This is a genomic window from Ruegeria sp. CDSA141 (genome assembly GCF_059612005.1).
In genome coordinates this window covers 114,742-230,084 of the sequence record NZ_JBXWPT010000004.1, presented here as the reverse complement: position 1 = coordinate 230,084, position 115,343 = coordinate 114,742, and the positions used below count along the sequence as shown (strand labels likewise).

The 115,343-nt window shown below is 55.9% G+C and carries 92 protein-coding genes, 1 tRNA gene, 4 pseudogenes and 1 riboswitch (2 of these 98 only partly in view); of the genes and pseudogenes, 48 read left to right on the top strand and 49 right to left on the bottom strand.

The window, feature by feature from the left end; all coding sequences use genetic code 11:
- The 3 genes from AC2FLP_RS08995 to AC2FLP_RS08985 all read left to right on the top strand — a co-directional run.
- A protein-coding gene (locus AC2FLP_RS08995; RefSeq protein ID WP_496682865.1) for a choline/ethanolamine kinase family protein crosses the window boundary here: on the top strand, window positions 1–225 show its 3' portion. Its footprint begins 657 nt before the window's first position; the window shows 225 of its 882 coding nt (coding positions 658–882); its start codon lies off the left edge, out of view; it ends in the stop codon at window positions 223–225.
- Window positions 226–233: 8 nt separating this feature from the next.
- Window positions 234–2,678 (top strand): GcvT family protein, encoded by a 2,445-nt coding sequence (locus AC2FLP_RS08990; protein WP_496682868.1) that lies wholly within the window; start codon window positions 234–236, stop codon window positions 2,676–2,678.
- Between the two features lie 266 nt (window positions 2,679–2,944).
- Window positions 2,945–3,721 (top strand): inositol monophosphatase family protein, encoded by a 777-nt coding sequence (locus AC2FLP_RS08985; protein WP_299898058.1) that lies wholly within the window; start codon window positions 2,945–2,947, stop codon window positions 3,719–3,721.
- Window positions 3,722–3,747: 26 nt separating this feature from the next.
- Here the strand turns inward: AC2FLP_RS08985 and AC2FLP_RS08980 are convergent, their stop codons facing one another.
- From AC2FLP_RS08980 to AC2FLP_RS08940, 9 genes and pseudogenes are all read right to left on the bottom strand, one after another.
- Window positions 3,748–4,758: a FecCD family ABC transporter permease gene (locus AC2FLP_RS08980; protein WP_117873182.1), complete on the bottom strand. Its 1,011-nt coding sequence runs from the start codon at window positions 4,756–4,758 to the stop codon at window positions 3,748–3,750.
- Between the two features lies 1 nt (window position 4,759).
- The gene (locus AC2FLP_RS08975) at window positions 4,760–5,710 is read right to left on the bottom strand and encodes an ABC transporter substrate-binding protein (RefSeq protein WP_299898061.1); all 951 of its coding nucleotides are present in this window, start codon (window positions 5,708–5,710) and stop codon (window positions 4,760–4,762) included.
- A gap of 12 nt (window positions 5,711–5,722) precedes the next feature.
- A complete protein-coding gene (locus AC2FLP_RS08970) occupies window positions 5,723–6,499 on the bottom strand; it encodes an ABC transporter ATP-binding protein (RefSeq protein WP_299898064.1) in 777 nt (258 codons plus the stop codon).
- Window positions 6,496–6,852, bottom strand: a complete 357-nt coding sequence (locus tag AC2FLP_RS08965) for a DUF1636 family protein (protein ID WP_496682873.1) — start codon at window positions 6,850–6,852, stop codon at window positions 6,496–6,498. The genes AC2FLP_RS08970 and AC2FLP_RS08965 overlap by 4 nt, the downstream gene beginning before the upstream one ends.
- A 98-nt stretch (window positions 6,853–6,950) precedes the next feature.
- A riboswitch (cobalamin riboswitch) is annotated at window positions 6,951–7,145 on the bottom strand.
- 104 nt (window positions 7,146–7,249) lie between these two features.
- Complete coding sequence (locus AC2FLP_RS08960) at window positions 7,250–7,915, bottom strand: D-lyxose/D-mannose family sugar isomerase (protein WP_496682876.1); 666 nt, start codon at window positions 7,913–7,915, stop codon at window positions 7,250–7,252.
- 16 nt (window positions 7,916–7,931) lie between these two features.
- On the bottom strand, window positions 7,932–8,858 hold the full coding sequence (locus tag AC2FLP_RS08955) for a carbohydrate kinase family protein (protein WP_496682879.1): 927 nt from the start codon (window positions 8,856–8,858) through the stop codon (window positions 7,932–7,934).
- A gap of 40 nt (window positions 8,859–8,898) precedes the next feature.
- The gene (locus tag AC2FLP_RS08950) at window positions 8,899–9,948 is read right to left on the bottom strand and encodes a glucokinase (RefSeq protein WP_496683156.1); all 1,050 of its coding nucleotides are present in this window, start codon (window positions 9,946–9,948) and stop codon (window positions 8,899–8,901) included.
- A pseudogene (locus AC2FLP_RS08945) lies at window positions 9,925–11,226 on the bottom strand (GH1 family beta-glucosidase); the annotation flags it as partial. The gene AC2FLP_RS08950 and the pseudogene AC2FLP_RS08945, both read right to left, overlap by 24 nt.
- 2 nt (window positions 11,227–11,228) lie before the next feature.
- Complete coding sequence (locus AC2FLP_RS08940; RefSeq protein ID WP_117874029.1) at window positions 11,229–12,260, bottom strand: LacI family DNA-binding transcriptional regulator; 1,032 nt, start codon at window positions 12,258–12,260, stop codon at window positions 11,229–11,231.
- Window positions 12,261–12,480: 220 nt separating this feature from the next.
- On the opposite strand from AC2FLP_RS08940, the gene AC2FLP_RS08935 reads away from it, so the two are divergent.
- From AC2FLP_RS08935 to AC2FLP_RS08870, 14 genes are all read left to right on the top strand, one after another.
- Complete coding sequence (locus AC2FLP_RS08935; RefSeq protein WP_496682885.1) at window positions 12,481–13,839, top strand: ABC transporter substrate-binding protein; 1,359 nt, start codon at window positions 12,481–12,483, stop codon at window positions 13,837–13,839.
- Between the two features lie 55 nt (window positions 13,840–13,894).
- On the top strand, window positions 13,895–14,902 hold the full coding sequence (locus AC2FLP_RS08930) for a carbohydrate ABC transporter permease (protein WP_496682887.1): 1,008 nt from the start codon (window positions 13,895–13,897) through the stop codon (window positions 14,900–14,902).
- Between the two features lie 3 nt (window positions 14,903–14,905).
- Complete coding sequence (locus AC2FLP_RS08925) at window positions 14,906–16,054, top strand: carbohydrate ABC transporter permease (protein ID WP_117873197.1); 1,149 nt, start codon at window positions 14,906–14,908, stop codon at window positions 16,052–16,054.
- Window positions 16,055–16,063: 9 nt separating this feature from the next.
- Window positions 16,064–17,719, top strand: a complete 1,656-nt coding sequence (locus tag AC2FLP_RS08920; RefSeq protein ID WP_117873199.1) for an alpha-glucosidase — start codon at window positions 16,064–16,066, stop codon at window positions 17,717–17,719.
- 3 nt (window positions 17,720–17,722) lie between these two features.
- On the top strand, window positions 17,723–18,805 hold the full coding sequence (locus AC2FLP_RS08915) for an ABC transporter ATP-binding protein (protein ID WP_299898082.1): 1,083 nt from the start codon (window positions 17,723–17,725) through the stop codon (window positions 18,803–18,805).
- Between the two features lie 71 nt (window positions 18,806–18,876).
- Entirely contained in the window at window positions 18,877–19,626 is a 750-nt protein-coding gene (locus AC2FLP_RS08910) for a sugar phosphate isomerase/epimerase family protein (RefSeq protein WP_496682891.1), read from the top strand.
- The gene (locus tag AC2FLP_RS08905; RefSeq protein ID WP_496682893.1) at window positions 19,626–20,672 is read left to right on the top strand and encodes a LacI family transcriptional regulator; all 1,047 of its coding nucleotides are present in this window, start codon (window positions 19,626–19,628) and stop codon (window positions 20,670–20,672) included. The genes AC2FLP_RS08910 and AC2FLP_RS08905 overlap by 1 nt, the downstream gene beginning before the upstream one ends.
- A gap of 22 nt (window positions 20,673–20,694) precedes the next feature.
- Window positions 20,695–21,444: a basic amino acid ABC transporter substrate-binding protein gene (locus tag AC2FLP_RS08900; RefSeq protein WP_299898088.1), complete on the top strand. Its 750-nt coding sequence runs from the start codon at window positions 20,695–20,697 to the stop codon at window positions 21,442–21,444.
- A gap of 64 nt (window positions 21,445–21,508) precedes the next feature.
- Window positions 21,509–23,155 (top strand): amino acid ABC transporter permease, encoded by a 1,647-nt coding sequence (locus AC2FLP_RS08895; RefSeq protein ID WP_299898090.1) that lies wholly within the window; start codon window positions 21,509–21,511, stop codon window positions 23,153–23,155.
- Entirely contained in the window at window positions 23,152–25,116 is a 1,965-nt protein-coding gene (locus AC2FLP_RS08890) for a beta-galactosidase (protein ID WP_496682897.1), read from the top strand. Before AC2FLP_RS08895 ends, AC2FLP_RS08890 begins: the two co-directional genes overlap by 4 nt.
- 146 nt (window positions 25,117–25,262) lie before the next feature.
- Window positions 25,263–26,387, top strand: coding sequence for an extracellular solute-binding protein (locus AC2FLP_RS08885; RefSeq protein ID WP_496682900.1), 1,125 nt, complete (start codon window positions 25,263–25,265; stop codon window positions 26,385–26,387).
- A 115-nt stretch (window positions 26,388–26,502) separates the two neighbouring features.
- Entirely contained in the window at window positions 26,503–27,615 is a 1,113-nt protein-coding gene (locus tag AC2FLP_RS08880; RefSeq protein ID WP_117873215.1) for an ABC transporter ATP-binding protein, read from the top strand.
- A gap of 12 nt (window positions 27,616–27,627) precedes the next feature.
- Window positions 27,628–28,548, top strand: coding sequence for an ABC transporter permease (locus AC2FLP_RS08875; protein WP_496682904.1), 921 nt, complete (start codon window positions 27,628–27,630; stop codon window positions 28,546–28,548).
- Complete coding sequence (locus tag AC2FLP_RS08870; protein WP_117873219.1) at window positions 28,545–29,816, top strand: ABC transporter permease; 1,272 nt, start codon at window positions 28,545–28,547, stop codon at window positions 29,814–29,816. The genes AC2FLP_RS08875 and AC2FLP_RS08870 overlap by 4 nt, the downstream gene beginning before the upstream one ends.
- Window positions 29,817–29,856: 40 nt before the next feature.
- Here AC2FLP_RS08870 and AC2FLP_RS08865 read toward each other — a convergent pair whose 3' ends face one another.
- From AC2FLP_RS08865 to AC2FLP_RS08820, 10 genes are all read right to left on the bottom strand, one after another.
- Window positions 29,857–31,773, bottom strand: coding sequence for a beta-galactosidase (locus AC2FLP_RS08865; RefSeq protein ID WP_496682908.1), 1,917 nt, complete (start codon window positions 31,771–31,773; stop codon window positions 29,857–29,859).
- A complete protein-coding gene (locus AC2FLP_RS08860; protein ID WP_496682911.1) occupies window positions 31,770–32,630 on the bottom strand; it encodes an SMP-30/gluconolactonase/LRE family protein in 861 nt (286 codons plus the stop codon). The genes AC2FLP_RS08865 and AC2FLP_RS08860 overlap by 4 nt, the downstream gene beginning before the upstream one ends.
- A complete protein-coding gene (locus AC2FLP_RS08855) occupies window positions 32,627–33,232 on the bottom strand; it encodes a 2-dehydro-3-deoxy-6-phosphogalactonate aldolase (RefSeq protein ID WP_496682914.1) in 606 nt (201 codons plus the stop codon). Before AC2FLP_RS08855 ends, AC2FLP_RS08860 begins: the two co-directional genes overlap by 4 nt.
- Window positions 33,229–34,122 carry a 2-dehydro-3-deoxygalactonokinase gene (locus AC2FLP_RS08850; RefSeq protein ID WP_496682917.1) on the bottom strand — a complete coding sequence of 298 codons (894 nt, stop codon included), beginning with the start codon at window positions 34,120–34,122 and terminating at the stop codon, window positions 33,229–33,231. The genes AC2FLP_RS08855 and AC2FLP_RS08850 overlap by 4 nt, the downstream gene beginning before the upstream one ends.
- A 4-nt stretch (window positions 34,123–34,126) precedes the next feature.
- Window positions 34,127–34,891, bottom strand: coding sequence for an SDR family NAD(P)-dependent oxidoreductase (locus AC2FLP_RS08845; RefSeq protein ID WP_117873227.1), 765 nt, complete (start codon window positions 34,889–34,891; stop codon window positions 34,127–34,129).
- Window positions 34,891–36,597 carry an IlvD/Edd family dehydratase gene (locus AC2FLP_RS08840; RefSeq protein WP_299898106.1) on the bottom strand — a complete coding sequence of 569 codons (1,707 nt, stop codon included), beginning with the start codon at window positions 36,595–36,597 and terminating at the stop codon, window positions 34,891–34,893. Before AC2FLP_RS08840 ends, AC2FLP_RS08845 begins: the two co-directional genes overlap by 1 nt.
- 54 nt (window positions 36,598–36,651) lie before the next feature.
- Window positions 36,652–37,992 carry an alpha-glucosidase/alpha-galactosidase gene (locus tag AC2FLP_RS08835; RefSeq protein ID WP_496682920.1) on the bottom strand — a complete coding sequence of 447 codons (1,341 nt, stop codon included), beginning with the start codon at window positions 37,990–37,992 and terminating at the stop codon, window positions 36,652–36,654.
- The gene (locus tag AC2FLP_RS08830; RefSeq protein WP_117873233.1) at window positions 37,989–38,837 is read right to left on the bottom strand and encodes a carbohydrate ABC transporter permease; all 849 of its coding nucleotides are present in this window, start codon (window positions 38,835–38,837) and stop codon (window positions 37,989–37,991) included. Before AC2FLP_RS08830 ends, AC2FLP_RS08835 begins: the two co-directional genes overlap by 4 nt.
- Window position 38,838: 1 nt before the next feature.
- Window positions 38,839–39,765: a carbohydrate ABC transporter permease gene (locus tag AC2FLP_RS08825; protein ID WP_299638039.1), complete on the bottom strand. Its 927-nt coding sequence runs from the start codon at window positions 39,763–39,765 to the stop codon at window positions 38,839–38,841.
- A gap of 94 nt (window positions 39,766–39,859) precedes the next feature.
- A complete protein-coding gene (locus AC2FLP_RS08820; protein WP_496682924.1) occupies window positions 39,860–41,119 on the bottom strand; it encodes an ABC transporter substrate-binding protein in 1,260 nt (419 codons plus the stop codon).
- A 141-nt stretch (window positions 41,120–41,260) separates the two neighbouring features.
- On the opposite strand from AC2FLP_RS08820, the gene AC2FLP_RS08815 reads away from it, so the two are divergent.
- From AC2FLP_RS08815 to AC2FLP_RS08805, 3 genes are all read left to right on the top strand, one after another.
- On the top strand, window positions 41,261–42,067 hold the full coding sequence (locus tag AC2FLP_RS08815; protein ID WP_496682926.1) for an IclR family transcriptional regulator: 807 nt from the start codon (window positions 41,261–41,263) through the stop codon (window positions 42,065–42,067).
- On the top strand, window positions 42,064–43,122 hold the full coding sequence (locus AC2FLP_RS08810) for an ABC transporter ATP-binding protein (protein ID WP_117873242.1): 1,059 nt from the start codon (window positions 42,064–42,066) through the stop codon (window positions 43,120–43,122). The genes AC2FLP_RS08815 and AC2FLP_RS08810 overlap by 4 nt, the downstream gene beginning before the upstream one ends.
- Window positions 43,123–43,440: 318 nt before the next feature.
- Window positions 43,441–45,654 carry an NADP-dependent isocitrate dehydrogenase gene (locus AC2FLP_RS08805; RefSeq protein ID WP_496682929.1) on the top strand — a complete coding sequence of 738 codons (2,214 nt, stop codon included), beginning with the start codon at window positions 43,441–43,443 and terminating at the stop codon, window positions 45,652–45,654.
- A gap of 580 nt (window positions 45,655–46,234) precedes the next feature.
- On the opposite strand, the gene AC2FLP_RS08800 is transcribed toward AC2FLP_RS08805, so the two are convergent.
- The 13 genes from AC2FLP_RS08800 to AC2FLP_RS08740 form a co-directional block, all read right to left on the bottom strand.
- Window positions 46,235–47,410: a glycosyltransferase family 2 protein gene (locus AC2FLP_RS08800; RefSeq protein ID WP_299898120.1), complete on the bottom strand. Its 1,176-nt coding sequence runs from the start codon at window positions 47,408–47,410 to the stop codon at window positions 46,235–46,237.
- 53 nt (window positions 47,411–47,463) lie between these two features.
- Entirely contained in the window at window positions 47,464–48,570 is a 1,107-nt protein-coding gene (locus AC2FLP_RS08795; protein WP_117873246.1) for a LysM peptidoglycan-binding domain-containing protein, read from the bottom strand.
- Window positions 48,571–48,614: 44 nt separating this feature from the next.
- On the bottom strand, window positions 48,615–49,877 hold the full coding sequence (locus tag AC2FLP_RS08790; RefSeq protein WP_496682932.1) for a type 2 periplasmic-binding domain-containing protein: 1,263 nt from the start codon (window positions 49,875–49,877) through the stop codon (window positions 48,615–48,617).
- 22 nt (window positions 49,878–49,899) lie between these two features.
- Window positions 49,900–50,682 (bottom strand): PP2C family protein-serine/threonine phosphatase, encoded by a 783-nt coding sequence (locus AC2FLP_RS08785; protein ID WP_496682935.1) that lies wholly within the window; start codon window positions 50,680–50,682, stop codon window positions 49,900–49,902.
- 3 nt (window positions 50,683–50,685) lie between these two features.
- Window positions 50,686–51,720 carry an FHA domain-containing protein gene (locus AC2FLP_RS08780; protein WP_299898127.1) on the bottom strand — a complete coding sequence of 345 codons (1,035 nt, stop codon included), beginning with the start codon at window positions 51,718–51,720 and terminating at the stop codon, window positions 50,686–50,688.
- 201 nt (window positions 51,721–51,921) lie between these two features.
- Window positions 51,922–54,114 (bottom strand): serine/threonine protein kinase, encoded by a 2,193-nt coding sequence (locus AC2FLP_RS08775; protein WP_496682939.1) that lies wholly within the window; start codon window positions 54,112–54,114, stop codon window positions 51,922–51,924.
- Window positions 54,115–54,455: 341 nt separating this feature from the next.
- Complete coding sequence (locus tag AC2FLP_RS08770; protein ID WP_299898131.1) at window positions 54,456–55,742, bottom strand: dynamin family protein; 1,287 nt, start codon at window positions 55,740–55,742, stop codon at window positions 54,456–54,458.
- A complete protein-coding gene (locus tag AC2FLP_RS08765) occupies window positions 55,739–57,781 on the bottom strand; it encodes a dynamin family protein (RefSeq protein WP_117873259.1) in 2,043 nt (680 codons plus the stop codon). Before AC2FLP_RS08765 ends, AC2FLP_RS08770 begins: the two co-directional genes overlap by 4 nt.
- Window positions 57,782–57,849: 68 nt before the next feature.
- Complete coding sequence (locus AC2FLP_RS08760; RefSeq protein WP_496682941.1) at window positions 57,850–58,722, bottom strand: hypothetical protein; 873 nt, start codon at window positions 58,720–58,722, stop codon at window positions 57,850–57,852.
- 23 nt (window positions 58,723–58,745) lie between these two features.
- Window positions 58,746–59,117, bottom strand: coding sequence for a hypothetical protein (locus AC2FLP_RS08755; RefSeq protein ID WP_254683875.1), 372 nt, complete (start codon window positions 59,115–59,117; stop codon window positions 58,746–58,748).
- An 82-nt stretch (window positions 59,118–59,199) separates the two neighbouring features.
- The gene (locus AC2FLP_RS08750) at window positions 59,200–60,960 is read right to left on the bottom strand and encodes a dynamin family protein (RefSeq protein WP_496682944.1); all 1,761 of its coding nucleotides are present in this window, start codon (window positions 60,958–60,960) and stop codon (window positions 59,200–59,202) included.
- A gap of 8 nt (window positions 60,961–60,968) precedes the next feature.
- Window positions 60,969–62,981 (bottom strand): dynamin family protein, encoded by a 2,013-nt coding sequence (locus AC2FLP_RS08745; RefSeq protein WP_117873268.1) that lies wholly within the window; start codon window positions 62,979–62,981, stop codon window positions 60,969–60,971.
- A 2-nt stretch (window positions 62,982–62,983) separates the two neighbouring features.
- Window positions 62,984–63,406: a hypothetical protein gene (locus AC2FLP_RS08740; protein WP_299898140.1), complete on the bottom strand. Its 423-nt coding sequence runs from the start codon at window positions 63,404–63,406 to the stop codon at window positions 62,984–62,986.
- A gap of 839 nt (window positions 63,407–64,245) precedes the next feature.
- Here AC2FLP_RS08740 and AC2FLP_RS08735 point away from each other — a divergent pair.
- The 7 genes from AC2FLP_RS08735 (at window position 64,246) to AC2FLP_RS08705 (ending at window position 71,990) form a co-directional block, all read left to right on the top strand.
- Window positions 64,246–64,330 (top strand) — tRNA-Leu (locus AC2FLP_RS08735).
- A 472-nt stretch (window positions 64,331–64,802) separates the two neighbouring features.
- Window positions 64,803–66,116, top strand: a complete 1,314-nt coding sequence (locus AC2FLP_RS08730; RefSeq protein ID WP_496682947.1) for an amidohydrolase family protein — start codon at window positions 64,803–64,805, stop codon at window positions 66,114–66,116.
- Window positions 66,117–66,143: 27 nt separating this feature from the next.
- Window positions 66,144–67,127 (top strand): BMP family protein, encoded by a 984-nt coding sequence (locus AC2FLP_RS08725; RefSeq protein WP_496682950.1) that lies wholly within the window; start codon window positions 66,144–66,146, stop codon window positions 67,125–67,127.
- Between the two features lie 16 nt (window positions 67,128–67,143).
- Window positions 67,144–68,502: an amidase gene (locus AC2FLP_RS08720; RefSeq protein ID WP_496682952.1), complete on the top strand. Its 1,359-nt coding sequence runs from the start codon at window positions 67,144–67,146 to the stop codon at window positions 68,500–68,502.
- Window positions 68,499–70,019 carry an ABC transporter ATP-binding protein gene (locus AC2FLP_RS08715; protein WP_496682954.1) on the top strand — a complete coding sequence of 507 codons (1,521 nt, stop codon included), beginning with the start codon at window positions 68,499–68,501 and terminating at the stop codon, window positions 70,017–70,019. Before AC2FLP_RS08720 ends, AC2FLP_RS08715 begins: the two co-directional genes overlap by 4 nt.
- Window positions 70,009–71,052 carry an ABC transporter permease gene (locus AC2FLP_RS08710; RefSeq protein ID WP_496682957.1) on the top strand — a complete coding sequence of 348 codons (1,044 nt, stop codon included), beginning with the start codon at window positions 70,009–70,011 and terminating at the stop codon, window positions 71,050–71,052. The genes AC2FLP_RS08715 and AC2FLP_RS08710 overlap by 11 nt, the downstream gene beginning before the upstream one ends.
- Window positions 71,049–71,990 carry an ABC transporter permease gene (locus AC2FLP_RS08705; RefSeq protein WP_496670689.1) on the top strand — a complete coding sequence of 314 codons (942 nt, stop codon included), beginning with the start codon at window positions 71,049–71,051 and terminating at the stop codon, window positions 71,988–71,990. Before AC2FLP_RS08710 ends, AC2FLP_RS08705 begins: the two co-directional genes overlap by 4 nt.
- Before the next feature lie 255 nt (window positions 71,991–72,245).
- On the opposite strand, the gene AC2FLP_RS08700 is transcribed toward AC2FLP_RS08705, so the two are convergent.
- The 4 genes from AC2FLP_RS08700 to AC2FLP_RS08685 all read right to left on the bottom strand — a co-directional run bounded on the left by AC2FLP_RS08700 (window position 72,246) and on the right by AC2FLP_RS08685 (window position 75,656).
- The gene (locus AC2FLP_RS08700; RefSeq protein ID WP_496682960.1) at window positions 72,246–73,061 is read right to left on the bottom strand and encodes a hypothetical protein; all 816 of its coding nucleotides are present in this window, start codon (window positions 73,059–73,061) and stop codon (window positions 72,246–72,248) included.
- A 156-nt stretch (window positions 73,062–73,217) separates the two neighbouring features.
- Entirely contained in the window at window positions 73,218–74,108 is an 891-nt protein-coding gene (locus AC2FLP_RS08695; RefSeq protein ID WP_496682962.1) for a cation diffusion facilitator family transporter, read from the bottom strand.
- A 158-nt stretch (window positions 74,109–74,266) separates the two neighbouring features.
- Window positions 74,267–75,175, bottom strand: coding sequence for a c-type cytochrome (locus AC2FLP_RS08690; protein WP_496682964.1), 909 nt, complete (start codon window positions 75,173–75,175; stop codon window positions 74,267–74,269).
- A 13-nt stretch (window positions 75,176–75,188) separates the two neighbouring features.
- Window positions 75,189–75,656: a c-type cytochrome gene (locus AC2FLP_RS08685; protein ID WP_299898158.1), complete on the bottom strand. Its 468-nt coding sequence runs from the start codon at window positions 75,654–75,656 to the stop codon at window positions 75,189–75,191.
- 86 nt (window positions 75,657–75,742) lie between these two features.
- On the opposite strand from AC2FLP_RS08685, the pseudogene AC2FLP_RS08680 reads away from it, so the two are divergent.
- Window positions 75,743–75,910, top strand: a pseudogene (locus tag AC2FLP_RS08680) (helix-turn-helix domain-containing protein); the annotation flags it as partial.
- 12 nt (window positions 75,911–75,922) lie between these two features.
- Window positions 75,923–76,588, top strand: coding sequence for a LysR substrate-binding domain-containing protein (locus AC2FLP_RS08675; RefSeq protein ID WP_496683159.1), 666 nt, complete (start codon window positions 75,923–75,925; stop codon window positions 76,586–76,588).
- Between the two features lie 459 nt (window positions 76,589–77,047).
- Here the strand turns inward: AC2FLP_RS08675 and AC2FLP_RS08670 are convergent, their stop codons facing one another.
- Complete coding sequence (locus tag AC2FLP_RS08670) at window positions 77,048–77,971, bottom strand: LysR family transcriptional regulator (RefSeq protein WP_299898162.1); 924 nt, start codon at window positions 77,969–77,971, stop codon at window positions 77,048–77,050.
- Window positions 77,972–78,089: 118 nt separating this feature from the next.
- On the opposite strand from AC2FLP_RS08670, the gene AC2FLP_RS08665 reads away from it, so the two are divergent.
- The 3 genes from AC2FLP_RS08665 to AC2FLP_RS08655 all read left to right on the top strand — a co-directional run bounded on the left by AC2FLP_RS08665 (window position 78,090) and on the right by AC2FLP_RS08655 (window position 80,722).
- Complete coding sequence (locus AC2FLP_RS08665) at window positions 78,090–78,710, top strand: pyridoxamine 5'-phosphate oxidase family protein (RefSeq protein WP_299898164.1); 621 nt, start codon at window positions 78,090–78,092, stop codon at window positions 78,708–78,710.
- A gap of 64 nt (window positions 78,711–78,774) precedes the next feature.
- A complete protein-coding gene (locus AC2FLP_RS08660) occupies window positions 78,775–79,755 on the top strand; it encodes an alpha/beta fold hydrolase (RefSeq protein ID WP_496682967.1) in 981 nt (326 codons plus the stop codon).
- 55 nt (window positions 79,756–79,810) lie between these two features.
- Window positions 79,811–80,722: a PhzF family phenazine biosynthesis protein gene (locus AC2FLP_RS08655; protein WP_496682970.1), complete on the top strand. Its 912-nt coding sequence runs from the start codon at window positions 79,811–79,813 to the stop codon at window positions 80,720–80,722.
- 276 nt (window positions 80,723–80,998) lie between these two features.
- Here the strand turns inward: AC2FLP_RS08655 and AC2FLP_RS08650 are convergent, their stop codons facing one another.
- Window positions 80,999–82,171: an adenylate/guanylate cyclase domain-containing protein gene (locus tag AC2FLP_RS08650; RefSeq protein ID WP_496682973.1), complete on the bottom strand. Its 1,173-nt coding sequence runs from the start codon at window positions 82,169–82,171 to the stop codon at window positions 80,999–81,001.
- Between the two features lie 692 nt (window positions 82,172–82,863).
- Here AC2FLP_RS08650 and AC2FLP_RS08645 point away from each other — a divergent pair.
- From AC2FLP_RS08645 to AC2FLP_RS08610, 8 genes are all read left to right on the top strand, one after another.
- Window positions 82,864–83,889, top strand: a complete 1,026-nt coding sequence (locus tag AC2FLP_RS08645; RefSeq protein ID WP_117874041.1) for a LacI family DNA-binding transcriptional regulator — start codon at window positions 82,864–82,866, stop codon at window positions 83,887–83,889.
- A gap of 94 nt (window positions 83,890–83,983) precedes the next feature.
- Entirely contained in the window at window positions 83,984–85,285 is a 1,302-nt protein-coding gene (locus AC2FLP_RS08640; RefSeq protein WP_117873314.1) for an ABC transporter substrate-binding protein, read from the top strand.
- 106 nt (window positions 85,286–85,391) lie between these two features.
- Window positions 85,392–86,258 carry a carbohydrate ABC transporter permease gene (locus AC2FLP_RS08635; RefSeq protein WP_117873316.1) on the top strand — a complete coding sequence of 289 codons (867 nt, stop codon included), beginning with the start codon at window positions 85,392–85,394 and terminating at the stop codon, window positions 86,256–86,258.
- Window positions 86,259–86,270: 12 nt separating this feature from the next.
- Window positions 86,271–87,101: a carbohydrate ABC transporter permease gene (locus AC2FLP_RS08630; RefSeq protein WP_299643832.1), complete on the top strand. Its 831-nt coding sequence runs from the start codon at window positions 86,271–86,273 to the stop codon at window positions 87,099–87,101.
- A 12-nt stretch (window positions 87,102–87,113) separates the two neighbouring features.
- Window positions 87,114–88,118: an ABC transporter ATP-binding protein gene (locus AC2FLP_RS08625; protein ID WP_496670717.1), complete on the top strand. Its 1,005-nt coding sequence runs from the start codon at window positions 87,114–87,116 to the stop codon at window positions 88,116–88,118.
- Window positions 88,115–88,888 carry an L-iditol 2-dehydrogenase gene (locus tag AC2FLP_RS08620; protein ID WP_496682977.1) on the top strand — a complete coding sequence of 258 codons (774 nt, stop codon included), beginning with the start codon at window positions 88,115–88,117 and terminating at the stop codon, window positions 88,886–88,888. The genes AC2FLP_RS08625 and AC2FLP_RS08620 overlap by 4 nt, the downstream gene beginning before the upstream one ends.
- Complete coding sequence (locus AC2FLP_RS08615; protein WP_299898183.1) at window positions 88,888–90,393, top strand: mannitol dehydrogenase family protein; 1,506 nt, start codon at window positions 88,888–88,890, stop codon at window positions 90,391–90,393. Before AC2FLP_RS08620 ends, AC2FLP_RS08615 begins: the two co-directional genes overlap by 1 nt.
- Before the next feature lie 489 nt (window positions 90,394–90,882).
- Window positions 90,883–93,801: a M10 family metallopeptidase C-terminal domain-containing protein gene (locus tag AC2FLP_RS08610; protein WP_496682979.1), complete on the top strand. Its 2,919-nt coding sequence runs from the start codon at window positions 90,883–90,885 to the stop codon at window positions 93,799–93,801.
- Window positions 93,802–93,907: 106 nt separating this feature from the next.
- Here the strand turns inward: AC2FLP_RS08610 and AC2FLP_RS08605 are convergent.
- Window positions 93,908–94,027, bottom strand: a pseudogene (locus AC2FLP_RS08605) (IS3 family transposase); the annotation flags it as partial.
- 373 nt (window positions 94,028–94,400) lie between these two features.
- Window positions 94,401–95,090: a GntR family transcriptional regulator gene (locus AC2FLP_RS08600; RefSeq protein ID WP_496682981.1), complete on the bottom strand. Its 690-nt coding sequence runs from the start codon at window positions 95,088–95,090 to the stop codon at window positions 94,401–94,403.
- A gap of 112 nt (window positions 95,091–95,202) precedes the next feature.
- On the opposite strand from AC2FLP_RS08600, the pseudogene AC2FLP_RS08595 reads away from it, so the two are divergent.
- The 3 genes and pseudogenes from AC2FLP_RS08595 to AC2FLP_RS08585 all read left to right on the top strand — a co-directional run bounded on the left by AC2FLP_RS08595 (window position 95,203) and on the right by AC2FLP_RS08585 (window position 99,061).
- Window positions 95,203–95,794, top strand: a pseudogene (locus AC2FLP_RS08595) (AbrB family transcriptional regulator).
- A gap of 211 nt (window positions 95,795–96,005) precedes the next feature.
- The gene (locus AC2FLP_RS08590; protein WP_496682983.1) at window positions 96,006–97,745 is read left to right on the top strand and encodes a type I secretion system permease/ATPase; all 1,740 of its coding nucleotides are present in this window, start codon (window positions 96,006–96,008) and stop codon (window positions 97,743–97,745) included.
- Window positions 97,745–99,061 (top strand): HlyD family type I secretion periplasmic adaptor subunit, encoded by a 1,317-nt coding sequence (locus tag AC2FLP_RS08585; RefSeq protein ID WP_117873330.1) that lies wholly within the window; start codon window positions 97,745–97,747, stop codon window positions 99,059–99,061. The genes AC2FLP_RS08590 and AC2FLP_RS08585 overlap by 1 nt, the downstream gene beginning before the upstream one ends.
- A gap of 11 nt (window positions 99,062–99,072) precedes the next feature.
- On the opposite strand, the gene AC2FLP_RS08580 is transcribed toward AC2FLP_RS08585, so the two are convergent.
- From AC2FLP_RS08580 to AC2FLP_RS08570, 3 genes are read right to left on the bottom strand one after another with little or no spacing between them, the layout of a single operon-like run.
- Window positions 99,073–100,080: an ABC transporter substrate-binding protein gene (locus tag AC2FLP_RS08580; RefSeq protein ID WP_496682986.1), complete on the bottom strand. Its 1,008-nt coding sequence runs from the start codon at window positions 100,078–100,080 to the stop codon at window positions 99,073–99,075.
- On the bottom strand, window positions 100,059–101,426 hold the full coding sequence (locus AC2FLP_RS08575) for a sensor histidine kinase (RefSeq protein ID WP_496682988.1): 1,368 nt from the start codon (window positions 101,424–101,426) through the stop codon (window positions 100,059–100,061). The genes AC2FLP_RS08580 and AC2FLP_RS08575 overlap by 22 nt, the downstream gene beginning before the upstream one ends.
- Window positions 101,416–102,084, bottom strand: coding sequence for a response regulator transcription factor (locus AC2FLP_RS08570; protein WP_117873333.1), 669 nt, complete (start codon window positions 102,082–102,084; stop codon window positions 101,416–101,418). The genes AC2FLP_RS08575 and AC2FLP_RS08570 overlap by 11 nt, the downstream gene beginning before the upstream one ends.
- A 108-nt stretch (window positions 102,085–102,192) precedes the next feature.
- Between AC2FLP_RS08570 and AC2FLP_RS08565 the strand changes: the two genes are divergently transcribed.
- The 5 genes from AC2FLP_RS08565 to AC2FLP_RS08545 all read left to right on the top strand — a co-directional run bounded on the left by AC2FLP_RS08565 (window position 102,193) and on the right by AC2FLP_RS08545 (window position 107,177).
- Complete coding sequence (locus AC2FLP_RS08565; RefSeq protein ID WP_299640930.1) at window positions 102,193–103,173, top strand: Bug family tripartite tricarboxylate transporter substrate binding protein; 981 nt, start codon at window positions 102,193–102,195, stop codon at window positions 103,171–103,173.
- 67 nt (window positions 103,174–103,240) lie between these two features.
- On the top strand, window positions 103,241–103,723 hold the full coding sequence (locus AC2FLP_RS08560) for a tripartite tricarboxylate transporter TctB family protein (protein WP_117873337.1): 483 nt from the start codon (window positions 103,241–103,243) through the stop codon (window positions 103,721–103,723).
- Between the two features lies 1 nt (window position 103,724).
- Window positions 103,725–105,236, top strand: coding sequence for a tripartite tricarboxylate transporter permease (locus AC2FLP_RS08555; RefSeq protein ID WP_299640935.1), 1,512 nt, complete (start codon window positions 103,725–103,727; stop codon window positions 105,234–105,236).
- A complete protein-coding gene (locus tag AC2FLP_RS08550) occupies window positions 105,229–106,413 on the top strand; it encodes a CaiB/BaiF CoA transferase family protein (RefSeq protein ID WP_496682991.1) in 1,185 nt (394 codons plus the stop codon). The genes AC2FLP_RS08555 and AC2FLP_RS08550 overlap by 8 nt, the downstream gene beginning before the upstream one ends.
- Window positions 106,410–107,177, top strand: coding sequence for a citryl-CoA lyase (locus AC2FLP_RS08545; RefSeq protein ID WP_117873341.1), 768 nt, complete (start codon window positions 106,410–106,412; stop codon window positions 107,175–107,177). Before AC2FLP_RS08550 ends, AC2FLP_RS08545 begins: the two co-directional genes overlap by 4 nt.
- Window positions 107,178–107,181: 4 nt before the next feature.
- Here AC2FLP_RS08545 and AC2FLP_RS08540 read toward each other — a convergent pair whose 3' ends face one another.
- The 6 genes from AC2FLP_RS08540 to AC2FLP_RS08515 form a co-directional block, all read right to left on the bottom strand.
- On the bottom strand, window positions 107,182–108,378 hold the full coding sequence (locus tag AC2FLP_RS08540) for an acetate/propionate family kinase (RefSeq protein ID WP_299898201.1): 1,197 nt from the start codon (window positions 108,376–108,378) through the stop codon (window positions 107,182–107,184).
- The gene (locus tag AC2FLP_RS08535) at window positions 108,375–109,772 is read right to left on the bottom strand and encodes a bifunctional enoyl-CoA hydratase/phosphate acetyltransferase (protein WP_299898203.1); all 1,398 of its coding nucleotides are present in this window, start codon (window positions 109,770–109,772) and stop codon (window positions 108,375–108,377) included. The genes AC2FLP_RS08540 and AC2FLP_RS08535 overlap by 4 nt, the downstream gene beginning before the upstream one ends.
- Window positions 109,773–109,944: 172 nt before the next feature.
- Complete coding sequence (locus AC2FLP_RS08530) at window positions 109,945–112,122, bottom strand: Tex family protein (protein WP_496682995.1); 2,178 nt, start codon at window positions 112,120–112,122, stop codon at window positions 109,945–109,947.
- 153 nt (window positions 112,123–112,275) lie between these two features.
- Window positions 112,276–113,016: an aspartate/glutamate racemase family protein gene (locus AC2FLP_RS08525; RefSeq protein WP_496682998.1), complete on the bottom strand. Its 741-nt coding sequence runs from the start codon at window positions 113,014–113,016 to the stop codon at window positions 112,276–112,278.
- Between the two features lie 39 nt (window positions 113,017–113,055).
- On the bottom strand, window positions 113,056–114,294 hold the full coding sequence (locus AC2FLP_RS08520) for an NAD(P)/FAD-dependent oxidoreductase (RefSeq protein WP_496683001.1): 1,239 nt from the start codon (window positions 114,292–114,294) through the stop codon (window positions 113,056–113,058).
- A 1-nt stretch (window position 114,295) separates the two neighbouring features.
- Window positions 114,296–115,343, bottom strand: partial view of a TRAP transporter permease gene (locus AC2FLP_RS08515; RefSeq protein WP_496683004.1) — the end only. 1,166 nt of this gene lie beyond the right edge of the window; 1,048 of the gene's 2,214 nt are visible here — the last part of the coding sequence; its start codon lies off the right edge, out of view; its stop codon occupies window positions 114,296–114,298.

The window sequence follows — 115,343 nt, the reverse complement described above, 5'->3', positions numbered from 1 at the left end:
TCGCCTGAACAGGAAGACTGGATGCTTGAAGCCTATTTTGAGGCCCCGATAACCGACGACCTGCGCCATCGATATGCGGCGATGAAATGCGCCTCGCTGCTGCGGGAAACCATGTGGAGCATGGTGTCCGAGATCACCTCGGATATCGACTTTGATTACGCAGCCTACACAGCTGAAAACCTGGCGCGGTTTCGCGCAGCCCTTACCGATTTCGAAAACACCTGAGGACAGACATGACCGACCTTCCTACAACAGCCAAAGCCGTCATTATCGGCGGCGGGATCATCGGCTGCTCGACCGCCTATCACCTGGCCAAGCTGGGCTGGACTGACACGGTGCTTCTGGAGCGCAAGAAACTGACTTCAGGCACCACGTTTCACGCCGCAGGGTTGGTTGGACAGTTGCGTTCGAACGCAAATATCACGCAATTGCTGGGCTATTCCGTCGATCTGTACAACAAGATCGAAGAGGAAACCGGCCTCGGTACAGGCTGGAAGATGAATGGCGGCTTGCGCCTTGCTTGCAACGAAGAGCGCTGGACCGAAGTCAAACGGCAGGCCACGACAGCGCATTCCTTTGGTCTGGACATGCAACTTCTGACCCCATCCGAGGCGCAAGAGCTTTGGCCCTTGATGGATGTCTCCGACGTGATCGGCGCGGCCTATCTGCCGACTGACGGTCAGGCCAACCCGTCAGATATCACGCAGGCATTGGCCAAGGGCGCCCGCATGGCCGGGGCGAAGATATTCGAAGACACCAAGGTCATCGATATCGAGATTGAAGATGGCAAGATTCTCGCGGTAATCACCGAACATGGTCGGATCGAGTGTGAAAAGGTGATCTGCTGCGCCGGGCAATGGACCCGCACCTTTGCCAGCCGCTTTGGCGTCAACGTTCCTCTGGTTCCGATGGAACACCAGTACATGGTGACCGAACCTTTCGACGTGCCCGGCAATCTGCCCACTCTGCGCGATCCCGACCGGCTGACCTACTACAAGGAAGAAGTCGGAGGTCTGGTCATGGGCGGGTACGAGCCGAACCCGATCCCCTGGGCCACCAAGGGGATTCCGCAAGGTTTCCACTATACCCTTCTCGACAGCAACTTCGATCATTTCGAACAGCTTATGGAGCTTGCGCTGGGGCGCGTGCCTGCGCTGGAGAACACTGGCGTCAAAACGTTGACCAACGGGCCGGAAAGCTTCACGCCTGACGGCAATTTTATCATCGGCGAAGCGCCTGAGTTGAAGAATTTCTTCGTCGGCGCGGGCTTTAATGCCTTTGGCATCGCGGCTGGCGGCGGTGCAGGCATGGCGCTGGCGGAGTGGGTATTTAATGGCGAGCCGCCCTTCGATCTGTGGTCTGCTGATATTCGTCGCTTTGGCCGCCCGCATTTCGACACCGACTGGGTTCGCACCCGTACCGTTGAAGCATACGGTAAACACTACACGATGGCTTGGCCGCATGAGGAACATGACTCTGGCCGCCCCTGTCGCAAGTCGCCGCTTTACGACACGCTGAAAAAGCAAGGCGCGTGCTTTGGAGAGAAACTGGGCTGGGAACGCCCCAACTGGTACGCCGATGCATCAAAGGGCGAGACACCCAGGGATGAATACAGCTTTGGCCGCCAGAATTGGTTCAATGCCGTAGGTCGCGAACATAAAGCGGCACGCGAAGCGGCTGTGTTGTTCGATCAGACATCTTTCGCCAAATTCGCCCTTAAGGGTCCGGATGCACTGGCAGCGATGAACTGGATCTGTGCCAATGATGTGGACAAGCCGGTTGGCGCCCTTGTCTATACCCAAATGTTGAACAACAAGGGCGGGATCGAGTGCGACCTGACCGTTGGGCGTGTGGCTCATGATGAGTTCTACATCGTCACCGGTACTGGCTTCGCCGCTCATGACTTCGACTGGATCGACCGCAGCATTCCCGAGGTTATGAATTGCCAGCTATTCGATATCACCTCATCGAATGCAGTTCTGTCATTGATGGGACCAAAAGCGCGTGAGATTCTTGCGGCGGTGACGCGCGATGACGTCTCGAATAACGGGTTCAAGTTTGGCGCGATCCGCACCATCGGTATCGCCGGGTGTCCGGTCAAGGCGCTGCGTGTGACCTATGTTGGTGAATTAGGGTGGGAACTGCACCTGCCCGTGGAGTATGCACAGACCGTCTATGACGCGCTGATGGAGGCCGGGCGGCCGCATGGATTGATAAATGCGGGCTACAGGGCCATTGAATCGCTGCGCCTTGAAAAAGGCTACCGCGCCTGGGGTTCGGATATCGGGCCGGATCATACGCCGTTCGAAAGTGGCTTGGGCTGGGCCGTGAAACTCCGGAAGAATATTGATTTCAAAGGGCGTGCCGCCTCTGAGGCGCAAAAAACCGGCGGCGTAAAGAAGATGCTGGCATGTTTCACGGTTGAACCCGACGTTGTTCTTCTGGGGCGTGAAACGATCTATCGGAATGGCGAAAGAGTCGGGTGGCTGACCTCGGGCGGCTATGGCTACACCGTCGGAAAGTCGATCGGCTACGGTTACATCCGAAACGCAAAGGGCGTCGACGCGGAATACGTCACATCAGGGACATATGAATTGGATGTCGCAACTCAAAGGGTTCCGTGCGAAGTGACACTGCAACCGCTGTACGACCCGCAGATGAGCCGGGTGAAAATCTGACCCGAGGGTGCAAGAGCTGATCAACTGACAAACACACAGCGATCGGAACGCATAGGGAAAGCATGCTAACACGGCAAATCCGCCCCGAATGTCCGGAAGGTCGTTGAATCTGGCTGTTTTTGACCTATAAGCCGTTGATAAAGTTATAGTATTGTTACACTTCACGCCAATCTGAAGACTGAACTGCATGACTTCTCATTCAGTTTTCAGGGCAATCAATCCTTCATCCGTCGGAAATCGGATGACTTCAGCCGAAAGGACCGGAAATGGTAACCTCAGATGCGTTGACTGAACACGCGATGAAGATTGCTGATATTGCCTCGGAGTCCGCTATGCGTTTTTTTCGGGGTTCTTTAGGTGTTGAATTCAAGCAGGATGAAAGCCCGGTGACGCAGGCCGACAAGGCAGTTGAAGCAGAAGTACGGGCCTATCTGAATCAGCATTTCCCAGAGCATGGCATCTTTGGCGAAGAACACGGTCAGGAGGCTGGCGACGGGCTCCATATGTGGGTCATTGACCCCATTGACGGAACCCGATCGTTTCTGTCCGGCCATCCCTTGTTCGGATTCCTTTTGGCTCATCTATTTGATGGACAACCTCAGTTCGGACTGGTCGGAATGCCGGCCTTAGGTGAGACCTACTTGGGAGTAATTGGTGACGGCGCCCGCCTGAACGGGCGACTGGTACAGGTCGCACAAACAACACGCCTGGATCAATCGGTTTTGTATGTGAATGAAGGGGACAAGATCTACCGCGACCATCCTGACCTGTTCACCCGGCTGATGACCGCAGGGCAGACGCGCCGATTTGCCTATGATTGTTACCCCCATGCCTTGCTTGCTTCGGGGCATGTCGATGCTGTCGTGGATTACGATTTGCAACCTTATGACTATCTGGCGGTCTCACCCCTTGTCACAGCCGCTGGCGGAGTGATGACCGATTGGCAGGGGCACGCTTTGACCCTCGATTCAGATGGCGCGGTCGTTTCCGCCGCAACCCCCGAATTGCATGCCGAACTGCTTGACCTCATCAATGTTGAATAATGAAAGTGTCGCGCAACCTCTGGAAACTAGTTCCCGCGATCAGATTTGAATAAATACAAGAAGACAAAAAGTGATCCTATTGACGTTGTGACGATTCCGACGGGCAACTCCTGCGGAGCCAGAAGAAGGCGTGACAAGATATCAGAGAGAGTCAGTAGAATTGCGCCCACGATGGCTGAGGCGACCAGCAGGTTTCGGTGCAGAGTTCCGGCGATGCCGCGTGCAATATGCGGTACCATCAACCCGACGAAGCCGATGACGCCGGCAACGGAAACGAAACTGGCCGTCGCCAACGCGGCAACGAAGAACATACTGAACCGCAGGCCCTGAACGGGAATACCCAGTGAAGAGGCTGTAAAATCTCCGGTCAGCAGTGCGTCAAGCCACCGGCTGCGATAAAGTGAATAGCTCAGAATCAGGCCCAATCCGATTAAGACAAGTGGGAACGTTTCCCATCTTGCCAGTCCCAAACCGCCAAGCATCCAGAATATCACCGAATGCGCAGCGCGATTGTCGCCAGAGAAAATCAGGTAATTGGTGATCGCGGAAAACAGAAAGGATACCGCCAAACCAGCCAGGATAAGTTTTTCAGGCGCGCTCGTGCGTAAGCCCTGAACCAGCGCCAGAACAATGCCGGATGCGATCAGGCCGCCGCAAAACGCCGCCAACGGCAACGTCCAGATGCCCAATACATCACCTGTGACCGTGATCACCAGAACGGCGCCAGCAGCTGCACCAGAGGACAGACCGAACAGAAACGGATCTGCCAGATCGTTTCGCGTCGTTGTTTGCAAAACAACACCAACGACGCCCAGCCCCGCGCCAATCACGGCAGCAAACAGGGCGCGGGGCAGGCGAAGGTCGAAGACGATCCGGTGCAAGGGCGACATGTCTCCGTCCACCAGACCGGTTCCAAGACCGATGGCTGTAAAAACTTCGCGCAGGGGGATAGGAGTGGTCCCGTAGACGATGGACAACAGCAAAAGGGCGGTCAGAACAACCGCCCCCAACAAAATCAAACGGCCCAATTGGACCATATCAGTTGGTCTCCGGGTGCATGGCCTTCGCCATTTTCTCGATCGCCTCGATGTTTGCCGGGCCGGGCGTCAGTTCTTCGTAACGCAGGCCAATCCAGCGTTCGTTCTTTACCGCGTCCGTTTGTGACATCACCGGATGATCCTTCAGGAACTGAAAGGTGTCCTCTGCGCCGTTGCCGGACTGATAGTCGAGCAGCACCAGAAATTCCGGGTTAGCCGCTGCCACGGCTTCCCACGACGTGCGGCCCCAGCTGGTATCCAGATCATGTGTCACGTTTTCGCCACCGGCGGCTGCGATCATTGCATCGGGAATGGCGAACTTGCCGGCAGTAAACGGAGCATCGGCCGGTCCGTCCAGCAGGAACACGCGGGGCTTTGCCAGATCGGCTGTTTTTGCTTCAATGGCGGACAGTTGGTCCTTCCAGTTGGCAACCAGCGCTTCGGCCTCGTCCTCGACCTGCATGACCATGCCCAGACGCAGAACGTCACCAAACAAAAGGTTCATGCTGGCCTCGGGGCGATTCTTGTCCAGATGCACGCAGCTTTCGGTCAGGACCATGGTCTTGATACCAAAGGGTTCCAGGGTGTCGGGCGTGACATCGCCACCGGGTTTCATGCCATAGTACCAACCGGCAAAGAACAGATCGGGCTCGACGGCCACAAGGTTTTCAATGGTCGGGTATTTGGGGGCAAGTTCTGGGATATCGCCACGCTGAGCATCAAAATCGGGGCTTGTTTTGTACCAGCCGGTAATTCCGGTAAGCCCCACGATCTTGTCCTGAAGGCCGAGTGCAAAGGCCATATCCGTCATGTTCATGTCGTGCACGACCAGACGCTCGGGCGCCGTTTCAAAAACAAGCGGTTCGCCGCAGTTGTCCACCGTGACGGCCTCCGCTGCTGCGCCACTTGCCAAGCCAGTGAAAACAACCACTGGCCAGAGTTTGTGCATCATTTTTAGCTCCTGTTATGATGACAGTTTTCGTTTTCGGATATCCAGCGCCGGGATCATGCGGCCTTCGTGCTGAAAGCACAGATAATCCACACCAAATGTGTCACGTACCCGGTCTGTGGTCAGAACTTCGCTGACAGGCCCGAACCCGGTCAGGCGCGTGGCTTTCATCAACGCCACATGGCTGGCGAATTCCGGGATCATGACCAAATCATGGACGATCATGACGACCGTTACCCCCAGGTCAGCGACCAAGGACAGCATGTGCCCCTTGGCATCCGGGTCCAGATGGTTGGTTGGTTCGTCCAGAAACAACAAAGACGGATTCTGGGCCAATGCGCGAGCAATATGTGCGCGCTGACGTTCACCGCCCGACAGTTGGCTCATCGGTTTGTTTGCGAAATGCGACAGTTCGGTCGTCGTCAGCACCCGTTCAAGATCAGCTTTATGTTGAGCCGTCGATCGTTCACCCTGAATCGGGATTTGTCCCAGCGCAACATAGTCTTGCAGCCGCATCCGTCCATCGGGCGTTTCCTGCTGTCCGACCACAGCAATGGATCGGGCGCGTTGGCGGGCGGACAGAGTGCGAAGGCTTTTGCCTTGAATCCAAACATCACCCAACGCAATCCGTTCGATCCCGCATAGCAGTTTCAGCAGAGTGGTCTTACCGGCACCGTTCGGTCCGGCAATTGCCAGAATTGATCCTTCTTCCAGACGAAAGGACACGTCCTGCAACAGGATATCACCATTGAGAGCGTAGTACTCCAGATCCTCGGCAACCAGAAAACTCATGACGTCCCTCGGGATGGCAAAGCGGGTATTCGCGACAGGGTCTTTGCAAAGAGGGCAGGAGGACGGTCCGACGCGCTTGTCCAGCCATCGTCGCTGTCGCCGAACTGCGTCGCGAATTCGACCAGGGCAGCCAGGTCGTGTGATGTCTTAATGTCGCCGAACAGGTACTGCGCTTTGCCTGCGGCCTGAAATCCAACGGTCATGGCCCGTTCACAACCTGCCATGCAGGCCACCATTCGGGTTTCAAAACCGTCAGGCAACTGAGCGTCCAGTGCGTCTTGCGCGGCCTCGGCAGGCATCGTCCCCTGACATGTTGAACAGATCAGAACGTAGTGATCAGAATAGCAGGCCATTGCCATCTCCGTCGTTTGCCAGATGCAGACAGAGGGCAAATACCCATATATTACGCAAACGCGCCATCAAGCCTCCTTCGGGGACGCCCCGCCCCGGGTTGGTTTACCATGCGATGGCAGGTCTCCTGACTTGCGGGTCAAGGCTCGGCCCACCTTCCCAACCCTTTCGGATCAGTGGTACAGTGGCGTCGCTCACCGCTTACAGTTGCGGGGGCAGTCACGGACTTGGCGCATCCCTGCGCCGCACCGTATTCCCATTTTCATCCCTTGCGGAACCATCCCGATCAGCTAGTCCGGCTACGCAAGACTTGTCAAGCGGCAGACGGTGTGGGGTGGTGGAAGGATTTGCGATAGTTGAGCCGACTATCCTGTTCACGCCAGCCCGGACCGAACGGTGTCAATAGTCCGATACAAGCAGGAAATCCGGCTCTGCATCTTCTTCGACCTTTGAAAACCGCGGGATTGGCTCTTCAAAGACATTGTCCGTACGGTCGTCATTCACGGTCGAAACCTCGCCAATAAGGCAATCGCCGCGCTCCGCCCAGAAAGCGTGCCAGATGCCGGGCATCAGAGTTACACTTTGCCCCTGCTTCAGCCGCAAGTGCTCTCCGGGTTGCAAGGTTACAGGGCAGGCATCGCTGGGGACCGTCACCGGGTTGTCGCGGTCAACGCCACCGTTTGGATCCGACGCATAGATTTCCAGAACGAGGTCGCCGCCGCCCCGGTTGATGATGTCTTCTGCTTTGACGATATGTCGGTGCATCGGAGAAAGCTGATTGTCTTTCGAGATCAACAGTTTTTCCGCATAGAGCATCCCGCGCCCGGATTTCAGATCCTTCGCCTCACCATTGCGCAGAGTGAACAGAAAAAGCCCAAGTTCGTCGAAACGGCCTTGTGCGTAATCGGTTATGTCCCATCCCAGCCCGCGGTTGCGAATCGTTTCCGCCAGAGGGCTGCGCATTTGCTCTGACGTCCAATTCGCAAAGGGTGGCAACACGGCACCGAAGGACTGAATAAACGCGTGTGCCTGGGATTTGATACGGTTGATTTCAGATCGTTTCATTGTGCCATTCTAAAGATCAAAGCTCATGCGCCCAAGGCGGTTCCGCCCCGGCTCGGGATACGGTCACTGCGGCCACATCCGCGCCCAGTTCCATAGCCGTTCGCAAGTTTTCCGCAGTCAATCCGCGCAGACCTGATTTGGTCAGATGCCCTGCACGGCTGAGACCGGTCAGGACGCCAGCGTTGAACGTGTCACCTGCGCCGATTGTGTCGACTACTTCAACGGGCTTCACAGGAACCGAGACTTCTGAACCATCTGCCAAGTAACCGTGCGCCCCGTCGCTGCCACGCGTAACGATGACAGCGGTTGGACCCGCCTGCAACAGCAGAGACGCCTTCGCGGCTTCGGATTCGTTACCCGGAATGATCCAGTCCAAGTCCTCGTCTGAAACCTTGACGATATCTGCTCGTGAGACCATGCGGTTCAAACGCGTTCTAAATCGGGTTTGATCCTTGATGAAACCCGGGCGGATATTCGGATCCAGCATCACAGCCCGGTCGGAACCGTGGCGGTCCAGGATGGCGGCATAAGCATCTGCGCAAGGTTCACAGGCAAGGCTGATACCACCGAGATACAGAGCGGAAACCGCTGGAAGTTGATCGGGCAAGTCTTCGGGCAGCAACATCCGGCCCGCCGTGTTTTCATCAACAAAGCTGTAAGACGCGTGCCCATCAGAAAGCTGTACAAAGGCAAGCGTGGTCGGGCGGTCCGAGATAATCACATGCGTCGTGTCCACATGACTGGCTTTCAGGCCATCGATCAGTTGCCGTCCGAACATATCCGATGACAAACCTGTCAGCATTCCAACCGGCACGCCCAGACGCCCCATCGCAACAGCTGTGTTCAGAACTGCACCACCGGTATGTGGCACAAAACCCAGTGCACCCGACACGGTCGGTTCTGAGATCATATCTATCAGCGCTTCACCACAGCACAGGATCATGTCTTGGTCCTTCTTGGAATAGAAATTTCGGTTAGTCTGGTTACTGTCTCAGCGCGTTCTTGCAGAAGTTGTTTGCGCCGATGATCCCGAACTCTGCCTGTTCAGACACGTAGAGGTTCAGGGAACGGCGCAAATCGCTGAAGCGGCCGCCGCCGTTGAACGCATCCTTGAAGTTGTCACTGAAAAGCCAGCGGTTTTTCTCGGCAACGCCGCCCACAAGGAAAACGCCTCCCTCTGGCATCAAGGTGACCGCCAGATCACCCATCAATGCACCCAGATGAGTGGTAAAAATCTGCGCCGTTTTTTCGGCGATGAGATCGGTGCCGCTGCGGGCATCGTTCAGAATTTCTTTCGCAGAGCGCACCTGTGCCCGCGCCTGACCGGCTGCCAATTCAACGGCCTGATACAGTACCGGTAGGCCGGTTCCACTCAGGAACATTTCTGCTTCCAGAGCCAGGCTGTCCCCAAAGAAACAGCCCGGTGCGATACGACGCGCCGCTTCAAAGATATCAACTTCTTCGCGATGGCGCGGGTACAGACCCACATGCCCGCCTTCGCCGGAAACCGTATGATATCTGCCTTCTGAGTAAAGCAAGGCGCCAACGCCGAGTCCGGTTCCGGGGCCAACAACCAATCGTGTGCCTGCGGGCGGCGTTGCCTGTCCCTGCAAGACGGCAACATCCGACCGGGTTACCTCGGCTACCGACCATGCCGCGGCGGTAAAATCATTTATGACAAAGGTGCGCTGCGCTCCTGTTGCATTTGCCAACTCTGTCTCCGAGAGATCCAGGTTTGCGTTGGTCAGTTGAATAGTCCCATCCCTGACGGGCCCCGCGCCCGCAGCTACGACGGCCTGTGGATTTGTTCCGATTTCGTCTCTGAGATCATGGAACGCCTCCAACAGGTCTTCCAATGTCCCCGTCGGATGTTTCCGAAGACCTGCCAATTCGCCATTCGTGACGACGCCCAAACGTGTGTTCGTGCCACCAATATCCGCAACCAGGTTCCAATGCTCATGCACAGCCCCGAATGGTTGCGCTAACGGCTGAGAGACGTTCTGACCCTCGGACAGGGCGGATTTTAGCGCCATGAAAGACGCTTTGGGCGTTCTCCCAAGTGTTTCGAAATCCACGTCCACCAGTCCAAACCTCTTCTCGTACCCGAAGGCCCATTCGTAATTGTCCAATAGCGACCAGACAAAATAGCCATTCACCGGAACACCTTGTGTCAAAGCGTCCTGCACGGCCGCGAGGTGCCGGTCGAGATAATCGATACGATCATCGTCCTGCACGCGCGCCTCACTCGCCATACCGTTTTCGGTGATATAGATTGGCATCGCGCCCGTATAGTCTTTCGTTGTTCTGATAAGAAAGCGGGTGAGGGCAGAGGGCTCAATTTCCCATCCCATCTGCGTTTTCGGCAAAGGCCCGGGAACCTCTTGCAGGCTGGGCCAGGCGGTGTCCGCCGGGGCGATCAATTTTCGGGTATAGTAGTTCAACCCGCACCAATCGACCTGTGCTCCGATGGTTTCAAAGTCGTTCTGCCAGCCCTTGGGCAGGTGTGGCTCCAATCCCACCAAGGCTGTTTGGGGATATTCTCTTTTGAAAATCCCGGCAAGGAAGAACCGGTTATAAATCGCGTCGTAGCGATCTGCGGCAAGCCGCGCTTCCGCGCTGTCATCTGCTGGCTCGGACCATTCGAGGTTGAACACAGCGCCCAGATTGCTCATGCCAAGACTGCGCATGGCCTGAATGGCCCTGCCGTGGGCCAACAAAACGTGATGCATCGCTCGCGCAGCGGCGCGGATGTCGCGCAGACCGGGCGCATGGTGGCCTTCAAAATGACTCAGCCAACTGACACACCAGGGTTCGTTGATCGGCGCGGCGCTGAACATCCGGTCACCGATCCGACCCATGATGACCTGCGTATAATCCGCGAACCAATCCGCGACATCGCGATTGCACCACCCCCCCTGATCCGCAAGCGCTGACGGTAGTTCCCAATGATAAAGCGTCACACAGGGGCGGATACCGCGCTCCAGCAGGGCGTCCGCCAATCGGTCATAATAGTCCAGCCCCGCCTGATTGACCTGACCACGCCCTTCCGGCAATACACGTGCCCAACTTGTCGAAAAGCGATAACAGTCAAACCCGGCTTCGCGCACTAGATCGAAATCCTGCTCGAACCGGTTCAGGTGATCGCAGGCCACGTCTCCGTTTTCTCCGCGCACCACGTTGCCCGGCGACGCCGCAAAGGTATCCCAATGAGTCTGCCCCGCACCGCCCTGTGCATGGCCTTCAATCTGGTACGCAGAGGTGGCAACACCAAAGAGGAAATCTTTGGGGAAATCAGCGCGTAAGTGTTTCATGGCTACAACCTGTTGGGCGCAGGGCCGGTTGACCTGCCAACTACCAGTTCGGCCTCCAGCAATCTAGTTTTGACTGGATCATTCGGAGATTTGATGCGCTGGATCAACATGTCAGCAGCCATTTCACCTGCCTGCCGGACGGACGAGCGCGTTGCGGTGAAGATAGGTACATCCTGCCCGTTCTTCAAATAGGACAGGTCGTCGTCATGGGCGATCACTGATACATCCGCACCCATCTCAAGCCCGCTTTCGGACAGAGCGCGCCGCACACCGATGGCGGATATCATCGACGAACACAGAATCGCAGTCGGAGGGGTGTCCAGGCGCAACATGTTTTGCGTTTCGTGGTGGCCGTATACCTCTGTCATTTCAGCGCTGCGCATCAGATTTGCATCGGGCGCAAGCCCGGCCCGCCCAAGCGCCTCAAGATATCCGTCGCGGCGGCGTTGGGCGAAATCCATATCTTCCAAACCGTTGATCAGAGCGATACGGCGATGGCCAAGGTCAATCAGAAAGCGCGTGGCACGCATGAACGAGCTTTTGTTGTTCACATCGATCCAGTCATACAAAGTGTCGACGCCGGTTGAGCGTCCGTGCACGATGAATGGGACGCCCATGCGGGTCAGGACTTCGATCCGTGGTTCGTTCACTTTGGGGCCTTGCAGCACGACTCCGTCCACCGCGCCCCGCTGAAAGAGACTCCGATACGCTTCTTCAATCGAGGTGTCGTCGGCGTTGGTGAACATCATGTCATAGCCATGTTCAGCGTATTTCTTTGCGGCACCGGCGACGAAATCCCCGAAGATCGGGTTGACCATTTCATGTTGTGACGAGCTGGGAATCACGTGGCCGATTACCATGGATCGTCCGGTTGCAAGCCCTTTGGCACGACTGTTCGGCCGGTACCCATGTTTGTGCGCCGCAGCTTGAACGCGCGCACGTGTGTCCTCGCTCACTTCAGGGTACCCGTTCAACGCCCGGCTGACCGTAGTTTGCGAAAGACCCAGAACTTCGGAGAGCTGCTTCAGGTTCATTTTACGATTCAAAGCGCCTTCAATTGAGTGGTTCTTTTCTGTTTTGTGAGCAAATGCTGCTTCCGTCAACTTATTTTGCGTGGAAAGCAGAAAATATAAGTAATTTTGGCGATGGGAAGCAAAATGTTGACAGAGAGCTATTGTTAGCGGATAACACGCAATATCCAAAGCGCTTTGAAGGCGAGTCTTTGAGCGCACGATAGCTTGGGAGGAGGATTTGATGAAAAACGCGCTTTACGCAGGTGCGGCGGCACTCGCCCTGGTAGCCGGATCAGTTCAGGCGGAGGGTGAGTTGATTCACGCCGTCGGCGAGGGCAGTTTTGACTGGGATGGGTTTCAGGCCTTTGCCGAAGCAAATGACCTGTCCGGCGAAAGCCTGACTATTTTCGGCCCCTGGCTGGCTGGCGAGGGCAAGTCTTTCGAGAACCTTGTGGCCTATTTCGACGAAGCAACAGGTGCGAATTCCAGCTATGTGGGCTCGGACTCTCTGGAACAGCAAATCCTGATTGATGCAGCCGCAGGTTCCGCGCCGAACCTGACTGTTTTCCCGCAGCCCGGTCTGGCGGCAAACCTCGCCAAGCAGGGGTATCTGACACCTTTGGCCGAGGGCTCGGCGGACTGGATAAAGGAAAACTTTGCTGCCGGTCAGTCCTGGGTGGATCTGGGAACGTTTCAAAACGCCGACGGAGTAGACGATTTCTACGGTTTCTTCTTCAATGTGAACGTCAAGTCTCTGGTCTGGTACGTGCCCGAAAACTTCGAAGACTTTGGGTATGAAGTGCCCGAAACCATGGAAGAGTTCAAAGCTCTGATGGATCAGATGGTCGAAGACGGTGAAACGCCCCTATGCGTCGGTCTGGCTTCGGGTGGCGCAACGGGTTGGCCCGCAACGGACTGGGTCGAAGACCTTATGCTGCGCACGCAACCACCAGAAGTCTATGACCAATGGGTTTCCAACGAGATCAAGTTCGATGATCCCCGCGTCATCGCTGCGATTGAGGAATATGGCAGCTTTACCCGCAATGACGAATATGTGGTTGGTAATGCAGACGACACGGCGGCAATTGACTTCCGGGACAGCCCCAAGGGTCTATTCGATAGCCCGCCGGCTTGCATGATGCATCGGCAAGCGTCGTTTATTCCCGCCTATTTCCCTGAAGGCACGGAATTGGGGGTGGACGCTGACTTCTTCTATTTCCCGGCTTACGCCGAAAAAGACCTGGGCACACCAGTGCTCGGGGCAGGGACACTGTTCACGATCACGAACCCGAACCCGGCCACCGAAGCATTCATGGAGTTCCTGAAGACGCCATTCGCTCATGAGATCATGATGTCGCAGGATGGCTTCCTGACGCCCCACCTGGATGCAGACCCCGAGAACTACTCGAATGATTCACAGCGCGGACAGGGTGAAATCCTGACCAACGCAACGACCTTCCGCTTTGACGGGTCTGACCTGATGCCGGGTGCGGTTGGGGCAGGTACTTTTTGGACGGGGATGGTCGATTACTCTTCGGGTGCAAAAGGTGCAGCCACCGTGGCACGTGAAATCCAGGCATCCTGGGACGCAGCCAAGTGACCAACTCATGGGGCGGTCCTAGGGCCGCCCCACTTGCCAAACGGATGGGCGCACCATGACACCCGCACTTCAAGGCCTGCTGACGATCGCTATCGGCGTGTCGGGTTGCGTAGGCTACTTCTACTTTTCCAACCAGTTTCTGGACAAAATCCTGTTTCCGCCGCGTGGTCCGAATGCGGGCCGAAACATCAACCGCGCGAACTTGATCCGTCCATGGTTGTTCCTGTTCCCGGCGCTTGCTGCGCTGGGGCTTTATCTGGCGTATCCGGTGGTTGAAACCTTGCGCCTTTCGCTTACGGAACGTGTGCCCGGTGGCGGATACCGATGGGTTGGCCTGGAAAACTATACCCAAATGGCGGCTGAGCCGAAGTTTTGGGAAGCCATGCGCAACAACATGTTCTGGTTGATTGTCGTACCAGCCATGTCAACGGCTTTTGGTCTTCTCGTGGCGCAACTGACTGACCGCATCCGCTGGGGCAACTTTGCCAAGTCCTTGATCTTCATGCCGATGGCCATTTCGTTTGTTGGTGCATCGGTGATCTGGAAACTGGTTTATGACGCGCGAACAGCTGAACAAGACCAGATAGGAATCCTGAACGCGCTGTACATCTTCTTCGGCGGCACCGAACCCAACACGTGGTTAACAATTCCCTTCTGGAACAGTTTCTTTCTGATGGTTGTCCTGATCTGGATTCAGACGGGTTTCGCCATGGTCATTCTGTCGGCGGCCTTGCGCGGTATTCCCGAAGAAACCATCGAGGCGGCCATTTTGGATGGGGCCAATCCCTTTCAGATCTTCTTCAAGATCAAGGTGCCGCAGATCAAAACCACAATCCTTGTTGTTTGGACGACGATCACGATCACCGTTCTCAAAGTGTTCGACATCGTCTTTGCCATGACCAACGGCCAGTGGGAGACGCAGGTGCTGGCAAACTACATGTATGACAAGCTTTTCCGCGCCAATGACTGGGGCGTCGGGTCGGCCTCGGCCATGGTGATCATGTTGCTTGTTGCGCCGATCCTCGTCTGGAACGTGCGCAATGCACGCAAGGAGATGGAGTAAGCCATGAGCGATATCGCAGGAACGAAACCCGCGCTCAGATGGGTGGTGCATCTGTCAGTCGTCTTTCTTGTGGCCCTTTGGGTCATCCCCACGCTTGGCTTGCTGATTTCGTCCTTTCGGACGGCAGATCAGATATCGTCCAGCGGCTGGTGGCGGTCGCTGTTCCCCTCCGAACAAAACCTGACCCTTCGCAGTGCCGCACCGGAGACGCAGGTGCTGGAAAACGGAGTGTATGTCATTCAGGGGGCGTTGTTCGGCGAAGATGAGCAAGCAACGATTTCCAGATGGGGTATCAGTTCGCGCGAGGTAGATGCGTTTGAGCCGGGCCAAACAGCAAAACTGCGGCGAGGTGGCACGATCACGGTGGATGCGGTTGGCAACTACCGGATGGAGAACACCGAAGAGTTCACAGGTGATCGCGGCGCACGCATCTTTGTTACGGCCGAATTGCCGCCCGAGTTCACTTTAAAAAATTACCAAAAGGTTCTTCTGGATCAAAGCAGTACAGACAGCATGGCCAAGGCGTTCTTCAACACGCTGACAGTGACTATCCCAGCGACCATAATCCCGATTCTGGTTGCCGCCTTTGCAGCTTATGCGCTGGCGTGGATGGATTTCCCCGGACGGGCCTTGCTGATCGCGGCCGTTGTTGGCCTTTTGGTCGTGCCGCTTCAATTGGCCTTGATCCCGTTGCTGAAATTTCACCTCAATATCGGGATCGGTAAAGGATACCTGGGCGTCTGGCTTGCGCATACAGGGTTTGGGATGCCCCTGGCGATTTACCTGCTGCGTAATTACATGGCTGGATTGCCGCGTGATCTGATCGAAAACGCCCGCGTCGACGGCGCCACCGAGTTTCAGATCTTTACCAAACTGATCCTGCCACTCAGCTTCCCGGCGCTGGCGTCTTTCGCGATCTTCCAGTTCCTGTGGACATGGAATGACCTGCTTGTTGCCAAGGTTTTCCTGATCGACGCGACCGGCCAGACAACCGTGATGACGAACCGCATCGTCGAGTTGCTGGGTACACGTGGCGGCAATTGGGAAATCCTTGCGACCGCTGCCTTTGTCTCGATCTTCGTGCCGCTGGTCGTCTTCTTCGCAATGCAAAAATACCTGGTCCGCGGCCTGTTGGCCGGATCTGTCAAATAGAGGCGTCTGATGAACGTGCAGAACAACCTTGAACAATGCAAAGCAACGAAACTGTCTTCGGACTGGTGGCGCGGGGGGGTGATCTATCAGATCTACCCACGCAGTTTTCAGGACAGCAACGGCGATGGGATCGGCGATCTGAAGGGCATCACTGCGCGACTGGACTACATCGCCTCTCTGGGCGTTGATGCAATCTGGATCTCGCCGTTTTTCAAATCGCCGATGAAGGATTTTGGCTACGATGTCAGCGATTACCGCGATGTCGATCCCATGTTCGGGTCGCTGGCGGATTTCAAAGAGCTTCTGGATCAGGCCCATGCGAAGGGTCTGAGGATCATGATTGATCTGGTTCTGTCGCATACATCAGATCAGCACCCTTGGTTCAGCGAAAGCCGCAGCAGTCGAGAGAACCCGAAATCCGACTGGTATGTTTGGGCGGACCCCAAACCGGATGGCACGCCTCCGAACAACTGGCTTTCGATCTTCGGCGGCTCGGCCTGGCAATGGGATGCCCGACGCCTGCAATATTATCTGCACAACTTCCTGACATCGCAGCCGGATCTGAATTTCCACTGTCCGGCTGTTCAGGATGCGTTGCTGGACGTGGCGCGGTTCTGGCTTGATCTGGGTGTGGATGGTTTTCGGCTGGATACCATCAATTTCTATTTCCACGACAAGGCGCTGCGCGACAATCCCGCGCTGCCGATGGATCAACGCAACGCCACGATCGCACCGGCAGTGAATCCTTACAACCATCAGGATCACCTATTTTCAAAAAGCCAGCCCGAGAACATCGCCTTCCTCGAACGACTGCGGGCTTTGACGGACGAATATGAAGGCCGAGCTTGCCTGGGCGAGGTCGGAGATGCGCAGCGCGGGCTCGAGGTCATGGGCGAGTACACATCTGGGGATAAACGGATGCACATGTGCTATGCCTTCGAATTCCTGGAAAACCGCGCATTGACAGCCGCTTACACCAGGCACGTTTTTGATCAGTTAGAGGCGAAGGCAGGGGACGCGTGGCCATGTTGGGCGTTTTCCAACCACGACGTGCAGCGTCACGTCTCGCGCTGGAATTTGGACGACGCCGCGGCCCGCCAGCACGCGGTTCTGATGATGTGCCTGCGCGGCTCTGCCTGCCTCTATCAGGGCGAGGAGCTGGGCCTGCACGAAGCGGATGTGCCGTTCGAGAAACTGCAAGACCCTTATGGCATCGAGTTCTGGCCCGAATACAAGGGCCGCGACGGCTGCCGCACACCGATGGTTTGGGCGGCACAAGATGAACAATCGGGTTTCAGCACCGCAGAACCCTGGCTGCCGGTTAGCGCACAGCAGGCCGGGCACGCGGTAGACCGATTGGAGGCGGATCCACATTCGATGTTGAATCACTACCGTCGCGCCATTGCCTTGCGGCATGCGCATCCTGCTTTGGCAATGGGGGCGCAGACCGGGATGACAGAAACGGGTTCGGTTCTGTCTTTTGTACGTGAGGATTCACATGAGCAGATATTCTGTGCGTTCAATCTTGGTGCAGACACTGCCGAGTTCAAACTGCCCGAAGGCGGTTGGCAGGTCATGGGTCAGGACTTGGGCGGTATTGAGGGAAGCGGCAACGTTATCCTGAACGCGGCGCAGTTCATCCTGATGTTTAGGAAAAAGGGATAACGAATGTCTGAACTCAACCTTACAGATGTCGCCAAGTCCTATGGCCCTGTCGATGTTTTGAAGAACATCAATCTCGACATTGAACAGGGCGAACTGATCGTTTTTGTTGGTCCTTCCGGATGTGGCAAGTCCACCCTGTTGCGGATGATCGCTGGGCTGGAGAAGATTACAGGCGGCACGCTGGAAATCGAAGGGCAGGTTATGAACGATGTTCCGCCTGCACAGCGGGGCATCGCGATGGTGTTCCAAAGCTACGCCTTGTATCCCCACATGACCGTTCGCGAAAACATGGCCTTTGCCCTGAAAATTGCAAAAATGCCCGCAGCCGAGATTGATGCTGCCGTAGATCGTGCCGCTCAAATCCTTCAGCTGGAACCATTCCTGGACCGCCTGCCAAAAGCTCTTTCCGGGGGCCAACGTCAACGGGTTGCCATCGGGCGCGCGATTGTACGTGACCCAAAGGTGTATCTGTTCGACGAACCCCTCTCAAACCTCGACGCAGCACTTCGGGTGGCCACACGGATTGAGATCGCGCGCCTGAAAGAGGCTATGCCTGAAAGCACCATGATCTACGTGACCCACGATCAGGTCGAGGCCATGACTCTGGCCAGTCGGATCGTGGTTTTGGCCGACAAGGGCATCGCGCAGGTCGGGACACCGCTCGAGCTTTATGAAACTCCAGACAACGAGTTTGTTGCGCAGTTCATCGGGTCGCCCTCCATGAACCTGCTGTCCGGCACAATCACTGGAACCGGCGAAACGACAACCGTTGAACTGTCATCAGGCGGGATTGCAAAGTCCGGGGTTCCAACTGAAGACAGTGACCTGGGTAAAAAGGTTAATATCGGGGTGCGTCCCGAAGACTTGGTCACGACAAAGGAAACCGCGATTCTGTCCGGGAAAGTGGATTTTACCGAAGCCCTAGGCGAAGTCACGTTGCTGTATTTTGAGCAAGCCGATGGTGCGGATGCGGTGATTGCGAAACTGCCGGGGATTCAGCGAAACCTGCGTGGCCAGACAGTCTCGCTGACCGCCGCACCGGATAAGGTGCATCTGTTCCACAACGGATTATCCATGCGCAATTAGCAACGAAATGCAGTTCTTGACAGAGTTGCATTTTGTGTTTCACCATATTTGAAACGTTTCAATGGTGAAGAATGAGGGTATCAGCGCAGCTTTACACGATCCGGCAATGCGGGTACCTCACGGACCAACTGAAGTTGGTTTCCGTTTGTGGGTTTTCGGATATCGAAACCACCGGGCTGCATGACATGACACCGCAAGAGATGGCACGCATCGTCCATCAATCAGGTCTTAACCTTCGTTCTGCACATTTCGATTGGGAGGAGTTCAACGAGCGTTTCGACGACATCGTTGAAGTACTGCATCTTTTGGAATGCCAGGTGGCGGTCATGCCTTGGCTGGCGCCACAGGCGCGGCCCGGCACTGTCGAGGGATGGAAGCCAGTGTCGGGCCAGTTGTCCGATTGGGCAGATCGACTGAGGGATCACGGCATCCGTCTAGCCTACCACAACCACGACTTTGATCTGAATGGCGAGCCGGGTGAAACGCCTCTTGATCAGATTCTCGCGCAGGGAAACATCTATTGGCAGCCTGATATCGGTTGGCTCGTTGCGGCGGGTCAGTGCCCAGCTGATTTGATCACGCGTCACGCGACACGCATCCTGTCTGTCCACGCAAAGGACGTGGACCCGCAGGGCGGATCAGGTGACGGGCGTTGGCGTGATCTGGGTGAGGGTGTTGTTGATTGGGACGCCACGTTACGAGCCCTTCAAAGGACCAAGTGCACCGACCTTTTTGTCGAGCATGATGAAACCGAAGATCACAAGCGTACTTTGCAAACAGGCCGGTCGTTTTTGATTGAACAGCTTGAGGGTATCGGCTGATGGCGCGGGCAACGATCAAATCGATTGCCAAAAAAACCGGCTATTCAATCGGAACAGTGTCAAACGCCCTGCGCGGAGCCTCTTCGGTAAAGCGCGAAACGCGGGACGAAATTCAGAAGGCGGCTTCCGAGCTTGAGTACCGGGTCAATCTGGATGGCCTGAAACTGCGCACCAATAAATCCTACAGGATTGCGGTATTGGTCAGCGTTTCAGACAACGCCGCTGATGAGTGGGAGGGTGTGGAGTTTACGAGGATCTTGGCCGGAATATCCGACGCGGTTCAGGGATCTCGCTATCAGTTGAGCGTCTTCAGCATACGAGATGGCGACGCCGCGCTGCGGACCCTTCACTCTATTGTGCAGGAAGGGTTGGCAGATGGGGTGATCTTTTCCGGAACACGGGTGAATGACCAGCGTATCGCCTATCTGCAAGATAAAGGTTTTCCGTTTGTCACATACGGCATGAGCGACAGTGTCGAACCGCATCCCTACGTGGATCTCGACAGTCAGGCTGCTGCTTTTGATGCGACGGCTCGGCTGCTGGCATTGGGGCACAAGCGGATTGCGCTTATCAACCCGCCGGATGACCTGATCTATGCGCACCAGCGTCGCCAGGGATATTCAGATGCTCTGTCGGCAGGTGGCATAGAGTTTGACCCGGCACTTGTTTTCCCCGGCCCGACCACCGCGAAAATCGGGCAAAGGGCCTTTGCGGCGCTCATGCGAATGCGCAACCGACCAAGCGCCATTATTTGCGCCAACGAGGCGATGACCCTTGGCGCCTTGTCCGGAGCCGCCGATATGGGTGTTCAAGTCGGCAGGGATGTCGTCCTAATTTCAAACGACGACCTGAAACTCAGCCAGTATTTCGTCCCCCCGCCCAGCACCTACTATTTGCCGATTGGCGAGACCAGCCGCCTGCTGGGTGAATTCATGCTAAAAGCACTGGACGGCGTTAATCCGTCCGAAACTCAAAAAAAGATCAGGGCCACATTGATCGAGCGACAACCTGACACCCTGGCGCCGGGTACGGCGCAGACCAACTGAGCCAACAGAGGAGAAACCGAACATGTTCAAAAACCTATTAGCCGCTGCAACGCTTGCAATGCTGACAGCGCCGGCGGCTTTTGCCGCCGATCTGGAAGGTCGCGTACTCAAGATCGGAACGGATGCAACCTACCCCCCGATGGAAACCGTCGACGAAACAACCGGTGAAATCGTAGGCTTTGATGTCGATGTGATGAATGCAATCTGCGAAAAGATCAATTGCGTTCCGAATTTCGTAAACACCGCCTGGGACGGCATCTTTGCGGCGCTTCAGCAGGGTGAATTCGATCTGGTCATCTCGGGCGTATCGATCACGCCCGAGCGTGAAGAGACTATGGACTTTTCCGAACCTTACATCGTTGTCAGTCAGGCCATTTTGCTGCAGGTCGACAACGCGGATATGACGCTTGAGGATTTCAAAGCGGGTGGCCAGAAACTGGCGGCACAAACCGCGACGACCAATGCCCAGCTGGCGGAAGAGCTTGTGGGGCGCGAGAATGTCAGCCTCTACGACAACTTTTCGGCGGCTATTCTGGCGCTGCAGAACGCAGACGTGCAAGGGGTGATCATTGATGGTACGTCCGCCGCTGCCTACGAGCAGGAGTTTGCCGGAGAGCTGACCGTAGGCATCACAGGCCTGCAATCGGATCCATTGGGTATCGTGTTTCAGGAAGGTGACCCGACGGTGGATGCAATTGATGCCGGTCTCGCAGCCATTCAGGAAGACGGCACGCTGGACACGCTGAAAGCCAAATACTGGGGCACAAACTGATCCTTCAAGCCCTTTTGGGCCCGGCGGCTGAGGTTGCCGGGCCATGTTTCAGCGGAGAAGTAACATGTCGCGTCTCAGCACGATCCGCCCGAGCAATCTTGTGTTGCTCGCAGCCGCTCCCTTCATCTTCTATCTATTCGCTACGTCTTCGAAATACCTGCGATCTTTGATTGCAATTCTGGGGATCGGCAACAATGCAGGGCCTGTTTTCGTCGGCTTTCTGCTGATCGTCTCGGTTGCAATCCTGGGATATCTCTGCGCTCGGTATGCACGTTTTACAAATCATGCTCCGGGCTGGTTGCGCGTTTCCGCCTTAGCGGCGCTGCCCGCATCAATTGCGCTTTTGGTCTCAAGCTTCGTATCTCCACAGCTTTTGATGCCCTTCGTGGAATCCGTTTTCTTTCACTCGCTCAGCGAGAACACATCAACCCTTATCGACAGGTCCAGTCAGGCGTGGGTGTTGTATCCCGAAGTCGTGACCCAGGTTCAAACAGGTCTGCAAGTTCTTCTGGCAGTATACGCAGCCGTTGTCGCCTTGTGTCTGCTGTCGGCGCGGTTGCAACCCCCTTGGCGCTGGCGCGTTCTACTGGGGCTGGAATGCCTTACAGGTGCGGTTTTGTTTTATCTGATGTTCATGGCCCACTGGCAGTTCGCCACAGGCGTAGCCATTACATTCCGCGCAGCCATCTTCGCCTATATCTTCTCGGCCATTCTGGGCCTGATCTGGGTGGGGCTGCAGTCGTTCAAACCAAAGGCACGTACCACGATCCTGTATGGCTCGATCAGCCTGACATTGCTTGCAATATCAGCCTTTTTCTTCATGCAGCCGCAGGTCAGTTACGTTCTGGTCGGAAGCACCGAAGGGCGCATCGCCATTGTACGTGGCACGCCACAGGCGCAGGCTGATGTCATCCGGTTCGGCGAGTTCGAAGGTGCCGGCGACCAGCAATACCGCATACGCAGTGCCACTGATCCTGTCGCGGCTTTGGAGCAGATAGAAACCGTCGACAGCGTGTCCGGAGCCTTTGTGCCAGTAGACGCTCACACACAAGGCTATCCGGTTCTATGGCAGTCAGTTTTCTTGCCTGACAAATACAGAAATCCCGCGCTGGCCTTCGCCGTTTTTGGCTTTTTGCTACTCACGCTGACCATCGGCGGCGCACAGCACAAGCTGCATCCTTTGGCGGTCGGGGCTGAATTCTTTGTGGACACGATACGCGGCATTCCGATGCTGGTGATCATCCTTTATATCGGTCTGCCTTTGGCGGGCGCGGTCAAGGATGCCACTGGGGGCGGCATTGATATGACCAACATGACACGCGGGATCATTGCGATTTCGGTCGGGTACTCGGCCTATATGGCCGAAATATTCCGATCGGGGATTGAGGCTATTCCCAAAGGGCAATTGGAAGCGGGCAGTTCCCTGGGTTTGTCCCGCTGGCAGACAGCGCGGTTGATCGTGTTGCCTCAGGCCTTGCGTATCGTAACCCCACCTCTGGGAAATGAGTTTATCGCGATGATCAAGGACACCTCGTTGCTGTCCATCCTGTCCGTCCGCGACATGACCCAAAGGATGCGAGAGTTTCAGGCAGCAAGCTTTCTGCCATTTGCGCCGTTCAACACGGCGGCAATTCTGTACGTGGTACTCACCCTCGGTTGCGCAAGCTTCCTGAAATGGATCGAACGGCGCACGGCAAAGGATAGCAGATGAGCAAACTGGAGCTTGGGGTTTGCTACTATCCCGAACAATGGGACCCGTCCCAGTGGCGCAGTGACGCCGCGCGGATGGCCGAGATGGGTTTGGATTGGGTTCGGATCGCCGAGTTCACCTGGGGTCTGGTTGAACCGGCACGCGGTCAGTTTCGCTGGGACTGGCTGGATGAAGTCATTGAGGTTCTGGGGCAGGCCGACCTGCGGGTCATGATGTCGACGCCAACGGCTGCACCTCCCAAATGGCTGATTGATGAGCACCCCGAAATCCTGCCGGTTGGCCCGGACGGTGGGGTCAGAGGGTATGGGTCGCGCAGACATTATTGCTTTTCCAGTGACGTATATCTGGCCGAGGCGCACAGAATCGCGACGGAATATGCCGCCAGATATGGCCAGAACCCTCATGTCCATGCCTGGCAGATCGACAATGAGTACAACGACCACGACACAGCTCTCAGCTATTCTGATGCTGCACGGGCAGGCTTTCGGCGCTGGCTGGCACAACGATACGGCACGATCGACGCACTGAACGAGACCTGGGGGACCGTGTTTTGGGGGACCTGCTATTCCGGCTTTGACCAGATTGAACTGCCCAACGGTTTGGTCGCCACACCCAACCCCACTCATGCGCTGGATTTCATGCGCTATTCCTCGGATCGGGTACGGCTGTTCAACAAGACACAGGTGGATGTGCTGCGAAAACACGCGCCGGGTCGCGATATCACGCACAACTTCATGGCCGGCAGTTTCGAGTTCGATCACCACGCAGTGGCCGCGGATCTGGATGTCGTCGGCTTTGACAGCTACCCGCTGGGCAATCTGATGGGCTCAACCCTGTCAGAGAAAGAAAAGCGCCGCTATCTGCGGACCGGTGCGCCAGACTATCAGGGGTTTCATTGCGATTTGTATCGCAGTCAGGGGCAGGGTCGGATGTGGGTGCTGGAACAGCAACCGGGGCCGGTGGACTGGGCGGCTCAGAATCCTTCTCCGGCAGAGGGAATGGTTCGGCTTTGGACGTGGGCAGCTTATGCCCATGGCGCGCAAGCTGTGATGTTCTTTCGATGGCGACAAGCAAAGTTCGCGCAGGAACAATACCATACAGCTTTGCTGCGCTCGGATGGTAGTGCCGATCAAGCCGCTCTTGAGCTGGTTCAGGTTGTGAAAGATTGCGAAAACTTGCCGCCGACGACGCGCAGGAAAGCCTCGGTGGCGATGATGCTGGATTACGCTTCGATCTGGGCGGCCGATATCCTGCCGCATGATGATCACTTTCCCAATTCCCATATCTTTCGCGAATGGTACACTGCCTTGCGCAGTCTGGGGGTGGACATTGATTTTGTGGGGCCCGAGGATGGCCTGGACGGTTACGCCCTGATCGTACTTCCGCAAAGCATGATTGTGACCTCGGATCTGGCCGCAAGACTTGATGCTTCCGGGGCAAAGCTTTTGATTGGCGCCCGGTCCGGCAGCAAAACGCCGCAAATGCACACCCCTTCAAATCTGGCCCCGGGTGCGCTGGCAAACTTGACCGGCGTTCGTATTGCCCGCGTCGAATCGCTTCCTGATATCGCGCGGGAATCCGTACAACTGCAAAACGGTCAGCTCTTTGACTTTAGTGGGTGGCGCGAAATCGTCGAGACTGAGGAAAATGTCCTGGCCCGCTTCAAAAGTGCCTACTGTGACGCCAGCCCAGCGGTCATCCGGTCAGATCGCGCAACATATCTGGCCATGGTCCCCAGCGGTGCGCTCTTGCGGGTGATTATGCGGGATGTCCTGGAATGGGCGGGGCTGAAGCCTCTGGACTGCGATCCCGACATGCGCTTAACCCGGCGCGATACGTTGCATTTTGCCTTCAATTTTGGTGACATGTCCAAACCCCTGCCTGAGGGTGGAGCGCGACGCATGCTGATTGGCTCTGATCCGGTCGGTGCGCACGATTTCACTGTTTGGCAGGAAAACTAACGCCCTGAAATTCAACCAAAACGTGTCAAGAATCAAAACTGGACATAAGAATTCCGCAAACTGTCACTTTTGGACTGACGAACGGGCACAGAAAGTCCTATGAATAAAAAACAATAACGAACTAATCCAACAACGGGAGAACACTTATGACTAAACATTCGACTCTTTCGAGACGCTCTGTGCTGAAAAGCGCGGGCGCCGCGGCACTTGCGGCACCCCTGTACAGCAAGAGCGCTCTGGCTTCGTCGGGCGAAATCAACATTCTAATGTGGTCGGATTATCTACCGCCCAGCTTCATCGAAGAGTTTGAGACCCTTACGGGAATCAAAGTGAACTACACCGGTATTGGCTCGAATGAAGAAATCATCAACAAGATGAAGGCCACCAAAGGTCAGGGCTTTGATATTGTTTCACCGACCAACAACCGCTCGCTTCAGTGGGAGCCGTTGGAGCTGTTGCAGCCTTTTGACATGAACAAGGTTCCGATCGATCTGGTGAACCCTGCCATGGCCAAGATTGGCACCGACGCTTGGGACTTTGGTGGTTCCGGTGCGCACTGGCTGCCGCATATCTGGGGTACAGAAGGCATCGCATATCGTACTGACTTGTGGCTGCCGGAAGGTGACGCTCCGTCGTATGGCGATGTGTGGTCGGAAGCGAACGCTGGCAAAACCATGGGCCGCGCGCATTCGATGATGCTGGGTGCAGGTCTTTACATGGAACGCGCTGGCGAGATGGAGCCGGGTTCGGTCTGGGCCGCGTACGGTGATGAAGACACCATGCGCAAGGTTTGGGGCCAGATCACCGACTGGTGCGTCGCCCGCAAGGATCGCATCAAGCTTATCTGGAACGACGCCGATACACAGAAAAACGGCCTGTTGAATGAAGGCGTTATTGTAGGTCAAACTTGGGACGGCCCGCCACTTGCACTGAAGTCCGCAGGCGAGCCAGTGCATTATCAGGCACCTGTCGAAGGTGCGATGGCTTGGGTGGATGGTTTATCTATGCCGACTGGTGCTGCGAATATCGACCAGGTTTACGCCTTCATCGACTTCGCCTATCAGGCCAAGCCTGCCGGTGTTGCCATTGACAGCCACGGCTACAACTCGCCGGTGCTGGGTGCTGACCAATATTCCGGCGACACCTACAAGAAGAACTTTGCCGAAGCCTATCCGGGCGACTCGCTGGCCAACCTCAATCCGTGGCCGGCCGAAGCGCCTTGGTACGCCGAAACCCGGACCGAGTTCGTCAACAAATTCAAGAGCGCTTAAGCGTTCCGAATCTTCGCCCTCCGCTTTTGGCGGGGGGCCCCTTCTGCGCGCCGTCCCGGCGTGACGGACACTAATATGGTGTGGTGAAAACACGCACTTCAGGGAGAAACCAAAAATGAGTGCAGGGGTCGGAGTCGATCTGGAAAACCTGTGGATCCGTTTCGGTGACTTCGTCGCCGTGCGCGATGCAAACGTCAACATCAACGGAGGCGATTTCTTTTCGTTCCTCGGGCCATCCGGCTGCGGTAAAACAACCATACTAAGGGCTGTTTCGGGCTTTCTTGAACCGAGCGAAGGCAATGTTCTGATTGGCGGCAACAATATGCGCGGTATCGGGCCCAACAAGCGTCCGACAGCGCTGATCTTTCAGAATCTCGCTTTGTTCCCGCTGATGAAAGTCTGGGAAAACATTACGTTTTCCATGGAAATCAAAGGGGCCAGTGCTGCCGAGCGCCGCAGGCGTGCCGATGAGCTTCTGGACATGATTGCGTTGCCGGGGCAGGGAGACAAGCTGCCAAGCGAATTGTCGGGCGGTCAGCGTCAGCGTGTGGCGATCGCTCGCGCTCTGTGCGCGGAACCGGACGTGCTGTTGCTGGATGAACCTCTTTCGGCGCTTGACCTGAAACTGCGCCAGCACATGCGGACCGAACTCCGTGAGATTCAGCAACGGGTCGGTATTACCTTTATCTACATCACGCACGATCAAGGCGAAGCGCTGACGATGTCAGACAATATCGCCGTCATGCGCGCCGGCGTGATTGACCAGATTGCCGACGGAAAAACGATCTATAACGATCCCAACACGGCTTTTGCTGCCTCTTTTGTTGGCGAAAACAATGTGTTCCGAGGAAAAGTCAAACAGGTGATGGGCACCGAAGCTTTGATCTCGACCAACCGCTCGGGTGATCTGGTGGCACGGATCTCAACTGCCAATCAGGGCAAGATGAAAGAAGGCGACGACGCGATGATGTTCATCCGACCCGAAGCCTTCGCCATTGCTCCTGAAGGGGCAACGGGAGATCATTTTGTAACTGCCCGGGTTAACCATGAAGAGTTCGAAGGAAACGCATTCAATATCTTTACCGAGGGTGAAGGCGGCAAGGAAATCAAGGTCTCGATCCCCAACCACGGGCAATCTTTCGACGATCACACCGGGCAGAACATCACGCTGGAATACGAAACGCACAATGCCGTCGTTGTTCCTGCCGGTGAACTGGCCGCAGAATAAGGGGATAAACTCATGCCCCATCTTCTGAAGGAATTCTTCAACCGCAACGGAACCGGTATGGGCTTGGCAATCCTGGGCCTGGTTCTGTTCTGGACCATCGGCCTGATCATCCTGCCGCAGCTGTCGATGCTGGATTTCTCGTTCCGTCCGAACCTTCCGCCGCCAGAGATTGGCGGCCCTAAGGACGTCTATACTCTGGAGAACTACAAATACTTGATCTATGGCCCGGAGGGCGGCAGTCAGGACTATAACACAGTCGACCTGAGGGTGTTCTTCCGAACCCTTGTGGCCGCTGTTTGTGTGACAATCTTTAACCTGATCATCTGCTACCCGATTGCCTACTATTTGGGTCAATCCGAAGGCAGCCATATCCGCATCTTCGCGATCATGCTGATCATTCCCTATTGGATTAACGAGATTCTGCGGGCCTTTGCGTTGCGCATAATCTTCGGTGAGACCGGGGTGCTGAACACGCTGTTCATGGGATTGGGTATCTGGGATGTGCCGTTTGATTTCATCCGCAATGACATCGCGCTCTATGCAGGTCTTGGGTATGCCTACATCCTGCTGATGATCTTCCCGATGTACAACGTCATTGAAAGTCTGGACAAAAACCAGATCGAAGCGGCACGCGATCTGGGTGCGCCGTGGTGGCGAATACACTGGCGTGTGGTCATTCCCTACGCCAAGCCTGGTATCAGCTCGGGTTGTACCATGGTTTTCATGTTGTCTGCCGGTGCATTGGCTGCACCGCAGATTCTGGGCGGTCCGTCCAGCTTGTGGTTCACACAGCTGATTTATCAGCAATTCAATGACAACAACGACTGGCCACAAGGGGCCGCGTACGCGATCGTCCTACTGGTCACTTGTATCCTGTTCGTGCTGGCCGTTATGCGCCTGTTCAAAGTGAACATGGGGGATATCGGGAAATGAACAATTCCTTCCTCCGTATAAGCATCTGGGTCTATCTGGCGATCTTCTTCCTGTACCTGCTGGGTCCATTGGTGATCATGTCGATCACTGCGTTCAACTCGTCCGGGTTCCCTCGGATGAGTCCGTGGGAATGCCTCACATTCCAGTGGTTCGGCGAGCTATTTCAGGATCAGCGGATCCTGAACGGTATTAAGAACTCGCTGATCATCGGTATTGGCACAGTCATCCTGTCAGTCGCCATGGGCCTGGCAGGCGCACTGTTGCTGACCCAGATCTGGCCAAAACTGCGCGCGACTTACTACACGATCATCATCGCACCGATCCTGATCCCCGGCGTGGTTCTGGGTATCTCGACGCTGGTGTTCTGGGACCGGATCAACAGGATGTTGGGATTGGGGGCAGACAGCTTCCTTTCAAATGGCATCTTCCTGACGGTGATCGGCCAATCCACCTTTATCGCCAGCTACTGCATGCTGGTGTTGGTGGCGCGTTTGCAGCGCTACGACATGGCGCTGACTGAAGCGGCGCTTGACCTTGGTGCCAGCCACGCACAGGCTTTCCGCAAGATCCTGCTGCCGTTCATGCGTCCGGCGATTGCATCAGCGGCAGTGTTGGCGTTCCTCGCATCGTTTGAGAACTACAACACCACCACCTTTACCTTCGGTGAATACCCGACATTGACGATCGAACTGGCTCAAAAGGTCCGTTATGGAATCACGCCCGCGATCTCGGCGCTGGCCTTCATCATCGTAGCGCTGACGGTTTTCTTTGCACTCATGAACGAAGCCAAGCTGAAACGTCAGGAACTTGTGGCAGCAGCCCGCAAGAACGCAACGGTGGAAGAGCTTGCAGGTAAGATCAAACTGCCCAGCTTCTTTGCTGGTAACATGGCTGCTGTTCTACTGGTCGTTTTTGCCGTCGCAACGATCACCGTGGTTGGAACGGCGGCGACCTATAATCCTGCGCAGTGTATCGCCGATATCCGTGAGCAAAAGCAGTTGGAAGCGGAACAGCGGATCCAGGAGTTGCGCAAACAGCGTGAGGAACGTCGCAAGCAGCAAGAAGCTCAAGAGGCCGAACAGGGTGGCGGACAAACCGCGCCAAAACCATCCAATAACAGCGGCTTTGGCAATGTGTTCGCCCCAAATTCTCTGGGTGGTGATGAAAACGAAGGCGAAGATGGTGCTTCTGAAACTGAAACCGCTCCAACTGGTAACAGTGGTTTCGGAGGGGTGTTTGACCCCAACAGCCTGCAAAGCGACGAATAGCTGTACAGGTTCATGGCCTTGGCATCCGCCCGGACTGACTTCAGGTCTGTTCGGGCGGGTTGCGTTTAAGGGTTTTGACGTCACAGCCTTCGACGTTGTGTCCGTTCCAATCCACCGGTCCTGCGTTGTAGTTGATCAGGAAGTCATGATTGGCCGTCTCACGCAATCGCAGGCCTTGCGGCATCGTGCGCAATGTCAAATCGGCTTCTTCCGCAGCCATGGCTATCACACGGTCCCAAAGGTCTTCATCCGGGAAACCTGCCAAGTACCACATTCCATCTCCGGCCTTGAGCGCAGATGTTCCGTCTTCGAATCTCAGCAGATCTTCAGCTTCTCCTGATAGCCGGTCGATCCAATGCCGCGCCGCGCCTCCTCCACGAACCTTACGGTGAATTGCAGGTGGCAGAGTTTCTACCAGATCGACGTTGCAATTTATCATGCTCAGACCGGGTCGACCGTTGTCAGGAATTTGAAAATCACGGGTGATCGCACCACTGCGTGGCCCCAGAACCGCAAGATCGCACCTGTTTGCCAGGCGTTGTTCCAACTCAGGTTCTATTCTAGCCAAACCGGGAGCAAGGATCAGACTGTATCGAGCGGAAATGTCGTTCGCCGAAACAAAGTCGACAGACAAACCGGCACGACGCAGCGCACGATATGCTGAATAAACCAATCGAAAATAATCAAAACCCGCGCCTTGCGGTTGCGTCGACCACGCCCAATCCGAAGCATAATCGAATAGAATTGCCACCTTGGCCTGTACCTGTTGCACCGCACCCAGCTTTTTCAGATTGTCTGCGGTCTGGCGGGCCTCTGCCAGTGCGGGTGCAGGGTGATTGTTCGATGTCAGCAAGCCGGCATGCATCTGCTCTTGTGCAAACGGGGCTTGTCGCCAGCGGAAATAGCTTACCACCTCAGCGCCATGAGCCACAGCCTCAAGCGTCCACAGGCGTACCATTCCAGGAAGAGGTGCCGGGTTGTACGGGGCCCAATTCACCGGACCGGGTTGTTGTTCCATCACCCACCAACGGCCACGCCCTATGACACGGTAAAGATCATGATGAAACGCCTGCATGTCCGGATCGCCCTGTTGCAAATAGGCGGTCTTGTGCGCTTCGTCGGCTTCCAGCCGGTCCGATAGAAAACCGATCGGATAACTGTCCCAGGTGGCGATATCCAGATCCGCGCCGACCTTGAAATGGTCGAAGTCCAGAACACGTCCCATGTAATTGTGCAAAAGCGGCGCATCGGTCAACGGTCGCAGCGTATCCACCTGAGCCCTGTTGAATGCTGCGACCTGATCCGAACTGAAGCGCCGGAATGCAAGCACATGAGCCGGGTTCGGCTCGGTCACGGTTTGATTGGGCAGGTCGAATTCGTTGAAGGTGCGATATTCCATCGACCAGAACACATTGCCCCACGCCCGGTTCAGCGTTTCAACGCTGTCGTACCGTTCGGCCAGCCAATGGCGAAACGCCTGTTGGGCAGCTGCGCTGTAGCTGAGAGTGGTGTCGTGACACCCATATTCGTTGTCAATCTGCCAGGCGACCACATGCGGGTTCTTACCGTACCGTTCACCCAATATCCGGGCGATGCGGGTACATTCGGCGATATAGCCTTGATGGCTAAAGCAGTAATGCCGCCGGGATCCGAACTTGCGCGGGTTGCCGTTTTCATCGGCGGCCAGCATGTCCGGGTGTTTGTCCAACATCCAGCGCGGCGGCGTTGCTGTTGGCGTGCCCAGCACGACCTTCAATCCGGCTGCACCGAGAGTCTCAATCGCGCGATCCAGCCAATCGAATTGTAAAACGCCGGACTGCGGCTCGATGCGACTCCACGCGAACTCGCCAATGCGCACCCAAGTCAGGCCTGTTTCGACCATTTTCGCGGCATCGTCGGCCCACATCGCCTCTGGCCAATGCTCAGGATAGTAACAAACACCCAGTTCCGGCTTCATAAGATGACCTTGTGTTCTGCCTGGCCCTGACCTGCATTTCGCGCGGCAAATGTCATGCCGTTGGTCGGTTGGTTTTCTATTGCTTCCGCGCTCAACCCCTGACGGGCCGTTGTGCAGAAAAGCGTATTTAGTTCATCGCCCCCGAAGGCGGGGCATGACGTATGTAATGCGTCATATGCAACGGCCTTCAGAAATGTGCCGTTGGCTGTGTACGCCGCGATCCGGCTGGCGCCCCATTGTGCGATCCAGATATTCCCCTGGGCATCAATGACCGCACCATCCGGGTTCAGACCTTCTTTGCGCAAATCCAGAAAAACTGCGCTGTCGTCTTCCGGCCACCCGGTTTCGGCGTTCAGACGCCAGCGCCTGACTTGTTTCGTTGCGGTGTCGCAGAAATAGGCCACCGAACAATCGGGGGCAAAACAGATCGCATTGGAGATTGTTACATCCGGAACCAATGGTCTCAACTCACCTTTCCAGAACCGATAGATTGATCCAGCCCCGGGTTCCGCCTGCTTGCCCATTGTCCCGATCCAAAACCCGCCCCAAGGGTCAGCGCGGCCATCATTCGAACGGGTGACGGGGTTGTCAGCTTCCAGAGACACAATCAAATTCCGCTTACCGGATAGCAAATCAAAACGCCAAAGACCGGTTTCAGAAGCCATTAGAAGTGTATCGCGGTCCACCCAGCCCGCAGCCGAGACGTGTTCATCGAAGCTCCAGCTTTTTGGCGTACCCCGCTCGCGGGTCATCAGACGTTTGCCGATGATATCGAACCAGAAAAGCTGACGCCTTTCAGGATGCCACAACGGGCCTTCGCCCAACTCGCAGGGGCGGTCGTCAAAGATGGTGCTCATCCGGCGGCCTCATCAAAGGCCGTTACGATATGCCGGGCGCGCTCTGCGATTTCGGCGACATCCATACCGGGTTTGTAAAGTGCAGAGCCTATCCCAAAGCCATCTGCGCCCGCTTTGATCCATTGCCCGAAATTGTCGGGTCCGGCACCGCCAACGGCAAAAACAAGCGAGCTTGTGGGCAAAACCGGGCGTAACGCTGCCAAACCCGCCGGACCAGCCATCACCCCCGGGAACAGCTTCAACCCGGTGGCCCCGGCCTTGAGGGCCGCGAAAGCTTCGGTTGGGGTGTAAACCCCCGGCCAGCTTTGCAGGCCCAACGCGACTGATCGCTTGATAACCTCTGCATCATAGTTGGGCGATACGATCAATTTACCACCAGAAGCCGACACAGCGTCCACCTGATCGACTTTCAAAACAGTGCCCGCGCCGATCAGGGCCTGGTTTCCAAACGCATCAACCAAAGTGCCGATACTGTCGAGCGGGTCCGGAGAATTGAGTGGCACTTCGATCCGGTCGATGCCGGCATCAATAATGGTGCGGCCAACGGCTTTGGCTTCTTGCGGCTTTAACCCGCGCAATATGGCGATGATGGGACGGCTCATGCGGTTTGCCTTGTCATGTTTCGGGCCAACGCAAGCCCGGCCAGTGTCGCCTTGGTAGCGTTTGCAGTTTCTACAAATGCGCCTTGCCGTTGCAGGGCTGTTGCATATGTCCGCGACACGCCTTCCGCTCCGATAATGGCCAGCTGTTGCCCCAGCCAATACGGACGTGTCGCGGCCAGTTCGGCCCCGATCAACAATCCTGAAAGGCGCGCGCGCGCGGTGGCTTTGGCCTGACCTTGCAACAAGTCCGCGGCTCTCAGGCTAAAAAGACGGGCAGCCAATTGTTCGGGCTTTGACAACGTATCTGCAACTGCGTCGGCGAAGGCGTTTTCGTCCCAGCCCGGACCTACAGAGTGTCGTAGTACGGACTGACCACACAGCAGGTCGAACAACTCACCCGTCATGAAAGTACGAAAGCTTACAACCTCGCCAGCGCTTACCTGAACCCATTTCGTGTGGGTTCCGGGCAGGCAGATGACGCCGTCCCAATTCTGACGCGCGCCCAGAAATCCAGCAATTTGGGTTTCCTCACCCCGCATCACATCCGGCGGGGTTGTCTGTTTCAGGCCGGATATGACAAAGGCCCGGATACGCGGGTCTGATCCGGGAACGCGGATCGGGACATCCGGCAAGGGGTCCGACGGCACGGTCGAATAAGGTGCTTCCACCCAGCCTTGGCGTGCGCCGACCATTCCGCAGGCGACCACATCCACCGGCGCGCCGGGCAACCAGTTTTCGATCAAATCCAGTAAGGCGGCTTGAAACCCGTCGGGTCCGACATGCGCCATCCCCTTGTCAGATTGCGCATGGTCCAGCGCGGTCGCACCCTGCATGGCCCAGGCCCGTAAGTGAGATGTTCCCCAGTCGACGGCGATCCACTCAGTATTCATAACATCACCCCGAAACCACAACGCCACCATCAACAGCCATACATTGCCCGGTCATCGCATGGCTGGCCCTGGACGCCAGAAAAAGTGTTGGTGCTATCATATCCTCGGGCTTCAGGTGCTCTTTCAGACATTGCCGGTCCAAATGTGCCGCCAGATCCTCGGGTGTGGCCCATTTGTCCAACTGTTTTTCCGTCAGAACCCAACCGGGGGCCAGAGCATTTACCCGGATTTTTCTCGGCCCCAGTTCACGTGCCAATGACCGTGTCATCCCCGTAATCCCGGCATTCGAGGTCGTGTAGATCGGATAACCAGCATTGCCCATCATGTAACTGATCGAGCTGAAATTGATGATTGCCCCGCCATCTTTCATTTGCCGGGCGGCTTCCTGACACGCGAAATAATAGGCTTTCAGGTTCACCTCGATCATCCAGTCCCAGAATTCCGTCGTGGTTTCCTCAAGCGTATGACGTTGGTCGTTGGCAGCATTGTTCACCAAGACGTTCAAAGGGCCATGAGCCTCGGCAGCTTTGGCCATCGTCGCGTGCAGTAGTTCGGTGTCGGTCATGTCGCCTTGCAGGAACAGCGGCGCGCGGCCGTGCTTGTCGCGCATCTCTTCGACAAACCCGCTTGCATCCGACCGACCAATGAAGGCCACATTGGCCCCCTGTGCCATGAATCCATCTGTCAGCGCCGCACCAACGCCCGAGCCGCCGCCGGTGATATAGACGGAGGCCCCGTTCAGATCGTGGAATGTAGTTGGTTGGGTCATCAGTGGCTCTCTCTGGTCACGAGGCGGGTGTCTTTGCCAACAAGGAAATCCAGATCCGCCCCCTGATCTGCTTGCAACACGTGGTCGATGTAAAGTTTTGCATAGCCGCGAGTGTAGTGCGGATCATCCGGCTGCCACGCAGCGCGGCGGGCGTTCAGTTCGTTCTCGTCCACAAGCAGTTCCAGTTCGCCGCTGCTGGCTGAAACACGGATACGGTCTCCGGTTTTGACCAGCGCCAGCGTGCCACCCGCCTGCGCTTCGGGGCTGACATGCAAAATGACGGTGCCATATGCTGTTCCCGACATGCGGGCGTCCGAGATGCGGATCATGTCTCGCACACCCTCTTTCACCAATTTCGCCGGGATCGGCATGTTGCCGACCTCGGGCATGCCCGGATATCCCTTGGGGCCACAACCCTTGAGCACCAGAATGCTCTCGGGCGTGACCGGCAGGTCTTCACGGTCGATATTGGCCTTCAGGTCTTCGATGTTGCCGAAAACGAAGGCCTCGCCCTCGGTCTCGAGAAGCGCGTCAGTGGCCGCCGAAGGCTTGACGATTGCCCCATTCGGCGCAAGGTTGCCGCGCAGAACGCGCAAACCTGCGGCGGGTTTCACAGGGTCGTTGAAGGGACGGATGACATCCGTATTGAAACACTCGACACCTTCGTAATGAGCCGAGATGTCCTTGTTTAGCACTGTTTTTGCCGAGCGCAGAAAGGGTTTGAGTTCGTTCAGCACAACAGGCACGCCGCCTGCATAGCAGAAGTCTTCCATCAGGTATTTGCCGGAAGGCATGCAGTTGACCAGAAGTGGAATCTCGGACCCGATTTCGAAGTCCTTCAAGGCTAAATTCACGCCCACGCGACCGGCCAGTGCCAGCAGGTGAACCACAGCGTTGGTCGATCCGCCAACGGCGGCGTTGGCTAGGATGGCGTTCTCGAAAGCTTCCTTTGTCAGGATGTCCGATGGTTTGAGGTCTTCATCCACCATCTCGACGATCCGCTTGCCGGTCAGATGCGCCAGTGCCATTCGACGGGCGTCGACAGCGGGCAAGGTGGCATTGGTGGGCAGCGACATACCCATCGCCTCGACCAATGAAGCCATCGTGCTGGCAGTCCCCATGGTCATGCACACGCCCGCGCTGCGCGACATGCCGGATTCGGCGCTCATGAAGTCCTGCAGGGTCATTTCGCCAGCCCGCACCGCCTCAGAGAATTTCCAGACATCAGTGCCGGAGCCGATATCCTGTCCGCGATATTTACCGTTCAACATCGGGCCTGAACTTACAACGATTGAAGGCAGATCGACCGAGGCCGCTCCCATCAACTGACCCGGCGTGGTCTTGTCGCAGCCGCCCAGCAGCACCACGCCGTCGATGCCATAGGCGCGGATCGATTCCTCGACATCCATGGCCAGCAGATTGCGAAACAGCATGGCGGTGGGTTTCATCTGGGTTTCGCCCAGCGACATGACAGGGAATTCCACCGGGAAGCCCCCGGCCTCCCACACACCGCGCTTCACGCCTTCGGCCAGATCGCGCAGGCCCGAGTTGCAGGGCGTCAGCTCGGACCAGGTGTTGCAGATGCCGATGATCGGGCGCCCGTCGAACGCGTGATCGGGAAAGCCCTGGTTCTTCATCCACGACCGATGAATAAAGCCATCCTTGTCGAGTTTTCCGTACCAATGCTGTGAGCGGCGTTCTTTCATTTTATAGGAGCTTTTCTTGGCAGAGTTGGGTTTGGTTTTTGAGAAATATGTAGATCAGGCTGCGCGGGCGGGGCGGCACCAACCCGGCAGCCATTCGGTATGGGTCGTCAGCAGATCCGTGACAAGGTTGCGGATTTGCCGCAAATCCAGCTCGGCGGCGGTATGCGGGTCCATCATGGCAGCGTGATAGATGTGTTCGGGGTTTTGTTCGGTCAGGGCCCGAACAGTCAGTTCCTGCACGTTGATCTGCGTGCGCATCAGGGCAATCAACTGCGGCGGGATGTCGGTGACGACAGAAGGCTGCACACCGTTGCTGTCAACCAGACAGGGGGTTTCGACCGCTGCTCCCAAGGGCAATTGCGGAATCTGGCCGGTATTGGGCAGGTTGCCATAGGCCATGTAAGGCGTGTTCGTAACGATCGCGTTCATCAGGTCCGCGGCGAATTCGTGGCTGCGCGTGACATCGATATTGCGCCCGTCGGTCAGGGTCTTGGCCTGTTCCTTCCACGTCTCGACCTGCTCGACGCAGCGGGTGGGGTATTCGTCCAGCGGGATCGAGAATTCTTGGATCAAATCCTCGCGCCCGTCCTTGATGAACCACGGCACGTATTCGGCCAGGTGTTCCGAGCTTTCGGTGCAGAAATAACCCAGGTGATCCATCACCTCATACCGCACTTTGTTAGGGCAGCGCGGCATCAGCAGCGGCGCCTTGGGGAATTTCCCCGTGTGATAACCCTGTCGCAGTGCCGGATACAGGTCGCGGCCCTGATGTTCCAGTTTCAGAAAGAAAGCGACGTGATTGACGCCCGCGACTTTGTAGCGAAACTCATCTTTTGGCAGATCCAGATCATGGGCCAATTCCTCGACCGTATTTTGAACCGAGTGGCAAAGGCCCACATGTTTCAGGGTCGGGAAGCGTGCGGCCAGTGCCCAGGTGTTGATGGCCATCGGATTTACGTATTGCAACAACGTCGCGTTCGGACAGAGTTGCATCATGTCCCCTGCGACATCCCAAAGCACCGGAACCGTGCGCAAACCTCGCATGATCCCTCCGACGCCCAGCGTATCAGCGATGGTTTGACGCAAGCCATACTGCTTGGGGATCTCGAAATCGGTGATTGTGCAGGGCTTATATCCCCCGACCTGAAACGCGGTGATGACGAAGTCGGCCCCGTCCAGCGCCGCGCGGCGGTCGGTATGGGTCGAGACGGTCGCCCCGGCCCCGACCGAGCGGATCATGGAACGCGCAACTGCTTCGCTTTCCGCCAGGCGTTCGGGATCGATATCCATAAGCGCAAAGTGACTGTCGGCCAGCGCCGGGGTCAACAGAGCATCCCCAACGATGTTCTGCATGAAAATTGTGGACCCGGCACCGATAAAGGTAATTTTGGTCATTTCACAGCTCCGAGGGTCAAGCCCGCAATGAAGTGTTTCTGCATCAGGAAGAACATGGCCACCGGTGGCAGAGCCGCAACGATGGATCCTGCGCTCATCAATTGATAAGCCGCTCGGTATTGCGCATTGAAACTGGTGATGCCTGCGGTCACAGGCTGACTTTCTGCGCCCTGTGTCAGGACGACAGCCCAGAAATAGTCATTCCAGATGAACGTGAAGATCAATACGCTGAGCGCGGCAATCGCAGGCTTCATCAGGGGTAGGACGACGTACCAGAAGATGCGCCATTCGCTGATGCCCTCGACCCGGGCGGCCTCGATCAGCTCGAAGGGCAGGGCGCGGATGAAGTTGCGCATGAACAGAGTGCAGAACCCGGTTTGGAAGGCGATATGGAACAGCACCAGCCCGGTCTTTGTATTGTAAAGCCCAAGTTGCAGGGTCAGATCCCGAACCGGCACCATCAGGATCTGGAAGGGCACGAAGTTTCCGGCCACGAACATGAAAAAGATCCAGAGGTTTGACTTGAACTTGTAGATGCCAAGCGCAAAGCCGGTCATGCAGCTGAGTGCCACCGCTCCGATCACTGTCGGGACAGTGATCATGAATGAATTCAGCAGGTATCGCGGCATGTCCGAATTAAAGAAGACCTGTCCATAGTTGAACGCGCCCTCAAAGCTGGACGGCATTCCCCAGTAGTTCGCGTTGGTGAAGTCAGCAGCCGGTTTCACCGAGAAAAGGGCAACCGCCAGTAGGGGACCCAGCCACAACAGAAGGGCCAATGGAAGCATGGCTTGATACGTGATCTGTGCCGCACGGGGTTGTTTTTCGATGGGTTTGGGAAACATCTCAGTGCCCCTTCTCTTCACGGTACATCGACCACAGGAAATAGGCGATAAAGCACAGCATGATCAGGAAAAGGATCACGGCAATGGCTGCGCCATAACCCATGCGGAAGCCGTATTCGGACAGGGCGACCTCGAACATGTAATAGGCCAGCACTCGGGAGGATCCGAACGGTCCACCTTGTGTCATGATCGAGATCAGGTCGAAAGATCGCAGTGCGCCGATGATGGTCACGACAAACGCGATAAAGGTTGCAGGCCGCAGTTGCGGGATAATGATGTGCCAGAGCATCTTCCAACCCTTGGCCCCGTCCAGGCGTCCTGCTTCGATCTGTTCCGGGTCTACAGCGTTCAGGCCGGTAAGGTACAGGATCATGCAATAGGCGGTTTGTGGCCAGAGGCCGGCGAAGATGATGCCATAGGTCACGAAACGCTCATCGCCCAACACGTTTACTGGGCCAAGGCCGAAGAAGCCGAGGAATTCGTTCAGCAACCCGAAGGTCGGATCGTAGAACCAGGTGAACACGAGCCCCACCACGACCTGAGAAATCACGAAAGGAAAGAAAAACAGGGACTTATAAAGGCGGATGCCCCAAACGGTCTGGTTCAGGAACAGGGCGATGAACAAACCTGCCGGAATCGCAGCCAGGTAAAGGATCAGCCAGATCAGGTTGTTTTTCATCGAGATGTAGAAAGCATCCCGGTCCACCCATTCCCAATAAAGGTCTTCGTAGTTACGAAAGCCAACGTATTCGGCAGCGCCCAGGCCGTCCCATTCGTAAAGCGACAGGTTTATCGACTCGAACAACGGGATGATCACATAAACAGAAAAGAACAGAAGGCCAGGGGCCAGAAACAGCCAAGGGGCGATGCGTTGTTGGTTCCTGTGGAACCAACTTTCCTGTTGTGGAGAGTCAACGGCAACGGTCATAGGATATCTCGGATTTGGTGGGGTGAAGGCGGGCCGACGTCCGCCTTACTGTTGAGGGCGACGCAGGCCGGGCCTAAGCCCGGCCCATGCCGGGTCAGTTGTCGTAGATTCGCCCGCGAGCGCGTTCAAGTTTGGCCAGAATCCGGTCCAGTTCGTCTGGTTTAACCATGAATTCCTGGAAGCCCTCCATTGAGACTTTGGCCATTTCCGCAGGCGCATCGCGATCCCAGAACTGCGCAATTCCGCCAGGGCTGTTTGTGGACAGCATTTCAAAGCCCTGCTGCAGGAACTTGTCGTTATCCACAGACGACTGAGCGTTCACCGGTAACTGACCAAGGTTCGCGCCATTGTTGATCTCGGTCTGTTCCTCGGCAGAAACCACGTGGCGCAAGAATTCGCGAGCAGCTTCTTTGTTCGAGGCATTGGCCGGGATGTGGAACGTGTCGGTCGGCGCGTCTTCGGCCAACTCAACATCCGGGTTGATCGCGACGAACTGGTAAAAGTCCAACTGATCGTCGGTCAGTCCTGCCTCGCGAAGAGGTGCCACGGCAAAGTTGCCCAGCAAGATAGCTGCGGCGTCGCCCTGAACTATGAGAGGAAGGGATTCTTGCCAGCTACGCGCCGTGTGGTCGTCGGGGAACGCGCCCATGTCGATGAGTTGTTTCCAGTTCGCGAACGTCTGCTCGACCCGGTCATCTTCCCAGCTTGCTTCGCCATTTGCCAGCTGATTGTGGAAATCAAACCCGTTGGTGCGCATGTTCAAATAGTCGAACCAGCCACCGGCGGTCCAATAATTCCGCGTTCCAATCGTGTAGCAGGTGCGTCCGGAATCGACGATCTTCTGGCAGTTGGCCAATTCTTCTTCCCAAGTGGTCGGTTCAGACAGGCCAAGCTCGTTAAAGATGTCTTTGCGGTAGTAAACGCCCCACTGGTAATAGGTATAGGGCACGCCCCACTGCTTGCCGTCGATGGTCATCGCGCCTTTTGTCGAGGCGAGGTTTTCGGCAATCTCGGGTTCTTCCCAAAGATCCGAGACATCCTCGAACAGGCCTGCTTCGACATAGGGTTTCATACGATTCGCCGCATACCAGTTGGCGACGTCAGGTGTGTCAGCTGTCAGGAAATTGCGGATTTGGGTCTTATAGGCCTCGCGATCGATCACGGTGGTTTCGATTTCCAACCCCGGATGCTGTGCTCCGAACCGCTCGATCATCGCTTCCATCGTCGCGCGGGGCGCCGGGTTTGATGTGTCGAGAAAAATCCGCAGCTCTCCGGTGAGTTCCGCAGCTGCCGGTGCCGCCATCGCGACACCGAGCGCCAGCGCAGCCGTCGTGCGCTTGAAAGTTGAATACATGGTCTCCTCCCTGTTGCTCCCATGCAAAGTTCCAAATAATGAAACCTTGTTTTATATATTGAAAACTACACATCGACTCGGTTACTGTTGTCAAGACCCTCGTGACGATGGCGATGGATAAATGGAGGAGAGCGGAGACCCGTGTCAGGTGACGGAACTATAGGCAAAGCATGTGATGTGCTCGATCAAGTGGCGTCGTTTGAGCGCCCGGTTCGGTTTGCTGAACTTTTGGAAAGCAGCGATTTTCCAAAGGCGACCCTGTACCGATTCCTGCAAACCCTGACCAATCAGGGAATGCTGTCCTATGACCGCGACAGGCAGACCTATTCCCCCGGGATGCGGTTGGTACGTTTGGCCCATGCGGCATGGACGCAAAGCTCTCTGGCGCCGATTGCACGCCCTTTTCTGGATGCCCTCAGCCGGGAAACCGGTGAGACCGTGCATCTGGCGCAACTCGATTCAAGTCAGGTTCTTTACGTCGATAAACGCAACGCCGCGCAGCCTATCGAAATGTACTCTCAGGCTGGTAAGGTTGGCCCGGCCTACTGTACAGGGGTTGGCAAGGCGATGCTGGCCTTCTTGGATGAAGATGCGCTGAACAGGGCGATTTCCCAGCAAAGCTATCACCGCTTCACTGACAGTACTCTGACATCAGAGCAGATGTTGAGGGCGGATCTCGACCGGATTCGCAGCCGGGGATTTGCCATCGATAATGAAGAGCATGAGCCCGGCATCATATGCATCGCATGCCCGGTTCTGACGTCGAACGGTCGGATGCTCGGTGCGATTTCGATAACCGGGTCTACCGAACGTATGGATTTCAACCAACTCGAGGCCTGGGTGCCGCGCGTACGGCGAGTGGCCGAACAAATCGGAACCGAAGCACAAGCGTGGCGATTCCCCGAAACGCGCCCAAGCCCCAGAAACGACAGGATGCAAGTGACATGACAGGTGTAACTCTGAACCAGGCAATCAAACGATACGGTCAGACTCAGGTCATTCATGGGATCGACCTGCAGATCGAAGATGGCGAATTCTGCGTTTTTGTTGGTCCTTCAGGGTGCGGAAAATCAACTTTATTGCGGATGATCGCGGGGTTGGAAGAAACTTCGGAAGGCGAAATTCACATCGGGGCGCGCGAGGTGACACATATGGACCCGGCTAAGCGCGGCGTGGCCATGGTGTTCCAGACCTATGCGCTCTACCCTCACATGTCAGTGGCCGAAAACATGGGATTTGGCTTGCGCATGAACGGTGTCCCAAAAGCCGAGATCGACCGAAAAGTGCAGGAAGCTTCGAGTATTCTGAAGCTTGACCCCTATCTCAAACGCAAACCCAAGGCCCTGTCGGGGGGGCAACGGCAGAGGGTTGCGATTGGGCGGGCCATTGTTCGCGGGCCCGAGGTTTTTCTGTTCGATGAACCCTTGTCCAACCTGGACGCTGAGTTGCGGGTCGAGATGCGCGTCGAGATCGCGCGACTGCATCAGGAAATCGGTGCGACCATGATCTATGTGACCCATGATCAGGTCGAAGCCATGACGATGGCCGACAAGATTGTCGTACTGCGTGATGGCCGGATTGAACAAGTGGGGGCTCCGATGGATCTGTACCGCGATCCTGACAATCGGTTTGTTGCGGGCTTCATCGGTTCGCCCGCTATGAATTTTCTCGATTGCGATTATGCCGACGGCCACGTCACCCATCCCGCCCTAGGTCAGCCGTTACCAATTTCGGCAAACGTTCCTGCGGGAAAGGATAAGGTGACGTTGGGAATGCGTCCCGAACACGTTTTCATAGACCGCTCAGCGGATACCTGCACCGTAGACCTGACTGAAGCACTTGGCGGTGTTTCCTACTCATATCTGCTGACGCCGAATGGCGACAAACTGATTGTGGAAGAACGGGAAGACCAACGTAGCAAAATGGGTGATCGGATTGGCATATCAATTCAACCCGCCCGTGCCATGGTATTTGATCCCGAGACAGGACAGAGGTTTCGGTAGTCCTTGGACACAACTCGAAGAACTTCGTTGGACCAGCCGCGCAGCTTCATGGAAAATATGTGGCGTGACCTGAAGCGAAACGCCAAAGACAGACGGGCGAAACGTTGAGCAAATAGCATCTAAGGTCATACACGCCCAGCCCGTGGCAAAACGCGCGGGCACAGATGATTGATTCCCAGCCCAACGTCATTTAAGTGAAGCCCTGTCAAAACAGAGTCACCCAGGGGCGGTATCGTGATCGCGTCCCTCCCGCGCCATGCTGAAGTGGCTTCAACTCTTGGATCGCACGCCCCGAAAGGCTTAAAAAGGTAAAAGAATATGGCAGATAAATCGAACTTCGACATATTGTATACCATTGTAGACGAAGCGCCCGAATTGGCCAGCGCCTCGTTCCTGCCCATCATTCGCAAGTTCGCTTCGGCTGCTGGCGTCAGCGTGGGCACCAAGGACATTTCACTGGCCGGGCGCATTCTGGCGGCCTTCCCCGAGAACCTGACGGATGAGCAGCGCGTCTCAGACGATCTGGCCGCATTGGGTGAACTGGTAAAGACCCCGGATGCTAATGTGATCAAGCTGCCGAACATATCGGCCTCGGTTCCGCAATTGGTGGCCGCCATAGAAGAGTTGCAATCGCAAGGTTATGATATCCCTGCATACCCGGAAGAACCCTCGACCGAAGAAGAAAAGGCGATCCGCGCACGCTATGATGCCATCAAAGGCTCGGCCGTGAACCCGGTTCTGCGCGAAGGCAACAGTGACCGCCGCGCAGCCCGGGCAGTCAAAAACTATGCCCGGAAAAATCCGCATTCCATGGGTGAATGGGCCTCGGACAGCAAAACCAAAGTCTCGTCCATGTCTGGCAACGATTTCTACGCCAATGAGAAATCGGCGACCATCCCTGCTGCCCAGGCGGGTGATGCAAGGATCGAGTTTGTCGGTAAAGACGGCAGTGTGACTGTTCTGAAGGATGCGTGGCCGTTGGAGGAAGGCACGGTGACTGATGCGACTTTCATGTCGGTCAAAGCTCTGTCGTCGTTCCTAGCAGAGGCCATCGAGGACACCAAGAAAGACGGCACAATGTTCTCGCTGCACCTGAAAGCCACGATGATGAAGGTCTCTGACCCGATCATTTTTGGCTATGCGGTCAAGGCCTGGTTGGTTCCGGTCTTTGAAAAATTCGGCGCTGAACTGGATGCGCTGGGTGTGAACCCAAACTCTGGTCTAGGAGACTTGCTTGAGCGGGTTCAAAACAATGCCGAGATCGTAGCCGCAATCGACGCGATCAAAGCTGATCGCCCGTCGATGTATATGGTGGATAGCGACAAGGGTATCACCAACCTGCACGTTCCTTCCGACGTGATTATTGATGCTTCGATGCCAGCGGTAATCCGCGCGGGCGGTAAGGGTTGGGATGAAACCGGTGCCAAGGGTGACACAAATTGCGTGATCCCCGATCGGTGCTATGCAACTGTTTATGATGAAAGCATCAAATTTTTCAAAGCCAACGGAGCACTGAATCCGGCCACTGCCGGTGCGGTCGCAAATGTTGGCCTAATGGCGCAAAAAGCCGAAGAGTACGGTTCACACCCGACCACCTTTCAAGCGCCTGCCGATGGCACCATGCGCATTGTGCTGGCCAATGGTAAAACACTGCACGAGCACGCTGTTGAAAAGGGTGACATCTGGCGCGCCTGCACTGCCAAGAAAGCACCGATCGAAAACTGGATTCAACTGGCGATGGACCGCCAGCGCCTGACCGGGTCCGAGGCGATCTTCTGGTTGGACGCAAACCGCGCTCACGATGCCGAGCTGATCAAATACGTAAAGCCGGCGCTCGAGGCGGCTGGCGTTGCCGACAAGTTCCAGATCATGGCTCCGCGCGAGGCAACCCGCCAGTCATTGGAGACCATAACAGCCGAGAAAGATACAATTGCCATCACGGGCAACGTGCTTCGGGATTACCTGACGGACCTGTTCCCGATCCTCGAACTGGGTACCTCGGCCAAGATGCTGTCGATCGTCAAGCTGATGAATGGCGGCGGTCTGTTCGAAACCGGGGCAGGGGGCTCGGCCCCGAAGCACGTTCAGCAATTGGTTGAGGAAAACCATTTGCGCTGGGATTCGATGGGTGAGTTCTGCGCGCTTGGGGAGTCTCTGAACTTCCTAGCTGACACCAAAGGCAACGTGAAAGCAGGTGTTCTCGGCGCCGCGGCAGAGGCTGCAACTCAGGGCATTCTGGACAACAACCGCTCACCAAGTCGGAAAGTCGGCCAACCTGACAACCGCGACAGCCATTACTGGTTCGCGCGGTACTGGGCCGAAGCTTTGGCGGCCCAATCCGACGATGCAGAACTGGCAGATGAAATTGCACCACTGGCAAAAGAACTGGCAGACAAAGAAGAGCAGATCTTGTCGGAACTGGCCGCTGTTCAGGGACCAGCCGTGGACTTGGGCGGATACTATCACACCGACCCGGGCAAAACTGCAGCCGTGATGCGCGCCAGCGCTACGCTGAACGCGATCATCGGCTAATCACTGTCGAGCAAACGGGTGAGTTTCGTCCGACATCAGAACACGAAAGGGCCGCCTTTGTGCGGTCCTTTTCATAGAACGCGGGATTGCCAAAAGACCGCGACAGCCCCAAACCGTGCGCCTGACCATCTGTAACTTGCTGTGGCTGCGCCGTTAAAACCAACCTTGTCACATTCTATGAACGACATGCGCAATGTGTGCCCGGGAGACACCTGCGCAACACGTTGGATTTCAACGCTTGACCGCTCGCTCACCGGGCACAAATTTCGATCGCTTTCCTGAAACTGAGAGCCGTGCAGTTAGCGAAGATCGAAACACCCTGATCCTTGGAAAAAATACAAGATTTACGGGATTCCCCCAATAGCGCCGACTTTCAGTCCGCGTTAGGTGTTTGGAGACAAAGAATTTCACTGGTGAGGCCTTCGGGCTATATCACTCACTCAGAAAAATGGCCAGCATTTGGGGTGCTGGCCATTTGCATTTTTGGATTACTACATTTTTGAGCAATGCAGCTTGTTCGTTCGCTCACGAGCGAACAGGCCGTCCCTTTGCCTAGCAGGAAACTGAAGGATGGGTTTTGTTAACCAAACCGACGGGTTTCGGTCTCAACAAGCGATGGTTTGATTTGCTCGACAGCTGACGCCGCAACACCCTTGTGCCGCAAATATGAAAGACGGCGCGCTTCTCTTCGGGCAAGAGCCAGAGATTCCAAAATCAGAGCGCAGACAACGGACAGCATTGTTGCGACAAAACCGGACACGGCAACGACAACAGATGGAATTCTATCAACAAGCCCCGTTTCCAAAAATTCCCGGAATACGGACACAAACACAAATAGCGAAGGCAAAAACATTACCACGGCCAAAGACAGGAAAAACGCAACGGGCTTTTCATCTTTGATCAACAGTCCGATCATTTTGAGAATCCGCCACCCATCAGAGAAAGTTGCCAGCTTGGAGTTCGAATCTGGGAGGCGTGAAGAGTACCTTGTTGGAACCTCTCCGATCGGCATGCGCATTTGCATCGCATGAACTGTTAACTCTGTTTCAATTTCGAAACCGTTTGATACCGCAGGAAAACTTTTGACAAAGCGCCTGCTAAAAACACGGTAACCGGAAAGCAGGTCGTTGATTTTGCTATTGAAGAAGAACTTCACAAGCCAACTGAACAAAGCGTTCCCGAATTTGTGGCCGCGCCGATAGGCTTCAGTTTCTTCATTCACCCGGGCGCCATTGACCATATCCAAATTCTGCGAAACGAGCAGGTCAATCAATTCCGGTGCCGCAGCGCTGTCGTAGGTCGCATCCCCGTCAGCCATAACGTAGACATCCGCGTCAACGTCGGCAAACATTCGACGGACCACGTTGCCTTTGCCCTGGTATGTTTCGGAATAGACCAGGGCGCCTGCCTCAAGCGCGACTTTGACGGACTCGTCAGTAGAATTGTTGTCGTACACGTAAACGGTAGCGTCTGGCAGGGCTGCACGAAACTGCCGAACGGTTTCGCCAATCGCAACTGCCTCGTTGTAGCAAGGCAAAACCACCGCAATGTCCAAGTCCGCTCTTGTCACGGGCATCAGAGATTTTCTTTGAGTATCGAAGGCGCCCTGTATCATATGCAAATCACGCTCTTTCAGTGGCATCAATTGAATGATGGTCGTGCTTAAGGGTAGAAGGTGCTGCGCATTTGAGGCTGTTATGAAGCAGATAAGAGGCCAAATTTTGTCATCTTGAAAAACCTTCCGTTTTTCGCTCACAAAAAGGGGGCCGATTGATGAACCGGCCCCATAGTTTCAGCTGAACCGAGGGATCAGTTCGAAGCTGCGTTCAGTTTTTCGTTCTGCTCGCGCAGAGAGTCAGAAATAATCGCATACCATTCGCCAGACTCGCGCATTTCGTTCAGACCTTTGTTCATCATTGCAATGTACTCACGCGCGAACGGGTTGGTGCGGTGTGCTAGGAAACTCATCGAAGACAATGTCGAAACATACGGGTTTTCGATAATGTCACCTGACGTAAGGCCCATGTCCTTCATGGTTGACGCGAACAGATCAACTTCAAAAGCGGCGACATCGGCGGTGCCGGTCATAACCGCATCCAGGCATTCACGCGCCGAGTTGGGTTGGACAACTGTTGTGTTCTCACGGTTCAAACCGACTTCTTCCAGAACTACCATGCTCCAACCTGCCATCCGGCAGATGGTGGAACCTTCAAAGTCTTTGAAATCGGTAGCGTTTGCATACTGGCTTTCCGGCAGTGTGAAGAAGCCGCCGACGATATCGTAGACTGGAACCGACGCGACGAACTGAGTGCAGCGCGCCGTCGTCTCAGCAGACCATTCATATGTGCGGTTCGTGCAATCCGGGACCGTCCAAGCGATAGAAACATCAAACGCACCAAGCGGCAACAGGGTATCGAGATGTGAGCTCCAGTCGTCGACGAAGCTGACAGAATAATCGCGACTGTTTCCGGCGCGTTGCAGACTGGTGGTTGCGAGGCGAGTCATAATACCGCCGCCGCTGAGCGTTTCGGTCGTAAATGGTTCCCAACCGTTGCCGGCAACCAACTTGATGGGCGGCGCGTAGACGTTTGAACGCTTGACGCTTGCAGCACGCTTTTCTTCGGCTGCGATCAGTTCCTGCGCGCTCTGGCCATTTGGCAGGCTGCCGTCCTCGCAGGGAAGTGCCAGAACAAGACCAGGCTCAAGTGCGTTGGGGTTGGTAATTTCGTTCCGGTTTGCGTTGAAGATCGGCTGATAGTTCGATGTGCCGTAGGCTGCGATTGCAATGGTCGCCATGGTGTCGCCGTCTTGTACGGTATAGTTGGTACAAGCTTCCTGTGCCGCAGCGGCGCCCGCACTCAGAGCGGTAATCGCGGTTGCTGAAAGCGCTACCTTTTTTATTTTCTCGTTAAACATGTCCACTTCCTCCAGACTTTAGTTTGTCAGGCCAGATTGGGGCCTTATCCATTTTCCATTTGATGACGCAGGGCGGTTGACACGATGTCGCGCCATTCGCCCGATTGCTGCATGATTGCCAGACCTTGGTTCAGCGTCTCCAGGATCGCTTCCCCATCAGGATTATCTTTGTGGGTCATGACGTTAAGCGACTTGATGGCCGCAAGGTTTGGGTTTTCGATAATCCGGTGTTGATACCCAAGCCGATCTATTGCCTCGACAGCCAGATGCGCTTCGATGGCTACGATATCAGCGGTGCCTTCCATCAGTGCGTGGAAGCAATCATCCGGTGACGTCGGACGCAAAAGTTTGATGACCGGTTCGTACAGGCTTACCGCGTCCATGTGAGACAAAGACCAACCTTCCGGGCGGCAGATCGTTGCTCCGGCAAAGTCGGCATAAGTCAGTGTCTGTTCATAGCCGGAACCTTCTCGGGCGAAGAATGTATCTACGACCTCGTAGAACGGATTTGAAAAATTGTAGGTTTCGCACCGGTTACGATCATTTTCCGACAGTGCGGCGGCGTCCTCACAATTGGGGCGCGACCAAGGGAAGGTGGCGTCAAATGCGAGTGTTGGCATCAACAGGTCCAGATGGGATGACCAGTCATTCACGAATTGAATCTTGTAGGCCTGCTCAGGAGCGGCCCGAAACATCGCGGTCTCAACCAGATGCGTATAGAGCCCCCGGTTGGGCAGAGATTCATCGGTAAACGGAGCGTAGTTTCCGCCGGTGATCAACAGCAACTGACGATCGCGAATTTCGGGCCGTTCACCCGTTCCAGCGTTCCGGATCAAAGCGGCAGCTTCGGAACGGGCGGCTTCAATCTCTTGCTTGGCCGCAGCCCTTGCTGCAACGACCGCCGCTTCACTCGTTTTCTTTGCTTCGGCTTCCGCCTCGGCGACACGGGCTTCCGCTTCGGCCACGGCTTTCTCGGCGCGTTCTTCTGCGGCCTTTACCAGCTCTGCTGCCATTTCGGCAGCCAGTCGTTCGGCCTCGGTATCAGCCAGCACCGGTGCACGCCCAACGTCTTCCAGACAGGGCAGTTCCAAAACGTCGCCGACACGGATGATATTGGGGTTGGCACCGATAACATTGCGGTTTGCATCGAAAATGATGCGAAAATCCTCGGTCGCATACACTTCGATTGCCAATTCCCTCAAGCTGTCGCCGCGTTGAATTTCATAACTTGAACACGCTTCCTGCGCCGATGCTGCGCCTGTGGCGGCCGCAAGGGCAAGGCTTGATATGATTAAGTGCTGTCTCATGGGTCCTGTTGCTTTGCCTTTTTTAGGTTCTTGAGAGTTTCGCGACTGCGATGGAAAGATTGTCCTGATCCGGGTCGCCCTTGGCCTGCACAGCTTTCAGCAATGCTTCGGCTATGTCTTGCGCCAGGCCCTGCTGATGATCCCGCAGAATGGTTTGAATTTCGGCGTCGCTGATGTACTGCAGCCCGTCACTTGCGAGGACCAGGACATCAGCAGGTGACACGATCAATGGATCTTCCGGGCAATCCGCTTTTGGAATGGCCCCGCCCATGACCACGGAGGTCAATTGATTGCGGTCCATTTCTTGGGCTTCTGCTTCTGTGATCTCGCCCGAAGCGACTTTCCAAGCGATCACGGGTGCCATCGAATGATCTTCGTTAACCTGCTTCAACGCTCCATCGCGAAACAGGTAAAGAGGGCTGTCGCCGATCGAAATCCAGAACACACGCCGCCCCAGAAACAGGACGCCCAACATGGTCGATCCCATGTTGAACCCCTTGCCCTGAGCTTCGTTATGGTTGGCGATCGCGGCATTGGCTTGCATGGCCGCCAAAGGAAGCGCATCTATCGCCGATCCTTCGTTCAGGGTTTCTGCCTCAAGTTCAGCGTCCAGAGCGTCGCGCCAGGCGGCGACTACCATTTCCGAGGCTACTTCACCCGCCTCATGGCCACCCATGCCATCCGCAATTACAACATACCCCGCGTCCGACGCGTCGAACATGCGGGCCGCAATCGCGTCTTCCTGCGTTTCCCGCTGACCCTGATTCAGGATCAGCGCAACATCATATGCCGGAGTTGCCAGCATCAATCAGGAATCCCGCCAATCAAAACCGTCGTCACAGAAGGCCGTGAACCGGATGGAGGTTTCGCTGATACGGATCAGGTCTCCACTGGACAGCGCCACGGTGCTGAGAACGGGTTTGCCATTCAGGCGCACAAGATTGGCCTTGCCGCCATGGCCCAGATAGCACTTTCGATCTTCCGGGTCATAGGCGATAACCGCATGGTTCGAGCGCGAGATGCCTGTATCACCGAAGTCCAACTGGATGGCCTGGTCATCGTTGCGACCGATTTGCATGAGGCCTTCGGTCAGCGTGATGCTTGAACCCCGTCCCGGACCTGATGTTACAACCAGCCAAGCCACAGGAAATGTCTCTTGTACCGCTTCTGCTTTTGCTACGGGTTCGGAGGTTTCGATCAGGTCCTGTACATGAGTATCGGCGCGCTCAAAGCCCAGAAATGTCGTCTTGACCCGTGAACGACGGTCCTCAACCGGGGCTGGTTCAACTTGCTCAATCACCGGCTCAACGGTCACTTCGACCTGCTTCGCTTCCGCAACCGGAGCTTCCGCGACCTCAACTTCGACCACTTCCGGCTCGGTGGGTTCGGACACGACCTGCGCTGTCGGTTCCTCTGGTGATGTCTCTGCGGGTGCTTCCGACACATGCAAGGTGACAACCTGCTCGACCTCAACCGGTTCATCGACAGGCTCTTCTGTCAGAACGTTTGTTGGAGCGTCCTCCTCCTCCGGAGCGTGGTCCTCTTCCGAGCTGTCCTCGGCGAAGATCGATTCCTCGGGTTCTGCCACCGCTTCCGCCTGGACCTCGTTGAACTCGGGCATTTTTTCTTCGGGGATCAGCTCATCCGTTTCCTCATAGGATTCAGATGTCATGTTCCCACCCGCCAATGCGGCGCGCAGTGCGTTGAAATCCGCAATGGGTTCCTGCTTTTCTTCTTCGCTTGCAGGGCCGTCTACGGCGGTCGTGTTCTCGGTCACGTCTTCTTCTTTGGATTTGCCGGCACCTTCGAGAAGCCGGCTCAGAGGGCTTTTGTATTTGAACATGGTGTCGACACCTTCAAGTTATTGACGCAGATATGCCGCGTCGTAAGCTGCTACTTTTCCCTGCACGTCAGCGCAGGGCCACTCAATGGATACCCTTGGGAACTGATACATTCTGCGGCGGTCCGGTTCCCGCCAGGGTGGCAAACCTGGATGCCGCCCTCAGCAAACACACACTGGCAGATCACTTGCGAACCGGTCAGATTACTCCTGTGCAAGCTGCATGACGGCGGCCGTCTCGGCCCCATTGCGCAGCACGGTCAGATTTGCATCTGTTTGCTCGTTCGAAACGAGAGCCGCCAGCATCTCATCAAGGCTTTCAGAGCCGTCAAACGTGGTGCCTGATTGGCTTTCATTCAGCAGGATATCGTCTTTCTGTAGGCTTCCTGCCACATCAGCCGGAACCGCTTTCACCCTTGTTTGCCATCCACCGTTGCCATCAGCGCTAACGGTAAAGCTGTAGCCATTTTCCAACCCAACTGACCGCATGGCGGGAAGGGCCAACAAACCATTTTGTGCACGGGTCTGGCCCAGTGGGCGATAGCGGGCAGCAACCCTTGTGTACCCATCGACATCTACGTTCAGGTTGTCTAGAACCTGGGCGGCAAAAGGAACGTCCTGACGAACCGGTTTGCCATTCAGGGTATAGATGACAGCACCACGTTGCACCCAGTCGCCGATCACGCTCATGTCCTGGTTGGCGTCCACCCCGGTAACCGCAATGGTGGCACCGGTCGAGCCGCGACGGCGTGATGTCTGGAATGGGATATCGACATCCCAATGCGCGAACGATACCTGCTGATCCGCCGGAACTCCGACGCTGGCGACAGCGCCAGTTGCGGGCGCTTCAATCTCGGGTTCTGCTGCAACATCCGATGCTTCTTCCGACTGCAATTGTACTTCAGAAGGTTCAGTGTCTGCGGAGGCTGTTTCTGTGACAGCTGGCTCCGCAGGTACTGTTTGTGCCTGCTCGACAGGCTCTTCCGGCTTGGTCTCGGTTGCGTCAACCACTTCGGGCTCGGGCTCGGGCTCGGGCGCTTCTGTGGATGAGGGTTCAATCACAGGCACCTCTGTCCCAGCGGATTGTACTTCCGCTGCTGGCTGCTCGAGGGATGTCTCTGCCTGTTTTTCTGTTGTGTCGCCCGACATCACAAAGAAACCACCAGCGGCCAGAGCAACTGCAACAACGGCCGCACCTGCGATCAGCTTGCCGCTGCCGCCAGACCCACTCTGGACGACGGTATCTACAGCGACGGGAGTTTCTTCTTTCGCTGTGATTTTGGCCAGGTCGTCATTTTTTTTGTCCTCATTGCCAAGAACAATGTCCGAGTTTCCGGCCAGCAAGGCTGTTACAACCGCTTCCGCGTTTTCGCTTTCGGCTTTGATCCGGGCCTTTTCTTCCTCTTTGTCTTTCCGATCCATGCCAACAATCACGGACACGGGGCGATAGGCGAATGTATCAAACATGACACCAGGACCGCGGAACATGCGCAACCAATCCAATGCGGATTGCAGGCGATCCGTGGCGTGTACTTCCATCGCCTTGTCGATCGCTTCAAGGAACCCTTCTGGATATCCTTCGAAACGACCGGCCAGCGGTGTATAAGGGTCATCCTGGCCGTTGTTGAATGCATTCAAACGGTTTTGGCCGTCGATGGGGCGTTCACCGCTGATCGCGTGATAGAGCGTAGCGGCCAAAACATAGAGGTCGCTGCTGGGTCCTTGTTCGGCGCCTCGGACATAGAATTCGTGCGGAGAGTATCCATCCTTTATGACGCGCAGGGTCAACAATGCTGCCGATTTGTTCGCTGCTTGCTCTCGTGCGGCTCCAAAATCGATCAGGACGGGGTCTCCGTTTTCATCAATCAGAATGTTGTCTGGCGATATGTCCCGATGCAACATGCCGCTCTGGTGAATGAAAGATACCGCGGATAGCATTTTTTCAGTGACCTGAACGATGAAGTCAGGGTCGCCGTCATTTTCCGGGTTTTCCACATAATCCAGCAGGTCACACCCACGGATGAGGTCCATTGCGATATATGCGGTGTCATTGTCTTCGAACACCTGATGCACATCTACGATATTGGGATGTACCAGACGCGCATGATTGCGCGCTTCTTGAATAAAGAGGTCAATGATCGAGCGCAGGTCGTCCTTGAAGGACAGGTCATTTGGTTCGACCAGATCACCGTTGCGTCGGCACAGCGCTCCGGGGAAGCACTCTTTGATCACAACGTCGCGCTCTAGGCTGTCGCGCGCGAGATAGGTGATACCAAATCCCCCGTTGCTGAGATAGCGGAGGATTTCATATTGCCCGCGCAACAGCTTTGCGCCTGGCTGCAATCCCTCAATTTTCGGTTCGTCGTGCGTCGCACCGACAGCCTGGTTGTGGCTCATTTCAATCCGCCCGTTCTATTCATTTTGCGGCTTAGAAAAACCGGGCCGACAGCCCACGAACTCACAACCAAAAACAACCGCAGGACACTTGAGAACGGTTAGACGTTTCAAATTTGACTTTATTGGGGCCGCCTGATGGCTTCACTATGGATCGTATTCCGTAAGTTAGCAGATATTGTATACCTATGGATTGAAGTCACTACATATAGATTTTCGATATAGGCTGATTGAAAACTGAAACCCCAAATCAAGCGTGTTGGTCCACGAATTCGAAACAATAAAGGGCCGATTCCTCGGCCCTTCGAATCGCTGCATTGCAGCTCAATCTTGGCGGGAAAGCGTCAGGTACCGGTCTTTGGTTGTGCCACCGCAACCGTGCTGCCAGCCCAAGCAAGGTTGTCGCCCAACTGCGTCAGAATGCTGATTGCGTCCTTCAGCGGCGCGTCCCCGCTTTCGAATTGCAGCAGCAAAAGCAAGTCTGTCGCTTTCTCAAATTCTGCAGGAATCCAATCAGCCTCGGGATCAATCTCGCCACCTTGTTCCAGCCGTTCCGCAAAGTCTTCGACGATCTCCTGACAGCTGTGCAAGAACGCTGCCGGTTCGATGTCGGATGTTTCACGCAAATCTTCATAGATGCTCGCTATTGCGGCCAGCCAGTCCTCGAGAATGGGATTGTTCAGCGGGGGCAGGGCAGAACCCAGCGTTGACTGCATTGACGCAGTGTCATTCGAAGCAACCTCTGGCTCCGGTCCCTGTAGCGCCTCAAGATAGGGCAGGAATTCCAGCTGCATATCCTTTCGTGCAGCCTCGAGATCACTGTGGCGCCGGTTGGACGCCGCTTCCAGGACGTGTTCCGCAAGGTTCTGTCCGCCGCAGGTTTCCCAAAGCGCAAAGTCAGGTTCGGGCTCCTGAGCCATGGCACGCACCGCCACCGGCGTACCAATAGGCACAACAGCGCGGAACATTCCTTCTTTTTCCTTGTTCAGACGTGCAAGGACGCGGTCCAAAGCACCCTGCACCGGTGGGAGATCCGCATGTGTAACGGCCAGCAGGCTGTTGGCCCGCAGTTCGGGCGGCACCTGAGCCCACAAGTGGCGCTCGGTCTCGCGCCAGGCATTGGTTCCATTTGTGCACCAGATGGCACAATCGACGAATTTCAGCAGATCCAAAGTCGGCTTATATGTATCATCAAGAGCTCCCGACCCGGGAAGATCAAACAGCGAGATCTCCTTCAGAGCCGGTGTATTGATGCCAACCGATATGAAATCAGGCTCTTCCTGGGCCGCTTTTTCCAGCGCGATGCCTGAATAGGTCTTTGGTTCCTTGTCCCACCAACCGACAGTCGTTTCGGGTGTTTCCGCGTATGCGACGATCACGAGCGGCAATTTCAGATGCTGCGGGCCGGTTGGAAGAATATCCGCACCAGCCAGCATGTTCGCCAAACTTGACTTGCCTGCACCAAATTCCCCGGCGAACCCGATATTGACCGCGTTTGACAGACGTTCGGCATGGGCCAGAGCCCGCACGCGCATATCCTCCAACGCCGCGTCAGGCGTCAGGTTTTCAGTTGCGGTCAGGAAGCGCTCCAGTTGGCGTACTTCCTTTTCAGTTCCGGGAAATTCAATCATTCCGCAGCCTCTGCTTGTCTTTCATCCGCATTGGTCGTTCCAAAGACCGTTTCCAGCTCAACTGCAATACGGCGAGCCCGATCGAAAGTGCCTTGCGCTTCGGCCTGGGCGTTCAGTTCGCCCGAGCTGGATCTGTGCTCAAGATGACCAGCCAGAAGAGCCATATAATGATCAAGCACAGTGCTCAGTCTTTCCAACAGATTGTCGCGCGTGGTGTCGATCAGGTCATCCCCAATCAACTCGAACTCCTGCACGATCATTCGTTCGGCGCGCGCCACAACGCTATTTCGCGAGATCAGACGCGAAAGCCAGTTTACACGCAACTCAACCGTAATTCCACGGGTCAGAGCGGTGGTGTCCGGGCGGAACCAGCGCACGGCGCTGGTGTTCATGCGATTGTCGACTTGCTCTTGCCACCCCGGCAAAGCCCGCAAGGCGGCATTGCATTGCATGTCGATCGCATACAGGTCGCTGAGCATTCGCTGCCGTACGACTTGCGAGGCCCCCTGCACCAGTTCACGCATACGTTCGCGCAGTGGGGTGAAGTTGAGCTCGGTTTCTCCACCTTTTGCCAGCAGAGGCGACTGGCCGTCCGGGCCGCGCACGACGACAGACACGGATTCAGCAACCGTGTCATCCATGACACCGCGCAGATTTGACAGGACATCGTCCATATCACGCGTGATCTCTTGGGTCTTGTCGGCAATCAGTTTGCGCAATTCGGCAAGAGTCTTGTCGCTTTCATCGGCATTGCGGGCGTTAATGCCGTCTTCCTCTTGCAGAGCGCGCAAATGAACCTGGGATCGCTCAAGTTCCCCTCGCGCGAAGCTGTCGAGATGTTGCCAGGCCATCCGTAACTGTTCGTTGATTGGTCCGTCCGTCAAAGCTTGAGTGACATGGCGGCGCAGATCGGGCAGGCCAGACGCGATCATTGCGGCGAAACGCAGGACGGCTTCGCGGCTGATCGGTCCCGGGCCTTGTTTGATCTCGGCCACACCGTTCAGGTATTGCTGCATCTGTTCCGGGTGGGCGCGCAGCCATGCCAGAACATGATCGTGGTTCACCCCTGTTTCATCACCGGTAAGAGCATAGTGCGCCCATTGTGCGCTGCCCATCAAAACATCGATGTTCGAGTTGCCGAGCGCCTTTTCGAGCCCGTCCAGAACGTCCAGACGAACTTTGGTTGCGTCTTCTGCTCCCCCGCCCAATTCGTCCACACGGTTGATGAACACGACGATCTGTCCAAGTTCCAACGCTTGCATCAACCGGAACAGTTTCAGATCTGCGCGCGACAATGCCTGATGCGCGGACAGGACCACCACAAAGAAATCGGATTCCTTCAGATACTGTCGTGAAATCTCTTCGCGGATCAGCAGAGGATCATTCACGCCGGGCGTGTCAGTAACCGTCAGTGGAAACGGGAAGTGGCCCAGGTCAAAATAGACTTCGGCCTTGCGGGTGATGTCGCTGTAAAGCCCACGATCACTGCCTGGATCCAAAGTCCCATCCTCGGACGGATCATCCCCGGCACAGACATATCTGGCCAGGTCATCTGATGTCAGTTCGTCCAAATCGTGCTGTTGGCCCAACAGCTGTTCATAGCTGTCGCCCAGACGCCGCTGCGCCCGGACTTTCATGGCCTCGACCTGTTCTTCGATCATCTCGCGCTTGTAGCTGTCCTCGTCATCGGGAAACATGTTGCGCAGTTCTTCACCCTCGGCGATCAAAGATTGCCATTGGTAATTGTCGAAGAAATGGAATTCGGCACCTTGCGTTCTGCCGGAAGGGTGCCCGAAGTGCATATCGGTAATAACAGTTGTCCAAGGGTTAACATCCGAAGGCAAATACTCTGCCTGACCGGTAAAGCCGTTGATCAGACGCGACTTACCAGCCTTGATTTGCCCGACAAAGGCAATTGACGGTTTCAGATTGCTAAGATCACCAATGATGCGGGAAATGAACTGGCGCGTTTCATCATTGCTGATCCCGTTCATTTCTTCTGCTATGCGAATAAGTTCGCGGCGATGTGTTTCACTCATTACTCATTACCCTGGCTACAATAAAAAACAGATAGAAGTAGTCGAAAATTTGAATCCAATGGAGGCAATCATTTCTCTGCCTCCTGCAAAGAGGTCCACAGATTGACAACCGACCCCAGTTTGCGGGCTTCGTGGATGGCGACCGCGATCTGACCACGGTCACTCAGAACGGCCAGACCGGCCCCTTTTCCGCCCGTTGGCCTCATGACAATCAGCTGCGGGTCTTCAATCTCTTGCTGTGAATCACCATCCCAGCCGGCAAGATCAGCAACAAAACGGGCCAGCGTGTCCTGGTCGGGATACATCGGCTCGGATGGCTTGCACACACCTTCCAAAAGGGGTGCGGTGTCTTCCGCACTGTCTACAAAAACACGACCTGACGCGAAGCGGCTCGATGCATCAAAAAAACGTTGGGCAAGTGTTGTTGCTGCATCGGGTGTTTCCTCAGCAGGCGGACAGTCATCAACAGGTTTCTCAACATTTGGGACGACAGAAACAATCGGTTCGGACGGAAGCTCAATGGCGGCGCAGGCGTTCTCGATTTCGCTGAAGGTGATACCTACCTCATCCACTTCAAGCGCTGTGTCCGGTTTGCCCGACATCAACTCAAGCGGAGCAGGCGATATGGAGATGTCGGATACCAATCCAGCCAGTTTCTCGATCAGTTCGGCGCGTGGCTCTGTTTCAAAGTCCGGAATCTGACCGGCGGGTACCTTGAAAACATCCGTGATCCGGGAGCTGTTCACCTCAATTGCCAGACAATCCCCGTTTGCGGCGGTGAATTCCAACCGGCGCGGTAACACCGTGCCACGGATTGCCCGCAATATCGCGGATCGGCGAGCAGTTGCAGTTTCCCCTGCAATCATCACAGCCGGAGACAACCGTGCGACCGAGGTCCGCCCGATATCTTCAAGCAGGTCGAGAATGTCCGTGTCCATCATGCCGTGACCCCCTCTGGTCCCGTTCAAACCGCAGCCGCGACCGGCCCCAGACTGAGATGTGATTTAGTAAGCGCCAGCCCGACATTCGCGCTGTTGCGACAGATATAGCAAACCACATGATCAGGATATTCCTTGGTCCGCAAAAAGATGTTCAGCCTGTCTCTAGAAAAAACTGCGATTTCCCCAAAACCAGTGTTTTCTTCGTCTGCACTGCCCGCCTGACGCAAGAGTGCTTCAAACGCAGCAACCCCGCGCCCCTGAAAAAGATTGGCTACTGCCACCGCCAAAGTATCCAGTGAATCTTCGCAGTCAGGATCAGAAACAGAGCTGCCCAAAAGCATCCCTGTTTCCATGTCGATATACCCGGCTGCAATACAGTCGGGTATCGTTTCCATGGCGGAGTTCAGTGCAGTTCGAATAGACATCTAAGCCATTGTTTTCATTTGATAGTTTCTCACTATCTCGATTCGTTATCCCTTACAATACATGCCATTCCGCGCTGCTGTTTTCCTTGGCTTTCGGAATGGATTGAAGTGCCTCCTTGGTCTGCTTTTCGTTGTGTTCAATGGCGATCTGATCAAATTCGGCCAGAAATGCTTTGAATACGTTCTTCAGTCCCTCCGCGTCCTGCGGCAGGTCTTCATTCCGCGAAATCTCCTGCCACATGGTTGACGCGCTGAGCGGCGATCCAACCGCAATTTCAGGCAGGTCACTCAGAGCGGCAACGCTTCCGTCAACTGCATCGACCTGTTCGGTGGTGGCAGCTTCAATCAAACTGTTGGTTTCAGGTTCCGGCTCATAGTCGTCGGCATTGTTGCCAGTTTGAGCGGCCATCAGTGCTGTAATCGAGGAAACAGAGACTTCGATGCCACGATCTTCAGCCAAATCGTCTTGCTCGGGTTCTTCTTCTACTACGTCTCGCTCGATCGGATCTTTTTGCATCGACGTGCTCAGCGAGGCGAGCACGTCATCCGAATTGTCAACAGCCACAAGAGGTGCTGGGCTGATTTCAACCTCGTCCAAGTCACTCGGGGCGTCATCAAATTCGTCGTCCAGATCAGCTTCGAGTGACAAATCAAATTCGTCTTCGTCGTCCTGCAGGCCCGCGACATTCGCCAATTCAAGAGGGTCGTTCGAAGTATCTTTAAAGAAGGAACGCAGTTCATCACTTGTATCGGGTTCAACTGGCAGCGGTACTGGCTCTGACGCCATTTCTGCTCGCAGCCGTTCTGCCTCTTCCGCATCGATCCGAACCCGCTCGGCCTCATCAGCGCGCCGCTCGACCCGGGCAGGTCGAACCGGGAAACTGGTTACAACTGCGGCGCCTTCAGTGTTTGGCGTCCCGTCGGCCTCCATCGGGTTCACCAACCTTAATGGTGCGACTTCGTCGTGGTCTTTTTGCACTTTCGGTTCGCTTGACGAGCGGGCAGGGCGCAAGGGCTTAACTTTGGATGCGTCCGTTTGGCTTTTGTCGATCTGGTACCGAGCCAGTTGGTCGGCACGTTTGTCCATAATCTGTTCCGTGATCTCCAGGAAACTGTCGATCATCTTGCCGCCGCCGCTGCGTGACCACATTTCGGCATCGCCTGTCTTGTCCCGGGCAGTGATTGCGTCCCGAGCAGAGAACAGGATGGACCGGTTGAACAGGTGCCCCGCTTCGCGGTTTACGCGGCGCAGTACTTTTTGACGGTCTTTGAGGCTCAAGGCATCTGCCCGCGTCACCAGAAGCAAAGAATTGTGCTGTAACCGCTCGGGCAAGGAAACCCAAGTCGCGCGTTCGGTTTCGCGCCAGGCTTGCGTCGCGTGGGTGCACCACAAGACGCCGTTTGCCTGACCCACAGCACGTTGCCATACATCTGTCGAGATCTTGGGGTCGGAAATGCCGGGGGTGTCGATCAGGTCGACGGCTTCCAGAATATCGGCCTCAAGGAAGATACGGATGAACTGTGCGTCATTGACACCAACGGTTTCAAGCTGATCCAGCTCGATCAGTTCAATACTACCGTCATGGCGTTTGATATAGGGCGCTTGATTGCCCCAGCTAAACCAGACCGGTGGCAACTGGGTTGCCGTCACCTGCGTCGGCAAGGTCTGCGTTCGCAGCAAAAAGTTCATCAACGTAGATTTGCCAGCACTGAATTCGCCCATCAAGGCGAATACCGGTTTGCGGCGGGACCACTGCTCGATGCGTTCCCATGCCCTCGGAGAAACAAAGCGTGTTTGTGTATCTTTTGCCATTTTTCTACTTATGCCGCTTCGTTGCTAAGATCTTTCAGAATGTCGCCCAGAATCTCGTCCTTGGATTTCTGAGGCTGCAAGCCCGCCATCGCCGCCGCAGTCTGACCTGGGTTCTTTTCGGCAGAAGACGAGATGCTCAGCAGGGTTTCCTTCTGCTCACGCAGGAAATCTGACAGGATCGCACGGACGTTTTCGAGCACTGCCGCAATCTGGTTTTCCTCGATATCCTTGGTGATAGAATTCGCCTCGGACGCGATCAGCCGCGTGTAATCCGCCGCGTAGGCTTCAAACCCCTTTCGGCGCTGCCACCAACGTCGCCACCAGGTACTTTGCAAGTCCAGTGCGATTGTCCGGCCGATGCCAAGAGGTGGCGGAACACGAGGAACAATGGGCGCTTCAATGCTGAATTCGCCCAGATGGTTGCCAAGTATCTTATGATAAAGCGCTTCGACATCTGCAGCGGCGGTTGCGTACAACGCACCGGCATCCTTGCGCATGGCGCGGGCGAAACTGAAATAGGCGGCCTTTTGCAATGTCCTTAATCCCGCGGGATCATATTGCCACGTGCCTTGTTCGCCATTTTTTTCAAGATGCGCGATCAGTGAGTCTGTTGCGCGCTTGACGAAATTGGCCTCGGCTGAATTCAGGCGCTCCAGTACTTTGTCGCGCAACGCATTTGTCAGCTCGGCCGCTTTCTTTTCGTATTCGGCAGACACCGTATTGATCGCATCTTCAGGCGAAATACCGTCAAGATCCCGCGCAACGCCTTCACCTTCGGACAGGTTCTTGGCGACCGCAGTCGCGCGGATCTGACTGGCAATGTTACGGGCCCGATGGCGAACGCGGTCCATCAGGCGCGCTCCGGCACCGTCCGCAATACGCTCGTTCATGGCCAGCAATAGATCGGGCAAGCCGGAAAGCGCCCAAATTTTATCGAGCGAGGCCGCCTGATCACCGAATCCAGCGGCCAGGTAGAACGTATTCAAGGCCTGGCGCGATTCTTCAGTCAGAATATCCGGGTTCCCGGTCAGTGCGGCTTCGGCCCACAGCGCACTGCCAAAAACGACGCTGGTATTAGTGTCGATATTGTTCTGTTTGAGCGTGTCCTGAATGCGGTCACGGATCTCCGGGACCTGATTTACAGGATCGGAAAGCTCATCGATCCTGTTGACGAACAGGATGATCTGCCGGTTCTCGAACTGCGCAATAATGCGCATCAGAGCCATGTCCATGGTCGTCAGGGCCTGGCTTGCTGCCAACACCACAACACAGACTTCGGATCCCCGCAGGCTGCGCAGCGTGATTTGCTCACGCACCATGAACGTATCGTTCACACCGGGTGTGTCGCACAGTTTCAGCGCAATGGGGTATTGCGGAATGTCCATATACAGCTCGGCTGATTTGGTAACATCAGCAAACCGGCCCGTTTTCGGATTAATATCGGGATCGTCTTCATCGCCCAGACACACATAGCGTTGAATCAATTCTTCGTCGAAATGGTCATACTGATGGCTTTGACCCAGGATCAGGTCAAAGTGTTTACCAAGACGCTCCTCTGACTTGGCCTTCATCTCAGCGATCTGATGGCGAATGTCTTCCATCTCATCATCTGCGCCGGCACGATTGGCCAATTCACCAAGACGACCGCCGCCGACCATCAGGTTGTCCCATTCTTCCTGCTCAAAAAATGTGAACTTGGCCTTTGTATCACCCGGCGGGCGTGTGTTGATGTTCAGGGTCGTAACCACCGAGGTCCACGGATTGACGTCTGACGGCAGCAGGGCAGGGCGCCCGGCAAGAATATTGACGATCGAGGATTTTCCGGCCTTTACCTGGCCCACCATCGTGATGCTGGCGGTAAAATTCTCCATCCGGGTCTTGAGCGTAGCCAGCCGTGCCGAAGAGCGCGCATCAGCCACCTCTGTCAGTTGATCTATCTGAGCTGTCAGTGAAGCCATTGTTTCCGTCATCGGTGCCAGTGCTTCGTTGCCGACAGACAAAAGGTGATCGTTGCGCGCCATGCTTAACCTCCGGTTCCCGTTGCAGCAATTTGGGGCACATGCGAACCACGGCCCGCCGGAATGCTTGTCAGAGTGTCGATGCGCGCGATCAGGTCCAATGCATTGCCCAGAATTTCGGCTTCGGCCCGAGGTGAAATAGTTTCGTACGATTTGGAATCGGCCAGTACTTCAATTGAGCTGAAGCTGTCTCCATTCTCGAGGCACGCAACGCGGCGCCCGGTCGGGAAACCTTCGGATTTTGCGGCGGGCAGCGGCATGCGTGCATTCGCCAGCAGATAGTGTTCACCGGAATGAGTGCGAAGCGAAATACCAAAGCCTGTATTCGGATGGTCGCGATTCAGAGTCTTGAGCTCACCAAGGAAGCTCTCACGAGCAAAGAAGACAGCTTCTTGCTCGGCGGCAGCGGATGGATTCAGATCGGTCACAGCAGAAAGCCTTGTATTGGAGTTGAGCAAAAAACTCGTACCGGCGCCAAAGTGGCAAAAAGACTCATTAACTCCTGAGTACAACAAGTACCTTCAAGGCGGTGTTATTTTGGCGCGAATAAGATTTTTTAGCGGTTGAATTGTGGCGGCAATGTGGTGGCCCGCTCATAACAATGTCTCAACCGATGCGGGTATAATAGGGCGACAACCTTGGATAGTGAAACGATTGGCAAGGTTGCATATAGTGATAGTCGTGGGAGCCAAAAGAGTTAAAGGGGGTGCCTTTTCAAGAGCATTCGAATGACTTGGAGGCTGATGGCCAGTTGGATTCAGACTTTTTAATAAAATCAAATATTTATGCTTTGAACTTTGTGGGATGTTTAGGTTCTGAGGAGAAAAAGCATATGTCCAAGTGAAACCAGAGATACAAGGTGCGATGGTTTTCTGGATCAAACTGCAACAATTCTGGACCTTTGCGTCTAGGTTCTCCACGCAAGCTTTTTGGCGTAAAGCCTGGCCGGAACGATTGGTGTTTATTCAACGTTAGCGCGTTTCCAAACGGTTCGATCGTGCAAGGCTACAACCTGTGAGCCAAACGCCAGGAAACAACGTCATATTGGTGGTTTCAAACCGGCAATAGGTTTTTTGTCTGTTTTCAGACGCCGTTCGTTTCGCTGCCACTGCGCTGGTTGCCATGACAACAAGGTCGAAAGTGGGTTGCGGTGCTCGGCCATATTGCTTGGCAGGTCACAAACTTTGTTTTCCTCGAATTTTACCTCTCGCACTCCTAAGCAAGCTTTGTTATTGAGCGCTTCATTCCGGCGCTAGTGCGCTCGGTTGCGGGTGTGGCGAAATTGGTAGACGCACCAGATTTAGGTTCTGGCGCCGCAAGGCGTGGGGGTTCAAGTCCCTCCACCCGCACCATCATAATTTACCATAATCATACTTATGCGAATATCTCGTGTAGCGGGGCACATTTGTTAAGTGCCCTTAAAAATGAGACTCCTATTTTGAGACTCGATTTACTGAGAAGTTCTGGAACACTGCCCCGTCAGATTGGAAGCGCGAGTCAGGCGATGTTGAGGATGTGTCGCTCGAACTGATCATAGGTATCGCGGCAACTGGGACATTTCTACTTTGCACAACCAGTGACACTTCTACTTGGTTGCAACACCTCGCTTGTCCTCTGTCATCAATTACATCCTTCTTCTCCAAGTTGGAGCTTGAAGAAGATGTCTCGCAGGTGCGTGCATATCTACAGATGGAAATCCAATCGATTGGCTTCCATCGTAAGCGGCCGCGAGGCCGGCGCAGTCACCAGTTCAAAAACACCGCAAAAATAAATGGCAATTTTCTTGAATACTTTTACCATGTGGTCAAATTAGGGGGCAGATGAATGTTCGACATCATCATCAGACAGGCCAGCTTGCCGGATGGCCACGAACCGGTGGATATTGCAATCAAGGGCGACCGCATTGCGGAAATTGCCACTGACATCAAGGGTGAGGTGCGCGAAGAAATCGACGCAGCGGGCCACTTGGTTTCGCCTCCTTTTGTCGACCCGCACTTCCATATGGACGCCACCCTGAGTCTCGGGTTGCCACGTATGAACGTCTCGGGCACGCTTTTGGAGGGCATCGCGCTTTGGGGTGAATTGAAGCCCCTGCTGACACCCGAGGCGGTGATCGAACGGGCCATGCGATATTGCGACCTGGCCGTGTCGCAGGGATTGCTGGCCATCCGTTCGCATGTGGATGTTTCACCAACCCCGTTGGTGGGTGTTGAAGCTCTGTTGGAAGTGCGCAAGCTGATTGCCCCCTATATTGACCTGCAATTGGTGGCATTCCCGCAAGATGGCCTTTTCCGATCGAGAGACGCAGAGAGAAACCTGATCCGGGCGCTCGATATGGGCGTCGATGTCGTGGGCGGGATTCCGCATTTTGAACGCACGATGTCGGAAGGTGCCCGATCGGTCACAAGGCTGGCCGAGATCGCGGCGGACCGCGGCCTGATGCTGGACCTGCACTGTGATGAAAGCGATGATCCGATGTCTCGCCACGTAGAAACGCTGGCCTTTGAGACCACGCGCCTCGGGCTCGGCGGTCGTGTGACTGCAAGCCACGTCACCGCGATGCATTCATACGACAATTACTATGCCTCGAAGCTCATTCCGCTGATCGCGGAAAGCGGCATGAATGTTGTACCGAACCCGCTTATCAATATCACGCTGCAAGGTCGCTCAGACACCTATCCGCGCCGCCGTGGCCTGACCCGCGTGCCAGAATTGCGTGCGGCGGGTGTGAACGTTTCCTTCGGGCAGGATTGCACCATGGATCCATGGTACTCGCTTGGGTCCGCCGACATGCTGGAAGTGGCCCATATGGGCGTGCATGCGGTGCCGATGACATCCCGCGAAGCGATAGAGTGGGCTTTTTCATCCGTTACCCAGAACGGTGCCAAGACCATGGGTCTGCCTGACCCCACAATTCGCGAAGGTGGCCCTGCCAACATGGTTGTACTGCAAGCACGTGACCCGATTGAAGCTGTTCGCATGAAAGCCACACGCCTTGCCGTCATCAAAAACGGAAAGGTGCTGGCCCGCACGGAACCACGAATGGCCGCGCTTGCGTTGCCCGGCCGCCCCACGACCCTGGATCCTGCCGATTACGCGCCCAGGCCCAAAACTCAGGAAGCTCAAAAACAAGAATAACTGCCACCAACAGAAGAGGATACTCCAATGAAACTCACCACAACACGTCGTCAACTGATGGTCGGCGCTGCGGCCACGCTGGCCCTGCCGGCTTACGTCCGCCGCGCGAATGCACAATCTGCGACCCGCGTTGCCGGCGTGCATATGTCTCCGGTCGAAAATGCCTGGAACAGCCGTATCCACGTGGCAATGCAGGAGGCCTCCGATGCTGGCCTGATCGAGTATGAGTTCTCTGAAGGCGTGGCACCAACCGACTATCCCCGCGCGATGCGCGAGTATGCAGAAGGTGGTGCGCAGATAATCTGGGGCGAATCCTACGCCGTGGAACGCGAAGCACGAGAAGTGGCAGGCGATTATCCCGATACCGCCTTCCTCATGGGCTCTTCCGGCGGACCGGGCGGGGACAATTTCGGCGTCTTTGGCACCCGCAACCACGAGGCGGCCTATCTGGCCGGAATGCTTGCCGGCCAAATGTCGGAAAGCAGTGTTTTCGGTTCCGTCGGCGGTTATCCGATCCCTGAGGTGAACCTGCTGATCAATGCTTTCCGGATGGGCGTCAGTGAAGTGAACCCTGACGCCACCTTCCTCAACGGTTTTATTGGAGCGTGGTTTGATCCGGCCCGAGCGCAGGAGGCAGCAATTGCCCAGATCGATGCGGGTGCGGATATCCTGTTTGGTGAACGGATCGGTACGGCGGATGCGGCTCAGGCGCGTGGTGTGAAAGCCATCGGTTCACTTATCGATTATACACCGCGCTATCCCGGTACGGTCTTTGCCAACGCGATATGGAACTATGGGCCAACTATCGAAGCCATCGTGGCGGACGTTCAGACGGGCAATCCCACCGGGCGCAACTACACGGAGTATTCCTTCATGGCCCATGGCGGCAATGAGCTGATCTATGTCGCCGACGAAGTGCCTGCTGATGCCATCCCGGCGATGGAGGCCAAACAGGCTGCGATCCAATCCGGTGAATGGGACGTTCCGATCGACGAAAGTGAGCCCTCCTGATTCTGAGGGCGTTGACGTGACCGATGCCACGGCCCTTGCGGCTTCCATCATGGCGAGGCAGATCTCTGCCAGCGAGGTGATGGAGGCAAGCCTTTCCGCCTGCCACGCACAGGCAGATTTGGGGGCCGTGGTTTTTTTGGATGAAGACATGGCCCGCGCGGGGGCAAGGGCAGCGGACGTCTTGCCACCTGACCAGCGCGGGCCCTTTCATGGGGTTCCTTTTTTGGTCAAAGACCTCGGCGGATCTGCAAAGGGGCTGCCAGCCGCTGCGGGATCCGCGGCTATCCGGGCGCGCGGTCGAAAACCCGATAGAGACAGTCACCTATTGGGGGATCTACGCCAGACTGGCCTGATATCCTTCGGCTTGACCGCGACCCCTCCTTTCGGTCTTTCCCTGACATGCGAACCAGATGGCATCGCTGCTACTAGCAATCCATGGAACCCCGCGTTGACGCCCGGTGGTTCATCCGGCGGCGCTGCGGCAGCGGTCGCAGGTGGTATCGTTGCCATTGCCCATGCTACGGATGCGGCCGGGTCCATCAGAGTACCTGCCGCGTGCTGCGGTTTGACCGGGCTTAAGCCGTCTCGTGGTGCGGTGCCCGGAGGTCCTGATTTTGCCAATCACCTGATGGGGATAGCCTCTGAACTGGTGTTGGCACGGTCGGTCCGTGACGTGACAACCGCCCTTGGTGCCGTAGTCCAGCCAATGGCCCCGGTGCATCTGCCAGAACGCCCCCGTGTCGCGGTGGCATTGCCGGATCGTTGTGAAGCGGCCCAAAGCAAGGCCGCGAAAGATGCGGCCGACGCGCTGCGCGATGCTGGCTGTGAGGTGCGTGCCATCCGTTCTCCCGACCGGCTCGGGGTTGAGGCCCATGAAATTGCCCGAACCATATTGGCTGTTTCCTTGGCTGAGTGGCTCACTGCACTGGGGATCTCTGATGATCAGGTGCCCCCGCTTGCCGCCGCCATGGCTGCGGAGGGCCGTGCGACACCTGCCACCGTGCTTTTTGCGGCCGTGCGACAGCTGGCGCGGCTGACACATCGTTCTTGCCAGCTCTTCAGTTCCGCTGATGCCATCCTAATGCCGGTCCTCTCGTCTGCGCCGCCCATTGTCGGCACTTTGGACCTGTCTGGCGCTTCTCCTGATGAACACATGGCGCGGCTGGAGGCTTTTGCCCCAAACGCAGCACTTGCCAATGTAGCAGGCTTGCCAGCTTTGGCGTTGCCTTTTGGCATGGCAAATGGCCTTCCACTCGGTGTGCAACTGATCGGACCGCCCGGCGCGGATTTTGCGCTGCTGAAACTCGGCAAATTGATCGAGACCCGCGCGCCCGAACTTTCCTTTCCGTCCCCAATCGCAGGCCTGCCCGCATGACCAATGTTCTGGAGCTACACAACATTACCAAGCGTTTTGGAACGCTTGCCGCCAATGATGATGTGACCCTTACACTGGCCGAGGGTGAAATCCTTGCGCTGTTGGGTGAAAATGGCGCCGGTAAAACGACGCTGATGAACATCCTGTTTGGTCATTACGCAGCCGATGAAGGCACTGTCAGGGTGTTCGGCAAAGAGCTGCCACCCGGCCTGCCGCGCGCTGCAATCGAAGTGGGTGTGGGGATGGTACACCAGCACTTCACGCTTGCCGGAAACCTCACGGTTCTGGAAAACGTCATTCTTGGTTCTGAACCCATGACGCGCGCACGATCCGCTCGGGCCGCCGCCCGCAAGAAATTGTTGCAGATCGCTGATCGGTTCGGTCTGCCCGTGAACCCCGATGCCAAGGTTCGGTCGCTGTCCGTGGGTGAGCGCCAACGGGTCGAAATTCTGAAAGCGCTCTACCGTGACGCTCGTATACTGATCCTGGATGAACCTACTGCCGTTCTGGCCCGGCCCGAGGCAATGCGCCTGTTCGAGACGCTGCGCGACATGACGAAAGAAGGTCTCTCGCTTATCTTCATCAGCCACAAACTGCATGAGGTTATGGCGGCTTCTGATCGTGTGGCCGTCCTTCGTGGCGGCAAGATGGTGGCGGAACGGAAAACCTCTGAGACCAACCCCGGTGAGCTGGCGGAACTGATGGTCGGCCGAAAAGTGGAACGCCCCGTACGTCAAGACCACGAGATCGGCGCGCCAGTTTTGATCGCAAACGATGTGCGCGTGGAAGAAGACGGTGAGTTGCGGCTGGATGACGCGTCATTCACCGTCCATGCTGGTGAGATCCTTGGAATCGTCGGTGTTTCAGGTAATGGGCAGGCTTCCCTTGGCGGTCTGTTGTCCGGATTGATACACCCAAGCGCCGGGCAGTTGACACTCCTGAACAAGGATATCGGCCATCTGGGTCCGCGTGGCATGATCCAGGCTGGCGCTGGCAGGGTGCCCGAAGACCGTCATGCAGAAGGTGTCGTGGGTGAGTTGAGCCTGTGGGAAAATGCAGTTCTTGAACGACTGCGCACACCCGAGTTTTCGTACCGCGGCTTTGTCCGACAACGCGCCGCCCGAGAATACACCTCAGGGTTGATCGAACGTTTTGACATCCGGGGTGCCAGCCCGGACACGCGAACAAGGCTGCTGTCTGGCGGAAACATGCAAAAGCTGATCCTGGGACGGGTCCTGACCAACGGGCCGCGATTTGTGCTCGCCAACCAGCCGACGAGAGGCCTTGATGAAGGGGCAATTGCCGCAGTTCATGCCGAGCTTCTGGCCGCACGGGCCGAGGGTGCTGCGATCCTTCTCATTTCAGAAGAACTGGAAGAAGCCGTAGCTCTTTCAGACCGGATACAGGCGATCGTCAAAGGTCGTTTGTCGAAACCGATATCCGCTGATGAGGCTGACCCACAACGCCTTGGCCTGATGATGGCAGGTGTCTGGAAGGAAGATGACGATGCGGCTTGAACGACGCACACAAGTGCCGCTGCACCTTGTGGTTATCGCGCCGCTGGCCGCGATCTTTACCGCATTGCTTTTGGCTGCGGGCCTCATCGCGGCTGCGGGGGTAAACCCGCTTACGGCTTATAGTGAAATGCTGACTGGCGCACTTGGCTCACGCCTTGCGATTACCGAGATGCTGACCCGCGCCACGCCGCTGATCTTCACCGGGCTTGCCGCTGCTGTCGCTTTTCGTGCGCGGCTTTGGAACATCGGCGGCGAGGGGCAGTTCTTTGTCGGCGCGCTGATTACCGCGTGGATCGGGCATTCACTCGGGGTTCCCGGATGGATTGGTATTCCGATTTTGATGCTGGCAGGCATGGCAGCGGGCGCGGCCCTGTTGGCAGGCCCCGCGTTTTTGCGCCTGCGTTTCGGGGTGGATGAGGTGGTAACAACCCTGCTGCTCAATTTCATAGTAATCCTTTTCGTCGGCCTCATGATCGAAGGCCCGATGCGCGATCCGTTGGCTTTTGGCTGGCCCTCTTCCGTACCCGTAGTTGTTGATTTCCGATTGCCTGATCTGATCCCCCGCACGCGTCTGCATATAGGGCTGCTTTTTGCCATCGCAGCGGCCGGTGCCGTTTGGCTGATCCTGGCGCGTACTGTTTTCGGGGCTGAAACACGCGCCGCAGGTTTTAACGCCAGTGCTGCTGCCTTTGCCGGAATTTCTCTGCCCCGAACGATTATGGGTGTGGCTCTGCTTTCGGGCGCTTTGGCGGGGCTGGCAGGTTCCGTCGAAGTCTTGGGTGTTACAGCGGGCGTCACCACAACGATGAGCCCGGGATTCGGCTATGCCGGCATTGTTGTCGCGATGCTCGCCGCGCTGCATCCGGCCGGCGTGGTCGCCGCCGCCGTGTTCGTCGCCACTGTTTTTGTCGGGGCCGACGCCATGAGCCGCGCGACGGGCGTTCCCAGTTTCATTGCCGATGTGATCGTGGCGGTCTGTCTGCTCACCATGATCGTGGCCCTTCTTTTCACAACCTACCGGGTGCGCCGATGAATGAAGCAATTGATCTGCTGCTGAATACCAGTCTCTGGGCGTCCGTGCTGCGTATTGCAACGCCGCTCATATTTGGCGTCCTTGGTGCATTGCTCTGTGAACGTTCAGGTGTGCTCAATTTGGGGATCGAGGGGATCATGACCATGGGTGCGATGAGCGGTTGGCTTGCCGTTTACCTGGGCGCACCTTTGCTGGTAGGCCTGATGATTGCGGCGATTTGCGGCGCGGTGATGGGATTGCTGCACGCCATGCTGACGGTCCCGCTTGGGTTGTCGCAACACGTGTCGGGGCTCGGCATCACGCTGTTTGCATCCGCGCTGGCCTATTACCTCTACAGGTTACTTGTTGAAGTGGGTGATCTGCCCCCGACAATAGAACCATTCCAGCCACTCGATCTTCCGGGTCTTTCCGATATCCCCATTTTGGGACCGATCCTGTTTTCCCAGGCTCTGCCGACTTATCTGGCGCTCTTGGCGGTGGCTGTGATGGCCTATGTCCTTGCTCGGACCCCGTTGGGACTGGCCATTCGCATGACTGGTGAAAACCCGCATGCGGTTGAGGCGCAGGGGTTGAACCCCATTCGCATCCGCATCGGTGCAGTCGTTGTCGGATCAGCCTTGATGGCAGTGGGAGGCGCCTTCCTGACGACAACGGCGTTCAATAGCTTCTTCCCGGGCATGGTTCAGGGGCGCGGTTGGATCTGCATAGCGCTTGTAGTCTTCGCAAGTTGGCGGCCCGGTAAGGCGCTGATCGGTGCCGTGTTGTTTGCGTTTTTTGATGCATACCAATTGCGGCTGCAAACAGCGATTGAAGGCGTACCATATCAGCTTTTCCTGATGGCGCCCTATGTGCTTTCCATAGTCGCGCTCGTCCTTGTCGCCCGCAGGGCCGAGGTGCCTGCTGCGCTGATGGCACCTTATCGGCGCGGTGAACGTTAGAAACACGTTCACAGCCAGTGGATGACTGGTCATCCAAGCGCAAAAGGGGCAGGAAATACATGAGACATCGGGTCATGGCCGGTTGCGACAGTTGTGCCTGTGCCTTTCGTGTTTGACGGGATCTGGCGTCAACACCTTGGGCAAGAGGCCATTGATCGCAATGCAGCGTGTCAATAGCCGGTGACAATGGCGATAAGAAAAGGCGGCCTCTGACGATGAACAGCCGCCTTGTGACTTTCGACCTGACGTTGTTGCCTAGTTGGCTACCGACTGCAGTCTCCGTCGATCAGCGGCGGTTGCATTTCTCTCAACAACAGTACGGTTGAACGGGTCCTTCAGTTCGTAGCGGCCAAACTCGATCTCTTCCTTCCAGCCATTGGCATAGTTTACTTGAATGTTGTTGCCCTGACGTTCAACTTTCGTCGGGCGACTTCCCGCAGCTCCTCCTTGGCCGGACGAGCGCACGTTGTCGATTGAGATACCATCTGCCAATGACCGGAGCCTCGAGACATCAGCGCCTGTAGCTGGCGGTTCTTCCACAGTGCGATTCTGAGCATTCTTTCTTTCATATCGACCGTTTTCGATTTCTTCCTTGGTTCCATCGGCGTAGCGCACTTCGATGCCGTTCGCGTTGGTCTCAAACTTTGTTATCCTGGCTGACCGTGATGACCCGCCCCCTGCCCGGGACTGATCCTTTTTGCCGCTGCCTCGGTTCGAACGCTTCGAGTCGTCGTCATCATCGTCGCGACCACTTTTGCCGGATCCGGAATTTTCGTCCCGATCTTCGTCGCGGTCATCATCCCTGTCGTCGTCGCGATCATCGTCGCGGTCACCACCGCTACCACTGTTGCCCGACCCCGAGTTGTCGTCCCGTTCGCCCCCACGATCATCCCCCCGATCGTCATCGCCACCATCCCCGTCTTTTCCGCTGCCACTTTTGGCAAAGGCATAGGCTGGTTCAAGTTGCAGGCGACCTTCCGCGTCAAACTTCGGTACGTAAGGCGTCGCAACAATCAACGAAGCCAGTGCTGCGGTGCTAAGAAGCTGGCCCAGTTTTCCTTGAAGTTTCATTTTTTCGCCTCCAGTTCTGTTCGACCCATCTCATGGTGCCAGTGACAGATTACCCAGGGCTTTGCTTCCCGACATCGGGCTTAGGTCTGATGAATTGCAGGCCGAACGTCCAAGCCAAAACCACGACATCCGTCGTATTCGATTGCACCGAGTGGTTTAAGAAACTTGGCTCGGTTTTGCTCCGTTGCCTTTCAACTCGTCATCGGGTTCCAGATGAATAACAAAGACAGAACCAGGATAAACGCGTTCCAATGCCAGTTCGACTTCATTGCATATGTCATGCGCCGCGCTGACCGACATTGCGCCATCCACAACGAGGTGGAACTCGACGAAGATGATATTTGCGGATCTGCGTCCCTTTAGGTCGTGACACTCCAGAGCGGCCCCCATATTGTTTTCAATGGTGCTGGAAACTATCTGCAAGTCATAGTCGGAAAGGCTTACATCCATCAGGCCATCAACGGACGCACGAATAACTTTCCATCCTTCCCACAGAATGTTCAGCGCGACGAGAATTGCAAGGATCGGATCAAGGATCAGCCAGCCAGTGACAAGCGCAAGTAAAAGCCCAACGACAACGCCAATTGATGTTATCACGTCGGTAAAGATGTGTCGGGAACTTGCCTGCAATGCAGGCGACCCCTCGCGCCTTCCGATCTTGAGCAACAAGTAAGCCCATACACCATTCACGCCGGTTGCGATGATGTTAATGACAATTCCAAGCAGCGGCGCATCTTCAAGATGTGGGTCAGGCAGCGCCAACACTGCCTCTCTGATGATCAGAAAGGCGGCGAGCACAATCAACACGCCCTCAACGACAGCGGAAAGATACTCGGCTTTCTTGTGACCAAAGGGGTGGTTTTCGTCCGGTGGCTTGCTTGCAACCCGCACGGCGGAAAACGCAAGCAGCGCTGCGACTACGTTCACTGTGGATTCCATCGCGTCCGACAGCAGAGCCACTGAACCTGTCAGCCACCAAGCCAGTAATTTCAGGGCCAATACGGCTATGGAGATCGGGATGGACCAAAGAGCGAATTTCTGTGTCATTTGGCCAAGACCCTCGATCAAACGTCAACGAAAACTCGTGCGATAAGTGAATTTTCGTGCTCAAGACCTAAAACAGGTGATGGAGACAAAGGGAAGAGAAGCGTTGGGTTTTCTGCCCAAAATCATCTGGGTATCCGCATTACAGCCTCAATCACCGGTCACTCTGATGAGGGCTCAATCGGTGGCACAGGAACGGCTTTGAGATAGGCGGCAATCGCGAAGCGCTCGTTATCGCTCAATCGGGAAGTGTTCTCGATCACTTCAACCATTTCACCCCCGGCGCTGTCATAATCCGGTGTAAAGCCCGACTTCAGATACTCCGCGATGTCAGCTTCCGACCAATCGAGCTGATCTGCCGTGAGGCCGGGTATGCGCCCTTTCCCGCCAGGATTGGGCGCGCCTGCCAGCCAGAGGTCACGTTTCAAACCACCCAACCCGTTTCTTGGCGTGTGGCATTCGGCGCAATGTCCCAGCGCCTCTACCAGATACCGACCTTGAATTTGCTGGTCAGTCAGGTCGCCTTCTACAACCCAGCCCGGCTCCAGATACAACAGTTTCCATCCGCCCAGCCCCCGTCGAATGTTAAACGGGAAACCGACTTCATGCGGGAAGCTTTCAGTGGCAACTGCCGGAAGGGTGGCAAGGAATGCGTGGAGCGACGCGACGTCTTCTGCTGTCATATTTGAGTAAGATGTATAAGGAAAAGCCGGAAAATAGTGCTGTCCTTCGGGTCCGGTCCCATGAAAAAGTGCATTGGCCAGATCCAATGCGGACCAGGACCCGATACCTGCAACCGGATCACTGGAAATGTTCGGGGCTATGAACGTGCCGAATTCCGTCTCAAACCGACGACCACCAGCGAGTTCGAGCATTTCCTCGCCAGCGGCGTTCGGCGTAGAGTGGCAGGACGCACATCCCGCCGCGTAAAACACCACCTCACCTCTTTCGGGATCAGGTGTAACACTGTCCAGTAGGGTCTGATCAACTCTTTTTGGGCGGGTCAGCACCAGACCGAACAGCCCGACCAGAACTGCAATAACTGCGGCGAAAATGAATAAACGCCGCATGGCCAGCGCTCCTTTAGTCTTTTGGCGCCCTGTAAGCTTTGTGACATGCCGAGCACGATCCGCCCAGATCACCCATCGCCGCCTTCAGAGCATCGACATCTTGGCCTGCCGCTGCCTGCATCGCAACAGCGGCTTCGGCCATGGCCTGACCCTTCGCACTTACATCCGGGAAGTTTTCCCAGATGGCTGGCAACGCTCGGGTGGACGGGTCGGACGCATTGTCGGATCCGGCAGGCCACATCGCGGATTGATCGATCTGCGTCAGAACAACCAGGTTGTTCGCTGCCCGTGTTGCCGCATCGGCATCGTATTCCATCTCTCCCTTGGTCATGCCACCCAGAGTGCCAAGATTGAAGGCATAAAGCTTCATGATCGAGGTCCGAGCCTTGACCGCCGGATTTTCGCTTTCCTGGGCGATGGCTGATCCAATAACCGCCACCGACAACAAACCAGCCGCAACGGCCGAGAACTTCTTCATCATTGTGCGTCTCCCTGTTCAATGCGTCGAATACTAGACTGAACATTTTTTCTTGTAATTGTTTGATGTTCAGCGTTCCTTGTTAAATTATGAACAACCAGAACTGGGATGATTTTCGATACGCGCTAGCCGTAAGAAAATACGGGTCATTGAATGCGGCCGCTGGGGCCTTGGGTGTCACTCATGCTACGGTGTTGCGCAGAGTTGCTGCACTTGAAGACCGATTTGGATGCGTGATTTTTCAGAAAAGCCCATCAGGGTATTCTGCGTTGCCCGAAGCCAGAACAATTCTTTCGGCAATGGAAAGCCTTGAAGAGGCCGTGCTGTCCGTGGAGCGGGCAATTGTGGGTGCGAACCGGTCCCCTGCGGGTCATGTTCGCATTGCGTCCACTGACAGTCTTTGTCAGCTTGTATTGCCCCAAATACTAAATGAGATATCACAAATGTATCCCGGCTTGGAGCTGACGTTGTTAAGCGGCAACAACCACCATGATCTATCGAGGCTGACCGCGGACATCGCCGTACGACCTTCGATCAAACTCGAAGACGGGCTTGTCAGTGAACGTGCAGGAACACTGTCATTTGGCGTTTTTGACGACGGTTCCCCCAATAGAAAATGGTTGAGGCTTGATGGGGCGTTGAGCCGCTCGCTCCCGGCCAAATGGTTGGCCGAACATGTCAGCGCGAATGAAATGACCAATGGAGCAGATAGCTTCTTAGTGCTTCAGCAGATGGCGGTATCCGGGGTGGGCAAAGCCTTTCTACCCTCATTTATTGGCAATGCGGATCCTCGGCTCCATCGGTCGACAGAAATTGATCCCGGCCTTGATGTTCCACTTTGGGTAGCGACACTGGACGAAATAGCCCACACTCCGAAGTTTGCCATCGTGCAGCGAGCTTTGGTTGAACGCCTGTCCATTGCTCTGCCAGAGTGACAAATCACAAAGAACAGTCTCAAGGAGTCGCGGTTCCTCCGAGAACAGCTCTGTGGCCGAGGTGCTGATTGCCCAGAGCAGCTTTGAGCGAGCCCTGCACTAAATGCGGAGCCGCGAGAGCTTTTCTGTCCAAGCTCCACGCCTGAGCCCGGGTCTAGGCCGCGCTGATCGCACACGATGCTTGGAACAAAACAGACTGAGCCGCAATCCAAACGTGATTGCATGCTCAATGCTGGCCCCATCGCTTCGAAAAGCGTGTGTACCCAGGATATGAAATTGCAATTTCGCGCTGACAAATCCGGTGGGTGGCAAGCTTTGTTGCGCATGTCCGTTTATTGGCAGGCTTCCGCCCTCCCCGTACGGACGCATCCTATAGGGTGTACCCATAGTCATGTATCGGTCAGGACCGCAACGCGGGTCCGGCAACGACCGAGTAGCATGGCTCCGCGGATCTTAGGTCTAGCTTTCAGGCCTGAGTTTGAAACCATCCAAAAAGGGGTCGGACTTGAGACGCTTGGCCGCAAAATCAACAAAGGCGCGCACCTTTGCAGACACGGTGCGGCCTTCTTGATGCACAAGATGGATGGGGACCTCGGGTGGTTCAAACGAATTCAGAACGGTCTTGAGCCGCCCGTCCGCAATGTAGGGTGCCACCTGATAGGACAAGAGCCGCCCGATGCCATGCCCTTTCAGGGCCAGCTCAATCACCGCGTCATTGGTGTTCATGCTGATGCGCGGGCTTACGCGTTTTGTCACGACCGTTTCGCCCTTTCTAAAATACCATTGGGCCGATGCGTGCAGGGCAGTTGAATTAATGATGGCGTGATTGGCCAGGTCGTCGGGTGTGTCGGGTTCGCCGCGCAAGTCGAGATATGATGGAGCCGCAAACACGACCTGCCTCACCGCGCCGCATCTCACGGCCATCAGACTTGAATCTGCAAGTTTTCCAATTCTGATACCGACGTCGAGGCCCTCATCAATCAGATTGACCACGCGGTCCACATAAAGCGTGCGCGAGGAGAGCTTTGGATACAGATCCAGAAATTCGCCCAGAATCGGAGTGACGAACATACGGCCAAACAACACCGATGAGGTCACACTGAGTTCTCCGGTTGGTTCGGCATAAGATCCAACGGCAGCACGCTCTGCCTCTTCAAGCTCCATCAGAATGCGTCTGGCATCTTCAAAGAATCTTCGCCCGCCATCAGTCAGCATAACCGAGCGCGTGGTACGCACAAAAAGGCGGAGCCCCAGGCTGTCCTCCAGCATGGATACCAGCCGGGTTACTGTTGGTGGCGACATATTGAGGTGGCGTGCAGCGGCGGAGAAGCCATTCAGCTCGGCTACCTTCACGAAAACGCCTAATGCATGAAATCGGTCCAAATAACTATTCCACTTTTTGGAATAATATATTGCCAAGTATCCGCATTCCGCAACGTAAATGCATTGACTAGCTTCATCCCAGCCCCAGGGCATCGCCCCGACCGAGATGGAGAATTCAATGTCACGTCCTTTTGCAGAAATCAGTTTTACGCCTTCCGTACGTGCAGCGCAGGCCAAAAACGGATCGGCTGACGGATATGCGACGTTTCTGGCAGGCTCCGTTCAGGAAGACCTCATCAGCCCGGTCGAGGCCAGCTTCATCGCACAAAGGGACGGCTTCTATCAGGCGACCGTCTCTGAAACCGGCTGGCCTTATGTTCAATTCCGCGGCGGACCGGCAGGCTTTCTGAAAGTGCTGGATGAACGGACGCTTGCCTACGCAGATTTTCGCGGCAACCGGCAATATCTCAGCACGGGGAACCTGGAGTGCAACGACCGCATCTCACTGATCCTGATGGACTATCCCAACCGGAGACGCCTCAAGATCTGGGGCCGGGCGAAACTTGTTGATGGCGCGGATGATCCGGCCCTGATGCAGCGTTTGAGTGTGCCGAATTACAGAGGCCACCCGGAGCGGGCCATTGTGATCAAGCTTGAAGCGATGGACTGGAACTGCCCGCAGCACATTCCCCAACGCCTGACCCTGGAAGAACTTGAAGAGCATCTGGCACCGCTTCGCAATGAACTGACAGCACTGAAGGCTCAAAACGCAGAGCACGAAGGAAAGCCCGGTCAGTAAAGCTGACTGATGCTGAACCCCGCGCGTTCAGACGCGCCCCGGAACCCCAAGAAAGGAAATACCCATGTCGCGCAATCTGAAATCCATCCTGAGCGCCAGTATTCTCGCGCTTTCCGTCGCGATGCCATTCGCACCGGCCCCTGCAATCGCCAAGGAGACCGGAGTTGAAGTTACACAAGCCGTCAACTTCCGCACAGAAAAAATCGGCGAGGTCAATATCGCCTATCGTGAGGCCGGAGACCCGAGCAGGCCCACCGTCCTGTTGCTTCACGGTTTTCCGACCTCCTCACATATGTTCCGTAACCTTATCCCTGAACTGGCCAAGCACTATCACGTGATCGCGCCCGACTTTCCCGGATTTGGGGCGTCGGACATGCCGAAAGCCGAGAATTTCGAGTATTCCTTTGCGAATATCGCCGAAATCATGACGTCTCTGCTGGATAAGAAGGGTGTCGATCAATACGCAGTCTATCTGATGGACTACGGTGCCCCGGTTGGATTCCGGATGTTTGCGGAACAGCCCGAACGGGTCACCGGCTTCGTCATTCAGAACGGCAATGCGTATGAGGAAGGGCTGCGCGAATTCTGGGACCCAATCAAGGCCTATTGGGCCGACCCTTCGAAAGAGAATGGCGACCAGCTTCGTGGTTTTCTTACTCTGGATGCCACCAAGTGGCAGTTCACCCACGGTGTACAGAAGCCGGAACTGATCAGCCCGGATAACTATTGGCACGTCCAATACCTGCTTGACCGCGAAGGCAATCAGGAGGTTCAGCTTGAACTTTTCCTGGACTACGGCACCAACGTTGCCGAGTACCCAAAATGGCAGGCGTTGTTTCGCGAGCATCAACCACCTGCGCTGCTAATGTGGGGTAAGAATGATCACATCTTTCCCATCGAAGGCGCCCTGCCCTATCAACGTGATCTAAAAGCTCTTGAGTTTCACCTGCTTGATACGGGACACTTCGCGCTGGAAGAATATGGGCCCGAGATTGCGGAACAGATGACTGCATTCCTGAACCGTATAACCGCCGCAGGTAACTGATGCGCAACTGGCCGCGCCTCGATCAAAGGCGCGGCCTCATGTTTGGAGACGATCAATGAGCACGCAAGCAAAAACTGCCAAGGAAGTAACGGTTGAAATAGTGCATGGGTTTGTCGACGGTGGCACCGGAGGAAATCCCGCAGGCGTCGTCCTGGACGCTGATGAATTGAGTGAGCAAGATATGCAAACCGTGGCGGCAAGGGTTGGATTGTCCGAGACGGCGTTTGTCTCCCGGTCTGAGACTGAAGGCTTCAAGCTGGATTTCTTCACACCAAACCGGCGCATCGCTCATTGCGGTCATGCAACAATCGCCGCCTTCTCTCACCTCGATGCGCTAGGCCGGATCCCCAAGCCCGATACGTCCAAGGAAACAGTTGATGGCCCCAGGCGCATACTCATGAAAGACGGCGCCGCCTATATGGAACAATTGGCCCCACGCTATTCGGGTGCTCAGGAATGGATCGAAAAGGGCGTGAAACTCGACGATGTACTGAACTCCCTTGGGATCGACGATACACAACTTGACCGGAGGTTCCCTCCAGTTCTGGCCAATACCGGCAACAGCTTCATCGTCGTCGGCCTCTCTGATGCCGAAAGTCTTGCCAAAGTCACACCAGATTTCGCCAAAATCGCGCAAATCAGCGAGCAACTGGATCTGATTGGCTATTATGTCTTCTCAATAGACCCCTCAGCAACAAACCGGGACGCCACAACCCGCATGTTCGCACCCAGATACGCGATAGATGAAGAAGCCGCTACGGGAATGGCGGCCGGGCCACTTGCATGCGTGTTGCATGATTTTGGCGGCGCGTCTCGGCGATCATTTGAAATCGAACAAGGGGTGTTTATAAACCCGGCAAGCCCGAGCCTGATAAAAGTCGATCTGGACATCGAGAATGGCGCAATCACGGGACTCATGGCGGGTGGCTACGGAAAAGCCATGAACGCGGCCCGGATTGCTTTTTGACGCGAAAAGGCCGGGTGTTTCCGCGGAAACAGTCTCAGTTTCGCCCAGGCCCTTGAGCTCGAATACATCTCGTCAAAGGCCGCCTGCGACGGCACCATACTCAGCGCAGTGCGTGGCCCGATCTCATGAACCGGTCTGCGCGCTGCCGACCTTTGCAGTGAGAATACCTGGTTGCCCGCAGCCCAAATCGTAATCAGCCATTCCGGACAACGTAGAAGCTTACGGCTCTCAATCTGTGTTGTCCGGATCGATACGCCGATCTGAGGTGGGACCGCCTTAATGTTCCTTCTCGACGAGAGAAAACAACGCGATGGATCCGGCAAGCCCTCTAACTTCATGAAATCCACAAGCAGAGAAAAGTTCGGGCGAAGCAGCGGCAACGGCTGATGTCGCCAGAACTCTGCGACCTAAGGATTTCGTCAAACCCTCAATACGGCTTGCGAGGTTGACTGCTCTACCCAGAACAGTGAAATCCAGCCTGCCGGGACTTCCGATGTTGCCATAGCTTACCTGCCCAACATTGATCCCAATGCCTACGTCCAACGGCGGCTTCTGAGCCTCATCGCGGCGATGGTTGAGTGCGGTCAAGCCGCTCAATACGCTTTGAGCGGCCCGTGCTGCCTTTTTGCATTGGTCATTCAAATCTTCCTGGGTTGCGATGGTGAAGATCGACAGAATGCCGTCTCCCATGAACTTGAGAATATCGCCGCCATTTTCTTCCACAGACTGCACGACCAGATCGAAATACTCACTCAACGTGTCAAAAACGTCTTCTTCGGATGCTTTATCTGAAAGAGCGGTGAAACCTCGCAGGTCAGAGAACATGACAACTGCATCAAGGGTCGTGCGTTCCCCTCGCTTGATCCGCCCGTCCCATACAGCATCAGAAGGTCCATCGCCAAGATATGTTCTTAGAAGACCCTTGGACGACTTGCGCATGGTGACAGGTTCCAGAGCAGAAGACAGGCCGGGCAGTGCATCTTCAATCATTTTCAGATGCCGGGGCGAAAACCCTTCTGACGACTGGGTGACAAAAGTGCAGCCGTGCAGCGATCCATCTCCGTAGTATAGCAGCGTAGCATAGTAATCGGTGCCACCCAGCTCAGCGAAATCAAGATAAGAAGAGTGCTCGGTTTTAGGATCCAGTTGCCGCAGACCTTTGTGAAGTGGCCTCCTGTGCTCCAGAATGTATTCGAACGAGCTCCCGACATACCCATCCGTCAACATCGTCTCATGTGTCACATCGTAACTTTCGGTCCCATCAGGTGTCCAAACGATCCCCCATGCGATGAGCAACGGATTGGCGAAGCGCTGACCGATATTGACCCGCCAGAGTGGCACACCGGCCTCGATCAAAGACGAGCAAAAATGTGACACTACCTTTTCGGGGTCACCTGAGCGACGCCCTTCTGCAATCATCCAATTGGTCAGTTGGGCAATTGCATCCATTGTTTAAAACCAATCGCTTAGATAAGACTGCCGAGAACTCTGGCTCATTGTTCGATCATATTATTCTAGTCTTTTTCTCAATCCATCCAAGCCTGCATCTTTGGTCCATGGGTATAGACCGCGGGTCCCAGCTGTACGCGCCAAAATGGCCTCAACGGATTTTCCTGCTCCATGTGTCTGTCGGACCGGTTCATAGACGTCGGCAGGACAGCATAGGCTTCTGATGGCACGAGGTATTTGTCCCTTGCAGCCTCAAGATTGTCGATTCTCGCTAAGAACTGAACCCGTGGTCCCCCAAGACTTGACCCATGTTTGTTAACGCACCAAGTGGTCTCAAGCCGTCTTAATCCCTTGGCAGATGATATGAGATTTTCGAATACATCTGTCGGAGCCAAAACGGGAAAAACCTTGTGATCTTAGGTGCAGTTTGGTCCGACCGGGAAAGCGCCTGCGATGTGGCCAACTTTCGGTTGGGCGATGTGAAACTCATTGAGGATTTGCACGTATTCGATCGTTATCTGCATAGGCAAGTTCGACCACCGATGTTGCGGCATCGATCCCGAGATTCTGTTGAACTCTTTGCGACGTGTCGGTTGCGTGAGATTGCTCTGGCTATTGATTTTTTAGCGCGCGCAAAGAATATGTAAAACTATGATAAGTTCATGGCGAACAAAACCAGCAGGCAGACTGGCATGACCAAGATAAAGAATATGGAAGAGTTTGCGGCCCTCAGCGGTATCTCGCGACCCACGGTTTCCAAATATTTCCACGATCCCGACAGTGTTCGCCCCACAACGCGGAGTCGTATCGAAGAAGCGTTGGAGCGGTTTGACTATCGCCCCAACATTTATGCGGTCAACCAGAACCGGAAGCTGACCAAGAATATCGGAATCGTCGTGCCCTATCTGGCTGATCCGTTCTTTGCCGAAATCGCGCGCTATTTGGAACAAAGCTGTATCGCAGCTGGATATCGCCCGTTCCTGTTCAGCTCTCATGGTGAGCAAAAACTGGAAACCGAAATTCTGGACGGCTTGCAATCCATGAAGCCAGCCGGGGTTCTTTTGGCACCTTTGGGGCGCATCTCGGACAGATCAGCAATAGAGAAATTCTGCGCCAACGTACCCACAGTTTTGTTCGACAGTAACTTGGACGGTTTAGGGGCCGCATTCGTAGGTTCCGACAACTTCAGCTTTGTCTCACAAACCGTTGAATACATGACCCGTACCGGTGAACCGCCCTCGTTCTTCGAAATGCGCACTCCTGCGAACCCAAATGCCAACAAACGAAGGAAAGCCTACATCGAAGTGATGGAGCGCCTCGGATTTGAACCGCATATAATCAAAGTCGACGGCAAAGGTTGGGCGTTTGAAGAAATCGGCCAAAGAGGCGCACTGAACGTTCTGGGGGAACGCGGATTGCGAACCAACTCGGTGTTGTGCAGCAATGATCGCCTGGCCATCGGCTTTCTTGCGGCTTGCTACAAACAGGGGATTCGAGTCGGTCGGAATGACGATTGCAAGCTGCGTGTGGCGTCAAATGATGACCACCCTTTCGCGCAGTTTACTTGCCCATCCCTGACAACGGCTGCGCATGACTACGACAATGTTGCCGACCGCAGTGTGAAAACACTGTTCCAACTCATTGAAAGTGGAGGGAAATTTCAAACTCGATCTGAAACGTTGTTCCCTGCAAGACTGGTTTTGAGAGACTCCGCGTAACCTTAAAAATTAACGCGCGTAAAGTTTTTATTGACGCCGCGACAATTTTTGCATTACGTTCTCTGCACGACATCCAAGCTCAGGGAGGACAGGGATGTATTTGAGAAACGCACTTCGTGCGGCGACTGCAATGACACTCGTCGCGACGGCAGCAGCTCATGCGGATACCTTAACAATAGCGACCGTGAACAACGGCGACATGATCCGGATGCAGGGCTATACCGATAAATTCACCGAGGCGACCGGCATTGACGTCGAATGGGTGACGTTGGAAGAAAACGTGCTGCGTCAGCGCGTAACGACCGACATCACGACCAAAGGCGGTACGTTCGACATCATGACAATCGGCATGTATGAGACGCCGATCTGGGGCGCGAATGGCTGGCTGGTGCCGCTGGATGGCCTGTCCGAAGAATACGACGTTGGTGACATTCTGCCAGCGATGGCAGGTGGGTTGAGCCATGACGGAACGCTTTTCGCGGCGCCGTTTTATGGTGAAAGCTCGATGATCATGTACCGCACTGACCTTATGGAAAAGGCGGGCATGGAAATGCCGGATGCGCCGACCTGGCAGTTCATCAAAGAGGCCGCCGCGGCGATGACCGACCGCGACGCCGAGATCAACGGCATCTGCCTTCGCGGCAAAGCCGGTTGGGGTGAAGGCGGAGCCTTTATCACTGCGATGTCCAATTCATTCGGCGCCCGCTGGTTCGACGAAGAATGGAAGCCCCAATTCGATCAGCCCGAGTGGGCAGACACGCTGAATTTCTACGTTGAAATGATGAACGAATCCGGTCCTGCCGGCTATGCCACCAATGGGTTCAACGAAAACCTGTCGCTGTTCCAGCAAGGCAAGTGCGGCATGTGGATCGACGCGACGGTTGCGGCGTCTTTCGTGACCAACCCTAACGACTCTACGGTTGCAGATCACGTAGGATTTGCGCTGGCACCCGACACTGGATTGGGCAAGCGGTCCAACTGGCTTTGGGCGTGGGCACTGGCTATTCCTGCTGGCACACAGCAAGAAGATGCTGCCAAGCAATTCATCGAATGGGCGACCTCAAAGGACTACATTGAGTTAGTGGCCGAAAGCGAAGGATGGGCAAACGTTCCCCCGGGTGCACGTACGTCTCTGTACGAGAATCCGGAATACCAAAAGGTTCCGTTCGCCAAGATGACACTGGACTCAATCCTGTCAGCTGATCCGAACAGCCCGACGGTAAAACCCGTCCCGTATGTTGGCATCCAGTTTGCCGCGATCCCGGAATTCGCAGGCATTGCCACACAGGTGAGCCAGGAGTTCTCGGCGGTATATGCCGGACAGCAAACGGTTGAGGAAGCACTTGCCAAAGCGCAGGCTTTCACAGCTGAAGAAATGGAAGCCGCCGGTTACTGAGGCATCCTCCCAACGGGTGGGCAGAGGTCTGCCCCCCGTTCAACCCTTCCACAATTCGCGTTTTTCTCGCAGGCTGAGTTACGCCTGAACAGAGAGGGTTTGCGTTATGGCTACTCAACAATCCCGATCAGTTGCCCGCCTGATGATGGCACCCGCAGTGGTCCTGCTGCTTGGCTGGATGCTCGTGCCTCTGACGATGACGCTGTATTTTTCTTTCAAGAAATACCTGCCGCTGCGTGGAGGTGATCTGGGTTGGGTCGGGTTCGACAACTACGTTCGTTTCGTATCCTCCAGTTCCTTCTGGCCTGCAGTTCAGGCGACTTTGGTGATCGTTGGCGGCGTGCTGGTGATTACGGTCGTTCTGGGCATTCTGCTGGCCATGCTGCTGGATCAGCCCATGTGGGGACAGGGCGTTGTCCGCATCCTTGTGATTGCGCCATTCTTTGTCATGCCGACCGTATCAGCGCTGGTCTGGAAAAACATGTTCATGGACCCGGTGAACGGTTTGCTGGCCCATCTGTGGCGCTTTTTCGGGGCTGAGCCGATTTCGTGGCTGTCCGAGGCGTCGATGACTTCGATCGTCATGATCGTTTCGTGGCAATGGCTGCCCTTTGCAACGCTGATCCTGCTGACAGCTATCCAATCTCTGGACAGTGAACAGCTGGAAGCGGCCGAGATGGATGGCGCGCCGCCGCTGAAACGCTTTTATCACATCATCCTGCCGCATCTTGGTCGCGCCATAACGATTGTGATCCTGATCCAGACGATTTTTCTATTGTCGATCTTCGCCGAGATTTTCGTGACCACCGGCGGCGCCTTCGGCACCCGTACACTGACCTACATGATCTTCCAGCGCGTTTTGGAAAGCCAGAACGTTGGCCTCGGATCTGCCGGTGGTGTCTATGCAATCATCCTTGCCAATATCGTTGCCATCTTCCTGATGCGCATTGTCGGCAAAAACCTGGACGCGTGAGGAGACAAAACCATGGCCCGCACCGTCACGACACAACGCAAAACACTAAACACTGCCCTTGCCTGGGCCGTAGGTCTGCTGATCTTCTTCCCAATCCTCTGGACGATCCTGACCAGCTTCAAGACCGAGGCGCAGGCGATTGCAAGCCCACCGATCTTCCTCAACTTCGACTGGACGCTCGAAAATTACGCCATCGTGCAAGAGCGCTCGGATTACATGCGGTTCCTGTGGAATTCGGTCATCATCGCAGGCGGATCGACCGTTCTGGGTGTGATTGTGGCGATACCCGCAGCCTGGGCGATGGCGTTTGTTCCGTCCAAGCGCACCAAGGACATTCTGTTGTGGATGCTGTCCACAAAGATGTTGCCTGCAGTTGGTGTTCTGTACCCGATTTACTTGCTGTTCATTCAGCTGGGTTTGCTGGACAGTCGCGGTGGGCTGGTCGTGGTGCTGATGCTGATCAACTTGCCGATCATCGTCTGGATGCTCTACACCTATTTCCGCGAAATTCCCGGAGAGATCTTGGAAGCGGCGCGCATGGACGGCGCGACTTTGAAAGAGGAAATCCTCTACGTCCTGACCCCAATGGCCATTCCCGGCATCGCATCAACCGTTCTGTTGAACTTCATTCTGGCCTGGAACGAGGCATTCTGGACGCTCAACCTGACTGCCGTTGATGCTGCACCGCTTACGGCCTTCATCGCCAGCTATTCCAGCCCGGAAGGTTTGTTCTTTGCCAAGCTCAGCGCGGCGTCGACCATGGCGATTGCACCTATTCTGATCCTCGGCTGGTTCAGCCAGAAACAACTTGTCCGCGGCCTGACCTTCGGCGCTGTGAAATAAGGAACACGACTCATGGGACGTATACAACTCAAGTCTGTGACCAAGAAATTTGGCGACGTTGAGGTTATTCCACCCTTGGACCTGACCATTGAAGATGGCGAATTCACCGTTTTCGTCGGCCCATCGGGTTGTGGCAAGTCCACGCTCCTGCGCCTGATCGCGGGGCTGGAGGATATCACCAGCGGCCACATAGAAATCGATGGCGCAGATGCAACAGACGTGCCGCCCGCCAAACGAGGACTGGCTATGGTGTTCCAGTCTTATGCGCTTTACCCGCATATGACCGTTCGCAAAAACATCGCATTTCCGCTGCGCATGGCGAAACTGGATCAGGCCGAAATCGACAGGCGGGTTGAGGGCGCGGCCAGTGTCTTGAACCTGACCGACTACCTGGATCGCCGCCCGGGCCAGTTGTCCGGTGGTCAGCGTCAGCGCGTCGCCATTGGTCGGGCCATTGTTCGTGAACCCGCTGCTTTCCTGTTCGATGAACCGCTCTCCAACCTCGACGCAGCACTGCGGGTCGGCATGCGGTTGGAAATCAGCGAACTGCATGAACGCCTCGCCACAACGATGATATACGTGACCCACGATCAGGTAGAAGCCATGACGATGGCCGATAAGATTGTCGTACTGCAAGCCGGTGTGATCGAACAAGTAGGCAGCCCGCTGGAATTGTATCGGACACCGCGCAACCTGTTTGTAGCGGGGTTTATTGGTTCACCCAAGATGAACTTCATCGAAGGACCGGAGGCCGCAAAACACGGGGCCCAAACGATAGGTATTAGACCGGAACACATTGCAGTTTCGGAAACCGAAGGAGAATGGTCCGGGGTCGTCAGCGTCTCGGAACACCTTGGTTCGGACACATTTTTCCATATCCACGAAACCGGATTGGCTGAAACGATTACCGTGCGTGCAGACGGCGAGGTCGGTTTCCGTCATGGGGATCGCATACACCTGACACCACGCGCCGATGTGATCCATCGATTTGACGCAGACGGCCTGCGGATCGAATGAAAAGTCTGACGGGCAAAACAGCCCTGATCACTGGGGCAGCGCGGGGCATTGGATTGGCATTTGCCAGGGCCTATGTGGCAGAGGGTGCGCGCGTCGCCGTCGCCGACATCGACTTCCAGCGCGCGCAGGACGTAGTCGCCGACATTGGCGCGGCGGCTTTCGCTGTCGAGATGGACGTGACCAACCAGCAGAGCGTTGATCAGGCTGTGGCAAAAACCGCGACCCAATTCGGCCCGATCGACATTTTGATCAACAACGCAGCTATCTTCACCGCCGCACCAATCGTTGAGATTGAACGCGCCGACTACAATCGCGTTTTTGACATCAACGTCGCGGGTGCGCTGTTTACGATGCAGGCAGTTGCCAAACATATGATCGAGCACGGAACCAAAGGCCGAATTATCAATATGGCCTCGCAGGCGGGACGAAGGGGCGAACCTTTGGTTGCTGTCTACTGCGCCAGCAAGGCGGCGATCATATCCCTTACCCAATCGGCGGGGCTGAACCTGATTTCTCATGGGATCAATGTAAACGCGATTGCCCCCGGTGTCGTCGATGGCGAACATTGGGATGGCGTGGACGCCTTTTTTGCAAAGCACGAAGGCAAGCCCCTTGGCCAGAAAAAGCGTGAAGTGGCGGCAGCTGTTCCATATGGCCGGATGGGGCGCGCGGAAGACCTGACAGGCATGGCGGTTTTTCTGGCCTCTGACGAGGCCAAGTACATCGTCGCGCAGACTTACAATATCGACGGCGGAAACTGGATGAGCTGATGGACCCTGTGGCGAACGCGAAATCTCCTACACTGCTGCGGCAAGACCGCCTTTCAGATCTGCCAACAACCGTGAAGACCCCGAAGTATGAACGTTCGGATCTGACGCCGGGCATCGTTCATATTGGATTGGGTAACTTCCATCGCGCGCATCAGGCCTGGTATATTCACCAGCTCATGCAACAGGGGCAGGCCCATGACTGGGCGATCGTCGGGGCGGGTGTGCGAAGCTATGACGCCGCTATGCGAGAGCGACTGCTTGCACAGGACTGCCTTACAACGCTGATCGAGTTGGGTCCAAAAGGAATGTCTGCAGAGGTGATTGGCCCAATGATCGATTACCTGCCGATCGAGGAAAACAACGCCGCTCTCATCCAGGCGATGGCCGCCCCGGCTACTCGGATTGTTTCGCTGACCGTTACCGAAGGTGGATATTTTCTGGATGCCAACAACGGCGCCTTCGATACTGATCACGCTGACATTCGTCATGATGCAGATAACCCCAATCAGCCCCGTACGGCCTTCGGTGCGATGGTTGCGGCCCTCAGACAACGGCGCGCCGAGGGCTTGAAGCCGTTTACGGCGCTCAGTTGCGATAATCTTCAAGGCAACGGATCAATTTTGCGAAACTGTATTGTCGGATTGGCGCGCATGTCCGACCCGGAACTGGCCAGCTGGATTGACAGGAATGGCGCGTTCCCGAATTCAATGGTGGATTGCATCGTGCCAGCAACGACTGACCAATTGGTTTCGCAATGCCATACCCTTGGGGTCGATGACAAAGCGCCCGTCTCGCATGAGAACTTTCGCCAATGGGTAATCGAGGATGCCTTCTGTGCCGGGCGCCCACCTCTCGAAAAAGTCGGAGTAACACTGACCCACAACGTTCATAGTTACGAGAAAATGAAGTTGCGCATTTTGAACGGAGGTCATCAACTGCTCGCAAATGTCGGAGAAATACTGAATGTTCTGACGATTGCCGACTGCATGAAGGACCCGGCCATCGTGGCATTCTTTGGAAAAGTGCAAGCTGAAGAAATCCTGCCTCATGTCGAAGCCGTTCCCGAAACAACTGCGCAAGAGTATCTTGAGTTGGTTGAGAGGCGATTTGCAAACACTGCGATTCACGATACCACACGCAGGGTCGCATTCGACGGATCGGCACGGCATCCGGGGTTCTTGCTGCCTTCGCTGCGCGATGCACTTGCATCAGGTTCTTCTGTACACGGGCTCGCGCTTGCCGAAGCGTTCTGGTGCCGGATGTGTGCGGGTGTTCGTGAAGATGGCTCCGAGATCACTCCTAATGACCCCCAGTGGGAAAGCCTGAACAGAACAGCGCTGGCGTCCAAAACCGAACCTGAGCTTTGGCTGGAGCAGGGTTTCTACAGCGGTGACTTTGGAGTCAGCCCACACTTTTCCAAAGCCTTCGCCCGCTGGCTGACGCTGATATGGCAGCGTGGCAGCCGAGTCGCCATTGCTGAGTATGTCGCGAACGGTTCAACGTAGCAAATCGCTCTCGGCGCTCAGTTCGATCGGTGTGCATGCACCGCGGCTTCTGGCTTCTGGAACTTTATCTGATGTCAGCGCAAATGGAACGCGTAATCAGGCGAAAGACGTGTGGATACCACCTTCGGCGATCCTGACTGATACAAAAACACTGGAAATCCCCCTCGACAGAGCCTGCAAGGCAAATCTTTGCGGGGAAAAGGAAAAACGTACCCTCCGGATCAAAAGCGTCAAGAGGAGTTCCGTAAGCTGAGGCGGAAATTGGGTCGAACACCCCACCCCAATCGGCCCCAGGTGTCGCCGTACAGGTAGTGCTCTCGATATTCTGTTGCACTTATGAGACGATTCTACCGTTGAAAGAAAGTGTCATTTGAAACATGGTGTCACCTACTGTTTCAAAAGGACCGGTGCGTAATAGCTTGTCATAAAAAGAACAATTTAAGCGTGCATCCGAGTGCAATCTAATCTTCCGAGGTACAGGGCTGTGCAATGGCTACTACGACTATAATTCCAAGACCTTCCGCTTCTTCTCCGCTCAGCTCGATACAAGGTTTTGTTGCCTACGGTGACGGCAATCCTTCGAACCCCACCGTAATTTCCTATCACTTCGAACAATACGTGGGCACACAAGCGTGGAGTGCAGAATACAAGGCGGAATTTCGAGCGGCTCTTTCTGCTATCGAGGCCGTGGCAAATGTGAGCTTTGTCGAGTCCGGCAGTGCTTCAGCCGACTTGGTGGAAGTTATTGCGCCCACTAGTTTTTTTACAGATCCCAGAACGCTTGGCTACCACTATACGCCATCAAGTAGTCCCTCCGTAGGGGCTTTCAATACCGCTTATTGGACTGCCGGAGCAAATGGCAATGGGGATCCGGGCGGGTTTTTCTTTACAACCTTGATACATGAGCTGGGCCACGCGCTTGGGTTGGGTCACCCACACGACACCGGCTTGGGAACAACTGTGCTGATTGGCGTCACATCGCCATTTGACTCCTTCGGAGCCGGAAACCTGAATCAGGGTGTCTACACAGTGATGTCGTATAATGACGGCTGGACCTCACAGAACGGAATTCTCTCTGTCAACGCAACTTATGGTGGTTCAACTGGTCTTGGCGCACTGGACATTGCCGCGCTGCAGGCGATGTATGGCGCGAATACTACGCACAATTCTGCCAACAACACCTACACGCTCCCCTCAGCAAACGTTGCGGGAACCGGCTATCAGTCTATTTGGGATACAGGTGGAAATGATACGATCCAGCATGTTGGCAGTTCGACTGCGTGGATCGATCTCCGGGCGGCAACACTGGATTATTCCGACACCGGCGGCGGCGTTGTGTCTTACGCCGCGGGAATAAAGGGCGGCTTTACAATCGCTCATGGCGTTGTGATCGAAAACGCGACCGGAGGGACCGGTGATGACGTGATTGTCGGGAATACTGCCCAGAATGTCCTGAATGGCAACCATGGTCACGATAAAATCTATTCAGTCTCCGACGGAACCAACAACAACACCATTTATGGTGGCTTGGGTAATGACACTATTCATCTGGCGAACGGTTCCGGCGCTGACCAGGTTTTCGGTGGCCAAGGGGATGATTGGGCCATTGTGACCAACAATGCCGGCTCGTTTTCCGGAGGAAGCGGTACTGACACAGTCCGATTTGTAAGCGCCATAAGCAGCTATCTGTTCATCAAAAACGGCACGAAATACGAATTTATCGATGCCGTGTCGCGTATCACCTTCACGGTGGAAGTTGATGTCGAGGCCATTCAATTCCTGAATGGATCACAGGCGTATAGCCGTTCGAACATCGAAACGGCCATGCAACTCTCGGATATCGAGACAGCCGGCACGACACTGAAACACGCAACTCAGGGCATTTACGTACTGGATGCAGGCAGCTCGAACGTGACGCTGATTTTTAATGGTCAGGCTGTTGGTCGAAACACGATTGCCGGCTGGCAGGCCATTCAGGCTGAGGCTTCGGGCGGCGGTTACAAAGTGCTGTGGAAAAACGTGGATGGGACATATGGGGAATGGACCGTCAACTCCAATGGTCAGTTCCTCAGTAGCAGCAGCATCGGCAATGTGGCAGATGTTGAGGCCTTCTATGGCGTTGATTTGAACAATGACGGGCTGACGGGTCACGGTACGGTCACGGTTGAATCCAATGGCTCCACGACACTCGTTTCGTCAAGTCTGGGTTCGTATTTTATTAACGGCACCATTGAACTGACGCTCAACGGTGCCAAGGCCGGCCCGGGCAGCTTCCCCGGCTGGCAGGCCATTCAGGCTGAGGCTTCTGGCGGCGGCTACAGGGTGCTATGGAAGAATTCGGACGGTACGTTTGGGGAATGGGTGGCCGATGCCAGTGGTCGTTTTGTCAGCAGCAGCACCATAGACGACGTTCGGGATGTCGAGGTCTTCTATGGCGCCAACCTGAACAATGATGCACAAATCGGCCATATCACGACCAGCATCGAGTCCAACGGTTCCACGACGCTGGGATGGTCAACCAATGGCGCATATGTAATTGGCGGCAACATCGACTTGAAGCTTAATCAGGTTATTGCCGGTCCTGGCAGCTTCCCCGGCTGGCAGGCGCTTCAGGCCGAGGCTTCTGGCGGCGGTTATCGGGTGTTGTGGAAGAATTCCGACGGGTCTTACGGAGAATGGACTACGAACGCGGCTGGTGAATTCCAGAGCAGTGCAACAATCAACAATGTTGCGGATGTCGAGGTCTTCTATGGCGTTGACCTGAACAATGACGGGCTGACGGGTCATGGAACGATCAACATTGAATCCAACGGCGGGACAACGCTGGGGGCGTCAACCCAGGGTGAATATCTGATTGACGGCACCACGACTTTGACATTCAACAACGCCACTGTCGGGCCGAACAGTTTCCCTGGCTGGCAGGCCATTCAGGCCGAAGCTTCGGGCGGCGGCTACAGGGTGTTGTGGAAGAATTCGGATGGGTCCTATGGGGAATGGGTCACGGATTCCAATGGTGTATATGTCGGTTCCAACACCATCGCTGACGTGGCGGCAGTCGAAACCTTCTATGGCTTTGATATCGACGGCAGTGGGACAGTCGGAAACGGACTGCCCAAACTCGCTCGAGTTACGGCAGCCGATCAGAACACACCGACGGGCGAAGAAAATTTGGGAATGTCTGATTGGGATGAAACGGTCGATTATCTGAAGTTCGTCGCCGATCTTGGCGGTCACGAAGACGCAGAAGACGACTACACGCTGGTAAGCTTGCATCAGGCTCAGGATACGGTGCTCCCTGTTTCCGAAGACCCCTTGGCCGCCTTGTCGAGTGGAAACATGGACATCGAGGACGACGAGACCAGTCCGACACTTATGCCCCTTTTGGACGAAGACAGCTTTTGGGTTTAGAAAAACTTTGGCGCTGGAAGCGGCCCGTTCGGTTAGACTGACGGTGCCGTTTCCGGCGTAGTTCACAGTGGACGTGTCGCATGTTAGTGCGGCCCCAAGTGCTCGGTTAGACCACTTTCCGTTCGAAGGCGGCTGGGCTTTTCCAACCTATTGCTGAGTGCCGTCGACGTGGGTTGTAGACGCCATTGATGTATTCGAAGATTGCCAATTTGGCAGTTGTTCGGGTCGGCTAGGGTCGCAGCCAAATCAGCACCGCATTGGCAACTGCATCCCTCATCGTGCCCTGCCCCAAGATCGAACCGGCCATGATTTCCCCGGCGTCGCCAAAGGTTTCTTGTTTCGCCGTTTGCGGGCGAACATTGCGCTGTTTCGACGACCTCGAGCCCCAGACAAGTGAAGGTTACGCAAGTCCACTGAGAAAATTCGCAGAATGGCGGCTTGCGGCTTAGGCATGTGTTCGACTTCGCCGTATGTCCCGATCAAAAGGTCCGAGAGGCTTGAATGAATGCAGTGAAAATGTCGGGTGTGATGAGAATTGCCACCACCGATCACAGTGATGTTCTAAGCATCTTTGTGAGGAGGTATTATTTACGTTTGTCCTATTGACCTTGATCGGTTGTGCGGTCGCGTTTTTGAAGGGCGCGAATGCGCATCCTCTGGGCAGCCTCAATATGTGCTCGCATTTCCATCTCGGCCGCTGCGCTGTCGCGAGATTTGAGGGCTGTCATAATGCACCGATGTTCAGCGACTGCGGCATCCGCCCGCTCATTGTCCAACAGTTGTGACGGTCCAAGAAACAGCAGCGCCTTTTGCAATGAAAGCATGGATTTCGTCAGAAACCGGTTTTTGGCCGCATCCAACAGCGTGGCGTGAAACACCCGGTTGATCCGGGCAGCTTCCGGCCCGGTACCTGCTTTGGCAAGTCGGTCGTTCAGAACCTCCAGCTCGTCCAATTCGACATCTGACGCAGCTCGGGCCGCCAGGCGGGCCGCAGTACCTTCAAGCACGGCGCGCATCTCATAGAGCTCCATCACTTCGGCATAACTCAGGCTTCGGACCGATGCGCCCTGTCTCGGCACATGCGTGACAAGCCCATCAGCCTCAAGCTGTCGGATCGCTTCGCGAACAGGAGTTCGGCTGACGCCCAGCCGTTCAGACAGGTCTATTTCTCTCAAGCGATCGCTGGGCAAAAGCGCGCCTTCGCGAATCTCATCCAGCAGCCGCTGATACACGGTATTGCCTTGTGGGCCCGGCTGTTTCGCGTCGTCCTGGTAGATCATCATGCTCATACTTGCATTTTGCATCCAGTCGAATACAACAGAATACATTATGGGTCAATGGCAACGGAATTCAAGTTTTTCCCGTTTCAAAGAACCCCTTTCCCGCCTTGTGAAAAGGTAGGTGATTTTTGGAATTGCAGTGCTTGGCACAGCAGTCTTTTGGATATTGGGTCTTCCGCTACCGTTCTTGTTCGGCCCCATGGCCGCTTGCCTGATCGCCGCACTGGCCCAGGCGCCGATGAACGGGTTTGGGCAGGTTTCCGTCGCAGCCAGGACGGTCTTGGGCGTTGCAGTTGGTGCATCGATCACGCCAGCGCTATTCGTCAATTTGCCCAAGATGGCCGCATCGATCATGTTGGTCCCCGACTTCATTGTCCTGATCGCGCAGTTTTTCATCGGTTGCGCTATTGGAGTAAAGTTTGTCGGCGTGACTTGGGGTGAATTGCGCCGGATCGTTGCCTATGTTGTTGTGCTGGCCATTCTGGCCGCAGGATTCACTGCCGTAGTTACAACTCTTGAGTTGGGAAGCCCCGTCGAAGCTTTTCTTGCTTTCGCTCCGGGGGGGGTAGGCCGAGATGACGGTTCTGGCAATTGTTTCGGGCGCTGATCTAGGCTTTGTCATCACTCATCACCTGACACGGATAGTGCTGGTCATCATCGGCGCACCCATCGCCGCCAACCTAGTCTTGCGTTGGTCCAATCCGCGGAAATAGTCAGGTCCTTTAGGCATCGACCCCAGAGCTTTGATGCGATAGTGGCGCAAAACACAAATGTTATGACATTCTTTTTGGCATTGGCCAAAAAGTGCCCTTTCCTGTGCATGGTCTGCGGTTTCTTGCTCAAAAAAACATGTGCAAACTTGGCAACGCTGAACTAACTTTCTAAATGCGGCGTTGCCTTCCGGAATGATGTGGATTTAAAACTGTGAAACCTCAACACCGCGTATCAGCGGCCCCTCGCCATGAATTGCGCAAAGTGCGCAATCAGGGCATCGCCTTTCTGGCCTTGGCGTTTTTGTTCAGCATCTTCGTTAACCTGCTCATGCTCACAGGTCCCCTGTTCATGTTGCAGGTATATGACCGGGTTCTTGGCTCGCGAGCGGTTGAAACTCTGACCGCACTGTTTTTGCTCGTCGCATTGCTTTATGCGCTGATGGCTATGCTCGATTATGCGCGTGGTCGCATCGTTGCCCGCTTTGGCGCTCGGTTCCAGTCGCAACTGGATGAACGCGTTTTCGAAGCCACATTGCGCCGATCCCTGGTGCCTCAGGTGCGATCAGCTCCGGCGACCGCACTGCGAGATCTGGAGGCCATTCGTACCTTGTGTTCTTCGCCCGTATTGCTTGCAGTGATGGATATTCCGTGGACGCCCGTTTTCCTCGGGGCAATTTTCCTGTTTCATCCACTGCTTGGCTGGTTGGCAGTTGCAAGCGGCTTGCTACTGGTAACGATTGCACTGCTTAACCAGGCCCTGACCAGCCGAAAGGTGGCCGCTGCGCAATCAGCAGCGGCACGAGCGAATGCTTTCTCTGAGCAGGCGCGGCAAGCGGCGGAAGTTGTGCGTTCTCAGGGAATGCAGGCGGACGTCACCAAGCGGTGGTTGAACCAGCGTACGGATGCTTTGCGTCAAAGCATTTCTGCCAGTGACTGGACCGGTAGCTTCACGTCGCTGACTAAATCGCTTCGGCTATTTCTTCAATCGGCCATGCTGGCTCTGGGCGCGTGGCTGGTTCTGCAAAACGAAATGACTCCGGGTGCGATGATTGCAGGCTCGATCCTTTTGGGGCGTGCCTTGGCACCGGTCGAGCAGGCTGTCGGCCAATGGGGATTGATCGAACGGGCACGCACGTCCTGGATCTCTCTGACCCGGTTTCTGGACCAGACACCGCCGGAAGAACAGCGGATACGTTTGCCGATCCCCAAGTCGCAACTGGAAGCCAAATCCCTGACAGTAATCCCTCCGGGCGCTTCTGCGCCAACGTTGCGGAATGTGAACTTGAAACTGGAACCGGGAAAGGCGCTTGGTGTCATCGGAAAAAGCGGATCGGGCAAGACGACCCTAGCCAAGGCATTGCTTGGGCTTTGGAGGCCTGCAGCCGGCGAGATCCGGTTGGGCGGCGCCACTTTGGACCAATACGATCCAAACGATCTGGGCAGCCATATCGGGTACTTGCCGCAGCAGGTCACTCTGTTTAACGGAACCGTTGCTGAGAACATTGCGCGGATGTCGGAAAACCCGGATTCCGAGGCGGTGGTTGCGGCGGCCAAAAAGGCCAATGCACACGAACTGATCCTGTCATTGGAAAAAGGCTATGGCACATTCCTTGAGGGCAATGACAGTCAGTTGTCGGGCGGTCAGAAACAGCGCATAGCGTTAGCCCGCGCGCTATATGGCGATCCGGTCTTGCTCATTCTTGACGAGCCGAACTCGGCCCTGGACGCAGACGGCACCGAAGCCTTGAATGCGGCCGTGCGTGGCCTCAAGGCGGCAGGAAAAGGCGCCATCATTATGACGCATCGCCCGCAGGCCATTTCGGAATGTGACGATCTGGCCGTCGTCGAAAAAGGCCAAGTGGTCAGGTTCGGCAGTCGCGATGAGGTTCTGAACGCAATGGTCCAGAATGCGGGCGCGATTAAGCGCAAGCTCAGCCCCGTAGGTGAATAATGGCGAAAAAATCTACTAAAAAGCCGCTGCCAGTCTGGGGCATCAAAACTCCTGCGTTTGTAGGATTTCTTGCCCTTGGCATTCTGGTTGGCGGATTGGGGCTTTGGTCCGTGAAAACGCGGCTGGCCGGAGCAATTGTTTCTCCGGGTGTAATCGAAGTGCAGAGCAATCGTCAGGTCGTTGAACATCCAGACGGCGGCGTGGTTGGCGAGATTTTCGTGCGCGACGGTGATGGAGTCGCCTCGGGCGATTTGCTTTTGCGGTTGGATGACACGTTTATGTCGTCGGAACAGACTATTGTAGAGTCTCAACTCTTTGATCTGCTGGCCCGCCGTGCCCGGCTTGAGGCCGAACGGGACGGTTTGACATCCGAAGACTTGGCGGCACGCCTAGCCGAAGTTCAAAAAGAAAACAACATTGATCCCGACCTGATTGAGGGACAACAGAACCTGTTTGATGCCCGCCTGGAAACTCTGTCCAAGCAGGATGAGCAGCTGCGCAAACAGCTGGTTCAGATCGAAAGCGAGATTGAAGGCACACAGGCTCAGTTGGTCTCATTGCGCCGCCAGACCGAGTTGATTGAGGCGGAGTTGGAAGATCAGCAAAGCCTGTTGAGCAGGGGTTTGACGCAGAACAGCCGGGTTCTGGCGCTGCAACGGGAAGAGGCCAGCCTTACAGGTGAAATCGGCAAGTTGGAAGCGGCTGTCGCGCGACTGAAGGGACAGATTGCGTCTACCGAGATTCAGATTGTCGAACTGACCGCGACCCGACGGGAAGAAGCAATTACCACTTTGCGGGACGCTCAGGCACAGGTAGCGGAACTGTGGGAGCGTCGCCTGTCCTTGGCAGAGCGTTTGACCAGGCTGGAAATCCGTGCGCCTGTCAGTGGAACTGTCTACGGCAGTCAGGTCTTTGCATTGCAATCCGTCATTCAGCCGGGCGAACCTATGATGTATGTGGTTCCGCAGGACACGCCGCTACTGGTTGCTGCGCGGGTCGATGCAATCCATGTGGATCAATTGCATGTTGGGCAACCCGTTGCCCTGCGGTTCCCGGCGTTCAATCAACGCGAAACGCCCGAACTTGAGGGACAGGTCAACAACGTCTCAGCGGACACGTTCACGGATGAACAGTCTGGTTTCACCTTTTACCGCGCCGAGGTAGTGCTGAATGACGGTGAGATCGACCGGCTCAATGGTCAGGAACTATTGCCGGGCATGCCGGTTGAGACACTGATCAAGACCGATGAACGCACACCGTTGTCCTACCTTGTGAAACCAATGGCGGACTACTTCAATCGCGCGTTTCGCGAATGATGCGGACGCGGTTATCGCTGGATAACCGCGTTTTCCCATTCAGCCAGAAAACGGCGGCGTTTCAGCTTGTCCAGAAATGTCATGAGGGCCGGGTCCAGCCCAATCGTTTCGCGGTCAGTGCCAGTCTCGTGTGTTGCCAAGGGTGGCAAGGTAACGCGGTCGCCTACCCGCTCGGTTTGGTTGGAAATCAGGTGTTTGAGAAAAGACGTGGCAGCGTCCGGTTGAGGGGTGCCATTCAATACCATCGCTGTACGCATCATGGTTGTCTGAAAATCTGATGGCAGGATGATTTCCACGGTGTCCTTGCTTCCGGCGCGGGCTTCGGCATAGCTGCCCAGAACATTGTAAGCCACCGCAATCTCTCCATTGACGAGGTCATCAATCATATCTGCCGAACAACAGTACAGGCGCACGTCCAATCCACCCATTACCTCCATGAGCCGCCAATAGGTCTCAGACGCACGGGCATCCTGTGTTGCGAACAGGTAACCCAGACCGGATTGACGGATATCATAGGTACCTACTCGGCCCCGAAAATCATCGGGGTGCATACGAAGGATTTCAATCAGTTGTTGCCGGGTCTCTGGGATATGGCCACCGGCAAAGGCCGCCCGGTTGACCATTATGGTCGCGGGTTCAGAGGTGAAAGCGAAAAGGCTTTGATGCCATTGCGCCCAGGATGGCAGTGATATGTCGTCAATGATGCGCCCAAATCCATCGTTTGCCAGCTTCAGTTGCAGATCCATCGCACTGGAGATTACGACATCAAAATCTTCGGGCGCGGCACGGACTATTCGGTCAATATCCGCGGTGCCTGTCACCATGTATTCAACAGAGATACCGGGGTTTTCTTCGATAAAATCGGCGATCAATGGCTTGAACAGAAAGGTGTCCGTGCTTGAGATGACGCGAAGACGCACCTCATCCGTCGAGGCGTTGAAAACCTGCCTGTCCTCCCAGATCTGGGCGACAGCAACGACAGGAAGACTGAAGAAGATCAAAGCGATAAAATTACGCAAGCGCCGCCCCCTTGCCGATTGGCCAGTTCCAGTGTGCCGCCATGGGCAGTTGCGACGTCCTGAACGATTGTAAGGCCCAATCCCGATCCGATGGTACCGCTTGCGTTCTGCCCGCGTTCAAAGCGGCGTGTCAGCGTATCGATTTCGTTTGGGTGAAACCCCGACCCACGGTCTTTGACGATTATCTGAATGTGCGGTTCTGAAACAACCTCTATGCGGACAAAACTGTCCGCAGGAGCATATTTCAGAGCATTGTCGATCATGTTTCGCACAGCGTTTTGAACAAGAATGGGGTCACCTGAATAGGAAACCTTTGGATCGCCGCTCAGGGAAAGTGACAAGTCCTTCATCTCGGCTATTGGCGTCAGGCGTTGCACCAGATCATGGACCAAAGCGTTGAGATCAATGTCTTCGCGCTCCAGATGATCGGCACGGAACGTGATCATCGCGTGGTCCAGCAATTGCCCCGCCGCGCGCGAACTTTCATCAATGGCCCGCACCATTGAGCGCAAAGCTTCTCGGTTTTCTTCCTTTTCGACCCTCTGCAAGGTGGCATCGGCGTAAGATCGGACTGTTGCCAGAGGGGTACGTACCCGATGAGCAGCCTCGGCGATAAAGTCTTCCGATTGGCTCAGCGACTGATCCAGTCGCCCCATCAATGAATTCAACGACGCCACCAACGGAGCCATTTCGCGGGGTACGGGTTTTTTAAACGGGCTCAGGTCCTGCGGGCCGCGCCGCGTGACAGAAGTCGTAAGCCTGTTCAATTGGCCGATAGTGGATGAAGTTGCCCAAAACGACAGTGCTGCGGCAAGGGCAAAAAAACTGATGCCCAATACCGCTGCGTTGCGTGAAATCTGGTCCAGGGTTTCCGCAAGCGCATCCTGTGTTTGGCCCAATGCGACCTCGATGACGGATTGTTTGTTCAGGCCCACAAGGGTCCGCCGCGCGCTGACTTGACGGATAGTTTCACCCCGTATCTCACTTGATCGAAAGCTCCACTTGCTGTCTAATTGCCCAGTGATCGGCGGCAGATCTTCGTATCCGGACAGAAACACGCCATCCTGAAAAATCGCATAGAAAACCCTGTCATCGGATGGCGTGCTTAGCATTGCGAAGGCTGCGTATGGAATATCAACCTCCAATTGTCCGTCACGCAAGGCGGCCGCGTCCAGAATTGAAGTGACCGACGCCCCGAGGATGTTGTCTTGTCCTTGTTGCGCGACCTGTGCGGCATAGTTGCGAACCGCGACAAACAGAAGAAACGCAAGGATCGCGGCACCACCAATCAAAGTCAGAACCAACCTGTTCCGAAGCGATCCTGACACATGAGGATCAGGAGGCATGATCCAGCCTGTAACCAAGACCGCGGAGCGTGGTGATCTTCAGGTCCGAAGGTTCAAGATGTTTGCGAAGGCGGCCAACGTAAACCTCGATGGCATTGTCCGAGACGTCGTCATCATAAGAAAAAAGCCGATCCGTGAGCTTTTGTTTCGAAAACACCTGTCCCGGCGCACTGATGAACAGTTCCAGAAGGCGCAGTTCACGGTTGCGCAACGAAACAGTCTCATCTCCGACAGTCAGATGACCTGCCAAAGGGTCAAAGACTATGCCACCCACTTCTATCGTAGTCCTGGCATTCCCGGATTTGCGGCGCAGGACGGCGCGGCAGCGAGCCTCAAGTTCGGCATGATCGAAAGGCTTGGTGACGTAATCGTCGGCCCCCAGATCCAGCGAGCCGATTCGATCCGAGACCTGGCTGCGTGCCGTCAAAATAATCACCGGGGTGTCCAGATGGCCTGCGCGATGCCGTTTCAGAAAGTCGCGGCCGTCCCCATCCGGTAACATGATATCCAGCAGGATAAGGTCGTATTCCTGTGTTTCTGCAAAAGCGGTCGCCTCATCTAGTTTAGACGCGTGATCAACCACATGACCGTCCAACCTCATGCGGGAACAGATGGCATTCGCCAGATCAATATTGTCTTCCACAAGCAGGAATTTCATGGGGTTTTTGCTAATTTTTCGCTCGTGACAGGTTGATGTCAGGTTGATGTGTTTTTGTTCTACCCAATCTGCGCCGCTATGCGGCCGGTTGTCAAATGGGAGGACATCATGACGACATTCACACTGGGCCGTCGCGCCCTGATCGCAGCTGTGGCTGCTTTTGGTCTGGCCGGGCCATCTCTGGCTGAAGAGCAGGTCGTGGACAGCATCCACTTTCTGATCCCCGGTGGCGCCGGTGGCGGCTGGGACGGTACCGCGCGCGGCACGGGCGAAGCGCTGACAAAAGCGGGTCTCGTAGGCACGGCGTCATACGAAAACATGTCGGGTGGTGGTGGCGGCAAAGCCATTGGGTTCCTGATCGAAAATGCCGACAGCAACCATGGCACGCTGATGGTGAACTCCACGCCGATCGTTATCCGCTCATTGACCGGTGTATTCCCTCACAACTTCCGCGATCTGACGCTGGTTTCGGGCACTATCGGTGACTATGCCGCAATCGTCGTGGGCAAAGACAGTCCAATCAACTCGATGGAAGACCTGCTTGCCGCTTTTGATGCCGACCCAAGCGGCACTGCGATCGGTGGCGGTTCTGTTCCCGGCGGCATGGACCATCTGGTCGCCGCTATGGTGATGGAAGCAGCGGGTAAAGACGCGCTTGGCGTGAAGTACATCCCCTATGATGCGGGCGGCAAAGCCATGGCGGCCCTGCTGTCGGGTGAGATCGCAGCCCTGTCCACCGGTTTCTCGGAAGCGGTCGATCTGGCAAACGCGGGTGAAGTCAAGATTATCGGCGTGACGTCAGAGGAACGCGTTGATGCGGCTCCTGACGCGATGACGATGAAGGAACAAGGTATCGATACCACGTTTGTGAACTGGCGCGGCTTTTTCGGGGCCCCCGGTCTACCCGAAGACAAGCTGGCTGCCTACCAGGAAGCGATTGCCAAGATGTATGACACACCGGAATGGGAAGAGGTTCGTGCACGCAATGGTTGGGTCAACATCCACAACTCGGGCGCTGACTTCCAGTCGTTCCTGGAGCAGCAGGAACAGCAGATCGGCGATCTGATGAAAAAGCTGGGCTTCCTCTGAGCCCTTATTCAGGCAGAGCGGGCACACCGCTCTGCCTCCTCACGAACAAGAGCAGGGAGGGGGTCTCATGGCGCTGGATCGCTGGATCGCACTCATTCTTCTGGGTGTGTGTTTGACATATGGCTACGCCGCTTGGTTCACGATGGATGGCGGTCTGCCCCCTTTCATGCAGAGAAACCCAATTTGGCCCAGTACCTTCCCCAAAGTGCTGTCGGTTCTGGGTATCATCACCACCACGATCATTTTGCTGGGCTTTGAAAAGACGGAACCAAAGGAAGCCGATATCGATTATCGGCGGTTGGGAGAATACCACCTTGATCAGGCGCTTATGCTACTGGCCTTGATGGTCGTCTACGCGCTTTGCCTACGCCCTGTCGGGTTTCTGATCTCGACTTCGGCCTTTCTGATCCTCGGGTCTTTCATTCTGGGTGAGCGGAAATGGCACGTCATGCTGCTCGTCGCGCTGATCGCCACCGGCTCGGTCTGGTATCTGGTTCAGGAAGTTCTTGGCATCTACATGCGCCCATTGCCGGGCATTTTCGGAGGCTGACATGCTCGAAGGACTACTGATCGGCCTGCAAACGGCCTTCTCACTTCAGAACCTGCTGATGGTCATCGCAGGGTGCCTGATCGGTACTTTCATCGGCATGCTTCCGGGTCTTGGGCCGATGTCGATCATCGCCATCATGATCCCGGTCGCGATTTCCATGGGCGACCCGTCCGCAGCGCTGATCTTGCTGGCCGGTGTGTATTACGGTGCCATCTTTGGCGGTTCGACGTCTTCTATCCTTCTTAATGCGCCGGGGGTCGCGGGGACCGTGGCTTCCAGCTTTGACGGCTACCCAATGGCCCGCCAGGGCAAAGCAGGCAAGGCGTTGACAATTGCTGCTATTGCAAGTTTTGCCGGCGGTACGATCGGGGCCATTTTGTTGATGGTCTTTGCCCCTGCTCTGTCCTCGGTGGCGCTGTTGTTCCACTCGGCCGAGTATTTCGCGCTCATGGTCGTGGGCCTGTCCGCAATCGCAGCCTTCGCAGGTACAGGTCAAGTGGCCAAGGCGGTCATCATGACGCTTGTTGGGTTGATCATGGCAACAGTTGGTGAAGGCGCATTGTTCAACTTGCCGCGTTTCACCATGGGTATCATGGACCTGCAATCGGGCTTTGGCTTCATCACGCTTGCCATGGCCATGTTCGCCTTGCCCGAAGCGCTGTTTCTGGTGCTCAAACCAAAGGATCTTCAGGGAGATGACGGCGAGATCAAAGACCTGCGCATCACAGGCAGTGAAGCCAAGGCCATCGCGCCTGTGATCGGCCGTCAATCGGTACAGGGGTTCTTCATCGGGGTTCTTCCCGGCGCAGGCGCAACGATTGCCAGCTTCCTCGGCTACGCGGTCGAGCGCAACATTGCCCCTAAAGAGGAACAGGAAGAATTCGGCAAAGGGTCAATAAAGGGTCTGGCAGCGCCCGAAACGGCCAACAATGCGGCATGTACCGGTTCTTTCGTGCCGCTGCTGACGCTGGGCATTCCCGGGTCTGGCACCACCGCGATCTTGCTTGGCGCTTTGATTGCCCTGAACGTGACACCTGGCCCACGCCTGATGCTGGACGAGCCACAGATTTTCTGGGCCGTGATCATGTCAATGTTCATCGGCAACCTTGTCCTGCTGATCCTGAACCTGCCGCTGATCCCATATATTGCCAAGGTTCTCTCGGTTCCGCGCACTTACCTGATCCCCTTCATTCTGTTCTTCACCCTTATGGGGGCCTATATCGGGCAGAACAATGCGACTGAACTTTTGATACTCGTCGGCTTCGGTGTTTGCGCCACGGCGTTGAAATTTGCTGACTACCCGCTTGCGCCGCTGCTGATTGGCTTCATCCTTGGTGGCATGATGGAAGATAACTTCGCCCGGTCGATGCAGCTTTATGACGGCATCGCCTTCATCTGGGAGCGTCCAATGACGCTGGGTCTTCTGGTTATCGCAGCGCTATTGGTGCTTCTTCCCAGCTACCGCGCGCGCCGCGCACGGGCTCGGGCCGCAGGGGTTGCCGAAGGTGACTGAGCCGCTGGCAGGAATACGGGTTCTCGATCTGACGAATGTCCTCGCGGGTCCGTATTGCTGTTATCAACTGGCGCTCATGGGCGCTGAAGTGATCAAGGTCGAGCGCCCTGATGGCGGCGACCTTGCCCGCGTCCTGGGAGCTGATCCTGCCAGAAACAAGGCCGGTATGGGCGTCAGTTTTCTAGCGCAAAATGCTGAAAAAAAGTCCATCACGCTCAACATGAAAACAGAAAAGGGCAAAGTGCTGCTGAAGCGGCTTGTCCAGACCGCGGATGTTTTGGTGGAGAACTTTCGCCCCAGTGTAATGGATCGGCTTGGACTTGGATATGGCGTATTGCGCGATGTGAACCCCAACTTGATTTACTGCGCCATAAGCGGGTTCGGACAGGATGGTCCCCGCCGAGGCGATCCGGCATATGACCAGATCGTGCAGGGTATCAGTGGCGTGATGTCCGTCACCGGAGGACCAGACACTGCGCCCTATCGCGTTGGTTATCCATTGGCGGATACGGTCGGGGGGATGACGGCCGCGTTCGCGGTTTCTGCTGCCCTGAACGCTGATCCTCGGGGAACCTATCTGGATGTGGCGATGTCCGAGGCTGTGATCTCGACAATGGGTTGGGTCGTATCGAACTATCTGGTGGGTGGTGTCACTCCGGAAGCTCATGGCAACGAAAACACCACGTCAGCGCCGTCAGGAACATTTGAAACCTCTGATGGCCTCATCAACATTGCCGCCAACCGCGACGAGCAGTGGCAGGCACTGGCCCGTAATTTGGACCGCAAAGACCTGCTGGATCACCCGGACTACGAAACACGCGAAGACCGTAAGCGCAATCGCCACGCCCTGCGTGAGGCGCTGGAGGAAACCCTGCGGACCAGAGCGGCATCGGACTGGGTACGCGAACTCAACGCAATTGGAGTGCCAGCGGGGCAGGTATTGACCGTGCCCGAGGCGCTTGATGACGAACAACTTGCTGGTCGCGGCCTGATCGGGTCTTTGCAGGTGCAGGGTGAAGACATGAAACTTGCGGGAAGCCCTGTTGTATTGAATGGATTACGGCAAATGCCGCGCACCGCACCACCACAGCTCGGGGCGGACAATAGTGCGATCTGGTCTGAAATTGGGCTATCCTGCGCGGAAATTGACGCCTTGAGCAAGGAAGGCATCATATGAGCGATGTGTCCGATTGGTGGACGACTTCCATCATCGATATGGAACCGGGCCGGATCGACCTGCGAGGGGAGCCGATCCAGAATCTGATAGGGCATCTCAGCTTCGCGGAAATGATCTGGTTCATGGTACGGGGCGACCGACCATCTGGCGCGCAGGCCCGGTTGTTCGAGGCCGCGTTGGTCGCCGCCGTGGACCATGGACCTCAGGCGCCTTCCATCGCGACGGCGCGCATGGCCGTGACCTGTGGGCTGCCTCTCAACAACGCGATGGCCAGTGCCGTGAACATGTTGGGGGATATTCATGGTGGCGCTGGCGAGCAGGCCGTTGCCCTGTACCATTTCGTGGCGCAACATCCTGGCCGTTTGGAGCAGGCGCTGGATGAGTGGATAGAGAGCGAAGGAAAGATTTTGCCTGGCTTTGGCCACCGGTTCCACACCCCAACTGATCCCCGTGCACCGCGCCTGATGGCATTGGTTTCAGAGGCCGTGAAAAACGGGGCTTGCAATGGTCACTTTATGCGGATCGGGCAAGATATTGAGGCAGAACTGGCACGGCGCAAGGGGAAACCCGTTCCGATGAACATTGATGGGGCCACAGCGGTTATCTACGCCGAGCTTGGCTTTGCACCGCCGCTGGCGCGCGGTCTCTTCTGCCTGTCCCGATCTGTTGGCATTCTAGCCCATGCGTGGGAACAGATGCAGCAGGGAGGCCGGAACAAGGGACCGACCCCGCCTGCCTATCGCTGGACGTACACCGAAACGTAGGTCGCTAGGCAGTTCTGAGCCGAGGACGTTTGGCCAACAGATCTGCCGCTGCACGGGCAATAACCAGTTCTTCATTGGTCGGGATTGTCATGACCACGACGCGTGACAGGTCAGTTGAAATGATCCGGTCATTGTCCGCATTTGCGTCAGGATTCAGCTCGATGCCCAGCCATCCCATCCCCGAGCAAACCCGGTCACGCACCAGACGCGAGTTTTCCCCGATCCCACCGGTGAACACCAAGGCATCGATTCCGCCGAGAATGGCCGCCATTGCCCCAAGCTCGCGCCGAATACGGAAAGTGAAATAGCTGATCGCCTGACGGCTTTCGCGTGTGTCCGCCTTTTCCAGGGTGCGCATATCGTTGGACAACCCGGACAGACCCAGCAACCCCGACTTCCGGAACAATAGGTCTGAGATTTCGTCAGCGCTCAGCCCTTCCTGGGCCATCAGATACAGGACCACTCCGGGATCCAGTTGACCACAGCGTGTACCCATCGGCAGCCCGTCGAGGGCTGAAAACCCCATGGTCGAGCCCACTGATCGCCCTCCGATCATCGCACACATTGATGCACCATTGCCCAGATGGGCCACGACCACGCGTCCTTCGTGCAGAAGCGGCGCTGTTTTTGCCATGTGATCCGATATGTATTCATAGCTGAGCCCGTGAAAGCCATAGCGTCGAACACCTTTGTCGTAATACTCGCGCGGCAAGGCGAAAACGTCGTTCTCCCAAGGGTGATTGCGGTGAAAGGCCGTATCGAAACAGGCAATCTGAACCGCGTTTGGAAAACGTTCCATCGCCGCCCTGGCCCCGGCCAGATTGTGCGGCTGATGCAAAGGCGCAAACGGAGACAGCTTGTCCAGCGTTTGAATGGAAGCCTTGGTCAGCGGCACAGGTGCGTCAATGTCAGGTCCACCGTGGACAACACGATGCCCTACCGCAGTTACGTCGCAGTTAGGAAAAGAGCGGGCCAGCAGGTTCAAAACCCAGTCCAGGGCCGAGGCGTGATCACTGATTTCTCCGGCGGTGCCGCTGGCAAGGACACTTCCGTCGGAAGACTTTGCTTTAACAAGCGGTTCCTGTTCACCAATGTTCTCGACCGCACCGGTGCAAACCATGATTGGATCGTCTTCGGTTAGTTCAAACAAGCCAAATTTCATCGAAGACGATCCAGCGTTCAGTGTCACGACATGTGTCATGTGGGTGCTCCGGTGCGTGAAAGTGAGAAGGAGTCGTGCAGGGCTGCCACGGCGCAGGATGCAAGTCGAGCCTTGTCGTCATCGGCACGGCTGGTCAAAATGATGGGCGCTTTGGCCCCCATGACCACACCGGCCCCTTCTGCATTGGCGATATAGGTAAGTTGCTTGGCCATCATGTTCCCGGCGTCCAGATTGGGCACCACCAGAATATCCGTTTTGCCGGCAACATCAGACACGATCCCCTTGGACCGGGCAGCAGCAAGGCTGACCGCATTGTCCATGGCCAGAGGGCCGTCGACCAACCCACCCGTAATCTGGCCGCGTTCCGCCATTTTCGACAGCAGGGCCGCATCGACGGAAGATCGGATCGCCGGATTGACGGTTTCGATTGCAGAAAGAATACCTGCCCTGGGACTTTCGATCCCCAGCGACAAGGCCAAGTCGATTGCGTTCTGGACAATGTCAATCTTGGTTTCCAGATCCGGTTCGATATTGATCGCCGCGTCTGTCACCAAGAGTGGTCTGAGTTGTCCGGGCACATCCATGACAAAGACATGGGTAAAGCGGCGACCGGTGCGCAGGCCATTCTCGCGCCTGAGCGCGGCTTTTAACAGTTCGTCCGTATGCAGATGCCCTTTCATCAGCGCCTTTGCTCGACCTTCCGCAACAAGATCGACCGCCGTGTTGGCCGCGCTGAAATGATCACTCTGCGGTATGATTTCAATCCCTTCCAACGACGCTCCGATTTCGGCGGCAGCGTTGGCGATTTTGTCCGGGTCACCGATCAGAATGGGTGTGATGATCGTCTCATGCGCGGCCAACAGGGCTCCACTCAGGGCATTGGGCTCTTCCGGAGCCACAACAGCAGTAGACATAGGCGGCAGCGGGCGTACCTTTTCCAGCATGGCATCAAAATGACGATGACGTTTCACCACCAGCCCAGGCAAATCCAATTCGGCAAACACCATCTCTTTCTCCGGTGCGATCACGACGGCCTGCCCGCTGACGATCACGGCTCCGTCCGATGGGCGCGTAACGACCGTGTCAAAGACAACCTCCCGGTTTGGTCGCTTTTCCAAAACGGTGACTTTGGATACCAGCTCATCACCTGCATGCGCCCTTCCAACAAAGTCAAACCGCTGCGATTTGTAAAGCGTCCCTGCCCCCGGCAGAACGTTCCCCAAGACTGCCGAGATCAGGGCTCCCACGAACATTGCAGGTGCAACCGCTTCTTTGGTGTGGTCGCCGTCGCCGTCTTCGCTGGCTAGATGGAGAGGATTGTGATTGCCCGAATTGTTGGCGAACACATAGAAATCGTCGACCGAGCAAGTGCGGACCAACTCGGCGGTATCGCCGACCTGAAGCTTGTTGTAAGGCTTGTTGTGGTACTGCATGAACTATAGTTTCTGTTTCGATCCGTTTGGCGGCGCTGTGAACTCTCTTGCTGATACCCAGTTCAGCGCTCAATGAAAACAATGCATACTGGCTGCCCGTATCGGTCTGCACGCTTTTTCCGGTGGGTAACGCCTTCATGTCGTTACACCCGGATAATGTGCAGATTGCAGATCAGGCGCGCTGCTTTCCGCCGCCGCCCTGTTTGCGCATCGAAAGACCGATACGCTTTCTGGGCACATCCACCTCGACAACGCGCACTTTCACAACTTGCCCGGCCTTGACGACCTCATGCGGGTCCTTGACGAAGCGGTCCGCCAGCTGGCTGACATGAACCAGCCCGTCCTGATGAACGCCCACATCCACAAAGGCCCCAAAGGCCGCCACGTTTGTCACTGTGCCCTCAAGAACCATTCCGGGCTTCAGATCGGTTATCTCTTCGATGCCATCCGCGAAACTGGCCGTGACAAAACTGGGCCGGGGATCCCGTCCGGGTTTCTCAAGCTCGGCAAAGATATCCAGAACCGTGGGCAGGCCGAAATCTTCGGTTACGAATTGTTGTGCCCGCAACCCATTCAAGGACTCTTCATGGCCCATGATGTGCCTGATATCCCGCCCGCAGGCCGACACGACGCGGCGGGCGACTTCATAGGCTTCGGGGTGCACCGACGACGCATCAAGCGGTTCAGCGCCGTCCCTTATGCGAAGAAACCCGGCGCACTGTTCAAAGGCCCGCGGACCCAAGCCTGCGACGGACAACAGGTCTTTGCGCGATTGGAACGGTCCGTTCAGATCGCGATGGGCGACGATGGCTTCGGCTTGCGCGGGGCCCAGTCCCGACACACGCGCAAGCAAAGGTGCAGAGGCTGTGTTCAGGTCAGCCCCGACCGCGTTCACGACATCCTCAATCGCAGAATCCAGGGATTGCGACAGGCGGTGCTGGTCAACGTCATGCTGGTATTGCCCCACGCCGATGGATTTCGGTTCGATTTTGACCAGTTCTGCCAAAGGATCCTGCAATCGCCGGGCGATGGACACCCCCCCGCGCAGCGAGACATCCAGATCGGGAAACTCTCGTGCTGCCAGTTCCGACGCGGAATAGACCGAGGCCCCGGCTTCGGACACAACCACCTTAGTTGGCGCTTTTACCGTCTTGGGGAGCAGATTCAGTGTGTCTGCAACCAACCGTTCAGTTTCTCGGCTCGCGGTTCCGTTCCCGATGGCGATCAGCTCGATCTGGTGGGCCGAGATCAGATTGAGGATGGTCGCCTGCGCCCCGCGCAGATCGTTTTTTGGTTGAAATGGATAGAATGTATCAGTGGCGACGACCTTACCCGTTGCGTCAACCACTGCCGCCTTCACGCCAGTGCGGATGCCGGGATCAAGACCCAAAGTAGCCCTGGCACCAGCAGGCGCGGCAAACAGCAAATCCTTGAGGTTGCGCGAAAAGACCTGAATTGCCTCGTCCTGCGCCCGGCTGCGCAGATCGGCCATCAATTCGACCATCATGGACAGCGAAAGCTTGACCCGCCACGTCCACCCGGCGACTTTGCGCAACCAGGCATCACCCGGTCCATTGCCGCGTGTCTGCAAATGTGCGGCAACAATGGTCTCGGCCCGTGCAGCCCCAAATTCCGGTTCCGGCGCGATATCAAGCGAAACAATGCCCTCTTTTGAAGCCCGCAGCATTGCCAGCGCCCTGTGCGATGGAACATCCGCCCAACGCTCGGAATGGTCAAAGTAATCGCTGAACTTAGCGCCTTCCTTTTCCTTCCCGTCGATAACACTGGCACTGAGCAGCGCTTCGCGCTGCATGAACATACGCAATTCACCCAGCAGTGTCGCATTTTCAGTCAATCGTTCGGTCAGAATGTCGCGCGCGCCCTTCAGCGCGTCTCGAGGGGTGGCAACGGCTTCGCTCAGGTATGCCTCGGCCAGTGTGTCTGGGTCCGCATCGCGATCGGCCAGAATGGCTTCGACCAGGGGTTCCAGCCCGTTTTCCTGCGCGATCATCGCCTTGGTACGCCGTTTGGGTTTGTAAGGCAGATAGATATCTTCCAGCTGTGCCTTGGTTTCGGCCCGAGCTATCGATTTGCTCAGATCTTCGGTCAGCTTCCCTTGATCTTTGATAGAATTCAGGATGGTTTTGCGCCGTGCCTCGAGTTCACGCAGATAGGTCAAACGCTCGGACAGAAGACGCAATTGGGTATCGTCCAACCCACCGGTTGCTTCCTTCCGATAGCGGGCGACAAAGGGAACCGTCGCACCGTCATCCAATAGATTGATCGCAGCACCGACCTGATCGGGACGTGCATTGATCTCGGTGGCTATGGTGCGGGCGATACGGTCCAAAGGGGCCTCCTGAAACGGCAGTGGAGTGGCTTCTTAACCAGCCGCTTCAGCAAGGGAAAGTCCCTTGTCCCGGTCCGTCGAAAGGTATCAGCAGGTAGCCACTGTTTTTGCGGCTATTTGGCATTTCTTGGACACTACCAGCGCGCGACGGCCTCAACTCCACGGCATCAACCCGCAATACCCGGTACGCGCGCTTACTGTATGCGCCATTTGCGCTAGCGTCGTCAGGTCAAAAACAGGCAGTCTCAGTTCTTCCTGAATGCGTTTTGCATAAGGGGGAAGATCCGTGCATTCTAATACCACGGAGCGTATTTCAGGCGTATCGCGCTTCAGCCTATGCGCAGCATCCAACACTTCGGCCTCGATCAAATCTGTGTCCATGCGGGTGCGCGTGTTGCGCAGGATGACCTCGGCAAACTCGCTGGTGTGCTGCAAGCCCTGTACGGCTACAGGAACGCCCCCCGCCCCAACGCCTTCGAAATGGCGTTGTGTCAGTGCCGATGAATCCGCTGTAATCACCCCGACCGGCGCGCGGGCCCCGGACATGTGAAAGGCCAACGGCACCTGTATCAGGCTCGAAGCGAAGACAGGCACCGATACGGCCTCGGCCAACTCTTTTTGGAACAGGGCGAGAAACCCGCAACTTCCGGTAATGGCGCGCACGCCTTCAGCCTCAAGCCGTTGCGCGCCTTTTATGAAGGGGTTCAGCAAATCAGGCGTCGGATTGTTCAGCAGCGTTGGCACCGTAACGCCATCTATCATTTCGTACAGCACCGGGAACGGCAGGCTGGAAGGGTTCTTGATATGCCCAGGTGGTTTGGGGAAATAGCTTTCCAGACACAAAACCCCGATTGAGGCTCCGCAGATATTCTGTCCACCCTGGTAGATCGGCATGATGGGGTAATCCTTCTTCGAAACGGTGGCTGGCGCGAGTTAAAAGCGTGACAAGGCAAATGAATCCAACGGGATGTTGAGGCGTTGCCCTGACACCAAGTCGGCCACCAACTCACCGGTTTTTGGGGCCATCATCAAACCGTAATGGGAATGACCAAAAGCGGTGAACAGGCCCTTGTGCCCCTCTACCGGACCGATCGCAGGCAAACTGTCAGGAAAAGACGGGCGTCGGCCCATCCAGAACTGCGTATCCGAGGTGTTCAGATCCGGCATCATTGCGCTGGCCTGAGCGGTCAGAAGCGACTGTTTGCGTGGATCTGGCGGCGCGTCGATGCCGCCGAATTCGGCCGTACCCGCCACACGCAAACCGTCCTGCATCGAACTGGCCACCACCTTGGCGTCCACGTCCATCACCGAGTTTTCCAGGCTGGCAGAGGGGGTCGGGAATTGGACATGGTATCCACGCTCGGCCACCAGTGGCACGGGCAAACCCAAGGGTTTCAGCAACTCGGCAGACCAAACCCCGGCGGCCAGCACGACAGTATCGGCGTGGATCGTGCCGGCCGGTGAGGTCAAATGCCATTGTCCGTCTTCAGTGCGCTTTATTCCTTTGACTTCTGTCCGCACGAACTCGGCGCCTTGTTGACGGACCTTGTCGGCCAAAACCGCACCGACCCGGCCGGGAGACGTAACCCGCGCCTGTCCCTTGATCAGGATCGCAGCGTTGAAATCTCTGGAAAGCGCGGGTTCGATCCGGCGCAATTCTGGTCCGTCGATCCGCTCAAGATGTCCGCCTTTTTCCTGCCGGATCAGATATCCCAGATCTTTCAGGTCAGCCTGATCCGGGTTGCGAAACGCGTGGATATAGTTGGAATCAACAATAAGGTCTTCGTGCCCGGTATTTTGCAGATGTCTTCGGTACAGATCTATCGATGGACGGCACAGCACCTCCATTGCGTCCGAAATGTTGCGTACGGATTTCACGCTTGAACTCTTCAGGAACCTCAGGCCCCAGGGTATCATCCTGGGCCAGAACGAGAGCCTGACGGTCAAAGCGCTTTTCGGGTCCAACAGCATCCGAGGGATCGTTTTCCAGATGCCGGGCGTGGCCTGCGGGATCACCGACCACGGTGAGACGACACCGGCATTGCCGAACGATGTCTCCTGCCCAGGTTCTCCGCGGTCGATCAGCCGCACGGCAATACCGCGCTCCTGCAAGGAGAGCGCACAACATAGGCCGACGATCCCGGCGCCGATGATGGTCACTTGTTCAGGCATGTCAGACCGTTGCTTGAATTCGGCTACGGGCGATCAACTGTGTGACAATGACAGGAGACGCCACCGCCAATGCGATCAAGTCAGCCGTCAGAGTGGGCGCCACGAAGATAATCCCGGCAACGACCATCAGGATGCGCGACACGAGACCGAGTGGCTGCAACCAATACCCCACGACCGCTGCCGAAAGCGCGATGACACCGGCAATACAGCTGGCTGCGGTATAGGTGAATTCCCAAAGATCAAACCCGGTGGAAGACACGAACAGCAAAACCGGCGCATAGACGAACGCCATTGGCGCGATTACTTTACCCAGACCAAGCGTAAAGGCGGACAGCCCGGTGCGGAACGGGTTGGAATTCGCAATCGCTGCCGCCGCATAGGCCGACGTACAGACCGGAGGTGTGATCTCGGACACCACACCGTAATACAGTACGAACAGATGGCTTGCGATGGGCGGAACGCCAAGCTGGGCCAACGCAGGCTGCGCGACCGAAACGAGCATGATGTACAGCGCCGTGGTTGGAATGCCGGCGCCCATCAGAATGCAGACGATGGCAATGAAAACCAGCGAGATAAACAGTTGCAAGTCTTCCATCGCAAACAGTTGGAAACTGCCGAATGAGATCATGTTATAGAGATCTGCCGCCAGGTTCCCCGCACCTTGTGTCACCATGAATCCGATGCGGAAACCGATACCGGTGGTGTTGATCACCCCTACAACGATACCCACCGCAGCCGCCGCAGCGCCCACAGCCAGAGAGTATTTCACACCCAGTTCAACCGCCTGCAGCATCTCGGGCACTTCGATACGTTTCTGCGGGTTAAGCGTGGCGATCACCGACAGCCCACACAGGATTGCCGTCATGGTCAGGTCAAAGCCTCCATCCGAGAACTTCCACAGGACGAACCCAAGGAAGGCTGCTGCATAGATCAGTGTCGGAGGTTGCTTGATCCGCGACATGCCCGCGATGACAGCAAGCGAAATGCCACAGAAGGCCGACATAAATGGCGTGTAGCCGGTGAAAAGGACCACCAGCAGGCCGATCAAC

Excerpts from the sequence above, each read along its gene's own strand:
- AC2FLP_RS08655 (WP_496682970.1), top strand. The coding sequence starts at position 79,811 with ATGAGCACGCAAGCAAAAACTGCCAAGGAAGTAACGGTTGAAATAGTG.
- AC2FLP_RS08860 (WP_496682911.1), bottom strand. The coding sequence starts at position 32,630 with ATGAGCACCATCTTTGACGACCGCCCCTGCGAGTTGGGCGAAGGCCCG.
- AC2FLP_RS08775 (WP_496682939.1), bottom strand. The coding sequence starts at position 54,114 with ATGAGCCACAACCAGGCTGTCGGTGCGACGCACGACGAACCGAAAATT.
- AC2FLP_RS08545 (WP_117873341.1), top strand. The coding sequence starts at position 106,410 with ATGAGCGATGTGTCCGATTGGTGGACGACTTCCATCATCGATATGGAA.
- AC2FLP_RS08915 (WP_299898082.1), top strand. The coding sequence starts at position 17,723 with ATGTCTGAACTCAACCTTACAGATGTCGCCAAGTCCTATGGCCCTGTC.
- AC2FLP_RS08520 (WP_496683001.1), bottom strand. The coding sequence starts at position 114,294 with ATGCCTGAACAAGTGACCATCATCGGCGCCGGGATCGTCGGCCTATGT.
- AC2FLP_RS08710 (WP_496682957.1), top strand. The coding sequence starts at position 70,009 with ATGCGGCTTGAACGACGCACACAAGTGCCGCTGCACCTTGTGGTTATC.
- AC2FLP_RS08870 (WP_117873219.1), top strand. The coding sequence starts at position 28,545 with ATGAACAATTCCTTCCTCCGTATAAGCATCTGGGTCTATCTGGCGATC.
- AC2FLP_RS08620 (WP_496682977.1), top strand. The coding sequence starts at position 88,115 with ATGAAAAGTCTGACGGGCAAAACAGCCCTGATCACTGGGGCAGCGCGG.
- AC2FLP_RS08780 (WP_299898127.1), bottom strand. The coding sequence starts at position 51,720 with ATGTTCAAATACAAAAGCCCTCTGAGCCGGCTTCTCGAAGGTGCCGGC.
- AC2FLP_RS08895 (WP_299898090.1), top strand. The coding sequence starts at position 21,509 with ATGTCGCGTCTCAGCACGATCCGCCCGAGCAATCTTGTGTTGCTCGCA.
- AC2FLP_RS08795 (WP_117873246.1), bottom strand. The coding sequence starts at position 48,570 with ATGTTTAACGAGAAAATAAAAAAGGTAGCGCTTTCAGCAACCGCGATT.
- AC2FLP_RS08960 (WP_496682876.1), bottom strand. The coding sequence starts at position 7,915 with ATGAAACGATCTGAAATCAACCGTATCAAATCCCAGGCACACGCGTTT.
- AC2FLP_RS08975 (WP_299898061.1), bottom strand. The coding sequence starts at position 5,710 with ATGATGCACAAACTCTGGCCAGTGGTTGTTTTCACTGGCTTGGCAAGT.
- AC2FLP_RS08955 (WP_496682879.1), bottom strand. The coding sequence starts at position 8,858 with ATGATCCTGTGCTGTGGTGAAGCGCTGATAGATATGATCTCAGAACCG.
- AC2FLP_RS08725 (WP_496682950.1), top strand. The coding sequence starts at position 66,144 with ATGAAACTCACCACAACACGTCGTCAACTGATGGTCGGCGCTGCGGCC.
- AC2FLP_RS08790 (WP_496682932.1), bottom strand. The coding sequence starts at position 49,877 with ATGAGACAGCACTTAATCATATCAAGCCTTGCCCTTGCGGCCGCCACA.
- AC2FLP_RS08640 (WP_117873314.1), top strand. The coding sequence starts at position 83,984 with ATGTATTTGAGAAACGCACTTCGTGCGGCGACTGCAATGACACTCGTC.
- AC2FLP_RS08745 (WP_117873268.1), bottom strand. The coding sequence starts at position 62,981 with ATGGCGCGCAACGATCACCTTTTGTCTGTCGGCAACGAAGCACTGGCA.
- AC2FLP_RS08765 (WP_117873259.1), bottom strand. The coding sequence starts at position 57,781 with ATGAGTGAAACACATCGCCGCGAACTTATTCGCATAGCAGAAGAAATG.
- AC2FLP_RS08685 (WP_299898158.1), bottom strand. The coding sequence starts at position 75,656 with ATGATGAAGAAGTTCTCGGCCGTTGCGGCTGGTTTGTTGTCGGTGGCG.
- AC2FLP_RS08805 (WP_496682929.1), top strand. The coding sequence starts at position 43,441 with ATGGCAGATAAATCGAACTTCGACATATTGTATACCATTGTAGACGAA.
- AC2FLP_RS08885 (WP_496682900.1), top strand. The coding sequence starts at position 25,263 with ATGACTAAACATTCGACTCTTTCGAGACGCTCTGTGCTGAAAAGCGCG.
- AC2FLP_RS08830 (WP_117873233.1), bottom strand. The coding sequence starts at position 38,837 with ATGTTTCCCAAACCCATCGAAAAACAACCCCGTGCGGCACAGATCACG.
- AC2FLP_RS08650 (WP_496682973.1), bottom strand. The coding sequence starts at position 82,171 with ATGGATGCAATTGCCCAACTGACCAATTGGATGATTGCAGAAGGGCGT.
- AC2FLP_RS08535 (WP_299898203.1), bottom strand. The coding sequence starts at position 109,772 with ATGCAGTACCACAACAAGCCTTACAACAAGCTTCAGGTCGGCGATACC.
- AC2FLP_RS08630 (WP_299643832.1), top strand. The coding sequence starts at position 86,271 with ATGGCCCGCACCGTCACGACACAACGCAAAACACTAAACACTGCCCTT.
- AC2FLP_RS08560 (WP_117873337.1), top strand. The coding sequence starts at position 103,241 with ATGGCGCTGGATCGCTGGATCGCACTCATTCTTCTGGGTGTGTGTTTG.
- AC2FLP_RS08715 (WP_496682954.1), top strand. The coding sequence starts at position 68,499 with ATGACCAATGTTCTGGAGCTACACAACATTACCAAGCGTTTTGGAACG.
- AC2FLP_RS08865 (WP_496682908.1), bottom strand. The coding sequence starts at position 31,773 with ATGAAGCCGGAACTGGGTGTTTGTTACTATCCTGAGCATTGGCCAGAG.
- AC2FLP_RS08730 (WP_496682947.1), top strand. The coding sequence starts at position 64,803 with ATGTTCGACATCATCATCAGACAGGCCAGCTTGCCGGATGGCCACGAA.
- AC2FLP_RS08910 (WP_496682891.1), top strand. The coding sequence starts at position 18,877 with ATGAGGGTATCAGCGCAGCTTTACACGATCCGGCAATGCGGGTACCTC.
- AC2FLP_RS08540 (WP_299898201.1), bottom strand. The coding sequence starts at position 108,378 with ATGACACATGTCGTGACACTGAACGCTGGATCGTCTTCGATGAAATTT.
- AC2FLP_RS08610 (WP_496682979.1), top strand. The coding sequence starts at position 90,883 with ATGGCTACTACGACTATAATTCCAAGACCTTCCGCTTCTTCTCCGCTC.
- AC2FLP_RS08935 (WP_496682885.1), top strand. The coding sequence starts at position 12,481 with ATGAAAAACGCGCTTTACGCAGGTGCGGCGGCACTCGCCCTGGTAGCC.
- AC2FLP_RS08965 (WP_496682873.1), bottom strand. The coding sequence starts at position 6,852 with ATGGCCTGCTATTCTGATCACTACGTTCTGATCTGTTCAACATGTCAG.
- AC2FLP_RS08970 (WP_299898064.1), bottom strand. The coding sequence starts at position 6,499 with ATGAGTTTTCTGGTTGCCGAGGATCTGGAGTACTACGCTCTCAATGGT.
- AC2FLP_RS08900 (WP_299898088.1), top strand. The coding sequence starts at position 20,695 with ATGTTCAAAAACCTATTAGCCGCTGCAACGCTTGCAATGCTGACAGCG.
- AC2FLP_RS08990 (WP_496682868.1), top strand. The coding sequence starts at position 234 with ATGACCGACCTTCCTACAACAGCCAAAGCCGTCATTATCGGCGGCGGG.
- AC2FLP_RS08585 (WP_117873330.1), top strand. The coding sequence starts at position 97,745 with ATGGCGAAAAAATCTACTAAAAAGCCGCTGCCAGTCTGGGGCATCAAA.
- AC2FLP_RS08750 (WP_496682944.1), bottom strand. The coding sequence starts at position 60,960 with ATGGCAAAAGATACACAAACACGCTTTGTTTCTCCGAGGGCATGGGAA.
- AC2FLP_RS08570 (WP_117873333.1), bottom strand. The coding sequence starts at position 102,084 with ATGAAATTCCTGCTTGTGGAAGACAATATTGATCTGGCGAATGCCATC.
- AC2FLP_RS08930 (WP_496682887.1), top strand. The coding sequence starts at position 13,895 with ATGACACCCGCACTTCAAGGCCTGCTGACGATCGCTATCGGCGTGTCG.
- AC2FLP_RS08940 (WP_117874029.1), bottom strand. The coding sequence starts at position 12,260 with ATGAACCTGAAGCAGCTCTCCGAAGTTCTGGGTCTTTCGCAAACTACG.
- AC2FLP_RS08985 (WP_299898058.1), top strand. The coding sequence starts at position 2,945 with ATGGTAACCTCAGATGCGTTGACTGAACACGCGATGAAGATTGCTGAT.
- AC2FLP_RS08855 (WP_496682914.1), bottom strand. The coding sequence starts at position 33,232 with ATGAGCCGTCCCATCATCGCCATATTGCGCGGGTTAAAGCCGCAAGAA.
- AC2FLP_RS08635 (WP_117873316.1), top strand. The coding sequence starts at position 85,392 with ATGGCTACTCAACAATCCCGATCAGTTGCCCGCCTGATGATGGCACCC.
- AC2FLP_RS08705 (WP_496670689.1), top strand. The coding sequence starts at position 71,049 with ATGAATGAAGCAATTGATCTGCTGCTGAATACCAGTCTCTGGGCGTCC.
- AC2FLP_RS08600 (WP_496682981.1), bottom strand. The coding sequence starts at position 95,090 with ATGAGCATGATGATCTACCAGGACGACGCGAAACAGCCGGGCCCACAA.
- AC2FLP_RS08525 (WP_496682998.1), bottom strand. The coding sequence starts at position 113,016 with ATGCCGATCTACCAGGGTGGACAGAATATCTGCGGAGCCTCAATCGGG.
- AC2FLP_RS08555 (WP_299640935.1), top strand. The coding sequence starts at position 103,725 with ATGCTCGAAGGACTACTGATCGGCCTGCAAACGGCCTTCTCACTTCAG.
- AC2FLP_RS08625 (WP_496670717.1), top strand. The coding sequence starts at position 87,114 with ATGGGACGTATACAACTCAAGTCTGTGACCAAGAAATTTGGCGACGTT.
- AC2FLP_RS08925 (WP_117873197.1), top strand. The coding sequence starts at position 14,906 with ATGAGCGATATCGCAGGAACGAAACCCGCGCTCAGATGGGTGGTGCAT.
- AC2FLP_RS08810 (WP_117873242.1), top strand. The coding sequence starts at position 42,064 with ATGACAGGTGTAACTCTGAACCAGGCAATCAAACGATACGGTCAGACT.
- AC2FLP_RS08770 (WP_299898131.1), bottom strand. The coding sequence starts at position 55,742 with ATGATTGAATTTCCCGGAACTGAAAAGGAAGTACGCCAACTGGAGCGC.
- AC2FLP_RS08905 (WP_496682893.1), top strand. The coding sequence starts at position 19,626 with ATGGCGCGGGCAACGATCAAATCGATTGCCAAAAAAACCGGCTATTCA.
- AC2FLP_RS08850 (WP_496682917.1), bottom strand. The coding sequence starts at position 34,122 with ATGAATACTGAGTGGATCGCCGTCGACTGGGGAACATCTCACTTACGG.
- AC2FLP_RS08825 (WP_299638039.1), bottom strand. The coding sequence starts at position 39,765 with ATGACCGTTGCCGTTGACTCTCCACAACAGGAAAGTTGGTTCCACAGG.
- AC2FLP_RS08690 (WP_496682964.1), bottom strand. The coding sequence starts at position 75,175 with ATGCGGCGTTTATTCATTTTCGCCGCAGTTATTGCAGTTCTGGTCGGG.
- AC2FLP_RS08645 (WP_117874041.1), top strand. The coding sequence starts at position 82,864 with ATGACCAAGATAAAGAATATGGAAGAGTTTGCGGCCCTCAGCGGTATC.
- AC2FLP_RS08875 (WP_496682904.1), top strand. The coding sequence starts at position 27,628 with ATGCCCCATCTTCTGAAGGAATTCTTCAACCGCAACGGAACCGGTATG.
- AC2FLP_RS08660 (WP_496682967.1), top strand. The coding sequence starts at position 78,775 with ATGTCGCGCAATCTGAAATCCATCCTGAGCGCCAGTATTCTCGCGCTT.
- AC2FLP_RS08980 (WP_117873182.1), bottom strand. The coding sequence starts at position 4,758 with ATGGTCCAATTGGGCCGTTTGATTTTGTTGGGGGCGGTTGTTCTGACC.
- AC2FLP_RS08700 (WP_496682960.1), bottom strand. The coding sequence starts at position 73,061 with ATGAAACTTCAAGGAAAACTGGGCCAGCTTCTTAGCACCGCAGCACTG.
- AC2FLP_RS08840 (WP_299898106.1), bottom strand. The coding sequence starts at position 36,597 with ATGAAAGAACGCCGCTCACAGCATTGGTACGGAAAACTCGACAAGGAT.
- AC2FLP_RS08890 (WP_496682897.1), top strand. The coding sequence starts at position 23,152 with ATGAGCAAACTGGAGCTTGGGGTTTGCTACTATCCCGAACAATGGGAC.
- AC2FLP_RS08760 (WP_496682941.1), bottom strand. The coding sequence starts at position 58,722 with ATGATGGACACGGACATTCTCGACCTGCTTGAAGATATCGGGCGGACC.
- AC2FLP_RS08565 (WP_299640930.1), top strand. The coding sequence starts at position 102,193 with ATGACGACATTCACACTGGGCCGTCGCGCCCTGATCGCAGCTGTGGCT.
- AC2FLP_RS08575 (WP_496682988.1), bottom strand. The coding sequence starts at position 101,426 with ATGCCTCCTGATCCTCATGTGTCAGGATCGCTTCGGAACAGGTTGGTT.
- AC2FLP_RS08615 (WP_299898183.1), top strand. The coding sequence starts at position 88,888 with ATGGACCCTGTGGCGAACGCGAAATCTCCTACACTGCTGCGGCAAGAC.
- AC2FLP_RS08950 (WP_496683156.1), bottom strand. The coding sequence starts at position 9,948 with ATGGCGCTAAAATCCGCCCTGTCCGAGGGTCAGAACGTCTCTCAGCCG.
- AC2FLP_RS08835 (WP_496682920.1), bottom strand. The coding sequence starts at position 37,992 with ATGACCAAAATTACCTTTATCGGTGCCGGGTCCACAATTTTCATGCAG.
- AC2FLP_RS08880 (WP_117873215.1), top strand. The coding sequence starts at position 26,503 with ATGAGTGCAGGGGTCGGAGTCGATCTGGAAAACCTGTGGATCCGTTTC.
- AC2FLP_RS08755 (WP_254683875.1), bottom strand. The coding sequence starts at position 59,117 with ATGGAAACGATACCCGACTGTATTGCAGCCGGGTATATCGACATGGAA.
- AC2FLP_RS08785 (WP_496682935.1), bottom strand. The coding sequence starts at position 50,682 with ATGCTGGCAACTCCGGCATATGATGTTGCGCTGATCCTGAATCAGGGT.
- AC2FLP_RS08665 (WP_299898164.1), top strand. The coding sequence starts at position 78,090 with ATGTCACGTCCTTTTGCAGAAATCAGTTTTACGCCTTCCGTACGTGCA.
- AC2FLP_RS08920 (WP_117873199.1), top strand. The coding sequence starts at position 16,064 with ATGAACGTGCAGAACAACCTTGAACAATGCAAAGCAACGAAACTGTCT.
- AC2FLP_RS08820 (WP_496682924.1), bottom strand. The coding sequence starts at position 41,119 with ATGTATTCAACTTTCAAGCGCACGACGGCTGCGCTGGCGCTCGGTGTC.
- AC2FLP_RS08695 (WP_496682962.1), bottom strand. The coding sequence starts at position 74,108 with ATGACACAGAAATTCGCTCTTTGGTCCATCCCGATCTCCATAGCCGTA.
- AC2FLP_RS08845 (WP_117873227.1), bottom strand. The coding sequence starts at position 34,891 with ATGACCCAACCAACTACATTCCACGATCTGAACGGGGCCTCCGTCTAT.